This is a genomic window from Enterobacter sp. TCD1-1 (assembly GCF_020567405.1).
Classification (GTDB): Bacteria; Pseudomonadota; Gammaproteobacteria; order Enterobacterales; family Enterobacteriaceae; genus Enterobacter; species Enterobacter quasiroggenkampii.
The window spans coordinates 114,441-229,783 of sequence record NZ_JAJCXF010000005.1; the positions used below are offsets into that span (position 1 = coordinate 114,441).

At 56.9% G+C, this 115,343-nt stretch carries 103 protein-coding genes, 1 tRNA gene, 3 pseudogenes and 1 other annotated feature (2 of these 108 cut by a window edge); of the genes and pseudogenes, 41 read left to right on the forward strand and 66 right to left on the reverse strand.

Translation table 11 applies throughout. The annotated features are described in order from the left end of the window. A protein-coding gene (ligB, locus tag LJA86_RS18360) for an NAD-dependent DNA ligase LigB (protein ID WP_229226548.1) crosses the window boundary here: on the reverse strand, positions 1 to 863 show its 5' portion. It extends 808 nt beyond the left edge of the window; only the first 863 of its 1,671 coding nucleotides appear in the window; it begins with the start codon at positions 861 to 863; the stop codon falls past the left edge of the window. A 251-nt stretch (positions 864 to 1,114) separates the two neighbouring features. On the opposite strand from ligB, the gene gmk reads away from it, so the two are divergent. From gmk to recG, 5 genes are read left to right on the forward strand one after another with little or no spacing between them, the layout of a single operon-like run. Further along, positions 1,115 to 1,738, forward strand: a complete 624-nt coding sequence (gene gmk, locus LJA86_RS18365) for a guanylate kinase (protein WP_010426438.1) — start codon at positions 1,115 to 1,117, stop codon at positions 1,736 to 1,738. A 54-nt stretch (positions 1,739 to 1,792) separates the two neighbouring features. Continuing rightward, the gene (rpoZ, locus tag LJA86_RS18370) at positions 1,793 to 2,068 is read left to right on the forward strand and encodes a DNA-directed RNA polymerase subunit omega (RefSeq protein ID WP_000135058.1); all 276 of its coding nucleotides are present in this window, start codon (positions 1,793 to 1,795) and stop codon (positions 2,066 to 2,068) included. Positions 2,069 to 2,087: 19 nt separating this feature from the next. Beyond that, entirely contained in the window at positions 2,088 to 4,202 is a 2,115-nt protein-coding gene (spoT, locus tag LJA86_RS18375; RefSeq protein WP_045907920.1) for a bifunctional GTP diphosphokinase/guanosine-3',5'-bis pyrophosphate 3'-pyrophosphohydrolase, read from the forward strand. Between the two features lie 4 nt (positions 4,203 to 4,206). Beyond that, positions 4,207 to 4,896 (forward strand): tRNA (guanosine(18)-2'-O)-methyltransferase TrmH, encoded by a 690-nt coding sequence (gene trmH / locus LJA86_RS18380; RefSeq protein WP_229226549.1) that lies wholly within the window; start codon positions 4,207 to 4,209, stop codon positions 4,894 to 4,896. Between the two features lie 3 nt (positions 4,897 to 4,899). Beyond that, positions 4,900 to 6,981 carry an ATP-dependent DNA helicase RecG gene (gene recG, locus LJA86_RS18385; RefSeq protein ID WP_229226550.1) on the forward strand — a complete coding sequence of 694 codons (2,082 nt, stop codon included), beginning with the start codon at positions 4,900 to 4,902 and terminating at the stop codon, positions 6,979 to 6,981. A gap of 1 nt (position 6,982) precedes the next feature. Here recG and gltS read toward each other — a convergent pair whose 3' ends face one another. Further along, entirely contained in the window at positions 6,983 to 8,185 is a 1,203-nt protein-coding gene (gltS, locus tag LJA86_RS18390) for a sodium/glutamate symporter (RefSeq protein WP_196365567.1), read from the reverse strand. A gap of 224 nt (positions 8,186 to 8,409) precedes the next feature. Between gltS and xanP the strand changes: the two genes are divergently transcribed. Beyond that, positions 8,410 to 9,801, forward strand: coding sequence for a xanthine/proton symporter XanP (gene xanP / locus LJA86_RS18395; protein ID WP_014881972.1), 1,392 nt, complete (start codon positions 8,410 to 8,412; stop codon positions 9,799 to 9,801). A 119-nt stretch (positions 9,802 to 9,920) separates the two neighbouring features. Next, complete coding sequence (locus LJA86_RS18400) at positions 9,921 to 11,609, forward strand: AsmA family protein (RefSeq protein ID WP_229226551.1); 1,689 nt, start codon at positions 9,921 to 9,923, stop codon at positions 11,607 to 11,609. Positions 11,610 to 11,693: 84 nt separating this feature from the next. Here LJA86_RS18400 and yicI read toward each other — a convergent pair whose 3' ends face one another. Together yicI and LJA86_RS18410 are read right to left on the reverse strand one after the other, a co-directional pair. Next, positions 11,694 to 14,012, reverse strand: coding sequence for an alpha-xylosidase (gene yicI / locus LJA86_RS18405; protein ID WP_229226552.1), 2,319 nt, complete (start codon positions 14,010 to 14,012; stop codon positions 11,694 to 11,696). A gap of 12 nt (positions 14,013 to 14,024) precedes the next feature. Continuing rightward, positions 14,025 to 15,416, reverse strand: coding sequence for a glycoside-pentoside-hexuronide family transporter (locus LJA86_RS18410; RefSeq protein WP_063622793.1), 1,392 nt, complete (start codon positions 15,414 to 15,416; stop codon positions 14,025 to 14,027). A 290-nt stretch (positions 15,417 to 15,706) separates the two neighbouring features. On the opposite strand from LJA86_RS18410, the gene LJA86_RS18415 reads away from it, so the two are divergent. Both LJA86_RS18415 and LJA86_RS18420 read left to right on the forward strand, forming a co-directional pair. After that, positions 15,707 to 15,801, forward strand: a tRNA-Sec gene (locus LJA86_RS18415). 152 nt (positions 15,802 to 15,953) lie between these two features. Continuing rightward, positions 15,954 to 16,694: a hypothetical protein gene (locus LJA86_RS18420; RefSeq protein WP_196352864.1), complete on the forward strand. Its 741-nt coding sequence runs from the start codon at positions 15,954 to 15,956 to the stop codon at positions 16,692 to 16,694. A 4-nt stretch (positions 16,695 to 16,698) separates the two neighbouring features. On the opposite strand, the pseudogene LJA86_RS18425 reads toward LJA86_RS18420, so the two are convergent. The 4 genes and pseudogenes from LJA86_RS18425 to LJA86_RS18440 form a co-directional block, all read right to left on the reverse strand. Beyond that, positions 16,699 to 16,897, reverse strand: a pseudogene (locus LJA86_RS18425) (hypothetical protein). A 96-nt stretch (positions 16,898 to 16,993) separates the two neighbouring features. Beyond that, positions 16,994 to 17,449 carry an acetyltransferase gene (locus LJA86_RS18430; RefSeq protein WP_048226516.1) on the reverse strand — a complete coding sequence of 152 codons (456 nt, stop codon included), beginning with the start codon at positions 17,447 to 17,449 and terminating at the stop codon, positions 16,994 to 16,996. Positions 17,450 to 17,804: 355 nt separating this feature from the next. Continuing rightward, a complete protein-coding gene (locus tag LJA86_RS18435) occupies positions 17,805 to 18,803 on the reverse strand; it encodes a class I SAM-dependent methyltransferase (protein ID WP_229226553.1) in 999 nt (332 codons plus the stop codon). Positions 18,804 to 18,881: 78 nt separating this feature from the next. Beyond that, positions 18,882 to 19,406, reverse strand: a complete 525-nt coding sequence (locus LJA86_RS18440; protein ID WP_063622787.1) for a lipocalin family protein — start codon at positions 19,404 to 19,406, stop codon at positions 18,882 to 18,884. Positions 19,407 to 19,523: 117 nt separating this feature from the next. Between LJA86_RS18440 and LJA86_RS18445 the strand changes: the two genes are divergently transcribed. The 4 genes from LJA86_RS18445 (at position 19,524) to LJA86_RS18460 (ending at position 23,058) form a co-directional block, all read left to right on the forward strand. Continuing rightward, complete coding sequence (locus LJA86_RS18445; protein ID WP_048030818.1) at positions 19,524 to 20,249, forward strand: MerR family transcriptional regulator; 726 nt, start codon at positions 19,524 to 19,526, stop codon at positions 20,247 to 20,249. 99 nt (positions 20,250 to 20,348) lie between these two features. Continuing rightward, positions 20,349 to 20,762, forward strand: coding sequence for a hydroxyisourate hydrolase (uraH, locus tag LJA86_RS18450; RefSeq protein WP_048226512.1), 414 nt, complete (start codon positions 20,349 to 20,351; stop codon positions 20,760 to 20,762). A 102-nt stretch (positions 20,763 to 20,864) separates the two neighbouring features. Further along, complete coding sequence (locus LJA86_RS18455; protein ID WP_104949775.1) at positions 20,865 to 21,824, forward strand: YbgA family protein; 960 nt, start codon at positions 20,865 to 20,867, stop codon at positions 21,822 to 21,824. 145 nt (positions 21,825 to 21,969) lie between these two features. Beyond that, a complete protein-coding gene (locus tag LJA86_RS18460) occupies positions 21,970 to 23,058 on the forward strand; it encodes an AAA family ATPase (protein ID WP_229226554.1) in 1,089 nt (362 codons plus the stop codon). Positions 23,059 to 23,096: 38 nt separating this feature from the next. Here LJA86_RS18460 and LJA86_RS18465 read toward each other — a convergent pair whose 3' ends face one another. From LJA86_RS18465 to LJA86_RS18535, 15 genes and pseudogenes are all read right to left on the reverse strand, one after another. Further along, positions 23,097 to 23,552: a hypothetical protein gene (locus tag LJA86_RS18465; protein WP_008500120.1), complete on the reverse strand. Its 456-nt coding sequence runs from the start codon at positions 23,550 to 23,552 to the stop codon at positions 23,097 to 23,099. A gap of 440 nt (positions 23,553 to 23,992) precedes the next feature. Continuing rightward, on the reverse strand, positions 23,993 to 24,259 hold the full coding sequence (locus tag LJA86_RS18470) for a hypothetical protein (RefSeq protein ID WP_196352869.1): 267 nt from the start codon (positions 24,257 to 24,259) through the stop codon (positions 23,993 to 23,995). A gap of 20 nt (positions 24,260 to 24,279) precedes the next feature. Continuing rightward, entirely contained in the window at positions 24,280 to 24,552 is a 273-nt protein-coding gene (locus LJA86_RS18475) for a hypothetical protein (protein ID WP_196352870.1), read from the reverse strand. A 124-nt stretch (positions 24,553 to 24,676) separates the two neighbouring features. Further along, positions 24,677 to 24,877, reverse strand: a complete 201-nt coding sequence (locus LJA86_RS18480) for a hypothetical protein (RefSeq protein WP_071530939.1) — start codon at positions 24,875 to 24,877, stop codon at positions 24,677 to 24,679. 195 nt (positions 24,878 to 25,072) lie between these two features. After that, positions 25,073 to 25,435 (reverse strand): ribonuclease toxin immunity protein CdiI, encoded by a 363-nt coding sequence (cdiI, locus tag LJA86_RS18485; protein WP_196352871.1) that lies wholly within the window; start codon positions 25,433 to 25,435, stop codon positions 25,073 to 25,075. A gap of 10 nt (positions 25,436 to 25,445) precedes the next feature. Beyond that, positions 25,446 to 26,417, reverse strand: a pseudogene (locus LJA86_RS18490) (CdiA family toxin C-terminal domain-containing protein); the annotation flags it as partial. Between the two features lie 15 nt (positions 26,418 to 26,432). Next, on the reverse strand, positions 26,433 to 26,924 hold the full coding sequence (locus LJA86_RS18495; protein WP_229226556.1) for a hypothetical protein: 492 nt from the start codon (positions 26,922 to 26,924) through the stop codon (positions 26,433 to 26,435). A 1-nt stretch (position 26,925) separates the two neighbouring features. Beyond that, positions 26,926 to 39,228: a contact-dependent inhibition toxin CdiA gene (cdiA, locus tag LJA86_RS18500; RefSeq protein WP_229226557.1), complete on the reverse strand. Its 12,303-nt coding sequence runs from the start codon at positions 39,226 to 39,228 to the stop codon at positions 26,926 to 26,928. A gap of 14 nt (positions 39,229 to 39,242) precedes the next feature. Continuing rightward, entirely contained in the window at positions 39,243 to 40,940 is a 1,698-nt protein-coding gene (locus LJA86_RS18505) for a ShlB/FhaC/HecB family hemolysin secretion/activation protein (RefSeq protein ID WP_229226580.1), read from the reverse strand. Between the two features lie 182 nt (positions 40,941 to 41,122). Then, positions 41,123 to 42,076 (reverse strand): GlxA family transcriptional regulator, encoded by a 954-nt coding sequence (locus LJA86_RS18510; protein WP_229226558.1) that lies wholly within the window; start codon positions 42,074 to 42,076, stop codon positions 41,123 to 41,125. A gap of 26 nt (positions 42,077 to 42,102) precedes the next feature. Next, complete coding sequence (locus LJA86_RS18515; RefSeq protein ID WP_223539744.1) at positions 42,103 to 42,882, reverse strand: MBL fold metallo-hydrolase; 780 nt, start codon at positions 42,880 to 42,882, stop codon at positions 42,103 to 42,105. Between the two features lie 123 nt (positions 42,883 to 43,005). Continuing rightward, positions 43,006 to 43,806, reverse strand: a complete 801-nt coding sequence (nlpA, locus tag LJA86_RS18520; protein ID WP_023293717.1) for a lipoprotein NlpA — start codon at positions 43,804 to 43,806, stop codon at positions 43,006 to 43,008. A 139-nt stretch (positions 43,807 to 43,945) separates the two neighbouring features. After that, positions 43,946 to 44,344: a type II toxin-antitoxin system VapC family toxin gene (locus tag LJA86_RS18525; RefSeq protein ID WP_023293716.1), complete on the reverse strand. Its 399-nt coding sequence runs from the start codon at positions 44,342 to 44,344 to the stop codon at positions 43,946 to 43,948. Beyond that, positions 44,341 to 44,607 (reverse strand): antitoxin, encoded by a 267-nt coding sequence (locus tag LJA86_RS18530; protein WP_045414808.1) that lies wholly within the window; start codon positions 44,605 to 44,607, stop codon positions 44,341 to 44,343. Before LJA86_RS18530 ends, LJA86_RS18525 begins: the two co-directional genes overlap by 4 nt. A 129-nt stretch (positions 44,608 to 44,736) precedes the next feature. After that, positions 44,737 to 45,156: a GNAT family N-acetyltransferase gene (locus LJA86_RS18535; RefSeq protein ID WP_045907941.1), complete on the reverse strand. Its 420-nt coding sequence runs from the start codon at positions 45,154 to 45,156 to the stop codon at positions 44,737 to 44,739. A gap of 141 nt (positions 45,157 to 45,297) precedes the next feature. Here LJA86_RS18535 and LJA86_RS18540 point away from each other — a divergent pair, with 141 nt between their 5' ends. Further along, positions 45,298 to 45,594: a YicS family protein gene (locus LJA86_RS18540; protein WP_032654360.1), complete on the forward strand. Its 297-nt coding sequence runs from the start codon at positions 45,298 to 45,300 to the stop codon at positions 45,592 to 45,594. A 50-nt stretch (positions 45,595 to 45,644) separates the two neighbouring features. On the opposite strand, the gene LJA86_RS18545 is transcribed toward LJA86_RS18540, so the two are convergent. Further along, positions 45,645 to 46,595, reverse strand: coding sequence for a LacI family DNA-binding transcriptional regulator (locus tag LJA86_RS18545; protein ID WP_229226559.1), 951 nt, complete (start codon positions 46,593 to 46,595; stop codon positions 45,645 to 45,647). A gap of 293 nt (positions 46,596 to 46,888) precedes the next feature. Here LJA86_RS18545 and LJA86_RS18550 point away from each other — a divergent pair, with 293 nt between their 5' ends. The 6 genes from LJA86_RS18550 (at position 46,889) to LJA86_RS18575 (ending at position 52,803) form a co-directional block, all read left to right on the forward strand. Beyond that, positions 46,889 to 47,203 (forward strand): PTS sugar transporter subunit IIB, encoded by a 315-nt coding sequence (locus LJA86_RS18550; RefSeq protein WP_008500132.1) that lies wholly within the window; start codon positions 46,889 to 46,891, stop codon positions 47,201 to 47,203. 11 nt (positions 47,204 to 47,214) lie between these two features. Further along, positions 47,215 to 48,543: a PTS sugar transporter subunit IIC gene (locus LJA86_RS18555; RefSeq protein ID WP_229226560.1), complete on the forward strand. Its 1,329-nt coding sequence runs from the start codon at positions 47,215 to 47,217 to the stop codon at positions 48,541 to 48,543. 17 nt (positions 48,544 to 48,560) lie between these two features. Next, positions 48,561 to 49,937 carry a glycoside hydrolase family 1 protein gene (locus LJA86_RS18560; protein WP_229226561.1) on the forward strand — a complete coding sequence of 459 codons (1,377 nt, stop codon included), beginning with the start codon at positions 48,561 to 48,563 and terminating at the stop codon, positions 49,935 to 49,937. Between the two features lie 5 nt (positions 49,938 to 49,942). Beyond that, positions 49,943 to 50,245 (forward strand): PTS lactose/cellobiose transporter subunit IIA, encoded by a 303-nt coding sequence (locus LJA86_RS18565; protein WP_008500136.1) that lies wholly within the window; start codon positions 49,943 to 49,945, stop codon positions 50,243 to 50,245. 138 nt (positions 50,246 to 50,383) lie between these two features. Then, a complete protein-coding gene (locus LJA86_RS18570) occupies positions 50,384 to 51,763 on the forward strand; it encodes a carbohydrate porin (RefSeq protein ID WP_008500137.1) in 1,380 nt (459 codons plus the stop codon). A gap of 134 nt (positions 51,764 to 51,897) precedes the next feature. After that, complete coding sequence (locus LJA86_RS18575; protein WP_229226562.1) at positions 51,898 to 52,803, forward strand: EamA family transporter; 906 nt, start codon at positions 51,898 to 51,900, stop codon at positions 52,801 to 52,803. Positions 52,804 to 52,916: 113 nt separating this feature from the next. Here LJA86_RS18575 and nepI read toward each other — a convergent pair whose 3' ends face one another. The 9 genes from nepI to ivbL all read right to left on the reverse strand — a co-directional run bounded on the left by nepI (position 52,917) and on the right by ivbL (position 62,036). Continuing rightward, entirely contained in the window at positions 52,917 to 54,107 is a 1,191-nt protein-coding gene (gene nepI / locus LJA86_RS18580) for a purine ribonucleoside efflux pump NepI (RefSeq protein WP_229226563.1), read from the reverse strand. A gap of 102 nt (positions 54,108 to 54,209) precedes the next feature. Then, entirely contained in the window at positions 54,210 to 54,662 is a 453-nt protein-coding gene (locus LJA86_RS18585; RefSeq protein WP_008500140.1) for a DUF1198 domain-containing protein, read from the reverse strand. Between the two features lie 175 nt (positions 54,663 to 54,837). After that, positions 54,838 to 56,229 (reverse strand): hexose-6-phosphate:phosphate antiporter, encoded by a 1,392-nt coding sequence (gene uhpT, locus LJA86_RS18590; RefSeq protein WP_229226564.1) that lies wholly within the window; start codon positions 56,227 to 56,229, stop codon positions 54,838 to 54,840. A 132-nt stretch (positions 56,230 to 56,361) separates the two neighbouring features. Beyond that, a complete protein-coding gene (locus tag LJA86_RS18595; RefSeq protein WP_126288224.1) occupies positions 56,362 to 57,681 on the reverse strand; it encodes an MFS transporter in 1,320 nt (439 codons plus the stop codon). Beyond that, positions 57,674 to 59,179 (reverse strand): signal transduction histidine-protein kinase/phosphatase UhpB, encoded by a 1,506-nt coding sequence (gene uhpB, locus LJA86_RS18600; protein ID WP_229226565.1) that lies wholly within the window; start codon positions 59,177 to 59,179, stop codon positions 57,674 to 57,676. The genes LJA86_RS18595 and uhpB overlap by 8 nt, the downstream gene beginning before the upstream one ends. Further along, complete coding sequence (gene uhpA, locus LJA86_RS18605; RefSeq protein ID WP_022646555.1) at positions 59,176 to 59,769, reverse strand: transcriptional regulator UhpA; 594 nt, start codon at positions 59,767 to 59,769, stop codon at positions 59,176 to 59,178. The genes uhpB and uhpA overlap by 4 nt, the downstream gene beginning before the upstream one ends. Before the next feature lie 82 nt (positions 59,770 to 59,851). Beyond that, on the reverse strand, positions 59,852 to 60,139 hold the full coding sequence (ilvN, locus tag LJA86_RS18610) for an acetolactate synthase small subunit (RefSeq protein ID WP_229226566.1): 288 nt from the start codon (positions 60,137 to 60,139) through the stop codon (positions 59,852 to 59,854). A 3-nt stretch (positions 60,140 to 60,142) separates the two neighbouring features. Then, on the reverse strand, positions 60,143 to 61,831 hold the full coding sequence (ilvB, locus tag LJA86_RS18615; RefSeq protein ID WP_063622947.1) for an acetolactate synthase large subunit: 1,689 nt from the start codon (positions 61,829 to 61,831) through the stop codon (positions 60,143 to 60,145). Between the two features lie 106 nt (positions 61,832 to 61,937). Further along, positions 61,938 to 62,036, reverse strand: coding sequence for an ilvB operon leader peptide IvbL (ivbL, locus tag LJA86_RS18620; protein ID WP_057979964.1), 99 nt, complete (start codon positions 62,034 to 62,036; stop codon positions 61,938 to 61,940). 111 nt (positions 62,037 to 62,147) lie between these two features. Between ivbL and LJA86_RS18625 the strand changes: the two genes are divergently transcribed. From LJA86_RS18625 to emrD, 5 genes are all read left to right on the forward strand, one after another. Further along, entirely contained in the window at positions 62,148 to 62,456 is a 309-nt protein-coding gene (locus tag LJA86_RS18625) for a hypothetical protein (protein ID WP_229226567.1), read from the forward strand. 102 nt (positions 62,457 to 62,558) lie between these two features. Beyond that, complete coding sequence (tisB, locus tag LJA86_RS18630; RefSeq protein WP_008500146.1) at positions 62,559 to 62,648, forward strand: type I toxin-antitoxin system toxin TisB; 90 nt, start codon at positions 62,559 to 62,561, stop codon at positions 62,646 to 62,648. A 64-nt stretch (positions 62,649 to 62,712) separates the two neighbouring features. After that, on the forward strand, positions 62,713 to 63,159 hold the full coding sequence (locus LJA86_RS18635; protein WP_025910712.1) for a GNAT family N-acetyltransferase: 447 nt from the start codon (positions 62,713 to 62,715) through the stop codon (positions 63,157 to 63,159). Positions 63,160 to 63,221: 62 nt separating this feature from the next. Continuing rightward, positions 63,222 to 64,055 carry an EamA family transporter gene (locus tag LJA86_RS18640; RefSeq protein ID WP_045909373.1) on the forward strand — a complete coding sequence of 278 codons (834 nt, stop codon included), beginning with the start codon at positions 63,222 to 63,224 and terminating at the stop codon, positions 64,053 to 64,055. 175 nt (positions 64,056 to 64,230) lie between these two features. Continuing rightward, positions 64,231 to 65,415: a multidrug efflux MFS transporter EmrD gene (gene emrD, locus LJA86_RS18645; RefSeq protein ID WP_032676063.1), complete on the forward strand. Its 1,185-nt coding sequence runs from the start codon at positions 64,231 to 64,233 to the stop codon at positions 65,413 to 65,415. Here the strand turns inward: emrD and LJA86_RS18650 are convergent. Further along, positions 65,318 to 66,406: a cellulase family glycosylhydrolase gene (locus LJA86_RS18650; protein WP_126535082.1), complete on the reverse strand. Its 1,089-nt coding sequence runs from the start codon at positions 66,404 to 66,406 to the stop codon at positions 65,318 to 65,320. The two genes, emrD and LJA86_RS18650, sit on opposite strands and share 98 nt — an antisense overlap. An 84-nt stretch (positions 66,407 to 66,490) precedes the next feature. Continuing rightward, positions 66,491 to 67,417, reverse strand: coding sequence for a DNA-binding transcriptional regulator DsdC (gene dsdC, locus LJA86_RS18655; protein WP_048030332.1), 927 nt, complete (start codon positions 67,415 to 67,417; stop codon positions 66,491 to 66,493). Positions 67,418 to 67,621: 204 nt separating this feature from the next. Between dsdC and dsdX the strand changes: the two genes are divergently transcribed. Both dsdX and dsdA read left to right on the forward strand, forming a co-directional pair. Next, on the forward strand, positions 67,622 to 68,959 hold the full coding sequence (gene dsdX / locus LJA86_RS18660) for a D-serine transporter DsdX (protein ID WP_229226568.1): 1,338 nt from the start codon (positions 67,622 to 67,624) through the stop codon (positions 68,957 to 68,959). 17 nt (positions 68,960 to 68,976) lie between these two features. Further along, a complete protein-coding gene (gene dsdA / locus LJA86_RS18665; protein ID WP_048030329.1) occupies positions 68,977 to 70,263 on the forward strand; it encodes a D-serine ammonia-lyase in 1,287 nt (428 codons plus the stop codon). An 83-nt stretch (positions 70,264 to 70,346) separates the two neighbouring features. Here the strand turns inward: dsdA and LJA86_RS18670 are convergent, their stop codons facing one another. The 4 genes from LJA86_RS18670 to LJA86_RS18685 form a co-directional block, all read right to left on the reverse strand. Beyond that, positions 70,347 to 70,694 carry a DUF202 domain-containing protein gene (locus tag LJA86_RS18670; RefSeq protein WP_045909368.1) on the reverse strand — a complete coding sequence of 116 codons (348 nt, stop codon included), beginning with the start codon at positions 70,692 to 70,694 and terminating at the stop codon, positions 70,347 to 70,349. After that, on the reverse strand, positions 70,684 to 71,031 hold the full coding sequence (locus LJA86_RS18675; RefSeq protein ID WP_024907384.1) for a YidH family protein: 348 nt from the start codon (positions 71,029 to 71,031) through the stop codon (positions 70,684 to 70,686). Before LJA86_RS18675 ends, LJA86_RS18670 begins: the two co-directional genes overlap by 11 nt. A gap of 92 nt (positions 71,032 to 71,123) precedes the next feature. Beyond that, on the reverse strand, positions 71,124 to 72,446 hold the full coding sequence (locus LJA86_RS18680; protein WP_063622957.1) for a 6-phospho-alpha-glucosidase: 1,323 nt from the start codon (positions 72,444 to 72,446) through the stop codon (positions 71,124 to 71,126). Next, a complete protein-coding gene (locus LJA86_RS18685) occupies positions 72,443 to 74,065 on the reverse strand; it encodes an alpha-glucoside-specific PTS transporter subunit IIBC (protein ID WP_024907386.1) in 1,623 nt (540 codons plus the stop codon). Before LJA86_RS18685 ends, LJA86_RS18680 begins: the two co-directional genes overlap by 4 nt. Positions 74,066 to 74,286: 221 nt before the next feature. On the opposite strand from LJA86_RS18685, the gene LJA86_RS18690 reads away from it, so the two are divergent. Further along, entirely contained in the window at positions 74,287 to 75,033 is a 747-nt protein-coding gene (locus tag LJA86_RS18690) for a GntR family transcriptional regulator (protein ID WP_023618235.1), read from the forward strand. Here the strand turns inward: LJA86_RS18690 and LJA86_RS18695 are convergent. The 3 genes from LJA86_RS18695 to ibpA all read right to left on the reverse strand — a co-directional run bounded on the left by LJA86_RS18695 (position 75,001) and on the right by ibpA (position 77,810). Beyond that, complete coding sequence (locus LJA86_RS18695) at positions 75,001 to 76,662, reverse strand: putative transporter (protein ID WP_229226569.1); 1,662 nt, start codon at positions 76,660 to 76,662, stop codon at positions 75,001 to 75,003. The two genes, LJA86_RS18690 and LJA86_RS18695, sit on opposite strands and share 33 nt — an antisense overlap. A 172-nt stretch (positions 76,663 to 76,834) precedes the next feature. Continuing rightward, positions 76,835 to 77,263 (reverse strand): small heat shock chaperone IbpB, encoded by a 429-nt coding sequence (gene ibpB, locus LJA86_RS18700; protein WP_008500161.1) that lies wholly within the window; start codon positions 77,261 to 77,263, stop codon positions 76,835 to 76,837. A 136-nt stretch (positions 77,264 to 77,399) separates the two neighbouring features. Next, positions 77,400 to 77,810, reverse strand: coding sequence for a small heat shock chaperone IbpA (gene ibpA, locus LJA86_RS18705; protein ID WP_008500162.1), 411 nt, complete (start codon positions 77,808 to 77,810; stop codon positions 77,400 to 77,402). Continuing rightward, positions 77,804 to 77,875, reverse strand: a sequence feature (ROSE (Repression Of Heat Shock gene Expression) occurs in the 5'-region of heat shock genes and acts as an RNA thermometer to modulate expression.). It overlaps the preceding gene by 7 nt. Positions 77,876 to 78,124: 249 nt before the next feature. On the opposite strand from ibpA, the gene LJA86_RS18710 reads away from it, so the two are divergent. After that, positions 78,125 to 78,457: a YceK/YidQ family lipoprotein gene (locus tag LJA86_RS18710; RefSeq protein ID WP_032662055.1), complete on the forward strand. Its 333-nt coding sequence runs from the start codon at positions 78,125 to 78,127 to the stop codon at positions 78,455 to 78,457. On the opposite strand, the gene LJA86_RS18715 is transcribed toward LJA86_RS18710, so the two are convergent. From LJA86_RS18715 to LJA86_RS18725, 3 genes are all read right to left on the reverse strand, one after another. Continuing rightward, positions 78,454 to 79,683, reverse strand: a complete 1,230-nt coding sequence (locus LJA86_RS18715) for a DUF3748 domain-containing protein (RefSeq protein WP_229226570.1) — start codon at positions 79,681 to 79,683, stop codon at positions 78,454 to 78,456. The two genes, LJA86_RS18710 and LJA86_RS18715, sit on opposite strands and share 4 nt — an antisense overlap. Before the next feature lie 50 nt (positions 79,684 to 79,733). After that, a complete protein-coding gene (yidA, locus tag LJA86_RS18720) occupies positions 79,734 to 80,546 on the reverse strand; it encodes a sugar-phosphatase (RefSeq protein ID WP_008500165.1) in 813 nt (270 codons plus the stop codon). A gap of 114 nt (positions 80,547 to 80,660) precedes the next feature. Continuing rightward, complete coding sequence (locus tag LJA86_RS18725) at positions 80,661 to 81,686, reverse strand: zinc-dependent alcohol dehydrogenase family protein (RefSeq protein WP_126535073.1); 1,026 nt, start codon at positions 81,684 to 81,686, stop codon at positions 80,661 to 80,663. A gap of 109 nt (positions 81,687 to 81,795) precedes the next feature. Between LJA86_RS18725 and LJA86_RS18730 the strand changes: the two genes are divergently transcribed. Then, on the forward strand, positions 81,796 to 82,731 hold the full coding sequence (locus LJA86_RS18730) for a LysR family transcriptional regulator (RefSeq protein ID WP_229226571.1): 936 nt from the start codon (positions 81,796 to 81,798) through the stop codon (positions 82,729 to 82,731). Between the two features lie 34 nt (positions 82,732 to 82,765). On the opposite strand, the gene gyrB is transcribed toward LJA86_RS18730, so the two are convergent. Genes gyrB through dnaA form a run of 4 tightly spaced genes read right to left on the reverse strand, consistent with a single transcriptional unit; the run spans position 82,766 to position 88,778 of the window. Next, complete coding sequence (gyrB, locus tag LJA86_RS18735) at positions 82,766 to 85,177, reverse strand: DNA topoisomerase (ATP-hydrolyzing) subunit B (RefSeq protein ID WP_045909362.1); 2,412 nt, start codon at positions 85,175 to 85,177, stop codon at positions 82,766 to 82,768. A gap of 28 nt (positions 85,178 to 85,205) precedes the next feature. Continuing rightward, the gene (recF, locus tag LJA86_RS18740; RefSeq protein WP_048030318.1) at positions 85,206 to 86,279 is read right to left on the reverse strand and encodes a DNA replication/repair protein RecF; all 1,074 of its coding nucleotides are present in this window, start codon (positions 86,277 to 86,279) and stop codon (positions 85,206 to 85,208) included. Beyond that, a complete protein-coding gene (dnaN, locus tag LJA86_RS18745; protein ID WP_008500170.1) occupies positions 86,279 to 87,379 on the reverse strand; it encodes a DNA polymerase III subunit beta in 1,101 nt (366 codons plus the stop codon). Before dnaN ends, recF begins: the two co-directional genes overlap by 1 nt. Before the next feature lie 4 nt (positions 87,380 to 87,383). Continuing rightward, positions 87,384 to 88,778, reverse strand: a complete 1,395-nt coding sequence (gene dnaA / locus LJA86_RS18750) for a chromosomal replication initiator protein DnaA (protein WP_039267117.1) — start codon at positions 88,776 to 88,778, stop codon at positions 87,384 to 87,386. Between the two features lie 320 nt (positions 88,779 to 89,098). Here dnaA and LJA86_RS22310 point away from each other — a divergent pair. From LJA86_RS22310 to LJA86_RS18795, 10 genes and pseudogenes are all read left to right on the forward strand, one after another. Beyond that, a pseudogene (locus LJA86_RS22310) lies at positions 89,099 to 89,149 on the forward strand (hypothetical protein); the annotation flags it as partial. A gap of 228 nt (positions 89,150 to 89,377) precedes the next feature. Next, positions 89,378 to 89,518: a 50S ribosomal protein L34 gene (gene rpmH, locus LJA86_RS18755; protein WP_000831330.1), complete on the forward strand. Its 141-nt coding sequence runs from the start codon at positions 89,378 to 89,380 to the stop codon at positions 89,516 to 89,518. Positions 89,519 to 89,534: 16 nt separating this feature from the next. Next, on the forward strand, positions 89,535 to 89,894 hold the full coding sequence (gene rnpA / locus LJA86_RS18760; RefSeq protein WP_024907873.1) for a ribonuclease P protein component: 360 nt from the start codon (positions 89,535 to 89,537) through the stop codon (positions 89,892 to 89,894). Then, entirely contained in the window at positions 89,858 to 90,115 is a 258-nt protein-coding gene (yidD, locus tag LJA86_RS18765) for a membrane protein insertion efficiency factor YidD (RefSeq protein WP_001307474.1), read from the forward strand. Before rnpA ends, yidD begins: the two co-directional genes overlap by 37 nt. Before the next feature lie 2 nt (positions 90,116 to 90,117). Beyond that, complete coding sequence (gene yidC, locus LJA86_RS18770; protein WP_048030316.1) at positions 90,118 to 91,761, forward strand: membrane protein insertase YidC; 1,644 nt, start codon at positions 90,118 to 90,120, stop codon at positions 91,759 to 91,761. A gap of 72 nt (positions 91,762 to 91,833) precedes the next feature. After that, entirely contained in the window at positions 91,834 to 93,198 is a 1,365-nt protein-coding gene (gene mnmE / locus LJA86_RS18775; RefSeq protein WP_021242672.1) for a tRNA uridine-5-carboxymethylaminomethyl(34) synthesis GTPase MnmE, read from the forward strand. 111 nt (positions 93,199 to 93,309) lie between these two features. After that, on the forward strand, positions 93,310 to 94,485 hold the full coding sequence (locus tag LJA86_RS18780) for an MFS transporter (protein ID WP_223539732.1): 1,176 nt from the start codon (positions 93,310 to 93,312) through the stop codon (positions 94,483 to 94,485). Next, positions 94,454 to 95,425, forward strand: coding sequence for an HTH-type transcriptional regulator YidZ (gene yidZ, locus LJA86_RS18785; protein WP_223539731.1), 972 nt, complete (start codon positions 94,454 to 94,456; stop codon positions 95,423 to 95,425). Before LJA86_RS18780 ends, yidZ begins: the two co-directional genes overlap by 32 nt. Before the next feature lie 122 nt (positions 95,426 to 95,547). After that, positions 95,548 to 96,294, forward strand: coding sequence for a 4'-phosphopantetheinyl transferase family protein (locus LJA86_RS18790; protein WP_045909358.1), 747 nt, complete (start codon positions 95,548 to 95,550; stop codon positions 96,292 to 96,294). Positions 96,295 to 96,330: 36 nt separating this feature from the next. Then, the gene (locus tag LJA86_RS18795; RefSeq protein WP_014833835.1) at positions 96,331 to 96,897 is read left to right on the forward strand and encodes an NADPH-dependent FMN reductase; all 567 of its coding nucleotides are present in this window, start codon (positions 96,331 to 96,333) and stop codon (positions 96,895 to 96,897) included. A gap of 91 nt (positions 96,898 to 96,988) precedes the next feature. Here LJA86_RS18795 and adeP read toward each other — a convergent pair whose 3' ends face one another. Beyond that, complete coding sequence (adeP, locus tag LJA86_RS18800) at positions 96,989 to 98,326, reverse strand: adenine permease AdeP (RefSeq protein ID WP_021242668.1); 1,338 nt, start codon at positions 98,324 to 98,326, stop codon at positions 96,989 to 96,991. A gap of 165 nt (positions 98,327 to 98,491) precedes the next feature. Between adeP and yieH the strand changes: the two genes are divergently transcribed. Further along, entirely contained in the window at positions 98,492 to 99,157 is a 666-nt protein-coding gene (gene yieH, locus LJA86_RS18805; protein ID WP_229226572.1) for a 6-phosphogluconate phosphatase, read from the forward strand. A gap of 31 nt (positions 99,158 to 99,188) precedes the next feature. Here yieH and LJA86_RS18810 read toward each other — a convergent pair whose 3' ends face one another. From LJA86_RS18810 to atpB, 16 genes are all read right to left on the reverse strand, one after another. Continuing rightward, positions 99,189 to 100,364 (reverse strand): esterase, encoded by a 1,176-nt coding sequence (locus tag LJA86_RS18810; RefSeq protein ID WP_229226573.1) that lies wholly within the window; start codon positions 100,362 to 100,364, stop codon positions 99,189 to 99,191. A gap of 134 nt (positions 100,365 to 100,498) precedes the next feature. Then, complete coding sequence (gene phoU, locus LJA86_RS18815) at positions 100,499 to 101,224, reverse strand: phosphate signaling complex protein PhoU (RefSeq protein WP_008500182.1); 726 nt, start codon at positions 101,222 to 101,224, stop codon at positions 100,499 to 100,501. A 26-nt stretch (positions 101,225 to 101,250) separates the two neighbouring features. Further along, a complete protein-coding gene (pstB, locus tag LJA86_RS18820; RefSeq protein ID WP_008500183.1) occupies positions 101,251 to 102,024 on the reverse strand; it encodes a phosphate ABC transporter ATP-binding protein PstB in 774 nt (257 codons plus the stop codon). Between the two features lie 47 nt (positions 102,025 to 102,071). Further along, positions 102,072 to 102,962 carry a phosphate ABC transporter permease PstA gene (pstA, locus tag LJA86_RS18825; protein WP_024907882.1) on the reverse strand — a complete coding sequence of 297 codons (891 nt, stop codon included), beginning with the start codon at positions 102,960 to 102,962 and terminating at the stop codon, positions 102,072 to 102,074. Then, positions 102,962 to 103,921, reverse strand: coding sequence for a phosphate ABC transporter permease PstC (gene pstC, locus LJA86_RS18830; RefSeq protein ID WP_023309793.1), 960 nt, complete (start codon positions 103,919 to 103,921; stop codon positions 102,962 to 102,964). Before pstC ends, pstA begins: the two co-directional genes overlap by 1 nt. Positions 103,922 to 104,047: 126 nt before the next feature. Beyond that, a complete protein-coding gene (gene pstS / locus LJA86_RS18835) occupies positions 104,048 to 105,088 on the reverse strand; it encodes a phosphate ABC transporter substrate-binding protein PstS (protein WP_032675678.1) in 1,041 nt (346 codons plus the stop codon). A 321-nt stretch (positions 105,089 to 105,409) separates the two neighbouring features. Continuing rightward, positions 105,410 to 107,239, reverse strand: a complete 1,830-nt coding sequence (gene glmS, locus LJA86_RS18840; protein WP_021242665.1) for a glutamine--fructose-6-phosphate transaminase (isomerizing) — start codon at positions 107,237 to 107,239, stop codon at positions 105,410 to 105,412. 190 nt (positions 107,240 to 107,429) lie between these two features. Beyond that, positions 107,430 to 108,800 (reverse strand): bifunctional UDP-N-acetylglucosamine diphosphorylase/glucosamine-1-phosphate N-acetyltransferase GlmU, encoded by a 1,371-nt coding sequence (gene glmU, locus LJA86_RS18845; protein WP_126535069.1) that lies wholly within the window; start codon positions 108,798 to 108,800, stop codon positions 107,430 to 107,432. 138 nt (positions 108,801 to 108,938) lie between these two features. Beyond that, complete coding sequence (locus tag LJA86_RS18850; protein ID WP_003862360.1) at positions 108,939 to 109,358, reverse strand: F0F1 ATP synthase subunit epsilon; 420 nt, start codon at positions 109,356 to 109,358, stop codon at positions 108,939 to 108,941. A gap of 20 nt (positions 109,359 to 109,378) precedes the next feature. Then, positions 109,379 to 110,761, reverse strand: coding sequence for a F0F1 ATP synthase subunit beta (gene atpD / locus LJA86_RS18855; protein WP_003862362.1), 1,383 nt, complete (start codon positions 110,759 to 110,761; stop codon positions 109,379 to 109,381). 31 nt (positions 110,762 to 110,792) lie between these two features. Then, a complete protein-coding gene (atpG, locus tag LJA86_RS18860) occupies positions 110,793 to 111,656 on the reverse strand; it encodes a F0F1 ATP synthase subunit gamma (RefSeq protein WP_024907886.1) in 864 nt (287 codons plus the stop codon). A 51-nt stretch (positions 111,657 to 111,707) separates the two neighbouring features. Then, positions 111,708 to 113,249 (reverse strand): F0F1 ATP synthase subunit alpha, encoded by a 1,542-nt coding sequence (gene atpA / locus LJA86_RS18865; RefSeq protein ID WP_003862367.1) that lies wholly within the window; start codon positions 113,247 to 113,249, stop codon positions 111,708 to 111,710. Between the two features lie 12 nt (positions 113,250 to 113,261). Then, entirely contained in the window at positions 113,262 to 113,795 is a 534-nt protein-coding gene (gene atpH / locus LJA86_RS18870; RefSeq protein ID WP_008500192.1) for a F0F1 ATP synthase subunit delta, read from the reverse strand. Between the two features lie 14 nt (positions 113,796 to 113,809). After that, positions 113,810 to 114,280, reverse strand: coding sequence for a F0F1 ATP synthase subunit B (gene atpF, locus LJA86_RS18875; RefSeq protein ID WP_003862370.1), 471 nt, complete (start codon positions 114,278 to 114,280; stop codon positions 113,810 to 113,812). A 48-nt stretch (positions 114,281 to 114,328) separates the two neighbouring features. After that, positions 114,329 to 114,568 (reverse strand): F0F1 ATP synthase subunit C, encoded by a 240-nt coding sequence (gene atpE / locus LJA86_RS18880; protein ID WP_000429386.1) that lies wholly within the window; start codon positions 114,566 to 114,568, stop codon positions 114,329 to 114,331. Positions 114,569 to 114,617: 49 nt separating this feature from the next. Then, positions 114,618 to 115,343, reverse strand: the 3' portion of a protein-coding gene (atpB, locus tag LJA86_RS18885; RefSeq protein ID WP_008500193.1) for a F0F1 ATP synthase subunit A. Its footprint extends 90 nt past the window's final position; only the last 726 of its 816 coding nucleotides appear in the window; its start codon lies beyond the right edge, outside the window — the gene reads right to left on this strand; the stop codon is at positions 114,618 to 114,620.

Below are 115,343 nucleotides of genomic sequence, written 5' to 3' on the forward strand. Positions count from 1 at the left end.
TCCCCCGCAGGCGCATCCTCCGACCGCACCACAATGCCATCCGTGGCAAAGGGTAATGCAGCTACGAGCCAGGCCGCGCGTTGTTTCTCGACGGCGTCAACAGATTCGGCGGGTAGCGTATACCGTGCCGACAGCGTAAAACCGGCCTGAGACAGTTCAGCTAAAGATGTCTGCATATTTTTCGGCCCATCCGGCCAGGCCCAGATGAATACGCCGAGCTTATTCAATAGCGCGTTATACTTTTGGCGCATCATCGCACCCGCCACCTTTGCGCGAGCGTTCATCCCACCCATCTGCCGCTGAATGTGACTGTCGCTTAGCCAAAAAAGCTCGCCCTGTAAAACGCTGTTCGCCAGCTTGCCGGTGAGCTTTTGCGGAACAGACGGGATTAAACGTACCTTCCCGGTCCAGTCCTCCCCTTTCAGGCCATCACCGCGACTGATGGCCTGGATTAACTTTCCGTCACGGTAGACCAGCGTTACCGCCACACCGTCAACTTTTGGCTGCATCCACAGATGTTGCCGCGCACGCATCCATTGTTTCAGCTCCTCTTTGCTGGCCACCTTATGTACGCCCGTATGGGCAACAGGATGTTTGACGCTCCCGGCCAGCGGAGGAAGTTTCTCTCCTGAGAGTTCAGTGCCAAAACAGCGCTGCCACTGCGTTAACCGCCCGTTAAGCTGATCGTAAACCTCGTCGTTAACCTCGCTCACGCCCTGCTTCCAGTAAGCGTCATCCCAGCGTTTGATTTGCGCGCTTAATGACGCCATCTCTTTCTCTGCTTTTGCCTGCGACCAGACCGGACATACCGCCGCGCCATAGCCACACCACAACAGCATTAACCCGCTTATCCATCGCCACATCGCTACCCCTCCTTTGCGTTGCAGGAGGTATACCCCGATGTCTGAAACAACGCTAACGGCAACGGTTCACACTGCGAGACGCTATCCAGTATTTCCTGGGGTTGCTGAAAACCACGGATAAAACCTGAAAACGGCACGCAAAATTCAATAATCCAGGGGAAAAAGTGTGACAAAGGCTACGTCACACGGCAGTGACGTGTATAATAAGCCCGTATGTAGGACTTCTTCGTTAACACATACAAAAGACTCTCATGGCTCAAGGCACGCTTTATATTGTTTCTGCCCCTAGTGGCGCGGGTAAATCCAGCCTTATTCAGGCACTGTTAAAAACCCAACCGTTGTACGACACACAGGTTTCTGTTTCTCACACCACGCGAGCGCCGCGTCCGGGTGAAGTGCACGGTGAACACTATTTCTTTGTGGATCACGACGAGTTCAGAGCGATGATCGGCAGAGACGCGTTTCTTGAACACGCGGAAGTATTCGGTAATTACTACGGTACCTCGCGTGAAACCATTGAGCAGGTTCTGGCCACGGGCGTGAATGTGTTCCTGGATATCGACTGGCAGGGTGCACAGCAAATTCGCAAGAAAATGCCTGACTCGCGCAGTATCTTTATTTTACCGCCATCGAAAGATGAGCTGGATCGCCGCCTGCGTGGCCGCGGTCAGGACAGCGAAGAAGTCATCGCAAAGCGTATGGAACAGGCTGTTGCAGAAATGAGCCATTACGCGGAATATGATTACCTTATTGTGAATGATGATTTTGATGCCGCGCTGAGCGATCTCAAAACCATTCTTCGTGCAGAACGTCTGCGTATGAGCCGCCAGAAGCAGCGACATGACGCATTAATCACCAAACTGTTGGCAGACTGAACCCACTTTCAGTATCATGCCCAGTCATTTCTTCACCTGTGGAGCATTTTAAGTATGGCACGCGTAACTGTTCAGGACGCTGTAGAGAAAATTGGTAACCGTTTTGACCTGGTGCTGGTCGCCGCGCGTCGCGCTCGTCAGATGCAGGTAGGCGGTAAAGATCCGCTGGTACCGGAAGAAAACGATAAAACCACCGTTATTGCACTTCGCGAAATCGAAGAAGGTCTGATCAACAACCAGATCCTCGACGTGCGTGAGCGCCAGGAGCAGCAAGAGCAGGAAGCCGCAGAACTGCAGGCCGTAACCGCTATTGCTGAAGGTCGTCGTTAATTAAACCTGCGGGTCGCCCTTGTATCTGTTTGAAAGCCTGAATCAACTGATTCAAACCTACCTGCCTGAAGACCAGATTAAGCGTCTTCAGCAGGCGTATCTCGTTGCACGTGACGCTCACGAGGGCCAGACACGTTCAAGCGGTGAACCCTACATCACGCACCCGGTAGCGGTGGCCTGTATTCTGGCCGAGATGAAACTCGACTACGAAACGCTGATGGCCGCGCTGCTGCACGACGTGATTGAAGATACCCCTGCCACTTACCAGGACATGGAACAGCTGTTTGGCAAAAGCGTTGCCGAACTGGTGGAAGGGGTCTCTAAGCTTGATAAGCTGAATTTCCGCGACAAGAAAGAGGCGCAAGCCGAAAACTTCCGCAAGATGATTATGGCGATGGTGCAGGATATCCGCGTCATTCTCATCAAACTCGCTGACCGCACCCACAACATGCGCACGCTGGGCTCACTTCGCCCGGATAAACGTCGCCGCATTGCCCGTGAAACCCTCGAAATCTACAGTCCGCTGGCGCACCGTTTAGGTATTCACCACATTAAAACCGAGCTGGAAGAGCTGGGTTTTGAAGCGTTGTACCCGAACCGCTATCGCGTGATTAAAGAGGTGGTGAAAGCCGCACGCGGCAACCGTAAAGAGATGATTCAAAAGATCCTCTCTGAAATCGAAGGGCGTTTGCAGGAAGCGGGGATCCCGTGCCGCGTCAGCGGTCGCGAAAAACACCTGTACTCCATCTACTGCAAAATGGTGCTCAAAGAGCAACGTTTTCACTCGATCATGGATATCTACGCCTTCCGCGTGATTGTCCACGATTCAGATACCTGTTATCGCGTGCTGGGGCAGATGCACAGCCTCTATAAACCGCGTCCAGGACGGATGAAAGATTACATCGCCATTCCAAAAGCGAACGGCTATCAATCTTTGCACACCTCGATGATCGGGCCGCACGGCGTGCCTGTTGAGGTGCAAATTCGTACCGAAGACATGGATCAGATGGCAGAGATGGGTGTGGCCGCGCACTGGGCCTATAAAGAGCACGGTGGCGAAAGCAGCACGACCGCACAAATCCGCGCCCAGCGCTGGATGCAGAGCCTGCTGGAACTTCAGCAGAGTGCGGGCAGCTCGTTTGAATTTATCGAGAGCGTGAAATCCGATCTCTTCCCGGATGAGATTTACGTTTTCACCCCAGAAGGCCGCATTGTCGAACTGCCTGCGGGCGCAACACCGGTCGACTTCGCTTACGCCGTGCATACCGATATCGGCCATGCCTGCGTGGGCGCGCGCGTCGACAGACAGCCTTACCCGCTGTCTCAGCCGCTCTCCAGCGGCCAGACGGTGGAAATCATTACCGCGCCGGGCGCACGTCCGAACGCGGCCTGGCTGAACTTTGTCGTGAGTTCTAAAGCACGCGCCAAAATTCGCCAACTGCTGAAAAACCTCAAGCGTGATGATTCCGTCAGCCTTGGGCGTCGTCTTCTCAACCACGCGTTGGGCGGCAGTCGCAAGCTGGCTGAAATCCCGCAGGAGAACGTCCAGCGTGAGCTGGAGCGCATGAAGCTCGCGTCGCTTGACGACCTGCTGGCAGAGATCGGCCTCGGCAACGCCATGAGCGTGGTGGTGGCGAAGAACCTGCAGCAAGGCGACACGACAGCCGTGCCTGCAGCTACGCCAGGCCACGGACATCTGCCGATTAAAGGCGCGGACGGGGTGCTGATCACCTTCGCAAAATGTTGCCGTCCAATTCCTGGCGACCCGATTATTGCGCACGTCAGCCCGGGTAAAGGGTTGGTTATCCACCATGAATCCTGTCGTAACATCCGCGGCTACCAGAAAGAGGCCGAGAAGTTTATGGCGGTCGAATGGGATAAAGAGACCGCGCAGGAATTTATCACCGAAATTAAGGTGGATATGTTCAACCATCAGGGTGCCCTGGCGAACCTGACGGCAGCGATCAACACGGCGTCTTCCAATATTCAAAGCCTGAATACGGAAGAAAAAGATGGCCGCGTATACAGCGCCTTTATTCGTCTGACCGCCCGCGACCGCGTGCATCTGGCGAATATTATGCGCAAGATCCGCGTCATGCCGGACGTGATTAAAGTCACCCGTAACCGAAACTAGCGGCATGAATTCACAACGTTACGCGCGGATATGCGAAATGCTCGCCAGGCGTCAGCCTGACCTGACGGTCTGCATGGAGCAGGTCCATAAACCGCATAACGTCTCTGCTATCGTTCGTACCGCAGATGCCGTCGGTGTGCATGAAGTGCACGCCGTCTGGCCGGGTCACCGGATGCGAACCATGGTCTCTGCCGCGGCAGGCAGTAACAGCTGGGTTTCCGTCAAATCTCACCAGACAATTGGCGAAGCCGTATCGCACCTGAAAGGACGCGGGATGCAGATCCTTGCCACTAACCTGTCCGCTAAGGCCGTGGATTTCCGCGAGATCGACTACACCCGCCCGACCTGCATTTTGATGGGTCAGGAGAAAACCGGGATCACACAGGAAGCGCTGGATCTGGCGGATCGGGACATCATCATTCCGATGATTGGCATGGTCCAGTCACTCAATGTCTCCGTGGCGTCCGCGCTCATTCTGTATGAAGCGCAGCGCCAGCGTCAGAACGCCGGCATGTACGAGCGTAGCAACAGCATGCTGCCGGAAGATGAACAGCAGCGCCTGCTGTTTGAAGGCGGATATCCGGTGCTGGCTCGCGTTGCGAAGCAGAAAAAATTGCCTTACCCCCACGTCAACGCGCAGGGCGAAATTGAAGCCGATGCCGAGTGGTGGGCCACCATGCAGTACGCCGGGTAACCGATGAAAGGCCGCCTGCTGGATGCTATCCCGCTCAACAGCCTGACGGGCGTGGGCGCGGCGCAAAGCAATAAGCTGGCTAAAATTGGCCTGCACACGGTGCAGGATCTCCTGCTTCACCTCCCCCTGCGTTACGAAGACCGCACCCAGCTTTACAAGATCGGCGATCTCCTTCCCGCCATTTACGCCACCGTTGAAGGCGAAGTTCTGAACTGCAACATCACCTTCGGCGGACGCCGGATGATGACCTGTCAGATCAGCGACGGCACCGGCATTCTCACCATGCGTTTTTTCAACTTCAGCGCGGCGATGAAAAACAGCCTGGCAACGGGCCACAGGGTGCTGGCCTATGGCGAAGCCAAACGCGGAAAATATGGCGCAGAGATGATCCACCCGGAGTACCGCGTGCAGGGCGATCTCAGCACGCCAGAGATGCAGGAGACGCTCACCCCGGTTTACCCGACGACCGAAGGCATCAAGCAGGCGACGCTGCGTAAGCTCACCGATCAGGCGCTGGAGCTGCTGGATACCTGCGCCATTACCGAGCTGCTGCCGCCCGAGCTGGCACAGGGCATGATGAGCCTTCCCGAGGCGCTTCGCACCCTGCACCGCCCGCCGCCAACGCTGCAGCTCAGCGACTTAGAAAGCGGCAAACACCCCGCTCAACAGCGTCTTATCCTTGAGGAATTACTGGCCCATAACCTGAGCATGCTGGCGCTGCGCGCCGGCGCGCAGCGTTTCCATGCCCAGCCATTAAGCCCGCGTGATGAGCTCAAAGATAAGCTGCTGGCCTCCCTGCCGTTTAAACCCACCGGCGCACAGGCGCGCGTCACCGCCGAGATTGAACGCGATATGGCGCTCGACGTGCCGATGATGCGCCTGGTGCAGGGCGACGTAGGGTCCGGTAAAACGCTGGTTGCCGCGCTGGCCGCCCTGCGCGCAATTGCCCACGGCAAACAGGTCGCGCTGATGGCACCAACCGAACTGCTGGCTGAACAACACGCCAACAATTTCCGCGCCTGGTTTGCACCGCTCGGGATTGAAGTCGGCTGGCTTGCCGGAAAGCAAAAAGGCAAAGCGCGCCTTGCGCAACAGGAGGCCATCGCCAGCGGGCAGGTGCAGATGATTGTCGGCACGCACGCTATCTTCCAGGAACAGGTGCAGTTCAGCGGCCTTGCGCTGGTGATTATCGATGAACAGCACCGCTTCGGCGTGCATCAACGTCTGGCGCTGTGGGAAAAGGGACTGCAGCAGGGCTTCCACCCGCATCAGCTGATCATGACCGCCACGCCGATCCCGCGCACCCTGGCGATGACGGCTTACGCCGATCTGGATACCTCCACCATCGACGAACTCCCACCGGGCCGTACGCCGGTCACAACGGTTGCCATTCCTGACACGCGTCGCAGCGATATCATCGATCGCGTGCGCAACGCCTGCACCCACGAAGGGCGTCAGGCCTACTGGGTTTGTACGCTGATAGAAGAGTCGGAACTGCTGGAAGCGCAGGCTGCCGAAGCCACGTGGGAAGAGCTTAAGCTGGCGCTGCCGGAGCTGAATGTGGGCCTGGTTCACGGACGCATGAAGCCTGCCGAAAAGCAGGCGGTGATGCAGTCGTTTAAGCAGGGCGAGCTGCATTTGCTGGTCGCCACGACGGTCATTGAAGTGGGCGTGGACGTCCCGAATTCTAGCCTGATGATTATCGAAAACCCGGAGCGCCTGGGCCTGGCCCAGCTCCACCAGCTGCGCGGACGCGTTGGCCGTGGCGCGGTAGCGTCCCACTGCGTCCTGCTCTACAAAGCCCCGCTCTCGAAAACCGCCCAGATGCGTTTGCAGGTGCTGCGAGACAGTAACGACGGTTTTGTGATTGCGCAAAAAGACCTTGAGATCCGCGGCCCCGGTGAACTGCTGGGCACGCGTCAGACGGGGAACGCGGAATTCAAAGTCGCGGATTTGCTGCGCGATCAGGCCATGATCCCCGAGGTTCAGCGCCTCGCCCGCCACATTCATGAACGCTACCCCGAACAGGCGGCAGCGTTAATTGAGCGCTGGATGCCGGAAACCGAACGCTATTCCAACGCCTGATTCAGGCAAACATCGGCAGCATCAGGTACAGCTTAATCACCAGCGCGTTGACGATATCAATAAAGAACGCCCCGACCATCGGGACCACCAGAAACGCCATGTGCGAAGGCCCGAAGCGTTCGGTGATCGCCTGCATGTTGGCGATAGCCGTTGGGGTGGCCCCCAGACCAAACCCGCAGTGACCCGCCGCCAGCACCGCCGCATCATAGTTTTTGCCCATCATCCGCCAGGTGACAAACATGGCGTACAGCGCCATAAACAGGGTTTGCACCGCCAGAATCGCCACCATTGGCAGCGCCAGCGAGGCCAGCTCCCACAGCTTGAGGCTCATCAGCGCCATCGCCAGGAACAGCGACAGGCAGACGTTGCCGAGCACCGACACCGCCCGTTCAAACACGCGGTAGAAGCCCATTAGCGCCAGACCGTTGCTCAGGATCACCCCGATAAACAGCACGCAGACAAACGTTGGCAGCTCAAACGCTGAGCCCGCCAGCCATTGCGCAACCACTTTGCCCACGGTCAGGCAGATGGCGATCATCGCGATGGTTTCAATCAGCACCAGCGAGGTAATGCTGCGCCCGACGTCCGGCTTTTCGAATGCTGTCGGCACCAGCTCATCGTCCGGCCTGCCGTCCGGCGTGGTGGAGTGCTTCACCAGATAGCGAGCCACCGGGCCGCCAATCAGGCCACCCAGCACCAGACCAAAGGTCGCGCAGGCCATCGCCACTTCCGTCGCGTTTTCAAACCCGTAGCGCTCGATAAACAACTTGCTCCACGCGGCCCCGGTACCGTGACCGCCTGACAGGGTGATCGACCCTGCCAGCAGCCCCATCAGCGGATCCAGTCCCAGCAGCGACGCCATCCCGATACCAATGGCGTTTTGCATCAGCAGCAGCCCCACCACCACAATCAAAAATACACCGAGCACCTTACCGCCCGCCCGCAGGCTCGCCAGGTTGGCATTCAGGCCGATGGTGGCAAAGAAGGCCAGCATCAACGGGTCTTTCAGGGACATATCAAAATCGATTTCCCAGCCCATGCTTTTTTTCAGCACCAGCAGGACCAGCGCCACCAGCAGACCACCGGCGACAGGTTCAGGAATGGTGTATTTCTTCAGAAGGGAAACGCTATGTACCAGCTTACGACCAAGCAGTAAGACCAGCGTTGCGGCAACAAGGGTCGACAACGTATCGAGATGAATCATAGAAGGCTCCTTTTTTGCGCGTGTTCCCTACACACGCGGCGTTATCCTGGGCCGGTTTGCGCTCTTCATGAGCCCCCGGCGCAAAAAGTGTAATTTTTTTTCCCGATGCGTTGTAGAAAACCTGCTCACAGCGGCAGATTTTCTTACCTTTTTTGCTGGCAATCGTTTGCTTTTACCAGGTGGTCAGATAAAATGCCCGCTTTTCCACCGTGGGATTGCCGCCGATGTCCGTTAACACCATAGAGTCGCCTGATGCGCAACCGATTGCGCAGAAGCAAAATAGCGAACTGATTTACCGCCTTGAAGATCGCCCGCCGCTGCCGCAGACGCTTTTCGCCGCCTGCCAGCATCTTCTGGCGATGTTTGTTGCGGTGATCACCCCGGCGCTGCTGATTTGCCAGGCGCTCGGCTTACCGGCGCAGGACACGCAGCACATTATCAGCATGTCTCTTTTCGCCTCCGGCGTGGCCTCGATTATTCAAATTAAAGCGTGGGGTCCGGTGGGGTCGGGATTATTGTCGATTCAGGGCACCAGCTTTAACTTCGTGGCGCCCCTGATCATGGGCGGTACGGCCCTGAAAACCGGCGGCGCGGATGTCCCGACCATGATGGCGGCGCTGTTCGGCACCCTGATGCTGGCCAGCTGTACGGAGATGGTGATCTCCCGCGTTCTGCATCTGGCTCGCCGCGTTATCACCCCGCTGGTTTCCGGCGTCGTCGTGATGATTATCGGCCTGTCGCTGATTCAGGTGGGCCTTACCTCCATCGGTGGCGGCTATGCCGCGATGAGCGACCACACCTTCGGCGCGCCGAAAAACCTGCTGCTGGCAGGCGTCGTGCTGGCCATCATTATTCTGCTTAACCGTCAGCGTAACCCTTACCTGCGCGTCGCCTCGCTGGTGATCGCCATGGCGGCGGGTTACCTGCTGGCCTGGGCGCTGGGTATGCTGCCGGAAAACACCGCGCCGACCAACAGCGCGCTGATCACCGTCCCCACGCCGCTGTACTACGGTCTGGGCATTGACTGGGGCCTGCTCCTGCCGCTGATGCTGGTCTTTATGATCACCTCTCTGGAGACCATCGGCGACATCACCGCCACCTCCGACGTCTCCGAGCAGCCCGTTTCCGGTCCGCTGTACATGAAGCGCCTGAAAGGCGGCGTGCTGGCAAACGGTCTGAACTCGTTTGTCTCTGCGGTCTTCAACACCTTCCCGAACTCCTGCTTCGGTCAGAACAACGGCGTGATCCAGCTGACCGGCGTGGCCAGCCGCTACGTTGGCTTCGTGGTGGCGCTGATGCTGATCGTCCTCGGCCTGTTCCCGGCGGTGAGCGGCTTTGTACAGCACATTCCGGAGCCGGTGCTGGGCGGCGCAACGCTGGTGATGTTCGGGACGATCGCGGCCTCCGGCGTGCGTATCGTCTCCCGCGAGCCGCTGAACCGCCGCGCGATCATGATTATCGCGCTGTCGCTGGCCGTGGGTCTGGGCGTTTCTCAGCAGCCGCTGATCCTGCAGTTTGCCCCGGACTGGGTGAAAAACCTGCTCTCTTCCGGCATTGCCGCAGGCGGTATCACCGCTATCGTGCTGAACCTCGTTTTCCCGCCTGAGAAAAATTGATTTCTCTCACGGCAGGCAGTCAATGCCTGCCGTGACATCTAATTACACCATTCCCGCCTTGAGGATTGCGCATAAATCGTGCATAACTCCCTTATGTGCGTTTTGCGGGATGGAAGACCATGAAATTTATTGGAAAGCTACTCGTCTATCTTTTAGTAGCCCTGCTCATTGTGATGCTGGCGCTCTATATTCTGCTCCAGACCCGCTGGGGTGCGGCTCAGGTCAGCAGCTGGGTAACGGTAAATACCGACTACGAACTCAGTTTCGACAAGATGAATCACCGCTTTTCGTCGCCTTCCCACCTCATTCTGGAAAACGTCACCTTCGGTCGGGACGGAAAACCCGCCACCCTGGTAGCCAAAAAAGTGGATATCGGCCTGAGTAGCCGCCAGATAACCGATCCGCTGCACGTGGACACCATCGCCCTGTTCGACGGCACGCTGAACCTCTCCCCGCAGACCGCGCCGCTGCCTTTCCAGGCCGATCGTCTGCAGCTGAACAACATGGCGTTCAACAGCCCGCATACCGAATGGGATCTGAGCGCGCAGAAGGTGACGGGCGGCGTCAGCCCATGGCAGCCGGAAGCGGGCAACGTGCTGGGTAATCACGCGCAGATCCAGATGAGCGCAGGCTCGCTGACTCTGAACGGCGTACCGGCCACCAACGTGCTGATCGAGGGCCAGCTTAACGGCAAGGAGGTGGTGCTGAACACGATTGGTGCCGATATGGCCCGCGGCTCACTCACCGGCTCCGCCCTGCGCAACGCCGACGGGAGCTGGATTATCGACACCATGCGCCTGAACGAAATCCGCCTGCAGAGCGATAAAACGCTGACCGCGTTCTTCGCGCCGCTGGCCACTATCCCCTCTCTGCAGATTGGTCGTCTGGACGTGACCGACGCCCGGCTTCAGGGCCCGGACTGGGCGGTGACCGATCTCGATTTAAGCCTGCGCAACCTGACGCTAAGCAAAGGCGACTGGCAGAGCCAGGAGGGCCGTCTGTCGATGAACGCCAGCGAGTTTATCTACGGCTCGCTGCATCTGTTTGACCCGATCCTGAATGCGGAGTTTTCCCCGCAGGGTATGGCGCTGCGTCAGTTCACATCCCGCTGGGAAGGCGGCATGGTGCGCACGTCCGGTAACTGGCTACGCGACGGCAAAGCGCTGGTGCTGGACGATGTCGCCATCGCCGGGCTGGAGTACACCCTGCCGCAGAACTGGAAAACGCTGTGGATGGCGCCTCTACCGGAATGGCTGAACAGCGTCACGCTGCAAAAATTCGGCCTGAGCCGCAACCTGGTGATCGACATCGATCCTGCCTTCCCGTGGCAGATCACTTCTCTGGATGGCTATGGCGCAAACCTGCAGCTTGTGAAAGATCGTCAGTGGGGCGTCTGGGGCGGCAGCGCGACCCTGAACGGCGCGGCGGCGACCTTTAACCGCGTCGACGTACGTCGTCCGTCGCTGGCGCTGAATGCCAATGCCGCCACGGTGAATATTACCGACCTCAGCGCGTTTACCGAAAAAGGCATTCTGGAAGCGACGGCGACCGTTTCACAACTCCCGCAGCGGCAGACCGCAGTGAGCCTGAACGGGCGCGGCGTACCGCTCAATGTGCTGCAACAGTGGGGCTGGCCTGCGCTGCCGATTGCAGGCGATGGCAATATTCAGCTCACCGCCAGCGGCAGCGTGCAGGCCAGTGCGCCGCTGAAGCCAACGGTGAATGGGAAGCTGAGCGCGGTGAATATGGATAAGCAGCAGGTAGAGCAGACGATGACGGGCGGCGAGGTTTCAACGCCTGTGCAATAAACAAGCCGGGTGGCGGCTACGCCTTACCCGGCCTACATGGGATTGTAGGCCCGGTAAGCGAAGCGCCACCGGGCATTTTCCACCTCAGAGCTGAACCACCACCTCATTCCCTTCGGCTTTCACCACCACGCCCCATTCGCTGCCCGCCTGCGAACCGCCCTTCACGCCGCTCACCGTCTGCACGTTGCGCAAACACACCGACCAGTTTTGCGCGTCTCCCGTGCCGGTAAAGGTCACGATGTCGCCCTGGCGTGATGCCTTCAGCGTAAACGCCACCGCGCCGTCCGCCGAAGGCACTTCGCTCACCGCCGTTGCGCCATCATCCAGGTTAAACAGCTGGAAGGCCGTCCCCTCATTCCACGCGTAGTCCGGTTTCTGATTATTGTTGCCCAGCGCCAGCAGCGTGTTGTCGCGCACGTAGACCGGCAGGCTCATGAAATCGTGCTGCTGCTTATGCCAGCGGCCGCCATGGATTTCGTCGTTGTGCCACAGGTGCGTCCAGCCCCCTTCCGGCAGGTAGAACTGCACGTCGCCCGCCTCGGAGATCACCGGCGCCACCATTAACGAATCCCCCAGCATGTACTGACGGTCGAGGTAATCGCACGCCGGATCGTCCGGGAACTCCAGCATCATCGCCCGCAGCATCGGCGTGCCGAACTCGCGCGCCAGCGTCGCCTGATGGTACAGATACGGCATCAGCTGGCACTTCAGCTGCGTGAAGTGGCGCACCACGTCGCAGGACTCGTCATCGTACGCCCACGGCACGCGGTAGGATTTGCTGCCATGCAGGCGGCTGTGGCTGGAGAACAGCCCGAACGCGCACCAGCGCTTGTAGACGTGCGCCGGGGCGGTGTTTTCGAACCCGCCGATATCGTGGCTCCAGAATCCAAAACCGGACAGGCCAATCGACAGCCCGCCGCGCAGGCTTTCCGCCATTGATTCGTAGTTGGCGTAGCAGTCGCCGCCCCAGTGCACCGGGAACTGCTGCGCCCCCACGGACGCGGAGCGGGCAAACAGCACCGCCTCTTCCTCACCCACCGTCTCTTTCAGCACGTTCCACACCAGCTCGTTATAGATGTAGGCGTAATGGTTGTGCATCTTCTGCGGATCGGACCCGTCGAACCACTGCACGTCAGTTGGGATACGCTCGCCGAAGTCGGTCTTGAAGCAGTCGACGCCGATATCCACCAGGCCTTTCAGTTTGTCGGCATACCACCGGCACGCGTCCGGGTTGGTGAAGTCGTAAATCGCCAGCCCCGGCTGCCATTTGTCCCACTGCCACAGGGAGCTGTCCGGGCGCTTGAGCAGGTAGCCTTTATCTTTCAGCTCACGGAAGATCGGCGACTTCTGGCCAATGTACGGGTTAATCCACACGCAAACCTTCAGCCCTTTCTCCTTCAGGCGGCGGATCATTCCTTCAGGGTCCGGGAAGGTCACCGGATCCCACTCGAAGTCACACCACTGGAAGGCCTTCATCCAGAAGCAGTCGAAGTGGAAGACGTGCAGCGGCAGGTCGCGCTCGGCCATACCGTCGATAAAGCTGTTCACCGTCGCTTCGTCGTAATTGGTGGTGAACGAGGTGGTGAGCCACAGGCCGAACGACCAGGCAGGCGGCAGCGCCGGACGCCCGGTGAACTGCGTATAGCGGTTCAGCACCTCTTTCGGCGTCGGACCGTCGATCACGAAGTACTCGAGATATTCGCCTTCAACGCTGAACTGCATCTTAGAGACTTTCTCAGATCCCACTTCAAACGAGACGTTTTCAGGATGATTCACCAGCACGCCGTAGCCGCGGTTGGTCAGGTAGAACGGGATATTTTTATAGGACTGCTCGGTGCTGGTGCCGCCGTCGCGGTTCCAGGTTTCGACCGTCTGGCCGTTGCGCACCAGCGCGGTGAAGCGCTCGCCCAGACCATAGACCGTTTCCCCCACGCCCAGATCCAGACGCTCAAAAACGTAATTGCGGTGGGTATTGCTGTCCTGCACGTAGCCGTTATTTTTCAGCTGGCTGCCGGTAATACGCTGGCCGTTGCGCAGGAAGTCCAGCGCCCAGAACTCGCCTTTGGTGACGCGCACGCTGACGCTGCCGCTTTTCAGCTCAGCAAATTCGGCGTTGTTTTCGATCTCAACCTTCACGTCTTTCAGGACGTTCAGCGGATAATGTGGACCGTTGTTCAGGGCGCCCTGGAAGTGCTCGATGCGCACCCCGACAATCCCTTCCTGTGGAGCAAACAGGCGCACCGTGAACATCAACGTGTCGAGTTGCCAGGTGCGTTCGCGCACGTCGCGCGGCGCCACATACACCACCAGGTCATTACCCTGCTGCTCCACGTCGAACACCTGAACCGGATAGGTCACATTCAGGCCCGGTTGAATAAGCCAGTTTCCATCACTGATTTTCATGCTTTCGTCCTCTTAGTTCTGTAATTCTTTGCTGACCGGCAGGGTTTCAAATTCCTGCTGATTACGGCGCGCGCCCTGTGCCAGCTCGCCCAGGATTTTGGTCAGGAAGGGGGTTTTCAGCGTGTAGTAGCGTTTGGCGATGATGGCGCTCAGCACATAGCAGACCGCCGGGGCCAGGGTAAACAGGCCGATAATGATGCTGATGGTCGCGCTGTTCTGGGTTTTGGCCGCCGCGTCGTAGCCGCCGCCTGCCAGCATCCAGCCGATCATCGCCCCACCCAGCGCCAGACCCAGCTTCAGCACGAACAGCGTGCCTGCAAAGCTGATGCCGGTCAGGCGCTTGCCGTTGGTCCATTCACCGTAGTCGACGGTATCGGACATCATGACCCACTGGATCGGCGTCACCAGCTGGTGCAGCACACCAATGACGAAGATAAAGGCGAACATCACCACGGTGGCATGCATCGGGACGAAGAACATCGCCACGCTGACCACCGCCAGCGCGGCGTTGGTCCACCAGAAGATGCTGACCTTGCACTTCCAGTCGGTGAGCGGTTTCGCCAGCGCGGAGCCAATCAGGTTGCCGACGCAGTAGGTGGTGAGGAACGCGACGAACACTTCCGGCGAGCCCATGATCCAGGTGCAGTAGTACATCATCGCGCCGCCGCGCACGCAGACGGCAAGGATGTTAAGGATGGTCAGCACGCCTACGATGCGCCACTGGTCGTTTTGCCAGATATCGCGCAGGTCTTCGCGCATGGAGGTGGTGCTCGGGGGCACCTGGATACGCTCTTTGGTGGTGAAGAAGCAGAACGCCAGCATCAGGAACGCGACCACCGACAGCACGGCGATGCCGCCCTGGAAGCCGAACGCCTTATCGTCGCCGCCAATCAGCTTCACCAGCGGCATCATCAGCACCGTGGAGAGCATGCCGCCCGCGGTCGCCAGCACAAAGCGCCAGGACTGAAGGGAGATACGCTGCGTCGGGTCACTGGTGATCACGCCGCCCAGCGCGCAGTAAGGAATATTGACCACGGTATAGAGCAGGGTCAGCAGCGTGTAAGTCACGGCGGCATAAACCATTTTGCCGTTGAGGCTGAGGTCCGGCGTGGTGTAGGCCAGCACGCAGACGATGCCGAACGGGATCGCGCCAAACAAAATCCACGGTCGGAACTTGCCCCAGCGGCTGCGGGTGCGGTCGGCAATCAGCCCCATGCACGGGTCGGAGATCGCATCCAGCGCGCGCGCCAGCAGGAACATGGTGCCGACAAATCCGGCGGGAATGCCGAAAATATCGGTATAGAAAAACATCATGTACAACATGACGTTATCAAAAATGATGTGGCTGGCGGCGTCTCCCATGCCGTAGCCAATCTTCTCTTTTACTGACAATACTTCGCTCATCTTTTTTTATCCTTCACGCTATAGGGGGCGCTGAGACCGGTTACAGTGTTTTTAAACCATTGTTTCTTGAGCGGGTATTGCGTTTTCTGGTTAGCAGATTACGTTTCTTGTTTTTTGTGATCGCGGTAAATATTGGGGAGCACGAAGGGCTAACATGAGGATTTTCTTAGGAATTAACTGAAACAGGGGGGTGCAGGTCAAAAGAGAGGTGAAAAAAGTGGTGTGGGGTATGTGGTAAATGCCTGAAAGTAGCTATAATGCGCCCCGCCTCCATGTAGCAATGCAGGCGCGGAAGATCGTCATCTCCGGTGAGGTGGCTGGACTTCAAATCCAGTTGGGGACGCCAGCGTTCCCGGGCAGGTTCGACTCCTGTGATCTTCCGCCAAAATGTCCATTTGTATCCATAAATGATCCTCACCAATTTTTATAGCTCCTAATCCGTAAAAATCACTCTTAAAATGAATTCGCCATACTACTCTTTGATAAATTATGATATAAGAATAATAATTCTATATATATTTAGTTCACGGAAATCATATGAAGCTTACTAACCTCAATTCAATTATTTCCATAATCGCGGGAATAATTGCTTGCATCACAGGGATATATGCCATTAACAAACCAACACCTGTACTTACAGCTTATTTGACGGATAGTATATTTTATACACCTCCACAATATGATAAACTCATGTTGAAGGTTATTGCCGAATCGGGTTACAAAAAAATTTATGATCGAATTGATAGCATAGCAAACAATACAGAATTCGAAGAGAAATCAAAACTTGTTGATGATATTAGAAAATCTATTCTAACCCCATTTAACTCTCCTTTTCAAAATGGATTAGAAGAGTATAGGAAATTAATTTTTATAAGCTTATATAATTCAGGAGATGCAACAGCCAAAAATGTATATATTGACTTTCCCGAGAAAGTCTTAGTCATGGTTGAAGATGACAAGAAAGAAAAATTTGAAAAACCTGATATAATTTCTCGCTTAACAGTCCCATCAATAAGGCAAAATGGAAATTATCGAATCTGGGCATGGGCGAAAAACGATAAGTTTGATAAAAAATCCATTATAATTGGAAACGAAGAACAAATAGCAAAAATTGAGTATGGCGAAATCCATTTTGGTAGGGCGTCAGATTTTGCATCTTTTTATGAGAATAATGAAAGAATTATAAAGACCGTTTTCATAATGATAATTTTTTTAATTACTTTGTTATTGAGTTACCATAGCTTAAAATTTATTAGGTCAACACTGAAAACGAAGTAAAAATTTATCCTTCTGGCTCAACATCTATCATTCGCAATTCCTCCCTCGCCAGTTCCTTCAACCAACTGGCGAGGCTAACCCCTTCCTCAGCCGCAACCACATCCAACAATTCCTTCAATGCCGGATCAATTCGCCTTTTTAAAGTGTGGAGATTGCCTGCCGCCTTTTGCTTTTTTCACGCGATATAATTGGCCTCTGGACACCTATATCCCCTGTATTTATATGAAAAAAGCAGCGCCTGCTGAAACAAGCCGAAGGTGAGAAAGATATTATCGGCTTATTAAAATGGGATAAGCAGGCTAAGCGCTAATCCCGGTATCCCTGCCCAGCTTCATATGCAGCAACGGAAACGGATTCCCCTGCCCGTCCTGTTCCGAGCGCCCGACCTGCTCAAACCCCATATGGCGATAAAACGCGACGCCCTGCGGGTTCTGCTCATTCACATCCACTTCGTTCGCGCCGAACACTGCGATGGCGTGTTGCAGCAGCAATTTCCCGACGCCCTTACCCCGGCTCGCATTGTCAACAAACAGCATTTCAATGCGGTTTTCATACACGCCTAAAAAACCGTGAATAACGCCTGCGTCATCCTGGGCCATCACGACGGTGAGGTTAGGCAGGTACGCGTTGAGCAATAACGGGCGCAGCGCCGCGATATCGCTTTCCTGTAAAAAGTGATGGGTGGCGCGGACGGAGGATTCCCAGATCGCAACCAGACGTTCGAAGTGTGAGGGGAGTGCGGTTTCTATTTTCATGGGGGGATCATTATAGAGCGTGGCGATTAAATCAAGTATCCAGAAGCATGGAGGTAATAAACTGAAGACCTTAAATGCAGTTATAAACTCTCGTACACCTGAAAGCCGAGAGCGTATCAGGGAAATGGCCCGGAAGTTGGTTCAGGAAACTGGGCAGAAGATAGATCATGACAAGCAAGAATCATCATCAGGGAATGAGAACAAGGAAAAGAGTCAATCTTTCATGGCAGTTGTTCGGTTTAACCGAACAACTGAGGAACAGTGAATATTGTAGTGGACTGCTCCCTCTCACCCTAACCCTCTCCCTCAGGGAGAGGGAACCGATAGTGCGGTTTGTACCCCCACACAGCTCGCGCTAAACCCTAATCTCCATCACCGCATACACCCCGTCCTTCGGCACCACCACGGTGACGTTTTCCACCGGCACGCCCGCCGCGAGGTGGATGTCCTGCAGCTGCTGCAGCGTCCTCGGGTGAATATCCTCCCAGCCAATACCCCGCAGCACAAAGTCAATGTGCGGGCTGCTGGTCAGCATGTTCGACACAATCACCGCCCCGCCGGGTTTGACCAGCCGCAGCGCGCGCTGGAGGAAAATCACCGCATCGGTATCGCTGAAGTATTCAAAAATCCCCAGCGCGTCGACCAGTTCGGCCTGATGCTCGCCCAGCTCCAGCAGCAGGTCCTCGTTACGCACCAGCGTATGGAGCAGGTTGCGCCTGAGCAGCGTCAGCTGTTCGCCCACCACAATGCCTTCCTGCGCCGCCATGGTTTCCGCCCAGCTCAGCGCTACGGGGTCTTTGTCCACCAGCGTGAGATAGACCTGCTGGCCATCAAGCTTTGCTTCACGTAGCGCCTCCAGCACCGGAATGGCGGCGCCGCTCGCGAGGCTGACCCAGTTGTTCTCGCTCTCATTGTGAATGTACTTATCCACCAGCGCGGCCAGCACCCGGGCGCGGGAACGCACGCCGATGGCATCATTTGCGTGGATAAACCACTGGCGGCTGTCGCTGTCCATTTTTGTTCCATCGGGCAGGCGGTCTTCCAGCGGGTTTTGCACCACAAACAGCGCCAGCGCGGAGGGGACCAGCCGGGTGCGCCACGCGGTGAGGGCCGGGCGGTTACGGAAGGCCTGTTCGGAATAGCGGTTCTGGGTGACAAGCACGGCCTGCCCGCCCTCGTCGTATTCCACCCGCGGCGGACGGAGCGCTGGCTCGGCTTTCAGGGCGCGGTCAAGGGAGGCGATCTCACGGGCAGCATCGTCTTTCATCGGCCACTGGTCGCTGACGTCGGGAAATGACGCGCCGAAAATCGTCATATTTTCCGGCGCATCGCCGCGAAAAGGCTGCCAGTTCATGTCGTCTTCTCCCCGTTAGGCTTTTAACGGAAGTCTATCCAGGCCAGCCAGTAATGCCCCAGGAAGAAAGCACGATTTTTATTGCTTCACCCACACCAGTTGGTCAACCCGGAAGCCCAGACTGCGCGCGGTATTCAGGTAATCCTGCTTCACCGCATCCGGGATGGTCGGCGTACGCGACAGGATCCACAGGTAATCACGGTTCGGGCCGCTGACCAGCGCGTACTGGTACTTATCGTCGAGTCTGATCACGTTATAGCCGCCGTAGAACGGGCCGAAGAAGGAGACCTTCAGCGCGGCGGTGGTCGGCTCGCCGGTAAAGTACGCTTTCCCCTCGCTCTCGTTCCACTTGTTCTTCACCGGATCGTAGCCCCGGTTAAGCACGCTGATACCGCCGTCGCTGCGCTTGCCGTAGGTCGCCGTCACCTGCTCCAGGCCGCGTTCGAAGCGGTTTTCCAGACGGGCGACTTCGTACCATTTGCCGAGATAGCGGCTGGCGTCAAAGTGGGTAATAGGCTGAACGCCTTTCGGCGGCGTGGGGGATTTACAGGCGACCAGCGTCAAAGCAATCGCAACACCGGTCACAACAGGCCATAGCTTCATGAGAATTCCTTTCATTTGCACGGTTGGATGTTAAGTGTAGTGCACCGTTTCGGCGCTTCATCCCGTTCGGGAAAATTCGTAGTATATTGAGAGTATTCCTCCACTCTGGACACGGACATGGCTTACTCCATCGGCGAATTCGCCAGACTCAGCGGCATCACCGCCACCACCCTGCGGGCGTGGCAGCGTCGCTATGGTTTACTCAAGCCACAGCGCACGGAAGGCGGCCATCGCCAGTACAGCGATGAGGATGTCCAGCAGGCGCTCAAAATCCTCGACTGGGTAAAAAAAGGCGTCCCGATCGGCCAGGTCAAACCGCTGCTGGAACGCCCGACGCCGGGCCGGACCAACAACTGGCAAACCCTGCAGCAGAACATGCTGCAACGCCTGCAGGACGGCAAAGTCGAGTCCCTGCGCCAGATGATTTACGACGCCGGACGCGAGTACCCAAGACCCGAACTGGTCGCGAACGTGCTGCGCCCGCTGCGCAGCCAGGTATCCGCCAACGTGGCCGCCGCCATGACCCTGCGCGCAATCCTCGACGGCATCATCATCGCCTACACCTCGTTTTGTCTCGAGGGTGATAAAAAAGCGCCGGGCGATAATATTCTGCTCAGCGGCTGGCACCTGAACGACGCCTGTGAGATCTGGCTCGAAGCCTTAACGCGCACCGGACAGGGACACCGAATCGACATTTTGCCCTCGCCTCCGGCCGCGCTGGCCCCGGAAATTTTCCCGGAGCGCAAATGGCTTCTGGTCACCAGCGGTAAGCTCACCGCGGCGCGGAAAAAGCAGGTGGAGCAGTGGCAGCAGCAGGTATCGCTTGAAGTGATTATCCTCTGATCATTTTCTCCTGCGGGAATCTTCACGAAAAGTTGAATATTTTCCCGCGCCGCAGATGCTAACGTTTTCCTGTGACGAATAACTCCACAGGAAAACACCATGAAAAAAACTACCCCTCTGCTGATGCTGGCCGCGATGGCCTTTACCCCTGCCGCCTTTAGCGCCGCTCCTGCTGGCACCCTGAGCGTACACATCCTCGACCAGCAAACCGGCACGCCTCCACCGGGCGTCACCGTCACGCTGGAAAAGCAGCAGCAGGACAAATGGACCCCGATCGCCAGCGGTAAAACTGACCAGGATGGACGCATCAAATCGCTCTATCCGCAGGACCAGGACATGCAGCCTGGCGTGTATAAAGTGACCTTCAAAACCGCAGAGTACTTCCACGGCAAAAAGCTCGACTCCTTCTTCCCGGAGATCCCGGTGCTGTTTACCGTGACGCGCACCAACGAGAAGCTGCATATCCCGCTTCTGCTGAGCCAGTACGGTTACTCGACCTATAAGGGCAGCTAAGACGCATTGATTCTAAAGGAATAAAAAAAATAGTTCCGCTAATACTTGGACAAATTAGTCATGTTGTGTAAGTTTTAATTATATGAACGGGAGGACGACACCATGACGACGAAACCAGTGCTGGGTATTAGCGGATGTTTGACCGGATCCGCCGTTCGCTTTGACGGCGGACACAAGCGTATGGGCTTCGTCATGGATGAGCTGGCCCAGTGGGTGAATTTCAGGCCCGTCTGCCCGGAAATGGCCATCGGCCTGCCGACCCCTCGCCCGGCGCTGCGTCTGATCATGACGGAACACGGTGAAACGCAGATGCGTTTTAGCCATGCGCCTCACGAAGACGTTACGCAGAAAATGGCGGACTTTACGGCAGATTTTTTGCCGAAAATTGGCGATCTCGCTGGTTTTATCGTCTGTGCTAAATCCCCAAGCTGCGGCATGGAACGCGTGCGTCTGTATGATGAAAACGGCAACCGGGGCCGCAAGGAGGGTGTCGGGCTGTTCACCGCCGCCCTCCTTGAAACCTGGCCGTGGCTGCCCGTGGAAGAGGATGGACGCTTGCACGATCCGGTGCTGCGGGAAAATTTTGTCGAACGTGTTTTTGCCCTGCACGAACTGAACACGCTGCGTAAAAATGGCCTCACGCGCCGCGCGCTGCTGGACTTCCACAGCCGTTACAAACTCCAGCTGCTGGCGCACCATCAGGCGGGTTACCGTGAAATCGGCCCGTTCGTTGCCTCGCTGCACGAGTGGGAAGACCTGGACGCCTTCTTCGTGGCGTACCGGGAAAAGCTGATGACCATCCTGAAAAAACCCGCTTCGCGTAAGAATCACACCAACGTGCTGATGCATATTCAGGGCTATTTTCGTAACCAGCTGAACACCCGCCAGCGCGGCGAGCTGCGCGACGTGATCCTGCATTATCGCAACGGACAGTTGCCTATCCTCGCCCCGATCACGCTGCTGAAGCACTACCTGGCCGAATACCCCGACCGGTATCTGATGACGCAAAACTACTTTGATCCCTATCCTGATGATTTGGGTCTGCGTCTGGCAGTCAAGTGATCATAAAAATGCGAAGGCCCCATTGACCCTTAGAGGCCCAAAGCAGTACCCCGTTTAGACGACATCCTCACTGTCGTCTCTTTTTTGCATTTCATCTCAAAGACTGTGATTATATACAGGCTTATTCTGCGAAAGGGGCCTGCCTGTGATCAATACCCTGCACATTCAAAATTACCGCTCCATCCGCGAGATGTCGCTGGAGCTGGAGCAGCTCAATATCGTCTTCGGGCCGAACGGGACCGGAAAATCGAATATCTACAAGGCGATACACCTGATGCACAGCGCCGCGCAGGGGCAGTTTTCCCAGGCGCTGGCGAACGAGGGCGGCATTCTGAAGGTGTTCTGGGCAGGTAAAACCCGTAGCGACCAGCTGCGGCGGATGAACCTCGCGGTAGAAACAGAGGCCTACGAATACGAGCTGCAGGTCGGGTTTGTGGAGAAGCTGCCCTATCCCTCGCAGTTTCAGCTCGACCCGGTGATCAAAGAGGAGTCCATCTGGCTGAGCGGCCAGCACCGTCGACCTTCGTCACAGCTGATGAAGCGTAAGAACCAGGCGGTGTTTCTGAACAGCGTGCATCACGAGAAGGTGACCCACAGCGGCACGCTGTACGAGAACGAATCGGTATTCGGACAGCTCGGCGAACCACACCTTTACCCGGAAGTGTCGCAGATGCGCGAGTCCCTGCGTAACTGGCGCTTTTATCATGAGTTTTCTGTATCAATCGGCTCGGCGATGCGGGCCCCGCAGGTCGGTTTCCGCTCCCCGGTGCTGGCCAGCGACGGCGCTAACCTGGCGGCCGCGTTTCAGACCATCGTCGAGATTGGCGACGAGCTGCTGCTGATGCGCATCCTTGACCAGGCCTTCCCCGGCTGCGTGTTTTACAGCGACAACACCGGCGGACGTTTCCGGATGATGATGCAGCGCGAGGGGCTGAGCAGACCGCTGGAACCAGCGGAGTTTTCCGACGGTACCCTGCGCTTCCTGTGCCTGGCGGTAGCGCTGTTAAGCCCCCGCCCACCGGCGTTTATCGCGTTGAACGAACCGGAAAACAGCCTGCACCCGCAGATGCTGCCTGCCCTGGCGAGCTTAATCGCCGAGGCCAGCCGCTACTCGCAGATCTGGCTCACCAGCCACTCGCCGGAGCTGGCAAAGTTGATTGAGAAGCAGCGATCGTTTTCGCTGTATCAGCTGTCGATGGCGGAGGGGGAGACGCGGGTGGAGAGGCTGGGGTAGTCTCAATGGGTACGGAGGCTGTTTTTTCGCATCTCACTTCAGTGAAGCATGCCAATAAAGAACCCCAGATACCCGGCCCTGCTTAACCATATAAAGGGGCTGGTAAGGCCGGATCGCCGGATATTAATCAACTCTCTCATGGGGGCCAGGCCATCATTTTTGATAACGACATTTTTTGCACAATAGCGGCAATGCATAATCAGAAATAAAATTCCGGCGATCGCAAAACCAAAATAACTTTCGCGACTTCCCCAAAAATGAGTGCTTAACTTTAAATAAGTTAATCCCCAGATACTGACTAAGAAGACGATAAATGAAGATGCTGCAATGTTCATGTCTCGCTTACTACCCAGACCAAAAAAGAGCGCATCAAAGAAAAACATTGTGGTAAGAGGTGACTGAACGCTTCTTCCCGTCACTTTACTAAAACGGACAAACACGACAGTTCCGATGAAAAATGCGAACAGCGCAATTCCTAACAGCAGATAAATCATTTGATTAGTCCTTCATTGCTTTCTGACATGCAGCCCCACTCGGATTGTCGGAAAAAGACGCCATATCAACACCATGCTGGCGTATCCTCGCGGCCTGAACATCTTCGCTACCGCCGAGTAAATCATCATCAGCAATAATAAATTTTTTAAAAGAAAGATACAAACAACCTATACCAACAATAAGTCCACCAAATGAAGCACCCTTAATAATCCTCACTAACTCAAAAAATATTTATCTCAAAAGGAATATTACGAATGAAATAGAGACGGATTTTGAAAAAATAAGCAAACAAAGCAATAATTTCCATTGTTAAAATCAGCGCCAGCAAAATAAAAGATATTAACCACCTTTTTTGTTCATTTTACCGCTCAATTCTTGTTGTTAGCAGCGGCAATTTGCCGAGGCCCACGGGCTGTTTTTCGCATCTCGCTCATGCTATCTATCCTCGGCGACTCTTTTTCCAGCGATACTCATGCACTTTGTTTTTTAACCACACCCCTACACCTAATATTAATCCTGTAACACCCCCTTTTATTAATGAGATATGTAATGCCTTTTTCCATGAAAAAAAGAATTCACCATCGTTAAAATAGAAAATTATTGACACTCCGAACTGGCATGCAAAAAGAACAATAGCGACTAAAACAGTACAGTACATAACCAAGAAAAGAAGCCAAAAGATACCAACCTTACTGAAGATGCTCATTACTTCTTCTCCCGTTTGTCTCACTCATCTTTTACCACTTTTCCTGGAAATTCAAAAGCAGTAGAACCTGTTACTACACCAATAACATTCTTTGTCACTTGATCAGCTACTGGAGACAATGAACCAAAAACTTTTCCTCCTAAACTACCAGCCGCACTTCCAAATCCACGACTTATCAGAGTGTTATTCGGGTCTTTCCTTTTAATCGCACTGCCAAGCGCAGCCCCAATATTGATTGCCGCTGATACTTTCCAGCCTTTCCCCGTAGTTGCGGCAGATGCCACTCCCAGCATAATGGCATCAACGGGGAGCAGGTCAGTGAGAAGCAGGCTATCGTAAAATAGCCTGCCGGGATGAGTTCAGATATTTCCAAACAGTATTGCGTAACAAAAAAACGCCGCAGGAGCTGGGATCTTCTCAAGCCATCATATTGGCTAAAATTTGGCCTATATCATTAAGTAAGGCACAGACATCTTCTTTAGAAGCCCCAATCCTGGTTTCAAATTCAGGAACAGAGATACCATTACAGATTTCATTTAAAGCTGAATTCAGGATCAATAACTCATTTTCATCAATGGTTAATTGAGCTTGTTTCCCAGCAAGAGATATTACATTCATTCATGACCTCAAATTATCGAAGTACGCCCTACCGTTTACAGGCCTAAAAACGGTTCCACCATCTGATGTTTAGGATTGCGTAACCTGGTCGTTTTGGAGTACCGTCGCGGACGGCGGTACTCCAAAAACACATCTTGTCTGGAAGTGAAAAAGGTAGAGCAAAAAAATCCCGCGGACAGTTGGCTGGATTTGTACTCACACAGGTAGCCGAGCAAGTAAGCTATTTACCTTTTCCGTATCTTCCGGGTGAAGCAGCAAATACTTTTCACTTGCAAGTCGTACGTAGTGATAGCAGATTTCTTCACTAACGATAGTAGTATCTGCTTCAGAGGGAGGATAACCAACAGCAAATTCAACACCTTCAAAATGTTCACTTTCGTCATAACTTTCCATATCAGGAAAGAAGCAGTAAACCCCATCTCTTATAAATGAATGCTTTTTAATAATACTTTCAATAGACATCAAGAAAACACCATCATTATACATGAGGTCAAAGTAAGTTTTTATAACCACGTAAGGGTCTGATTTTATATAAGGTAAATCAAATAAAAATTTCATTCATTTAATCCTATTTGGGATGAAAGTTTGTGACTCGACCTGTATTTTTTTCGAGATAAACTCTAAAATTCAACCCGCCAGCTGTAGCATCATATGCTGACTGACCATTGCGCATTGCATCTCTTTACCCTTTCATTGCAGCCTCTTGCCCAAGATCTAACATTACTTTGCCAGTATATATTTTCGGATCATAGATAGTTTTCTTTACTGGACTTGGTTTATATTCTCCAGTTAAATTCCCCGCGCGATCTTTGGTAGGAGCTAAGTATTCAACTTCAGAAATACCTTTAACATTTGTAGGTTTCTCACTTACGATTTTTACGCCATATTTTTTAACGGTATCATAAAACGCATCAGCATTATGCCCACCTGAGATCCCACTCTTTTGCGTAAACCCATCAACCGTTGCCAGATGTTTTGGTTGATCAATTCTGATACTCATCCCATCAGGATAAGTGATTGTCGTCATGCCCTTCTCTGTACTGGTTTTATATGGCAGCGAATTTCCGCCATACTGACCGCCAGGATACTCTACATCTTTAATATCCTTACCCGGTTTTACTGAATACTCGCCATCGCCTGCAGTCCATGTGATCGACGGATTTTCAGGAATAACTTTGTCTACTTTGGAAGTGACTTTTGCAACAATCTTCTCTGTCAGAGCCGTACCTGTTTTTGCAACACCAACACCACCGGCGACAGCAGTAATGAGATCGGACATGAGTTTACACGCCTCAAGACCTGCATTGTACGCACCTCCCGCACCTGCCCTCTGATACTCTGATTCCATCAGATTGATACGATCAATATAACTTTGTTTAACGGCATCCGACATCGTACTGGACATGTCGTCGCTCGTGATTAATTGCTTAATCGCATCATAAGTGGCGGCAGGATTTGTGACGGCTTTCGATAAACTCTCGACGGAATCACTAATCCCCTGAGGAACACCAACCAGCATACCAGCCCCGTAGGCGGCCTCAAAGGTTGGGTTCTTTTACTTAATCAGTAGACTTGATAATCTATCCTTATTAATTTCATCTGTAGTCACTAAGACAGCCTGAATACTTGAGTCAAGATTATCTTCATCTAGCCATGAAGCGTCTTTTCTTTTTAAATGGAATTTTATTGTTGGCAGTAATGTTTCATCATCCAACGATATAATAACATTTAGAACCCCAGAATGGCTTTCATTCCATTCCTTAATCATTGAATTACAAAAGACAATAGAATGTTGAAGGTAATTTTCACTTACGTAATCTTCTATATGGATAGAATTTACAAAACACTCCAAGGCTATTTCATCTTCAAAAGAATCAGGTTTAACCCCCCCACAATAACCGAAGAGTTTTTTTGATAAAAAACAACTAAATAACTCCACAAAACCCTGCTCAACAACTTCGTTTAGCTCGTAAGGAAGAGTAATTTTCCTCATATCCTCCCAACATATGGATTCTAGTTGAGGGAGCATTAAATAGTTAGCCAGCATATCATTTTTCCCCCAGATATTTAGTCATACCTTTATCTATAGCATTTTTGAAAGCCGAGTCTTTCAACTTATCATTCACACTTTTAGGTGCATCAGGGAAAGTTTGTGTGACAGGATCATAATAGTACTTGTTGTTACTATTATCTTGATAATGTATTTGACCCGCTCTCTTTCCTGGTGCTGGGTTCTCAACATCAATTCTCTCTTTGCCTTTTCCCATCCACAATGTCTTGCTTGGAACTGTTGGGCCATTTATACCAAGCATTACACCTTCTTTATTTAAGGTGTAATTAGGCTTGGTGACCTTACTAATTCCCCCAAACGCCGCTGCCGCCGCACCAGCTACAATATCAGCCTGAATCGCATCCAGACCATAATCTTTCTGAAGGGCTTCCGAGACTTTGTTGGTTGAAATAACTCCATCGGCCTGGATCTGATGCATCCATGTTGCAGTAAGATCATAAGCCATCTTTGCCGGAATGTCCTGACCCAGTGCTTTATCCAGCGCATGCTTCACCGCCATGCTATCAGCCAGCACATCACCATATTTCTGCTGACAGGTCGCCGGATTGGCCGCACAGTAACTGATAAGCTGCTGTTGCTGGGAGGTACTTAATTCCTCATACTTTCTGATAATGCCATCACAGTCACCGCCGCTGGCCTGACAGGACTTCATTTCAGCAGACCAGGCATCTATCTGTTTGCTGCTAAGATAATTATTCTCAACCGTCGTTTTGCCCGCCTGAGCCGCCGCTACCGCATTCGCGCTGCTGTCTCCGACAAGCCCGCCAGCCAGACCAGAAGCCAGTGTCGCCAGCGCAGATACCGCCTGTTTTTCTTCCTCGCTCAGTTCGCTGACCTGTTTGCCAAAACCGTCAACTGCAATCTTACCAGCCAGCTCACCCACCGCTGCACCGGCTGCGGCCGACGCCGCATCTCTGCCGGAAGCGGTTGCAAGTGCGGCGTTGACAACCGCATGGGCCAGCACGCGTCCCTTAAGATCCTTCTCCGGGATGGCATTCGCGATGGCATTGGCGATATACGGCGCGGCACCGCCCGCAATCGCAGCTTTAATATCGCCACCTGCCAGCGCCTGAATGGCCGCCGTTGCTGCCGTGATGGCGCGCTGGGTGCTCTGCCCCGTTCCCATGCCAGACTGGTTAAACGCTTCGTTATAGAAGGTCTGGTACATCTGGTCATGAATCGCCTGATCGGTAACCTCTTTACCGTCTTTTTTCAGCTGGCTAATGGCGGCGTTACGCGCATCGCTGCCCGCGGTTTTCATCTTCTCGTTGGCCGCTTCCGTGGCCGCAATCTTGCCGTTGGTGCGCGCAATATCCGCAACCTGATTGCCGATCTCGCCAATCATCTGCGCGGTTTGCAGGCGTTTCTGCTCTTTCTCTTTGTTAAAGATCGGGTCGATGCTGCCGTTGGCATGGTCTGTGTCACGGCTGAGCGTGCTGACGTCCAGCTTCTGGTTAGCCTGGTCGCGAACAATGATAGCACCGTCAGCTACCGCTGATTGCGTGGTCCCTTCAGCATGGCCGCTGCCGCCCATTCCTGCCAGCATTGTGCTGGCCATGTTGCTAACCAGATTACCCGCAACCCCGGCGCCGCTGCTGAAGCCGACACCCTGATGTTCAACCTTATACTCCGCCTTATTGTTGATGTCCGTAAAGCCCAGCGTACCGGTCTCAAGGCGGTTTTTGTCTGCATCAGCACGGCTGGCAATCACCGCACCGTCCAGCTGCGTATGGTTGCCAACGTTAATATCAAAGCCGCCTTTGCCAGCGAAGATCCCGGTCTGCTCCTGGACCGAGTCGTAGTTGCTCTTCATCTTATCGCGGCTGATGCTAAAGCTGCCGCTACCGCTGCCCGCTCCCCAGGTGTAGCTTGCACCCGCATTCATACTCTGCTGTTTGCTGTTGTATTTGTCGCTATCCTGCAGGCTGCTGAGGGTCAGGTCGCGCCCGACATCCGCCGTGACCTTATCGCCGTTGACCTGCGCGCCTTTAAGCACCGTATCGCGGCCGCTAGTCAGGTTGACGTTCTGTCCGGCATCCAGCGTCGTTTCGTTCCAGGAGGTTCCATTGCCTTTTTCGCTGCCTCTGGCGGCGTTTACGCTGGCAGAGACGGTGATGCCCGCACCATTCGGACCGGCGGTAATACCGATCCCGATTGAGCCACCCTTGCTGGAGTTACTGCCCGTCAGTTTGTTGGTGTCGGCTGCACTCGTCAGGTTGATATCCTGAGCCGCATTGAGCGTCAGATCCTTGCCAGCCTTCAGCTGGCTGCCCGCCACGGTAATATCACCACTGTTGGCAGCGTTGCCCTGACCTGTCGCCGTGATGGCGAGGTTACCCCCGGCATTCAGCGTGCTGCCGGTCGTTTTGTCCTGCTCCGAGTGTGAGGTGGATTTAGAGGACTGTCCGCCAATGGAGGCCATCACGCCGAACGCGCCATTGTTGGTGGGATCGCTGCCGTTAGCCGCTTCAGCGAGACTGTTGGCCTGCACGGCCTGAACACCCGACAGTGCCGCTTTGGTCGCCTGCAGTGCGGCGAGACGGCCATCGCTCTGGTCTTTCACCGCCATTGCCGTGCTGGCCGCAGTGTTCACCGCGTCACCCACTGCGCCGGAGAGGGCAATCGTCAGGCCACTGCTTTTCTGCTTGAAGGTTTGATCGCTGGTGAGCCTGTCGTGGCCCGGCTCGATCGTCACGCTGTCTCCGGTGAGCGCCATATTTTTGCCAGCCACCAGATCCGCGCCGCCGACATGCAGCTGATTACCGGCGGCAATATCAACGCTCCCCCCCGTCGAGCCCACCGTACTGAAGCTCTGGCTCTGGGTGGTGCCCTTCTCACGTAGATCCTGGGTACTTTTGCTGCTGCCGATGGTGAAACCAATCCCGCCCGAGCCCATCAGGCCGGATTTTTTCTCTTCCTTAAAGCGCCAGGAGGTGTCGCTGTTCGTGGCCGCCACGATATCGACGTTGTTGCCCGCCTTAAGCTTCACGTCGCCGTCGCCCGCCACGGCGGATCCGTTCACCAGCAGGTTATTGCCCGCAACGACCTGCACGTTATCACCGCTCAGCAATGAGCCAGATTCACGCGTCGCGCTGTTCTCCTCGATAGTGTGGGTGGTTTTCTTGCTCAGGAACCCTTTTTTGGTTTTGGTCTGCTCTTTGTAGTGATAATCGCTTTCGGTTGCGGTATTGAGAGTGACGTCGCGGCCCGCCGCCACGCCGATATCGCCCTTCGCCGTCACCTGCGCGGCTTCGGTGGTGACATCGCGCCCGGCGAGGATTTGGGTATTCGCCCCGCTGGCGATCTCGGTTCCCTGCTGGCGTACCGATTCGTTGATGACGGTTTTCTTGCCTGACTTATAGCTATCGCCCTGCGTGGTCTCTTCCGCCGCCAGATTCACGTCGCGACCCGCCTGCAGCCCGACGCTTTTCTCTGCTGCCAGCGCGGCGGCCTGAGCGTTGATATCCTGCCCGGCCTTCAGCACCAGGTTATCGCCTGCGGAAATCGTGGTGCGGTCGAGCCCGGTGCTGTGGGACTCGCTTTTCCCTTTACGGCTGCTTTCGCTGGTCTGTGCCGCGTTCAGATTGAGATCGTTGCCCGCGCTCAGCCCCGCGCTGCCGCCCGCCTTCAGGTCGCTGGCGGTCACGTCAAGGTTGTGCCCGGCGTTCACCAGCAGGTTGCCGCCCGCGGTGACGTTACTGCCCTGATACGTGACGGACGAACGGCTGGTTTTCGCCCGGCTGGAGCTGAATGCGTCGTTGATCTGATTCGCGTTGACGGCAATATCGCCCCACGCGTTCAGCAGCATATCGCCGCCGGAGGCCAGGTTCGCCCCGGTAACGGTGATGTTTTTCCCCGCCTCAAGCGACAGGCCATCCTGCGCGGTAATAGACGCCGTGTTGCCCAGCAGGGTGTCTTTCAGGCCGATCTTGCCGTACTTCCCTCCGGCGTTGATATCAATCTGCTCAACCTGGGTCAGGTTGTTGATGCTGCCGTCCAGGCTCTCCAGCGCGACCGTTTTGCCGCTGATGGTGGAGCTGATGTTATTGATATCGCCGATGGCACTCAGGTTCAGGTCGCCGCCCGCTTTCATCAGGCCGTTGTTGAGGTTGCTGATGCTGTTCTGGCTGTCGAGCGTCAGGCTGTTTTTCGCCAGCAGCGAACTGCCGCTGTTGGTGATGTCGCCGCCCTTCAGGGTAACGTTGTTACCCGCGATTACGCTGCCGTTATTGACGGTGACGTCCTTCGGTGACAGGTAGAGTTTCGGCACCATCACGGTTTCGCCGTTGACGGTGGCTTTCTCCCACCACAGCAGGCTGTGGTCGAGCGCGGCAATCTGATCGGCGGTCAGCGAGACGCCAAACTGCAGGCCCAGCGACTGCTGCGCCGCCGCCGCGTTATCCATCAGATAGCGCATCTGATCCAGATCGGAACCGATGCCGTTCAGGTAGCGGTTACCGGTCTGGTTGAGCACCACGTTGGAGACATAGCGGGTATCGAACGCCGCATCACCGAGGAAGCGGTAATCGTAATCCGGGTTCAAGTTGAGTCGGCCGAGCATGTAAGACGAGCCGAGGAACTGCTTCTCGTCGGTAAACGCCAGCCGCGTCTCCTGCGGCGCCGTGGACGACGGTTTGACCCCGAGCATCGCGTTCAGATCGGCAAACAGGGCGGGATCAAGCTGTCCGAGACCGTTCAGTTTCGGGTTGATGCTGATCAGGTACGGGCTTTTCGGGTTATCGGAGAAGACGAAATAGCCGTTGTTGCCCGACGGCAGCGGGTAAGCGCTGGTATCGACGCGCTGGCCCTGATAATGCCCGACGGCTCCGCCCTGAGCGGTTCTGAGATCGGCGGTGGTGACCCCGGCGTTCGCCAGTGCGCCCAGTTGTCCGAGGTTCGCGTTGCCTTTCTGCCTGGTGCCAATGTCGCTGAGAGGCGTGCCGGACGCGCCGCCGTTTTCCAGCGCGCCGCCGCCGTTAAGCTGCTGCAGCGCACCCTGGAGCTGATCGTTCCACTGCGGCGAGTTCACCGCCACGGTGCCGGTCGTGTTCAGCCCCTGTTTTTGTACGCCGCTGCCGACGCTCTGGTTGCTGAGGGTGTTCAGCGACGGCGTGGAGATGACGTTGCTGACGCCACCAGCATTGGCGGTGGTATTAGTGTTGCTGATGTTGCTGGTGAAGTTTGCGGTAACGTTGCCGCCCGCCTGGATGACGGAACGATATATTGTTCCTCCGGATCCTTCGTCCCGATCATCACCCTGTGCAACATAGTGAATGGGGGTCTTCTTATAAACATCTGCGTCGACCGACGCGGAGGGATTTGCTTTACGATTATATTGCTCACGGTCGGCAACATATGTCCTGTAACGCGTCACCGTACCATCAGTCCATGACTGATTTTGCAGAGTCGTACCAGAAAGGAACATATCTTTCGCGGCAAGCAGAGTACTGGCATTATTTTCCAGTTGTCCCGCCTGAATGACCATCCCCTGGGCTGAACTAATCCGTCCCGCTCCACCATTTGCGGACACAGTTTGTGTCGTTCGTAAAATCGCAATCTCTTTCGCCGGACTGTTTTTCATCGGCATCGGAGTAGCTATATCCCTGCATGTAGGACCAGCTCCGTGCCCAGGACTGCCACCGCCGCTGCAGGATTCCATGACGATATAGCCATAATCGGTTCCCGCGATCAGCTCAGAAAGAGGGATATCCGCATAGCCGTCCTTCAACCACTTGACCTGCTCCATCAGGTTTTCGGTTTTGCTGTTAAGCACCACCAGACCATCCCTTTGGTTCAGCAAATGCCCCGTCTTGATCGCAATATCCCCATTCTGCGTCTCAATATTGCCCGACGTATTCACCACCTGGCTGTTCGCATTTCCCGCCGCATCTCGCTGCATCCACAGGTTGTTCCCCGCCATGATGTCGCCGCGCTGGTTGGTGATGCTGTCGGCAAACAGCGCCAGATTATTCGCCGCGTACAGCAGCGCGGTGTTGACGATGGCACCCGGCGCGCTCAGGGTCAGCGAGCCGCGCGTGCCGGTGAAGCCGTCCACGGTAATATTGCTCCGGCTGGCCACGGTGATGTCGCCCCCGCCCTGCACCGAGCCCGCGGCGTTCAGCGCCACGCTGCTGCCGGAGAGCGTACTCGAGCCGCCGCCGGTGGTGATTTGTCCGTTGTTGCTGAGCTGCCCGCCCGCATTCAGGTTGACCGCCTGCCCCTGCAGCACGCTGCGGTTATCGATGTCGCCGCCGCTGTTGATGGTGAGGGTTCTGCCTGCCGCCACGGCGGTTCTGCTGGTAAACGCGTTCGTCAGCTGCAGCGTTAAGTCCCCCAGGGACACCAGCTGGCCGGTAAGGTCCAGCCCCCGGCTCTGCAGCCACAGGTTTCCGCCGCTCAGCAGCTTGCCGCCCGCGCTCTGGGTTACCTGGTCCGCGCCAATATTCAGCTGCGTGTTGCCGAGCAGCGTGCCGCTGTTGTTCAGCTGGCCGTAGTTAACCGTCAGCTGTCCCGCCTGGGTGGTGCCCTGGCTGGCGAAATTGGTGCCGGTCAGGGTGGCGCGATCGGCCACCCATGTGCCGCCGTTGGTAGCGTTTGCCGCATTCAGGATCAGGTCGGTGGCCTGCAGCCAGCCGGTGCCGGTGAACTGCGGCGTGCCGAGCGTCAGGCGCGCGCCGGAAAGCAGCCTGCCGTCGTTACGCGCCTGCGAGGAGGCGGTCACGCGCGTCTCGCCGCCGCCCTGGATCAGGCCGTAGTTAAACAGCGCGGGTGTGGTCAGCGTCAGCGCATCGCGGCTGACGATTTCGCCCCCGCTGTTGTTGGTCAGCGTCCCGCTGAGAGCCAGCGTCGTGCCGTTATCGCCCTGCAGACGTCCGTTGTTGGTGAGCGCCCCGGTGGTAATGCCGAGCGTGCCCCCCTGCATTTTGCCGTCGCTGGTGACGGAGGCCGCCGTGATGTTCAGCGCCCCGCCGGACAGCAGGGTGCCGCCAGACTGCTGGCTGACCGCGCCGGTCTGGCTGAGGGTCAGGCCATTCACGCCGCTGATGGCGCCGCTGTTGCTGAGCGTGCCGCCTGTCAGCGTCAGGTTTTTCGCCGCCCACTGCCCCTGGTTCGCCAGCGTCGCGGCCTGCAGCGTCGCCGCACCCAGCGCGGTGATCCTGCTACCTGCGGTTCCGGTGAGCGTATCGGCCAGCGTCATCTGCAGCGCGTCGGCGCTCTGCACCGCGCCGCTGTTGGTGAGCGACCGGGCGTTAAGCAGGATGTTCTGTGCCTGCCAGCTGCCAGCGTTGGTCACCGCGCCGGACGCAATCGTCAGAGTACCCTGGGTGAGAAGCTTACCGCCTGCGCCGTTGATCAGCTCCTGCTGCGGCGCGGCCATCGCCATGCGTGCCATCAGCCGCTGCTGCCCCTGAACGGTCAGGCTCTGCAGACCGGTTAAGGTGCCCTGGTTGTTAATGCTGTTCTGATGCAGCGCGAGGGTGTTCCCCTGCACGGTGCCGCTGTTTTTAAGCGTGCTGCCGCCGAGCGTCACATCGCCCTCGCTGAGGAGCTGCCCGCGGTTATCCAGCGTCTGTGCGGTGATATCCGCCCGGCCCTGGCTCATCAGCGAGCCGGTTGAGGTCAGCGTGCCGCCGGTCGTGGCCGTCAGCGTTCCCTGGCTGAGCAGAGACCCGCCGTGCGCCCAGTCGCTGGCGCGGATGTCCGCGCCGTTCCCCTGCAGCGTGCCCTGCGTGGTCAGCTGGCCTGCATCCAGCGTCAACATGCCGCCGGAGAGGGTGCGCGAGGTCGCGCCCGTGGTCAACGTGGTCCCGGTGAGCGCCAGGCCATTCGTTCCCTGCATCAGCCCGCCGTTGTTCATATCGCGGGCAGTGAGGGACAGCGTACCGCCGGTGATGCGCCCCGGGTTCGCCAGGGTATCCGCGGTGAAGGCGGTCGTGCCGCCACTCTGCAGCAGCCCGGTATTCGTTAACGCCCCGCTGAGCGTGCCGCTGAGTCCCGTCTGCCCGTTCACCGTGCCGCTGTTGGTGAGGGTGGTGCCGGTCATGCCCAGTGTGGCGCCCTGCAGCGTACCGGCGTTGGTCAGCTGTCCGCCCGTCAGCGTGAAGCCGCCGCCGGAGAGCCATTTACCGTTCAGCTCGTTGATAAAGCGGTCGGCGGTGGCGTTAACCGCGTTGCTGCCCTGCATCAGGCCGCTGTTGCGCAGCTCAGTACCGCCTGCTGTCAGCGTTTTGCCCGCCACCGTGCCGCTGCTGGTCAGCGTCGTCGCGTTAAGCACGGCATCGTCGGTGGCAACGATGTTCCCCGTGTTGGTCAGGGCATTGCTCAGGCCCAAATCCAGGCTCTGCGCCTGAATATCGCCCCGGTTCGTCAGGTCGCTGCCCCGCAGGGTGAACCCGCCCTTCACCAGCAACAGGCCAGCGTTATCGAGCGTGTCGAGGGATAAGTTCAGAGGACTGCCGCTCACCAGCTGCCCGGTGGCGCCGTTGCTCAGCGCACGGGTGGTCAGCACCAGCGTGTCGTTGCCCTGAAGAATCCCGGTGTTGTTCAGCTGCGCAGCCTTCACCGTGAGGGCTTTCCCGGCCAGCTGGCCGTCGTTGAACAGCTGGGCCGCCGTCAGCGTGAACAGATTCTGGCTGAGCAGGGCGCCCGTGTTATCCAGCCTGCCGGTCGCGGAAAGCGTCAGGGCGTCCAGCGTCTGAACGCTGCCCTGGTTATTCAGGCTCCCGGCGTCAAGCGTCGCGCTGCGCCCCTGAAGGCTGCCCGCGTTGCTGAGGGTTTGTCCGCTCAGCGTCAGGCTCTCGCCGCCCGTCACCTGGCCCTGAGGCTGGTTCGTGAAGGTGTTCCCGGACCAGGCCAGCGTGCTGCTGCCCTGAAGCAGGCCGCTGTTCTGCAGGTCGCCCCGCAGGGTCAGCACTTTCGCCAGCAGCTGGCCACGGTTATCGGTCCTGTCGGCCTGGACGTCCAGCGCCTGCTGGCTGAGCACCTTACCGCTGTTGGTCAGCGTGCCGGTCACCGCCGCCGTCACGCCCGTTTCCCCCAGCGCGTTACCGGTGTTCATCCACTCACCGGTGGCCAGGTTCAGGGTGTTGCCCTGCAGCAGCCCGGCGTTGTTCAGGGTGGTGTGGTGCAGGACGAGCGCGCCGCCGGAGAGCAGCATACCCGCCTGCTGGTTAGTGAGCTGTGCCCCCGTAGCCGTCAGGGAGTGTGTCCCCTGCAGCGTGCCGCCGTTGGTCACCGACGCGCTGTTAAACTGCGCGTCGGTACCGGCCATCAGCCCGCTGTTCGTCAGGCTGGCGGTAGTCAGCGTCAGGCCGTCCCGGGCAATTACCCGCCCGTCGGCATCGTTGCTGGCCTGTCGGGTCAGGTTCAGCAGCAGCGCGGTGGCGCTGAGCTCGCCGCTATTGGCCAGCGTTTCACCGCCGAGCGTCAGCGTTCCGCTGCTACGCAGCGCGCCACGGTTAGTGAGGTCTGCCACACCGAGCGTCAGCGCCGAGTCCCCCTCGACGGTGCCCTGGTTTTGCAGGCTGTTCGCCGTGATGTGCAGGTCGCTGGCCGCAATATTGCCCGCGTTAGCAAACGCAGTGCCGTTCAGGGTGAGCCGGTCGTCCGCCAGCAGGCGTCCGGTATCGGTGTTGGTCAGGCTGAGGTAGTCGCTGCTCAGGCTGACGCCGTTGATTTCACCCTGGTTTGTCAGCGTGTCGCCCCGGAGGCGCAATGTGCCGTCAGTGGTGATAAGCCCGCTGTTAGACAGCACCGGAATGTTCAGCGTTAAATCCTGCGTGCTGTAGACCGATCCGCCCGCGAGGTTTGTGAGTGACCCGGTCTTCAGGCCGAGCAGAGTGGTCCCCTGCAGCAGTCCGCTGTTCTCCACCGAGGCAGCGTCCAGCGCCAGCGTACCGGCAACCAGCGTACCGCTGTTGGTGATGCGATCAGGAGCCGTCAGGGTCATGCGATCCGCTTTTGCGACGCCGGACTGGAGGATGTTCTGTCCGCTGAGCGCGATGGCGCTGGCGGTAAGCTCTCCGCCGCTGGTCAGGTCGCCGGTCGCGTTAAAACTCAGCGCGTTACCGGTGGATTTCCCGGCGTGCGCAATCGTGCCCGCCGTCACCGACAGAGCCCCCTTCGCCGCCTGCGTGCCGTTCAGCGCGGCATTCTTCGCCTGCAGGGTAAGCCCCTGCCCGCTCTGCAGATGCGCATCCTGGCCGGTGGTCAGGTCGCCGGTGCTGACGGTTAATGCCCCCGCCGCGTCCGTCTGCCCGTTCAGGCTGGCGCTGCGGGTCGCGGTAATCTGAACATTGCCCTGACTGGTGGTACGGGACGCCTGACCGCTGGTCAGGGTGCCGGTCTGCGCCGTCAGCGCCGTCGCGCCGGACAGGGTGCCATTCTGTTCAAGCGCGTCTGCCGTCACGCTCATCGCCCCGTCAGCCAGCAAGCTGCCGCTGTTACGCAGGGTCTGCTGCGCCGTGACGTTTGCATTGCCCTTCGCGCTCAGCGTGCCCCGCTGTTCCAGGGTACCGGTGCTTAGCGCCAGGTTGCCGGCGCTCTGCAGGGTACCGCTGTTAGTGACCGTCTGCCCCTTCAGGGTGACGTCGTTACCCTGCACCGTGCCGCCGTTTGTCAGCTCTCCTGCGTTCACGTCAAGGTGGCCTTTCGCTGCCAGCTGGCCGCTGTTGGACACCCTGTTGCCGGAGAGGGCAATGTCGCGCCCCGCATTCACCTGCCCCTGATTACTGACGGCGCTGCCCGTCAGGCGGACATCGCCCGTGGCATCGGCCCGGCTCTGGCCGTCCATTACCAGCTGTCCGCCGCTCAGGGCCAGATTCTCTCCTGCCGAGACCGCACTGGCCGTGGATGACAGCGTGCCGCCGCTGCTGAGGGTCGCGCGGGTATCGCTACCGCTGCGGGTATTCGTCAGCGTGATATCTTTCCCGGCCGCCACGCTGAGCGCGCCTTTGCTGGTGACGCTGCCGCCGCGCTGCGTCAGGCTGCCGTCGGTGGACAGCGTGGTGTCGGCCTGGCCTGTCAGCGTCGCATCCGCAAGCGCTGTGCCCTGTTTGCTCGTGACGGTTAGCGCCCCGCCCTGTGCCGACACGCCGCCGCCGTTTACGGTCAGGGTATCTTTACTGTCCAGCGTCGCCGCGCCGCGGGAGACCAGGGAGGTATTGCTGAGCGTCATCCCCTGCCCGCTGCTCACCGACAGCGCGCCCGCGCTGTTTGTCCCGCCGCCCGTCGTCTGCACTTTCCCCGCAGCGGAAAGGCGCATATCGCCCTGGCTGGCGAGCGTGCTGTTATTGAGTTCCACATCCTGCGAGCTGGTCACATTCAGCGCGCCCCCGGCCTGATGGCTGCCGTTGAGGACCACTCCCGCGCCATTCGCGGTAATCGAGCCGCTGGCCAGGCTGTTCGTGACCGTCAGTTTCCCGCCCGCATCCAGCTGAATATCGCCCTGGCGCGCGGTGAGGTTGCCGAGGTTCACCCCCACGCCCGTCTCGCTGGAGACCAGGCGGATACGGTTGGCATACATCCCGCCGAGCGCGCCGGTATCCACGGCCACCACGGGCGCGGCGCCCTCACCGGCAATCGGTTTGACGCTGCCGTCTGCGCCCACGCGGTTCGCCCCTGCCGTTACCGTCAGGTCGTTCGCATGTATCGCGGCGTTCACTTCCGTCGCGCGCGCAATGATCGACAGCGCGTCGCTCTTGCTGGCATCCAGCCCCTGGCCTTCAACCGTGATGGCGCCTTTCGTCACCTCCAGCGCCTGCAGGTTACCGCTGGCGTCGAACTGCGGTTTCCCCGTGGTCAGGGTGACGTTCGGGGTGTTGATAAATCCGCACCCGTTACAGGTAATGCCGTACGGGTTGGCCACCATGACGTTTGCTGCTTTACCGGCGACTTCCGTGTAGCCCTGCAGCTGCGAGCGGCTGGCGCCCGTGACTTCGTTGATAATGCCTTTCGCTTCCCGCCCGGCCTGCAGGTTGGGGTTGTTCTGGATAAGCCCGCCCAGCTGGGTCTGGGTTAAACGGTCCGTACCGTTGTTGAGGATAAGCCCCTCTTTGCCGACGTTATACTCACCGAACTGGTTATGCGAGATACCCGCCCCGTTGGGCGTGGCGATGTTGACGACCGGCACCCCGTTCCCCGCCCGATCGACCGTGGTCTGCCCGGTCGGCGTCAGCGCCGCCGCGACGGCAGGTGCCATCGGCTGCCAGACCATTAAGCCGCAGACAATCCAGCTGATCAGACGCTGCGAGAAACGAACGGGTGGGTGACGGGTATCCATAGTCGTAGAGTCTCTTAAAGCATGAAGGCAATGCGCCAGTTAACGCTCACATGATCCGGGCCAAGCCAGTCGGGGTAGTGCAGGGGCGTGCCGACCGAAATCTGGCTGCTGTACCAGCGCCCTGCGCTGCTCAGCCCCACCGAGCCTCCCCATAACGTGCCGGAGGCAAAACGGTCCTGACGGTCTTTTTCCAGCCAGCCGCCGTCAACGGCAACCGTTGCGCTCACTGCGCCAATCACCGGAAGGGTGAAGAGGGAATACCCCAGCTCGTTACGCCAGTAGCCGCCGTTATCCCCGGACAGGTATTGCTCTTTAAAACCGCGCACGGAGCTTTCGCCGCCGAGCGTCAGGCGCTCGGAACCGTACAGCCGATCGGGCGACCACTGGCCGTAGGCGCTGGTCAGCCACCAGGCATTACGGGTAATCGGCCGCTGGAAGCTGGCGTTCAGACTCCATTTGCGGAATTCCGCACGCGGCACATCCCCGGACTTATCTTCGTCGGTTTCGGCATTGAACCACGGCATGCCGTGGCTCCAGGTCGGGTTGAAGGTCGCCACGCCGCCCAGCATTTTTTGCGTGTGCATAATGCCCAGAATCAGGCTGGAGAGGTTGCGCGTGCTGCTCTGAAGCGGCGCGTCGTTGAGCCAGTTGCGGCTGGATCGCTGAACCACGCCAGCCGCAATGCCGGTTTTCACCTCCCCGTTGCGGAAGACCACCCAGGACGCGTTAACGCGGTGGGTTTTGGTATCGCCCGTGGAGAGCCAGTTGAATCCCTGGTTATTGATGGTGGTCCGGTAGTTACTCCAGGCGTAGCTGTAGTCCAGTAATCCGTAGCCAAACGGCACGCTGACGCCCGCCTGGAAATTCTGCGCATCGTACGCGCTGGCAAAATCGCTGCTGCGCCCGCCGCTGACAAACCATTTATCCGCCAGCCCCAGCATATTATTGGCGGTGAGCACGCCACTCAGCTGATCTTCGCCGGTACTCTTCTGTCCGCTATTATCCAGGCTTACGGATACACTTAAGGGAAATTCCGGTTTTGCCGTGAGATTAACGATGGAATATCCGGCCTGTGTTCCCGGAAGAATTTCAATCTGAACCGGGTCGGTACGCAAACGGTTTATTTGCTCCATGCCCTGTTCAATATCGCGTAAATTAAGGATGCCGCCCACCCGTCCCGGAAACGCCATTTTCAGCATACGCGGCGTTTCGCCTTCCAGACGGATCGCTTCCAGTCTGCCTTCCAGCACAACAATATTCAGCTGACCGCCGGAGAGATCCTGCTCGGTAAGAAAAGCGCGGCTGGTGATATATCCCCGGCTGATATACCAGTCAGAAATATGGGCGAGAAGTTCCGTTATTTTCGCCATATCCAGACAGCGGCCCTGCCACGGCGCGACAAGGGCCTGCCGGTTTTTCGGGGAGATTAAGGTCGCACCGGAAAGGGTAATGGTATGAATAGTAAAACAGGGCCCGGAGCCGGTAACCGGCAGCGGTCTGGCGGGCGCGGGGCGAGGAATACTCCGCTCCAGCTCCTCACGCTGTTGCTGGTTCTGTAATAAAAGCTGCTGCTGTTGCTGTTGAATGGAATCGCGATCGGCCGGCGATAAAGGTGCAGCACTCACCCTCGCTGAAAAAAGCGAAAACAATAAGATAGCAACAGCATAATTTACTAATGAAATTATTCTAATTTTTATTTCGGCGCTATTCATCCATGCCACAAAAATGTCCGCAATGATTATTTTTGTAATATAAGAGTTTTCTTAAAGAGAGTATATCAAATTTGAATTAGGGCTCCTAAAATTAATAGTTATTTCAGAAGAGTGAGAAGGGTATTAAGAGAAAATAAGAAGAGATTTAACTCACCCTTAAATCTTGAGTTAGCCGTAATACACTAGGCATGAAGCCGAAACGTCTTTCGCCACTCCGCCGGACTAACCTCAAAACGCGCCTTAAACTGCTGTCGCCAGGTGACGGCGGAATTAAATCCCACCAGCTCAGCCACGCGTTCAATCGGCATATTTCCGGCTTCCAGTAAGATCTGGCTGCGCCGCAGGCGTTCGGCGGTCAGCCAGTCGGTGACGCTCATCCCCGTAGCGTTAACAAAATGACGGGTCAGGGTGCGGCGGCTCATCGAGACCACGTCCGCCAGCGAGTCCAGACTATGCGGTTCGGTGATGTGCTGCTGCAGGTAGTCGATCAGACAGTTAATGCGTCCGTCGCGCGTATCTTTAGGTACCGGCTGGGCGATGAACTGCGCCTGCCCGCCCTCGCGGTGGGGCGGAACAATCATCCGACGGGCAATCTGGTTAGCAACCACGCTGCCAAAGCGCTGGCGAATGATATACAGGCAGCAGTCGAGGGCTGCGGCAGTACCGGCGGAGGTGATGATATTGCCGTCATCCACGTAAAGGGCATTAATATCCAGCTGAACGTTCGGAAAGAGCGACTGAAACTGACGTTCGAACTCCCAGTGGGTGACCGCGCGTTTGCCGTCGAGGATCCCCGCCCAGGCCAGCACAAACGACCCCAGACACAGTCCGACGATTTCCGCACCATGGTCTCTCGCCTGCACCAGGCTGTCGAGCAGCGACTGCGGCGGGCGTTCAAGAACGTGCTGCCAGTAAGGAACGACAACAATATCGGCCTGCCCAATGGCGGTAAAATCCTGCGTGGCGTTGAGAGCAAATCCGTCTTTTGAGGTGAGAAACCCTGGCGTTTCGGCGCAGATCGTCACGTTAAAGCGCTTTTCTCCGGAGACCGAGTCGCCAAACATAATGCAGGGAACGGAGTAGTGGAACGGGCTGAACCCGTCTACCGCGACAATCGCGACGTTGATTAGCGACATCTGTCTCTCCTTTCCCTTTCTTACACTCAGAATATAACGGTTTCGCCATCCTGGGGAATGCTCACTGCGTCACTCACCTGGTTGGCTTCAACGTACTCCCGCAGCGCGCTGCGGGTTAACAGACAGTGGTTAATGGCTTCCATATGGATCGCCACAATTTTAGCCTGCGGCAGCAGGAAATGGACGTTGAGCACATCCTCCTGCCCCATAATAATGGGCCCAAAACCAATGACGTGGGCATAGCCGGCGTTCAGTATCACCACGTCCGGCTGGTGCTTTTGCAGATCGGCCGCCACCTCGTCACGCCAGACGGTATCCCCGGCAATATAGAGCGTCTTCTCATCAGGATGACGCAGCACGACGCCACAGGCCTCGCCCAGCCGCTCCGCCAGTTCGGGCACGGCATATGCGCGATCGGTACCGTGCTGGCCGCCGTGGGTCTTCGCAATTCGAATCTCGCCAAAGGTGGTCTCGTCGGTCATGACCGTCAGGTTGCTAAACCCCTGGCTGCGCAGCAGCGCGGCGTCGCGGTCATTTTGTACGTAAATGGGTTTGTCTTTGGCGATCAGTTCCGCCGCGGCGCGATCCCAGTGATCGTCATGGGTATGGGTGACGATCACCGCGTCGGCGTCCAGCAGCGCGTTGACGTCAACGGGGAGTTCGACCGTCGGGTTGCGGCGTTCGGCATGGGCCGTGCCAGGGAAGCCCGGATAAGCGCCCTGTGGGGCCAGCATCGGGTCGACTAAAAGACGTTTTCCGGCATAGGTAATCAGTTGGGTGGCGTTGCGAATGTGGGTGATGTTCATGGGCTATCCTCCTGTTGGTGTGATAAGGAGGATAGCCAGCCGTCGCGCGGCACGCTGTGGGTTAAAGAGCGATTACCGATGAAATCGGGCCAATTTACGTCACCGTGCTTTATGCGGGTGTTTTTACCAGCCCGGCACCGCCCCGCCGTTAAAGATCGTCTCCGCTGCTTTCGCTACTTCAGGGGACTGATACGACTGGATAAATTCCTTCACGTTCTCCGCGTCTTTGTTGTCTTCGCGCGTCACCACGATGTTCACGTACGGCGAATTTTTGTCTTCGATAAAGACGCTGTCATGCACCGGCGACAGCCCGGTTTGCTGAATATAGGTGGTGCTGATGATGGCGACATCCACTTTCGGGTCGTCCAGCACGCGCGGCAGCTGCGCCCCTTCCAGCTCCATGATTTTCAGCTGCTTAGGGTTGGCGGTAATATCCAGCGCCGTCGGCAGCAACCCGGTATCTGGCTTCAGGGTGATGAGCTTCTCTTTTTGCAGCAGCAACAGCGCGCGGCCAAGGTTGGTCGGGTCGTTTGGAATGGCAATGGTTGCGCCGTCCTTCAGGCCAGACACGGATTTGATTTTGCGGGAATAGCCGGCCATCGGGAAGACAAAGGTGTTCGCCACGGCCACCAGCTTGTAGCCATGCGCCTTGTTATCCTCTGCAAGGAACGGGCGATGCTGGAAGACGTTGGCATCCAGTTCCCCCTGGTTGGTGGCATCGTTAGGCAACAGCGAGCCGCTGAAGCCCACCAGCTCCACGTCCAGGCCATATTTCTCTTTTGCCACCTTTTTGGCGACTTCCGCCACGTCCTGTTCGGCGCCGTTGATAACGCCGACTTTAATGTGTTTGGCATCGCTGCCACTTTGATCGCACCCTGCCAGCAGCAGGCCAGCCAGTACCAGAGCACCCAATCGACGTTTCACAAGACAGTTCCTTTTGCTGAATGTTGTAGTGACTATATCGACAACGAGGCGGGGAAATAAAAACCGAAAAAGAATCAATAAGAAGGATCGGTTATATGCGGGTATGGCCGGGTGACGCTGCTTCACCGGGCATCAGGGATCACAACGTTGTCGTCCAGTCCTCGACGGCAAGCTCCTGCACCATTCTGAATGCACGATCGTTAGTAACAATCGTTGTTCCCCGACTGATAGCATGTGCAGCGATCAGTTGATCGAGATCCCCCATCACTTTCCCTTTCTTTTCCAGGGTTGCACGGAGTTCACCGTACGTTGCTGCGGCGTCGCTGTCCCAGTCGCAAATCGTGATGGTATTGAGAAACTCCCGGATTGTTTCTTTCAATCTACTGCTTTTCTTCTTGTCAGCACCATACAGCAATTCCGCTTCGGTAATGCTTGAGATACAAACGTCACCCGGCGCCAGACATGTCATTCTGCTTACAACCTCCGGGTGTCGTTTAAACAAGTGACTCACAATATTCGTATCCAGCATATGTCTCATGAGCATGCTCCATCCAGAGGGTCTCTTGTCGTAACACTCTGATTGCGTTCCTCCTTGCTCAAAAACGTATCTGGTACGTCCGTTTCTGCCAGCATGCGGAGAAAATTATCCCAACTCTTTATTAGAACAGGTTTTGCCGCCAAAACGACATTCCCCTCCTCATCCCGTCGGATGTAGACGCTCTCCGTATCGAACGCGAATTCAGCAGGCAGCATAACGGCCTGATTCTGACCCTTTTTGAATAGTTTTGCTGTGCGTTCCATTGCTATCTCCATGGATGACTTGACCAGGCCAAAGCATGCGCCAGGGCCCGAAAAGAAGACAAGCAACACGTTTTAAATTAGGAAAGCGGCTCGCAATAAATAGCAGAATGCATAATGACAAAAACGGGCTTAAAGGGCTTTCGCCAGGTAATGTCGCTGCATGCCCGGGTACGGATAATCCTGCAAAGACATCTGCAGCTGATACCCCTGCTTTTCATAGAACGGACGCGCCTGGAAGCTGGCGGTATCGACCAGCGCGTGCTTGCAGCCTTTGCGCCTGGCTTCTTCTTCGGCCGTTCTGATGAGCTGGCTGCCCACGCCAGTTCCCCGTACGGTGTCGCTCACCCAGAGATAATCAATATTCAGCCAGTCGCCTTTGCGCACGCCGATTAACCCGCCTAGCATCACGCCATTTTCGTCACGCACGTAAACGCCAACATCGCCGCTAAAATTTGTCAGATCGAGAAACTTTCCGTTAAAAGCCCTCAGCCCCGTCAGTAACTCCTCTTTCTCCTGCGTCGTAACATTATCTGTAATGCTCAGGTGCATATTTTTTCTCCTTGTTATCTGTGCCGTTTCACTATCTCACACACGCATCGTGGAGAAAATTCATACTTTCGGCTGGCGTCGCTACACTGAATGTAACGATATATTTCATGGGAAGCCTGTGACTTCTAATGGGGGTTGTTGATGAAAGCTGCGCATCTGGTCTGCCTTCTGGTTTGTCTGCTCTTCGCCGCGTTTGTCCATGCTCAGGAAAAGGAGGATCCGGCGAAAGAGGCGCAGATTAAGCAGCAGGTCATGAAAGATATAAAGAAAACCTGTACGCCACAGAAAAAGCAGAGCGATAAGGCCTGGCAGGCGATGATTTTGTCGTCAGAGGCCAATCAGCTGCTGATCAAAAATGCCGTTACCGCCGTGAAGCGCGACAACCTGGACGCCTACTGGGCGGCGGTTGGTCAGGTGGATTGTATGGAAGATTATTGAATGCTGCTTGCCGGGTGGGGGCTGCGCCTTACCCGGCCTACACAATATTTTTAACGCTTACGCACGTCTGGAATAATTAAATCCCCGCGCAGCACATATGAGCCCAGCATCTGCGTTTTCTCCGTCAGCCAGCTCACGATACGCGCCGCCATGGCATCCATTGAATATTCAATCGCCGGGATCACCGGAATACCCGGCAGGTGCAGCGATCCGGCCAGGCTAAAGACCATAATGTCGTCCGGTACGGTTTTATTAAACGCCTGCAGCTGCGGGATCACCCGCTGGGCTTCCTGCTCGTCCGCCACCAGCAGTGCGTTGAAGTTCAGCGTGCTGGCGTTATTCAGCAGCTCCTGTAGCGCAACGGACGAGGAGGTCGCGTCCATGAACACAAGGTTGCGATTAAAGGGCAGGAAATTTTTCTCCAGCGCGTGCTTGTAGCCGAGCAGAACCTGGTCGGCAAACCCGCTGCCGTGCGGGTGGATCAGGGCAATCTGGCGTCGACCCTGGCTGGTCAGGTAGTTACAGGCGGTTTCGGCGGCAAAGGCGTGATCGAACTGAATGCTGTTGGAATTATCAGACTCCATGCAGTCGACCAAGATGACGTTGTCCATATCGACGTCCAGCGGGAAACGCGCGCCAATCACCAGGATGTCATCGCAAAGCCCGCGAGAGAGTTCTTCAAGGGCGTGCATCACTTCCGCTTTACTGTGCGCGAAGCGCAGCAGCAGGTGTTTTTGATGCTGGCTGAGCTGTTTTTCCAGCGCGTAGAGATAACCGGTGGTCTGGTTAATATTTTCCTGCGCGCAAATGACCCCGATACAGCCCGTCGACTGGCTCAGCAGCGACTGGGCAATCACGTTAGGCCGGTAGTTCAGCTCATCCACTGCCTTCAGAACGGCCTGACGGCTGGCTTCCTTTACGCCACGCGACCCACTCAACACTCGCGATACCGTGGCTTTAGACACCCCGGCAAGACGTGATACATCATTGATTGTCGACATCTCTTTCCCCTGGCAGGCTTACCTCGCGCCTGCAAATTCCATGACCGCTTCGGCTCACATTATAGCCAGAACGGAGTATATCCGTTTCCGTTTTCCATGGAAACCGATTTTCCGTTTCCACTCAAAATGATGTCAAAACAGCCAAATTATGTGACCTGCATCCGGTTAATTAGCCTCATAAGTATTGGATCTTGATGGTTGTCACAGTTCTGTCTTTTATGAATGGAAACCGGTTTCCGTATCATGTCCAATCATCCTCGCAATAACTTTTTACATTTAGAGGATGGTTGTCGATGTTCAAGATTATGCTGTGCTGCTCTGCCGGGATGTCCACCAGCCTGCTGGTCAGCAAAATGGTCGATGTCGCGAAAGAACGTGGTTTGCCAGTGAAGATTGATGCGTACGGTGTTTCCGAATTTGATACGCAGTTTCCGCAATACCAGGTGGTACTTCTCGGACCGCAAGTGAAATACATGTTACAGACACTCTCAGACAAGGCGGCGACGCATGGCATTCCGGTGCAGCCCATCGACATGATGGACTACGGCATGCAGCGTGGCGATAAAGTACTGGACTTTGCTCTGTCGCTCATCGAAGCGGCACACTAAAAGGTGTTCACATGAGTTCGTTATATCAATCCATGGTCGCGGTGATTGAGCAGTCAATTACCCCGCTGGCCGCGAAGCTCGGCCAGCAAAAGTACGTGATTGCCATCCGCGACGGCTTTACCGCCGCGCTGCCGTTTATGATCATCGGCTCGTTTATGCTGGTGTTCATCTTCCCGCCGTTCTCGGCGGATACCACCAACAGCTTCGCCCGCGGCTGGCTGGATTTCTCCCAGACCTACCGCGAACAGCTGATGCTGCCGTTTAACCTCAGCATGGGCGTGATGACCTTCTTCATCTCGGTGGGGATTGGGGCGAGCCTGGGGCGTCAGTTTAACCTCGACCCGGTGATGTCCGGCCTGCTGGCCTTTATGGCCTTCCTGCTGGTCGCCGCACCGTATGCCGACGGCAAAATCTCGACCCAGTATCTCTCCGGCCAGGGCATCTTCACCGCGCTGATTACCGCGATCTACGCCACCCGCGTCTATGCCTGGCTGAAGCAGAACAACGTCACCATCCGCCTGCCGAAGGAAGTGCCCACCGGCGTGGCGCGTTCGTTTGAGATCCTGATCCCGGTGATGGTGGTGATCGGCACGCTGCATCCGCTGAACCTGTTCATTGAAGCGCAGACCGGGATGATTATCCCGCAGGCGATCATGCACCTGCTGGAGCCGCTGGTGTCCGCGTCTGACTCCCTGCCCGCCATTCTGCTCTCCGTGCTGCTGTGCCAGATCTTCTGGTTCGCGGGTATCCACGGCTCGCTGATTGTTACCGGCATCATGAACCCGTTCTGGATGGCCAACCTCTCGGCAAACCAGGCGGCACTGGCCGCAGGCGCGGCGCTGCCGCACGTTTACCTGCAGGGTTTCTGGGATCACTACCTGCTGATTGGTGGCGTCGGTTCCACCCTGCCGCTGGCGTTCCTGCTGCTGCGCAGCCGCGTTACGCACCTGTGCACCATCGGAAAAATGGGCGTGGTGCCGAGCTTCTTTAACATCAACGAACCGATTCTGTTCGGCGCGCCGATCATCATGAACCCGATGCTGTTTATCCCGTTCGTGTGCGTTCCGCTGGTCAACGCCTGCCTGGCGTACGGTGCAACTAAGCTCGGCTGGCTGGCGCAGGTCGTCTCGTTAACCCCGTGGACTACCCCTGCACCGATTGGCGCCTCGTGGGCGGCGAACTGGGCGCTGAGCCCGGTGGTGATGTGCCTGGTCTGCATGGTGATGTCGGCGCTGATGTACCTGCCGTTCCTGCGCGCCTACGAGCGTACGTTGATTAAAAACGAAGAGCAGAAAGCCCAGGCTGCAACCGTGGGTGCCGCTGAAGCCACAAGCAATTAAGTCAAAGAGGAAGGGTCATGAAATACGCATTTCCCGATAACTTCTGGTGGGGCAGCGCAAGCTCCGCTCTCCAGACGGAAGGGGCAAGAGAGGGTGAAACCACGTGGGATTACTGGTTTGCCCGCGAGCCGAACCGTTTTCACAACGGCGTGGGGCCGCAGCAGACCTCCACGTTTTATCAGCACTGGAAAACGGACATTCAGCTGTTGAAACAGCTGAACCACAACAGCTTTCGCACCTCGATTAGCTGGGCGCGCCTGATCCCCGACGGTATCGGTGAAGTGAACCCGGACGCGGTCGATTTTTATCATCAGGTCATTGATGAACTGAATGAACAGGGCATCACGCCGTTCATCACCCTGTTCCATTTCGACATGCCGATGGCGATGCAGGAGATAGGCGGCTGGGAAAACCGTGACGTGGTGGACGCGTATGCCCGCTATGCGCAGATTTGCTTCGAGCTGTTCGGCGACCGCGTACTGCACTGGTTTACCTTCAACGAGCCGATCGTGCCGGTGGAAGGCGGTTATCTGTACGACTTCCACTATCCGAACGTGGTGGATTTCCGCCGGGCGGCTACCGTGGCGTATCACACGGTGCTGGCGCATGCGAAGGCGGTTCAGGCTTACCGCGCCGGGCATTACGCGGGGGAGATCGGCATCGTGCTGAACCTGACGCCGTCGTATCCGCGCTCGCAAAACCCGGCTGACGTGAAGGCGGCGCACGTTGCGGACCTGATGTTTAACCGCAGCTTCCTCGACCCGGTGCTGCGCGGGGAGTATCCCGCCGACCTGGTGGCGCTGCTGAAATCTTACGATCAGCTGCCCGCCTGCAAGCCGGAAGACGGTTTCCTTATTGCGGAAGGGAAAATCGACCTGCTCGGCATTAACTACTATCAGCCGCGTCGCGTGAAGTGCCGCGACAGCGCGGTGAACCCGCAGGCGCCGTTTATGCCGGAATGGTTCTTTGATAGCTACGAGATGCCGGGCCGCAAGATGAACCCTTACCGCGGCTGGGAAATCTACGCGCCAGGTATCTACGATATTCTGATTAACCTGCGCGACAATTACGGTAACCCCCGCTGCTTTATTTCTGAAAACGGGATGGGCGTCGAAAACGAGCAGCGCTTTATTGAAAATGGCCAGATTAACGATCAATACCGCATTGAGTTTATTTCTGAGCATTTAACCTGGCTGCATAAAGGCATTAGCGAAGGGTGTAATTGCCTTGGCTACCATATGTGGACTTTTATCGATAACTGGTCGTGGTGCAATGCCTATAAAAATCGCTACGGATTTATCCAGCTCGATCTGGAGACGCAGCAGCGCACCATTAAGAAAAGCGGAGAGTGGTTTGCCGCCACCGCCTTAAATAATAGTTTTGAAAAAGAGTAATGATAATGATCGCATTAGAAGAAGCCGTTATGGAAATTATCGTCAATGCTGGCCAGTCCCGCAGCCTGTGCTTTGAGGCGCTGCACGCGGCGCGCCAGGGCAACATTGACGAAGCCAAAAGCCTGCTGCGCGAAGCCGACGGCTATGCTCGCCAGGCGCACAAGATGCAGACCAAACTGATCGAGCAAGACGCAGGCGAAGCCCGCCAGCCGATGACCTTAATTATGGTGCACGCGCAGGATCATTTAATGAATTCGCTATTGGCGCGTGAATTGTCTGAAGAAATTATTCATTTATATCAGAGATAGTCTATGGCGAAATAAATTAATGTAATACCTCTGTACCTAAAACTAGAAATCCACTTGTTCTGATGATAGCGACATATTCTGTCAGATCGGAGCGGGATGGTTATTGTCTGAATAAAATTAAACTATATTGAGATAACCATGAATACGATTAAAAAACTTCCATTAACCATGGCGGTTATCGCCGCGCTTTGCCCAATTTCCGTGCTCGCACAAGAATTCACCCAGGAGCAAATCGACGCCATTGTGGCGAAAGCGGTGGATAAAGCCCTGGCCGAGCGCCAGGCCAAAATGGATGCCGCCGTCGCGAAAAAAGCGGACGTGGTGACCGAGCCGCAAAGCGCGGCGCAATCCCCGGACATGGCGATTCCGTTCGGGATTAAATTTACCGGCTACGCCCGCTACGGCGCGCACTTCCAGGCCGCCGATCAGAAATACGTGGCTGTCGATGGCTCCTACAACGGCGCGTCCGCGATTGGTCGTCTGGGTAACGAAGGCAACGGCGGCGAGTTCCAGCTCTCTAAAGCCTTCAAGGGCGAAAACGGCGCCATCTGGGACATCAACGTGATGATCGACCACTGGGGCGACGAAGTTAACCTGAAAAAGGCCTACGCCGGGGTGACCAATATTATGGCCTCCAACCCGAACGCCTACTTCTGGGCCGGTCGTGACTTCCACCAGCGTCCGCAGCAGGGCATCAACGATTACTTCTGGATGAACCACGACGGCCAGGGCGCCGGGGTGAAGAACTTCGACATCGGCGGCGTGCAGTTTGACGTCGCCGCCGTGGCGGCGGTGGAATCCTGTAGCCCGGAAGTGATGGAAGACGAAGCGAACCCGTCGCGTATCACCTGTACCGGCGGGTCCGGCACGGGCGACAAAGGCAACTACGCCGCGACGTCTAAAATCCACGGCATGAAGCTCGGTCCGCTGGATCTGGAGCTGTACGCCAACTACGGCTTTGACTCGAAAGCGGTGGAGAGCGACGAGCGTCTGAACGCCTGGCAGGGCGGCGTGGTGCTGAGCCACACCAACGACAGCGGCGTGAACAAGGTGATTGCCCGCTACTCCGATAACGCGGACAACAGCGTGTTCAACAAAACCGAGGATCTGACCACGGTCTACGCCAGCTTCGAAGGGCTGTACAAATTCACCCAGGCCACGCAGGTGGAGTACATCCTCGCCTTCCACGACTATGACAACAGCCGCGATAAGACCGACAACCGTAAGAACTACAACGCCATCGTGCGCCCGATGCACTGGTGGAACGACGTTCACTCCACCTGGCTGGAAGCAGGCTGGCAGCACGTTGACTACGATAACGGCGGCGACAACAAGGGCTGGAAGCTGACCCTGTCGCAGAACATGTCTATCGCCATGGGGCCAGAGTTCCGTCCGATGCTGCGCTTCTACGTGACTGGCGGCAAAGTGGATAACGCACGCACCGCGCGTGTGAACAACACCAAAGACGAGACGCTCGACGACTTCAACGTCGGCGCAATGTGGGAGGCGTGGTTCTAGTAGAGCGTCGTTTGTTTCGCCCGGCGGCGCTGCGCTTGCACGGGCCTACAAGGTTTTGTAGGCCGGGTAAGCGTAGCGCCACCCGGCAAGATCCCATGTTATGCTAGAAAAAAATCAACATAGCAGGGGAGAAAATGGGTTCCACACGTAAAGGGATGCTGAACGTCCTGATCGCCGCCGTTTTATGGGGCAGTTCCGGCGTTTGCGCGCAGTACATCATGGAGAAAAGCCACATTTCTTCGCCTTACCTGACCATGGTTCGCCTGCTGTTTACCGGCGTGATCCTCCTGACGCTCTCCTTCGTTCACGGCGACAAGATTTTCTCGGTCATCAAGCATCGCAAAGACGCCCTCAGCCTGCTGTTTTTCTCGCTGGTCGGCGCGCTCACCGTGCAGCTCACCTTCCTGATGACGATTGAAAAATCCAACGCCGCTACCGCCACCGTGCTGCAGTTTCTGTCGCCAACCATTATCGTGGCGTGGTTCGCGCTGGCGCGGAAAACGCGCCCCGGCGTGTTTGTTTTGTCCGCGATTGTGACATCGCTTGTCGGGACGTTCCTGCTGGTGACCCACGGCGACCCAACCTCGCTCTCCATCTCGCCAGCCGCGCTGTTCTTCGGCATCGCCTCGGCGTTTGCCGCGGCGTTTTACACCACCTATCCGTCAACGCTGATTGCCCGCTACGGCACATTGCCGATTGTCGGCTGGAGTATGTTGATTGCCGGGTTAATGCTGACGCCGTTCTACGCCGGGCGCGGGACGACCTTCGTCATTGACGGCAGCCTGCTGCTGGCGTTTTTCTATCTGGTGGTGATCGGCACCGCGCTGACGTTCAGCCTGTATCTGAAAGGCGCGCAGATGATCGGCGGGCCGAAGGCGAGCATTCTGAGCTGCGCCGAGCCGCTGAGCAGCGCGTTGCTGTCGGTGATGTTGCTGGGCGTGGCGTTTACCCTGCCGGACTGGCTGGGGACGCTGCTGATCGTGTCTTCGGTGGTGCTGATTTCGATGGATTCAAGAAGACGGGTGAGGACATCGGCGTAGCCTGATGTCCCCTCATCCCGGACTGTACACCCCAAAGGGGCGAGGGGGAAAAGACCGCCCCGAGCAGTCCCCTCTCCCCTGTGGGGAGAGGGTTAGGGTGAGGGGAAAATTGACTACTTGGCTTTAACCTTCCCTGCCACCAGCAGCGCGGTCAACAACATCAGCGTGCCGGAAATCACCAGCGGTGACGTCAGCCCCAGGTGGTCGAGCGCCACGCCGCCAATCGCCGCGCCGCAGGTGTTTGCCAGCTGGATCACCGCCACCTGAATCGACCCGGCTTTTTCCGCCTGATCGGCGAGCGAGCGGGTGATCCACGTCGACCAGCCCACCGGCACCAGCGCAAAGGCAAAGCCCCAGATAATCGCAATGGCAGACGCGACCCACTTATCGCTGCCCCACAGCACCAGCACCGTGGCGCTCACTGCCAGTACCAGCGGCGCCCCCGCCAGCGCCATCTTCAGGGAGCGCTTCAGGAACTGCGACGACAGCGACGTGCCGACAAAGCTGGCAATACCGAAGCTCAGGAGCACCAGCGTCAGGCCGTCGACGTCAAACCCCGCCATGGTCATATACACCGGGCGGATATAGGTAAAGAAGGCAAACTGCCCGGCAAAGGACATAAAGATCGCGGTCATTCCCGCCAGCACGCCGGGGCGCTTTAGCAGGCTGAACATGTTTTGCTTGTGGTGCGCCGCTTCGCCCGGCAGGGACGGCAGCGCCTTCCACACCCAGATAACGCAGAGCAGGCCCATCACCGCCGCCGCGTTGAAGACGTTACGCCAGCCGATAATCCCGCCGAGGAAGCTGCCCAGCGGCGCGGCAATCACCAGCGCGATAGAGACCGCGCCAAAGATGACGGACAGTGCTTTCGGCACGGTGCGCGCAGGCACCAGGCGCATGGTCAGCGAAGCGGACATCGCCCAGAAGCCGCCGAGCCCCAGCCCCAGACAGGCGCGACCGAGCAGCAGCAGGGTAAAGCTTTCCGCGAAGGAGACCAGCAGGCAGGAGAGCGTCAGCAGCACGCTGAACAGAATGACCACTTTGCGGCGGTCGATGGTACCAATCACCTGGGTGATAAACAGGCTGGCAAACATCGCCACAAAGGCGGTGACGGTAACGGATTGCCCCGCCACGCCTTCGGAAATGCCCAGATCCTGCGCCATCGGCGTCAGCAGGCTCACCGGCAGAAACTCAACGGTAATCAGGCAGGCGACGCAGAATGCCACGGCGAAAACGGCCGACCAGTTGGGGCGTGAAACTTCGCTGGTCTGCGGTCTGGTCGAGGGCTGAATATGTTCTGTCATGGCGTCACCTGAAGATGAAAACGTGCGGAAAAGTCGCGCAGTTTATCATCAAAAGTGTGACGAATTTAACGTTTAGACAACTTTTGTGGATTTTAGAGGGGATCAGTGGAGGTAAAACACGCCCTCTTCCGGCAGGAAGAGCTGGTTATAGCGCAGCTGGAAGGCGTTCAGCTCCTGTGGATCGGGCTCCATCTCGCGCATAAAGCCGAGCGCCAGACGAATTTGCGCATCGGTGATCGGCGCGGCCAGGCGGGCTTTACGCAGCAGGCGGTGCCACGTGTGCAGGTTCTCTTCACTGCCATCGACAATGCAGACCTGCCAGATCAGCAGCACCTGTGCGGCGTTTTGCAAATGCGCCTCGTCGGGGCGCTCAAGGTAGCGGATAAACTCATTGCCCGGCGTTTTACCGAACTGATCGATCATCGACTCGACAGGCATCGGGGTGATGCCCAGACGCTCGCTTAAACGTTTGATGGCGCGGCGGGAATCTGAGGTCAGGACGCGAAATCCCACCACAAACACCACGGCAAGCGTTGCCAGCATTATCCAGACCATGCGTTCTCCTTTGACTAGCCGCTCATCATAGCGGGAAACGCACCGCGTCGACAGCGGGCAGAACCAGAATAGTGCACTGAAAAGACGTTGCAGAACGGGGGATAAGGTATTAATGCCGTCGGCGGAAATAAAAAAGCCCGGCATCACACACCGGGCAAAGAAGTTACCTGCACACTCAGGCTGTTTTTAATTTCTGCGCACGATTCTCACGGCGAATTTTACGTTCTTCCAGTACGGCAACCATCGCCATCAGGACGATACAGCCGATCGCAGCTGCATCCAGCGCCGCGAAGGTGCCCGCCCAGCCGGTGAGGCCGAAAATTGGCGTGCCGTCGGCGATCATTCCCAGACCCAGCTTGGCGAAGCTGTCGCCGATCAGGTAGGCGAAGGTACCCTTGATCCCGTCGGCGGCGCCGATCGCTTTTTTCGGGACGAAGCCCACTGCCGCCACGCCGATCAGCAGCTGCGGACCAAACACCAGGAAACCGAGCGCGAACAGGGATGCGAGGTAAACGTACTGGTTGCTGGCATGCTGGTAGACGCCGAGGGTGGCGATAATCAGCGCCAGCGCGATGCAGGCCACCAGCGCGCGACGGCCGTTGGCGAGGTCGGAGAGCCAGCCCCACAGCAGCGTGCCGACCAGCGCCCCCACTTCAAACAGAGTGAAGCCCTGAATCGCCACCTCTTTAGAGAGTTTAAGCTCCTGGAAGGCGTACACGGTAGACCACTGGTCGATGCCGATGCGCACCACGTAAAGGAAGATGTTTGAGAAGCAGAGCAGCCAGATCACTTTGTTTTTCAGCACGTACTCAACAAAGATCTGCCATTTGGTCATCTCATTCTCTTCGGTCTCTTTGTCCTCTTCGCTGATCTCCTCGCCGAACAGCTCTTCGGCTTTGCCGAGGCCGTAGGATTCGGGGGAGTCGCTGCCGAAGCGCAGGCCGATAAAGCCGACAATCAGCGCGATAATCGACGGGAAGATAAACATACCGATCACGTGGCCGTCGAACAGGTAGTTTGCGCCAAACAGCGCCACGCCTGCCGCACCCGCCCCGCCGAGGTTATGGGAGATGTTCCACAAGCCGAGGTACGACCCTCGCTTGCGGCGCGGCGTCCATTTGGTGATGGTGGAGTAGCTGCACGACCCGCCGGTACTCTGGAAGAAACCGCTCAGGGCGTAGAAGGCGATCATCAGAAACAGGCTAACGGAGCCCGCGCCCATGCTGGCGCTGAAGCCGAGCATACAGATGGCGGAGAGGATCAGCATAAACGGCAGGAACTGCTTGGTATTTTTGCCGTCCGCGTAGTAGGAAACGACCGTTTTCCCCACGCCGTAGGTGATGGAGAAGCCCAGGCCAATCATCCCCAGCTGCGTCATGCTCAGCCCGTAGGTGGAGATCATGTCGTTCTGCGCGATGTTAAAGTTTTTGCGGATCAGGTACATGGTCAGGTAGCCGATGAAGACCACCAGATAGGACTGCATGAACGGTTTGAACCACATTTTGCGCCGCACATCGAGCGGCAGATCCAGGGTCGGCTTGCGCACCTGATTTAAGAAGGCCAGCATGGTTGGTTTACTCCTGAGCTGATTTTTGCAGCATTGTAAAAATCAGCCGGGAGAGATGCCTGAGACAGCGTCCAGGTAAAACCGGGAAAATTTCTTAGTTTTGCGCCACTCGGAGTGAAAAGGTGAGGCGCATCACATCACACTGGCTTCACGCGGGGCCTGCGCATGTAAAAACGGCAGCAGCAGCAGGGCGGAAATTCCCGCCGCGATGGCGATCACCGCGAAGAAACCGCTCCAGTGCCAGATGTCGATGACCCGCGCCAGCGGCCAGCCGGAGAGCGATGCGCCGAGGTAGGCAAACAGCCCGACAAAGCCCGTCGCCGCGCCTGCCGCCTCTTTGTGGGAGCACTCTGCCGCCGCCATGCCGATGAGCATCTGCGGGCCAAAGACGAAGAAGCCGGTGGTGAAGAAGCACGCCGCCTGCATAACGTAGCTGGCGAACGGCATCAGCCACAGCGAGCCGACGGAGAGCAAAATCCCGGCGGCAAAAATCAGGTTCATCGGGCCGCGGTTGCCGTTGAACAACTTATCCGAGCCCCAGCCCGCCACCAGCGCGCCGATAAACCCGCCCAGTTCGAACATCGTGACCGCCGAGTTAGCAGTGACCAGGTCCACGCCGAGCGTCTCGGACATGTACAGATTGCCCCAGTCGTTGATGGCCGCGCGCACCACGTAGACCAGCACGTAGCAAAGCGAGAGGAGCCAGATGTAGGGGTTTTTCAGCACGTATTTGGTGAGGATCTCCTTGCGGGTCAATCCCGCGCCCTCCTGCTGCTGGGCAATCTCCATCTCATCGTGCCGCCAGTCGCCCACCGCAGGCAGGCCCACGGTCTGCGGCCTGTCACGCAGGCGCCAGCAGAGGAACAGCCCGGCGACAATCGCCAGGCCACCCGCAATCATCATCCCCGCGCGCCAGCCGTAGTGCAGCGCCGCGGCACCCACTACCATCGGGATCAGCGCCCCGCCGACGTTGTGCGCAGTGTTCCAGACGGCCCACCAGCCGCCGCGCTCGTTGCGCGAGTACCACGCCGTGAGCAGGCGGGCGCAGACCGGCGCACCCCAGCCCTGGAAGAAGGCGTTCAGCGCCCACAGCAGGGCAAAGGCCCACAGCGAGGTAGAGAAACCAAACAGGATGTTCACCACGCCGGTGGCGATCAGCCCTACGCCCATGAAATAGCGCGCGTTGGAGCGATCGCTGACGATGCCGGAGAAGAACTTCGACAGGCCGTAGGTGATGTAAAACAGCGTCGCCAGCAGGCCGATGTCGGTGCGCGTCATCACGCCGCTGGCGAGAATTTCCGGCGCGGCGGCGTTGAAGCTTTTGCGGGTAAAGTAGAACAGCGCGTAGCCGAGCCAGATGGCGATCAGAATATGGCGACGCCAGTAGCGGTAGCGGGCGTCGATTTCCGCTTTGTCGCCAATCGGCGCGGCGCTGGCAGGGGTTTTAAACATGATAACTCCGTAGCGGCAGGCTGACGCTGACGCGCGTCCCGTGGGTGCAGGAGAGGTTTAGCGTGCCGCCCAGCGCCTTTACGCGCTCGCGCATGCCCGCCAGGCCAAAGCCCTGGTGGCCGGAGCCCGGCGGCAGGCCGCAGCCGTCGTCTTCAATTATCAGCATCAGGCGTTCGTCCTGCTGCCAGCCCTGGATCGTGACCGCGCTGGCATTGGCGTGTTTAACAATATTGTTCAGCCCTTCCTGACAGACGCGGAAAAGGGTTACGCGCTGGCCTTCGCTCAGCACAGATTCGTTAATTCGCCAGTTGAGATGGCTGACAATGCCGCGGCTTTCCAGCTCCATCTCGCGCATCAGGGAACGCACCGCCTGCTCCAGCGACAGGTCGTCGAGCTGGCGCGGACGCAGCCTGCCGAGCAGGCGTCGCACCGAGTCATACGCACCCAGTGAAAGCTGCTCGATATGCGCCCCGCCCTGCTTCACGCCCGCGTTTTCCGCCGCCAGACGCTGGACAATGCCCGCCTGGGTGCGGATGGCGGTGATCGTCTGGCCGATATCATCGTGTAGCTCGCGGGCGACCTCCTGTCGCACGCTCTCTTCCGTCTCCAGCAGGCGTTCAGCCAGACGCCGGTTGCGCGCCAGCTCGGTTTGCAGGGACTGGTTCAGCTCGCGCAGGCGCTGAATGCCCGCCCCGAGCAGCAGCCCGGTCAGGCTCTGGGCCAGCAGCGAGAGCAGCAGATCCACCGGATGGTCGTGCCAGGTCTGGCTGGCAATCAGCGCGATGGCGTTCATCAGGGTCGCGATCAGCGCCCCCTGCCAGCCGTAGTGCCAGGCCAGGGCAATAATCGGCAGCGCCAGGCAAAACGGCGTGAAGCGTGAAAGCTCGGCAGGTAAACCGAGCTGAAGCCAGAGGCTCACCACGAACAGCAGCAAATACCAGATGAGATGCCGGGCGCGCCAGTTCACCGGTTGGGACACCAGCCCCGGACCAAGCGGTTGCCAGACGGTGCTGGAGAGATAGTGCCAGATAACGAGGCAGGTCGGCGCAAGCGTCAAGCCGCCGGTGAGGGTGAGCAGCAGCGCGTTGAGCATCTCCTTGTCGCCAACCCACGGCAGGGACTGCAGCAGCGCGGCGGCAATCAGCGCCGCCCCCTGGCGCAGCAGCGTGCGCCAGTCGCGCTGGTGACGGTAGCGGGAAATGAGCGCAACCGGGAGAAGCGTAAGCAGGCTTCCGGTCATCAATAATGGCAGATGCGCCAGAGCGACTTCCTGCGCCAGCCAGACCAGCAGCAGCCACTCTGCGCCCAGCAAAACGGGCCAGTAGCCGCGCGGGCACTGGAGCATTAACCCCAGTCGCAGGCCGAAGGGAAAGAGCAGCACCGCCAGTTCAGGACGTTCCACCAGATGCAGGCTGATGCTCCACAGGCAGAACCACGCGGCAGAGAAGATAAAAAAGCTGGCAACGACGGCGATCAGCCGTGAAAACACGGGACTCATTGCCAGCTGTCAAACATGCGGCGCGCCAGCTCGACGTCGTTGCTGACGTTGAGTTTTTCCATCAGGTTGGCGCGATGGACGTGCACGGTCTTCGGCGACAGATCCAGCTCGGCGGCAATCTCTTTTACCGACATCCCCTGCGCGAGCTTCTCAGCCACCTGACGCTCGCGTCTGGTGAGCGGATCCTGTCGTCCGGCCGCCAGCTTGATGGCGATATCCGGCGTCAGGTAGCAGCCGCCGGTGGAGACGGTGCGCACGGCGGCAATCAGCTCGTCCGGGCTACAGCGTTTGGAGAGGAACCCGCGCGCGCCCGCGTTGAGCGCCTGCTCGACCAGCGCCGGGCTGTCGTGGACTGAGAGCATAATGGTCGCCATCCCTTTCGGCAGCTGGCTTAACAGCTCCAGCCCGGAGAGATCTGGCATCGAAATGTCGCAGATACAGACCTGCACCCCGCGCCCCGGCAGGCCCGCCAGCGCTTCGCGACCGGAGCCAAACTCGGCCACGACCTGGAAATCCGGTTCGAGGTTGAGAAGCTGGGCAAAGCCAGAGCGGACGATAAGGTGGTCGTCGATAAGGGCGATGGTGGTCATGTGTGTTCCTGCGGTCTGAAAAAGCCGGATGGCGCTGCGCTTATCCGGCCTACAAGAGCGAAAGACGCCTACCTTAAGCGATCTATTCGAAGAACACCGCAATTTTGTTAAACATGGTGGGATCGGACTGGTTGCGCGCCACGTTGGTGACGTCCTCCAGCTTGTCGATCTGCGCCATCATCTGCTCCAGACGCTGGTCATCGTTGACCAGTAGCCAGATGCGGCTGTACTCGCTGCCCTGAATCGGCAAACAGAGAATGCCTTCCACGTTAAACGCCCGGCGGGCAAACAGCCCGCAGACGTGGGTCATGACGCCAGGATGGTTGCGGACGGTGAGTTCCAGAATGACGTTATCATGTTGTTTCTGCATGGCTTATTCTCCCACCATCTCAGTATTTGCCGCACCCGGCGGCACCATCGGATACACTTTTTGTTCAGGGTCGATACGGACGTGGATCAGCGCCGGGCCCGGACGCGAGATCGCCGCCTGCAGCGCCGCGTGGGCATCCTCTTCCGCGTTCAGATCGCAGGTGTGCAGGCCAAAGCCGGCGGCAATCTGCATAAAGTTAATCATCCCGGGATAGGTTGCCGCAAACACGCCCTGCTTGTAGAACAGGCTCTGCTGCTGGTGCACCAGCCCCAGCGCCTCGTTGTTCATCAGGATGATTTTCACGTCTAACTGGTTTTCGGCTGCGGTCGCCATCTCCTGAATGTTCATCATCAGGCTGCCGTCGCCGGAGAAGCAGATGACCTTGCGGTCCGGATTCGCCAGCGCCGCACCGACTGCTGCAGGCAGACCAAAGCCCATGGTGCCCAGACCGCCGGAGGTGAGCCACTGGCGAGGACGGTTCAGCGGGTAGGCCTGGGCGGTCCACATCTGGTGCTGTCCCACGTCGGTGGTGATAATCGCGCTGTCGTCCACGCAGGCGGCCACGGCGTTGATCAGGCCGTAATGGCTCAGCGGGTCGCCTTCAGTTGGGATCGCGCCCGGGAACTCGCGCTGCAGATCGGCCACCAGCTGGCGCCAGTCGGCGCGGTCGGTCGCGTCGGTTTGCGGGATCAGCTGCGCCAGCACTTCGGCTACGTCGCCCTGAATCGCCACGTGCGGCTGCTTGATTTTACCCAGCTCGGCGCGATCGATATCCACGTGAATGATTTTGGCATTCGGGCAGAACTGCTCGGTTTTGCCAATCGCCCGGTCATCAAAACGTGCGCCCATAACAATCAGCAAATCCGCCTCTTGCAGGATGTAGTTGGTGCTGCGCGCGCCGTGCATGCCCAACATCCCCAGGGACAGCGGGTGAGCTTTTGGCAGCATGCCGAGCGCCATCAGGGTCATGGTGGTCGGCAGATTGGCTTTTTCCGCAAACTGGCGGATTTCATCCGCGGCGTTGATCGCCCCGCCGCCCAGATAGAGCACCGGACGTTTGGCGGCGTTAATCATGGCGGCAGCGTCGCGCACGCTCTCAGCGCTGAACTCCGGCGCAGGGGCACGTTCACCCGGCTCCGGCAGAACGTCGATCTCAATTTCTGCGGTCTGGACATCCTTAGGAATGTCTATCCACACCGGGCCCGGGCGGCCGGACTGCGCAATGCGGAACGCATCGCTGATAACCTGAGGAAGCTCGGCGATGTCGCGAACTAAATAGTTATGTTTGGTGATGGGGATAGAGATGCCGTAGGTATCCACTTCCTGGAACGCATCGGTACCGATCATCGAGGACGGCACCTGGCCGGTAATGCAGATCAGCGGAATGGAGTCGAGACGCGCGTCGGCGATGGCAGTGACCAGGTTGGTTGCGCCCGGGCCGCTGCAGGCCATACAGACCGCCGGTTTACCCTGCGTGCGCGCCATGCCCTGAGCGATAAAGCCTGCCCCCTGCTCGTGACGCGCCAGCACGTGGCGGATCTGCGTGCTTTGGCTTAACGCATCGTAAAGCGGCAGCACCGTGCCGCCGGGGATGCCCGCAACCGTGGTGATGCCCTGTCGCTCCAGCAGATGAACGATCAGCTGCGCGCCGGTAAAACGCGTCTTGGTGGATGTTGTGCCCGAACTTGCCATGCTCCAGTCCTTTTCTTCTGAGCCGACTTTCCGGGGAGGGTCCTAAACGAAAAACCCCGCCCGGTTTGCGCCGGCGGGGTTTTGGATTCGTGTGTTGATCCAGTCCCTACGGCGCATTGCCGACGACCACCACCACACGCACGACGACCACTGCGGCTGGTTGCGCAGTTTTTAGTAGGGTCGAAGTGAAGATGGATGAAGTCATTGGGGACCTGTGTTTGGATTCATTTATTGAATTTATACAAACACAGGTTTTGGGGCGTGACAATGGAAAAATTTTCATCTGCGCAAAAATGCGTCAGGGATCACGTTTCGTTTGTTGGATGATGAAAACAAAAAACCCCGCCTAAGCGAGGTTTTTATCAGGGTTTTGCGGTTGGTCGCCGCAGAACACACTGTGTTACGTCAACGCAAAAAAGTATACGCGATCGAAGACGAACGCGCAATTCCGGCACGGATTTTGACGTTTTTGAGTATGGATCGCCTTTCGATTTTTGTCCAAAAAACACTGTTCATGCATACAGTATTTATCTATACTGAGGGTGTTCGCAGTGAGCGAGGGGGCCGCAGTTCTACCGGCGCAACGAAGTCCTGGCTGAAACGGGTGGTGCCGTCAGTGCCTTAACCCCTGAAGTGAGCACACTGTGTTACGTCAATCCAGGTGCTGGCAACAGGCGGCGGAAAGGTACGCCAGCATCGTGCTCCTTTTAACCAAAAGGAGACGCGTATGAGCGTAGTGGATATGGTGATACTTATCCTCAAACTCATTGTTGCTGTACTGCAACTGCTTGATGCTGTCCTGAAATTCGTTCGGTAATTCAGGTTCAAGTCGCACCTGAGAGGGGCGGGCAACCGCCCCTCTTTAATAACGAGGGAATGCTATGTCGCGTCTGTTAATTGAGCCTGTCACGCCCGACGAGCCGGGGTATATCGCCCTGAAGGCGGAAAGTATTGCACTGAATTTTAACATGCTGCGCAGGCTCGAAGAGAGCTGGCAGCGGGGTGAGAACCGCTTTAACGCGCCGGGCGAAAAGCTGCTGGGGGCGTTTCTTAACGGCAAGCTGGTGGGCGTGTGCGGTCTGAATCGCGATCCGTTCAGCCAGCAGCCGCGGGCCGGACGTATTCGCCATCTCTACGTCAGCGAGAAGTGCCGCGGGCTGGGGATTGGCAAGCAGCTTTTAACCGTCGTGATGGCCGATGCCAGCATCTGGTTTGATTTCCTCAATACCCATGCGCCGGACGCTGCCTACGGGTTTTATCGCCGGGCAGGTTTTACGCTGGTCTCGGACGAACCGCGGGTGACCCACCGCCTTTTTTGTGCGGTGTAACCGGCTGGCAGCTTCAGGACGTGAATGTTACAGTTGAGTGACAATTCATCACCCGATACGCCATGACCATCACCGTATTCTGCATTTTGCTGTTCGCCGCCCTGCTGCATGCCAGCTGGAACGCTATCGTTAAAGCCGGAACAGATAAGCTCTATTCCGCGATTAGCGTCAGCGGCTCCGCCACGCTGATTGCCCTGGTGCTGCTCCCCTTCTCTCCACAGCCCTCTGCCGCAAGCTGGCCGTTTTTGTTAGTCTCCTGCGCCTTACAGGTGGTGTACACCGTGCTGGTGGCAAAGACCTATCAGGTCTCCGATATGAGCCAGACCTATCCGCTGATGCGCGGCACCGCACCGCTGCTGGTGGCGCTGATCAGCGTGCTGGCGCTTGGCGATCGTCTCTCCTGGCTCGCCTGGTCCGGCATTGGGGTAATTTGCCTGTCGATTCTGGCGATGGCGATGAACGGGCGCATGCAGTCGCGAAAAGGGATCTGGCTGGCGCTGCTGAATGCCTGTTTTATCGCCGGGTATACGCTGGTGGACGGCACCGGCGTGCGGCTGTCGGACACCGCGCTGGGCTATACGCTGTGGACCTTCTTTATGAACGGCTTCTGCCTGCTCGGCTGGGCGATGGTCGCGCGTCGACGCGAGGCATCCGGCTACCTGCGTCTGCACTGGAAAAAGGGGCTGCTCGGCGGCGTTGGCACCATGGGCTCTTACGGTCTGGCGCTGTGGGCAATGACGCAGGCACCGCTGGCGGTGGTCGCGGCGCTGCGGGAAACTTCCATACTCTTTGGCGCGCTGATCGCATTTTTGCTTTTAAAAGAGAAGGTTGCGGGCCTGCGCATCGCGGCGGCGCTGGGCATTGCTGGCGGCGCCATTCTGCTGCGTCTGGCGTAAAGCACTGGCAACATTAGTTGCCGTTCTTGTTTACAAATCCTGCCTTTACCGGTTTTTTCATTCACCACAACAATGCTTAAATTGTCATCTCTCTGTGGTAGATTCCTCGCGCATTTATGGGAATGCGCAGTAACTTATTCTTCATTTTTCTCTTTTGGCAAAAGTATTCAGCGACATGAAAAAGCAACGGAACGTTAACTTATTGTTGATGCTGGTGTTACTGGTGGCCGTCGGTCAGATGGCGCAAACCATCTACATTCCGGCGATTGCCGACATGGCAAAGGAATTAAACGTCCGCGAGGGCGCAGTACAGAGCGTAATGGCAGCATACCTGTTGACCTATGGCGTTTCGCAGCTCTTCTACGGCCCGCTCTCCGACCGCGTCGGGCGTCGCCCGGTGATCCTGGTGGGCATGAGCATTTTCATGGTGGCGACCGTCATTGCGATGACCACCCATAACCTGACCGTATTGATTGCCGCCAGCGCCCTGCAGGGCGTCGGGACCGGCGTCGGCGGGGTGATGGCGCGAACCTTACCGCGCGATATGTATCAGGGTACCCAGCTGCGCCATGCCAACAGCCTGTTGAATATGGGCATTCTGGTCAGCCCGCTGCTGGCCCCGCTGATCGGCGGACTGCTGGACACGATGTGGTCCTGGCGCGCCTGTTACGCCTTCCTGCTGGTGCTCTGCATGATTGTCACCTTCAGCATGGCGCGCTGGATGCCGGAAACGCGCCCGCAGGACGCGCCGCGCACGAAGCTTATCGCCAGCTATAAAACGCTGTTCGGAAACGGCGCGTTCACCTGCTACCTGCTGATGCTGATTGGCGGCCTGGCGGGTATCGCGGTGTTTGAAGCCTGTTCCGGCGTGCTGCTGGGCGCGGGGCTTGGCCTGAGCAGTATGGTGGTGAGCATTCTGTTTATTCTGCCGATCCCGGCGGCGTTCTTCGGCGCGTGGTTTGCCGGGCGACCAAACAAACGCTTCTCCACCCTGATGTGGCAGTCGGTGATCAGCTGTCTGCTGGCGGGTCTGATGATGTGGATCCCGGGGCTGTTTGGCGTGATGACCGTCTGGACGCTGCTCATCCCGGCGGCGCTGTTCTTCTTCGGCGCGGGGATGCTCTTCCCGCTCGCCACCAGCGGCGCGATGGAGCCGTTCCCGTTCCTCGCTGGTACGGCGGGCGCGCTGGTGGGCGGTTTGCAGAACATCGGTTCCGGCGCGCTGGCCTGGCTCTCGGCGATGATGCCGCAGACCGGGCAGGCTAGTCTGGGGTTGTTGATGACGCTGATGGGGCTGCTGATTTTACTGTGCTGGCTGCCGCTGGCGTCGCGTGTCCCGCATCACGAGCAGCCGGTTTAACCGCATGATGGCCCGGCTTCTCGCCGGGCTTTTCACAGACAGGGGCGATCATCGCCTGCAATAACGGCTCTGGCGCAGGCCGCCAGGCGCCCTCTTCCCCGTCGTAAAACTGGAAATCCGCGTTAAGCGCATACGGGATTTTCGCCTTTTGCAGCTCGCAGGCCATAAAGGTAGCGAACGCTATTTGCGAGGCGGTTGGCGTAAAGCGGCTTGATTCTCCCACGCCCCAGCCCCCAACCCAGCTAACGTGCCCGGTTTTTTGCTGCCAGTGCAGCGCGGCATTGATGCGGTTACGGATTGCCGCTTTCTCCGCCGCCGTGCCGGACGTCCACGGGTATTTACCGCCATTCTTCAGCGGCCCCCACGGGAAAATATGCCACTCCGCCAGCAGATAGTTCTGGCTGTGCGCGGGCAGCTTCAGACTGGATAACTCCTCCGGCGCGGCACGCAGGCGCGGCGCAATGAAGATCATGCGCTGTGGGTCGATGTCGTGGATCGCTTTGATGGTCTTTTCATAGACGCGGTTTAACGACGCCAGATTGTGGTTGAGCTTGTCGGCCGGTTCATAGATGAGGTCAAAACCCAGCAGCGGGTAGCTCTGACCGAAATAGTGCGCCACGGCAATCCACCAGTTGACCGTCTCTTTCTCGTTATCGGCTTTCGGGTCGTTTTTATATTCATCAGCCTGATACGCGACTATCGGGATCACGCCATACTGCTCGCAGGCTTCCACCAGCTTGCGCAGGTGGATCAGCCGCGCTTCCGTCGGCTCATCGGCGACGCGGATGCGCACGTGGGTAATGCCTTTAGCCCGAAAATCGCGTACCACCAGCGGGTCGAATTCACGTATGCCGCGCTCGGTGCGCGCCCAGTCCACATCCATCCCGACGCCCAGCTGCTGCGCATAAAGGGCGGCCGTCAGCGGCGGCTCAGCGGCAATGGCCCAGCCGGAAGAGATCAGTAATGCACAGGCAATAAAAGGCTTTAACACGGTTTACCCTGGATAAATCGAAAGCATTACCTGTATTTAGCACGCTTTTTCACATTTGGTGTAGCGCGAAAGCGTAATAATTCTTCAACCTGCCAGTTCTCTCAGCCAGCTGATAAAGGCGTCAATTTTCGGCCACTGACGGCCAGAAAGCGTCGAAATATAGTAGTGCTGATGACATTTCAGGGTCTTGTCACCAAACGGAGCGATCAGTTCGCCCCGTTCAAGCCGTTTTTGCACCAGCCGCTTTCTGCCCATCGCGACGCCGACGTGGTTGATGGCCGCAATGATCGCCAAATCGGAACGATCGAAACCAATGCCCGATGATGGCGGCATATTCACCGCAAAGTGCTGCGCCCAGCTCAGCCACTCATCCGTACCAGAATCATTACTCCAGGCCTGACGGTCATGCAGCAGCGTGCAGTGGCTGAGGTTATCGGGGTTTTTCAATAGCTCATGCTCGCGGGCATACTGCGGCGAGCAGACGGGCAAAATCTCTTCGTCCATCAGGAAGTGGTGAGACAGATGGTTTGGCGGGGTATCGTCGAAGTAGAGCGCCAGATCGACACCTGTTCGCTGCATATTGACGTAATCATTACCGGTCAGGATGGTGAGCGAAATTGACGGATAGCGGCGGGTAAAGTCGCCCAGCATGGGTACCAGCCAGCACTGGGCGATCGACGGCCGGGAGTAGACCGTCAGCGTGCCGGACAGCGCCTGGTTTTTGATGTCCAGGATCTCCTGATTCAGGGTGTCGAGGGACGATTTTAGCGTCCAGTAAACGCGCTTTCCCTCCTGCGTCAACTCGACTTTACGGTGCGAACGGACAAACAGCTGAATACCCAGCTCCTCTTCCAGCAGATTAATGCGGTGGCTCACCGCGCTGGGGCTAAGCGACAGTTCCTCCGCCGCCAGCGCGAAGGATTCATGCCGGGCCGCCACTTCAAAGGTGTACATTTTCGACAGTTGCCAGCCGTTGAGCAGCCGGTTTCTGGCTTCATTTGCATCGGTCATCACAATTCTCACGCGTGGTTTCTGCGCTCAGCATACCGTTTAAGGGTGAATTTATGTGAACCTAATGCGGATTAAGTGCGTTTTTTAGAGCGCAGTCACTCAGTTGATTCAATCTGGCTCACCTGAACGCCAATTTATATCGTTTGTCAGCCCACGCCGCTTTTTCGTCCAATACCCCCAGATGACATAATGGTGAGGTGAGATATGGGATCTCAGGTCTGGGTTGTGGCAACGCTGCTGGTCAGCATTGTGTTGATTGTTTTAACCATCGTAAAACTGAAGTTTCACCCGTTCCTCGCGCTGCTGCTGGCGAGCTTTTTCGTCGGCGCAATGATGGGAATGAGCCCGCTGGATATGGTAAACGCCATTGAGAGCGGGATTGGCGGCACGCTGGGCTTCCTGGCGGCCGTGATTGGTCTTGGGACCATTCTCGGCAAGATGATGGAGGTTTCCGGCGCGGCAGAGCGCATCGGGATCGCCCTGCAGCGCTGCCGCTGGCTGTCAGCAGACGTGATTATGGTGCTGGTGGGCCTGATCTGCGGCATTACGCTGTTCGTGGAAGTGGGCGTGGTCCTGCTGATCCCACTGGCGTTTTCCATCGCCAAAAAGACCCACACGTCGCTGCTTAAGCTGGCCATTCCGCTCTGTACCGCGCTGATGGCGGTGCACTGCGTGGTGCCGCCGCATCCGGCCGCGCTGTTTGTGACCAATAAATTAGGGGCGGACGTCGGGACGGTAATCGTCTACGGCCTGCTGGTGGGCCTGATGGCCTCTCTGGTCGGCGGCCCGCTGTTCCTGAAACTGCTCGGCAATCGTCTGCCGTTTAAACCGGTTCCGGCGGAATTTTCAGACCTGAAGGTGCGGGAAGAACACACCCTGCCGTCGCTGGGCGCCACGCTGTTAACGGTGCTGCTGCCGATTGCCCTGATGCTGGTGAAGACCATCGCCGAACTGAATATGGCAAAAGACGGCACGCTGTATACGCTGCTGGAGTTTATCGGCAACCCCATCACCGCGATGTTTATCGCCGTGTTTGTCGCCTACTACCTGCTGGGGATCCGCCAGCACATGGGAATGGGCGCGATGCTGACCCATACGGAGCACGGCTTTGGCTCTATCGCCAACATTTTGCTGATTATCGGCGCGGGCGGCGCGTTCAACGCCATCCTGAAAACCAGCGGACTGGCGGACTCGCTGGCGCATATTCTCTCGAACCTGCACATGCACCCTATTCTGCTCGCCTGGCTGGTGGCGCTGGTGCTGCATGCCGCCGTTGGCTCCGCCACGGTCGCGATGATGGGCGCCACGGCCATCGTCGCGCCGATGCTGCCGCTCTACCCGAACGTCAGTCCGGAGATCATTACCATTGCCATCGGTTCCGGCGCAATTGGCTGCACGATCGTGACCGACTCCCTCTTCTGGCTGGTGAAGCAGTACTGCGGCGCGACCCTGAATGAGACCTTCAAATACTATACGACGGCGACGTTTATCGCCTCGGTGCTTGCACTTGGCGGCACATTCCTGCTTTCTTTCATTATCTGAGCGCGAAGAGACGTATTATGGAAAACGCAACTATCACTACTTTAACCGCACAGTTTCCTCTGGTTGAGGATCTGATTGCCCTGAAAGAAACCACCTGGCTTAACCCGCGCACCACCACGCTGGCGGAAGGGCTGCCCTATGTCGGGCTGACCAAAGCCGACGTGGACGACGCCCATGCGCGACTCAACCGCTTCGCGCCGTATCTGGCGAAAGCCTTCCCGGAGACGGCGGCAACGGGTGGGATTATTGAATCCGAACTGGTCGCGATCCCGGCAATGCAGGCGCGGCTGGAGAAAGAATCTGCTAAGTCTATTCCCGGCACGCTGCTGCTGAAAAAAGACAGCCATCTGCCGATTTCCGGCTCGATTAAAGCGCGCGGCGGTATCTATGAGGTGCTGACCCACGCGGAAAAACTGGCTCTGGACGCCGGGTTGCTGAGCGTGGAGGATGACTACAGCATCCTGCTGGAGCCGCGCTTTAAGGACTTCTTCAGCCAGTACAGCATTGCGGTAGGCTCAACCGGCAACCTGGGGATGTCCATCGGTATCATGAGCGCCCGCATCGGCTTTAAGGTGACGGTGCATATGTCCGCCGACGCCCGCGAGTGGAAGAAAGCCAAACTGCGCAGCCACGGCGTCATCGTCGTGGAATATGAGCAGGATTACGGCGTGGCGGTGGAGCAGGGACGCAAAGCGGCAGAAAGCGATCCGAACTGTTTCTTCATTGACGATGAAAACTCCCGCACCCTGTTCCTGGGCTACGCGGTGGCAGGCGAGCGGCTAAAGGCGCAGTTTGCCGCACAGGGCCGCGTGGTGGATGCCGATCATCCGCTGTACGTCTATCTGCCGTGCGGCGTCGGCGGCGGCCCTGGCGGCGTGGCGTTTGGCCTGAAGCTGGCCTTTGGTGACAACGTCCACTGCTTCTTCGCGGAGCCCACGCACTCCCCGTGCATGCTGCTGGGCGTCTACACCGGCCTGCACGACGAGATTGCCGTACAGGACCTGGGCATTGATAACGTAACGGCAGCGGACGGGCTGGCGGTAGGACGCGCGTCCGGCTTCGTGGGCCGCGCGATGGAGCGCCTGCTTGACGGGTTCTATACGCTTTCCGATCAGAGCATGTACGACATGCTCGGCTGGCTGGCACAGGAGGAAGGCATTCGGCTGGAACCGTCCGCGCTGGCGGGCATGGCCGGACCGCTGCGCGTGCCTTCAGATGCCAGCGTTACCCACCTGGTGTGGGCGACCGGCGGCGGCATGGTGCCGGAAGACGAGATGGCGAAGTATCTGGCGAAAGGGAAGTAATTATGCCGGGTGGCGGCTGCGCCTTACCCGGCCTACGGTTCGCGGCAGTTGTAGGCCCGGTAAGGCGTAGCCGCCACCGGGCTTTAAAAGCTCACAATTTGCTGAATGTGGGTCATCGCAAACAGCAGAGAGAGAGAAAGCACAGCCAGCGCAATCAGGAACTTATCCCGCACCGCCTTCGGCTGCACAACATCCTCCTTTGCCACGTCCATCAGGTTACGACTGCGGGTATAGCGCCATAAAACGATCGCCACCAGCGCCAGCACAACAAGCGAGATCCAGAACGGCACCCCGGTACGGTGCCAGTTGTGCTTAATCGCCAGGGCAATCAGCGCACCATACCCCAGCAGCGTGCGCAGCCAGGCGAGTGACGTCCGCTCCGGCTGCAGGCCGGGGTCCGCTTCGCGTCGCGCTTTGCGGCTATCCGCCATAGAACACCAGCACCATCACCACCCCCGCCACCGCCAGCAAAATCGCGCTGATGATAAGTAATCCACGCGTATAGGGCAGATCCTGCTTCAGACGCATCGCTTTTTCATTGCGCAGCCAGCGCAGGTAGCCGTAAATCGCCAGCACGCCCGCGAACAGGCACAGCAGCAGCGCCAGCACCTCGCGAATCAGCGGCGTGGCGAAATCAGGCGCGAGCTGGTCGAGCCCCACCCCGGCGGCAAGGAATCCCAGCGCGGTGCGGATCCACGCTAAAAACGTGCGTTCATTAGCCAGCGAGAAGCGGTAGTCCGGCGCTTCGCCGAGGCGGGAAATTTTCATGAAGGTTCCTTGTCGTGCAACGGGCAGGCTTCAGCATAGCGTAAATCGACAAGGACAAGGAGACCGGCATCGGGCGATGCCGGTCGGGACGATCAGTGCAGCTCTGGCCAGTAATCCTTGTTGGCCTCGATCAGGTCATCCAGAATCGCTTTCGCGACGGACGCGCTCGGCACGGTTTTCGACAGGGTAATCGCCTGCCAGAGTTTCTGGTACGAGCGCTGCTCCCAGGCATCCACCACCAGTTTTTCCACCGCCACCTGCTGGCTCATCAGCCCTTTCTGGAAGTGCGGAATATCGCCCACCGTGAGCGGCTCCGGTCCGTTATGGCCTACCAGGCACGGGATCTCCACCATCGCGTCGGCATCAAAGTTATGGATGGCCCCGTTGTTTGGCACAATCAGCAGCATCCGCTCTTGGGTGTTAAAGGCAATGGCGGTTGCCAGATCGACGATGTACGACGCGTGTTCGTCGATTTCCAGCTCACCGGCGGAGGATTTTCCCGCCTCGATAATCGCCCGGCAGGAACTGAACACGTGCTTCTCACGGTGATCCATGACCTCATTGGCGCGAGTGCGTTCCGGGTTGGAATGCGCGACCACGTAGTCCGGGAAGAGATAATACTTCAGGTAGGTGTTCGGCATGGTATCCGGATCCAGCGCCTGCACGTCTTTGGCTTTGGCGAACGTATCGTTCCAGCTCGCCTCGGTGTGAGCGTTGTCAGAAGGCGGGACATAACCGTTTTTCGCCACGTATTCGCGCAGCTTCGGCATCAGATCGTTGCCGTTCAGGTCTTCAATTGACGTCCACCAGCCGAAATGGTTCAGGCCGTAGTAGCGCACGCGCATCTCTTTGCGGTCTTTCAGGCCGACAATCTGTGCCATGCGCCCTTCGATGCCGATCGGCATATCGCAGATATTGAGGATTTTGGCGTTCGGACGCAGGCGGCGCGTGGCTTCCGCGACAATCGCCGCCGGGTTGGAGTAGTTCAGCATCCACGCGTTCGGAGAGTACTGCTCCATGTAATCCACCAGCTCCAGCACGCCGCCGATAGAGCGCATGCCGTAGGCAATCCCGCCCGGGCCGCAGGTTTCCTGGCCTAGCACGCCGTGGCGCAGCGGGATTTTTTCATCTTTTTCGCGCATCGGGTATTTGCCCACGCGGATATGCGCCATCACGAAATCGACATCGCTAAAGGCCGCTTTCGGATCGGTGGTGTAGCTGAATTCAATCTCCGGAGCCTGTTCCTTAAGGATGATTTTGCACGCTTCGGCGATGGTCTCCTGACGCGCGCCGTCGTTGTCATAGAACTTCAGCGCGCGCAGCGGGAAACGGTCACGGTTGGCTAACAGCATCAGGACGATACCAGGCGTAAAGGTGCTGCCGCCGCCTGCAATGACAACTGAGAATTTTTTCATGATATAGCCTCTGTCAGGGTGGTTTGTTCATTCGTTAAGGGGGTTTTCATCAGCGATTCCAGCTGGTCGCGCACCTGAGGAACGTGCAGGCCGACAATCACCTGAATGCCGTTGCCGCGTCGCACCACGCCGTGGGCGCCGAGGGCTTTGAAGACGTCATCGCTTTGCGTTTTCGCCATATCGACCAGGGCGATGCGCAGGCGGGTGGCGCAGTTGTTGATGCTTTCGATGTTGGCCGCGCCGCCGAGCGCCTGCAGGAATCCGGCGGCCTGCCCGACCTGCTGGCTGGCCGCGGCCGGGGCGGTGGTTTGCCCGCGCGCCGCCTTATAGTCGGCCTTGCTGTAGAGCTTGATTTCGCTCTCCTCCCGGCCCGGGGTTTTCAGGTTCAGACGTGCAATCAGCGTTTTGAAAACCACGAAGTAAATTCCGGTGAAGCAGACGCCAATGCCGATCTGGGTAAAGACCGTCGCGGCGTGGTTATGGAACATCGGGATCCAGTTTTGCGGCAGGAACTGGTCCAGCAGGCCGCCGCCCATGTTCCCGACCACGCCGAAGGTGTACATCACCGTCGCCATGGTCGCCGCCAGCACGGCGTGAACGGCAAACAGCAGTGGCGAGATAAACAGGAAGGTGAATTCGAGCGGTTCGGTAATGCCCACCAGCACCGCGGTAAGCGTGGCCGGGACCAGCAGCCCCGCGACCTTGACGCGGTTTTCCGGCGACGCGGTGTACCAGATCGCCAGCGCAATCCCGACCGAGCCGAACACTTTTGAGTTACCGTGCAGGGCGAAGCCGCCTTCCGGGAAGAGGGTTTTCAGCGGCAGGGTGCTCTGGCTGAATTCCTGCAGATGCTGCGCCCAGTAGACCTGAATCCCCCCTTCCACCGCCGCCGGGCCGAAGATGAACGGACCGTAGACGAAGTGGTGCAATCCGGTTGGGATCAGAATGCGTTCCAGGAAGGTATAGACCCACACGCCCAGCGCCCCGGCAGAGCGCAGGAACGCCTGCAGGGACTCAATGCCCATCTGCACTTTCGGCCAGCCCAGCAGCGTCAGCCAGGCGCAGGGGATCATGACGAAGAACGCGAGGATAACGACAAACGAGCTGCCCTGGAAAATCCCCAGAAACACCGGCAGCGGCTTGTCAAAATAGCGGTTATGGATGGCGGTGACGATGCCTGAAATCACGATTGCACCGATGATGCTGGTATCGAGCGTTTTGATGCCGGCAATCATCGCCAGCCCGCTACCGGCCGTCGGTTCGGCGGAGAAGTCGACGCCAAAGAAGTGGCCCCAGGTCATCCCCATCGCGTTGATGAAGTAGTTCCAGGTCAGGAAGCTAATCAGCACCGCCAGACAGGCACGGCCCTGGGCCTGCTTCGCCAGGCCAATCGGCAGGCCGACGGCAAAAATCAGCGGCATATTGCGGAACACCGCCCAGCCGCCCTCTTCAATGATGTGAACAATCTGCGCGAAAAGATGATCGGGGGCCGTTAAGGCTTCGCCGACAAACAGCGGGTTGCGAAGCATGATGGCGATTCCCACCACGATCCCGGCGAACGGAAACAGCAACACCGGGGTAAACATGGCACCGCCAAAACGTTGTATTTGACTGAGCATTTTTAAATCCTCATGAAACAACCTGTAGGGGTAGAGGCCTTTATGGTTTTTTGCTGGCCTGAGGTGAGCATAAGAACTTACTGATGCGCGAACATGGCGTGCCGCTGCGATTCGTGATCGCATTCATGGTTTTATTTTGACCAATCAGGTCTACTTTTTACGGTAAATATGGACATGTCAGGACGCCATCCACGCCCTGATAAGGGCAGAGAGGTCTACTGGTGATCTACAAATCCATTGCTGACAGATTGCGGCTGCGGCTGAATTCGTCGGACTACAATATCGGCAGTCCGCTGCCGGGCGAGAAAGCGCTGGCGCAGGAGTTCGGCGTGGCGCGAATGACCATCCGCAAGGCGCTGGATCTGCTGGTGAGCTGGGGGCTGGTTGAACGGCGGCACGGCAGCGGCACGTTTGTGTCACGCAAAGACGTTCACCACGAAACCACCAACCTGACCGGGCTGGTGGAGGTGTTGCGTCAGCAGGGAAAAGAGGTGCAGAGCAAGGTGCTGCAGTTCGAAGTGATGCCCGCCCCGCCCGCCATCGCCAGCCAGCTGCGAATTCAGGTGGATGAGCGGATCTACTTTTCCCGACGGGTGCGCTACGTGGACGGAAAGCCGCTGATGCTGGAGGACAGCTTTATGCCGGTGAAGCTGTTTCGCAATCTGTCGCTGGCGCATCTTGAAGGGTCAAAGTTTGATTACATCGAGAAGGAGTGCGGGATCACCATCAGCGGCAACTACGAGAGCCTGACGCCGGTGCTGGCCGATAAGCAGCTGGCGGGTTATATGAACCTGCCGGAACAGACGCCGCTGCTGCGTATCACCTCCCTTTCCTACAGCGACAGCGGCGAGTTCCTCAATTATTCCGTGATGTTCCGCAATACCAGTGATTACCAGGTGGACTACCATCTGCGACGCATCCACCCGGACGACCTGCTAGCCCATCCCCCAGAACAGCACCGCCAGTAGCTGCGGCGTAATGATGCGCAGGAACATCACCAGCGGGTAGACGGTGGCATAGGAGAGCGCAGCCGCGCCGCTGGTGCTGTGCAGGTTGTTGGCAAAGGCCAGCGCGGGCGGATCGGTCATGGAGCCCGCCAGCATGCCGCACAGCGTCAGGTAGTTCATTTTGGCGAACATCCGCGCCAGTATGCCCACCGTCAGCAACGGAATCGCCGTGATAAAGATGCCGTAGCCGACCCAGCTCATCCCTTCGCCTTTGATCAGCGTATCGACAAAATCCCCGCCGGACTTCAGCCCGACCACCGCCAGGAACAGCACGATGCCCAGCTCGCGCAGCGCCAGGTTGGCGCTCGGCGGCATAAACCAGTAGAGCTTACCGATGCAGCCGATACGCCCGAGGATCAGCGCCATAATCAGCGGCCCGCCCGCCAGGCCCAGCTTGAGCGCCACCGGGAAGCCCGGCACGTAAAGCGGGATGGAGCCAAGGAGTACGCCAAGCCCAATACCGATGAACACCGGCAGCATCTGCACCTGCTGCAGTTTCTGTTGGGCGTTACCCACCATATCCGCCACGGCGTCGATGGACGAGGGGCGACCCACCAGGTTGAGGATATCCCCGAACTGCAGGCTGGCCTCGGGGCTGGCGACAAGCTCGACACCCGCACGGTTGAGGCGGGAGATCACCACGTCATAGCGCTCTTTTACCTGCAGATCGCGTATTTTTTTACCCAGTACGTGCTCGTTAGTCACCACAACGCGCTCCACCCGCATATCGGTGCCGCGCGTGGAGAGCGAGGTATCCACTTCCTGACCAATCACCAGACGGGCGTTGTTCAAATCGCCGGGCTGGCCCACCAGGTGCAGCAGATCGCCTTGCTGAATGATGGTGCCGGGCGCGGGCACCATCAGCATATCGTCGCGCTTAAGGCGGGAGCAGATGATATTGGCGCTGTTCAGGATCGGCACGTCCTGAATCGCCATATTGTTCAGGTTGGGGTTATCAACCCGAATGTTGATGGTTTTGATCGGCATATGGCCGTTGGTGAGCGTGGTTTCGTGGTCCTTTGCCTCTTTATCGACGTTAATGCGAAACAGGACGCGGACCAGCCACATGGAGAGCAGAATGCCGCAAATGCCAAACGGATAGGCCATGGCGTAGCTCATCCCCATCTGGTCGACGATGCCGGGTTCGATGCCCAAATCGCGCAGGATTTGCTGACCGGCACCGAGCGCGGGCGTGTTGGTGACCGCCCCGGAGAAAATGCCCAGCACTACGGGCAGAGGAATAGCAAAGATCTTATGCAAAATGGCGGTGACCAGCCCGCCCATCACCACAATGCCGAGGGCAAACAGGTTGAGCCGTAAGCCGGAGACACGAAGAGAGGCGAAAAAACCCGGCCCCACCTGAATCCCGATGGTATAGACGAACAGGATCAGGCCGAACTCCTGAGTAAAGTGGAGCATTTCGGCGCTCAGCACCAGCCCGAGCTGGTCGGCAAAGTGGCCGACAAAAATGCCGCCAAACAGCACCCCGCCTATCCCAAACCCGACGCCGCGGATTTTGATATTCCCTATCCACAGGCCAACAACAGCGACCAGGGCCAACACGCTGACGGTTAACGCGATATCACTCATGATCCACTTCCTTGGCATAACCTTAGTTATGCTAAGGATTCTCTCAGAGCCGTGGGCGGTTGTATGGGCGATGGCGCACAAAAAAGCCCTGCCGGGGCAGGGCCTTGTGCGGTCTGTGAGCGGTGTCGGGTGGCGGCTGCGCCTTACCCGACCTACAGGTTCGGTGGGATTGTTAACTGTTTAACGCCGGCCGGTCGCTAATGGCGATACGCTGTGGCGCGATGGCTTCCGGTACGTTACGGGTCAGGTCAATATGCAGCAGCCCGTTGGTAAACGTTGCGCCGGAGACGTCCATATGGTCTGCCAGAGTAAAGCTCAGGCTAAACGGCTGATTAACCAGCCCCTGATGCAGCCATTTGGTCTCGGTCTCTTGTTTCTCCGGCGTACCTTTCACGGTCAGACGCGTGCCTTCGAGCTGGATATCCAGATCCTCCTGACGGAAGCCGGCCAGCGCCAGGGTGATGCGATAGTGGTTATCGTCGCTTTTTTCGATGTTGTACGGCGGAAACGTCTGTTGCTCAGCGGTGTTTTGCAGGGCATTAGCCAGTTTGTCAAAACCAATCCACTGACGAAGTAAGGGGGATAAATCATAGTTACGCATACTAAATCTCCTTCTGAGAAGCGAGTTCGGCACAGTTTAATTTTGTGCGCAGTTGTTCCTGCAAATCCGGATGGATTCGCATATGCTCCCGTTACGGCAAGCAAGTCTGGGTGGGCCGCTCGCGCGACCCGCATAATTAGTTAATTTCGATACGACGCGGTTTTTTCTCTTCCGGAATCACACGTTCCAGTTCGATAAACAGCAGGCCGTTAACCAGGTTCGCGCCTTTCACGTGAATGTTCTCGGCTAACTGGAACTTGCGTTCAAAGTTGCGCTCAGCGATGCCCTGGTAAAGGTAGGTACGTTCTTTCTGCTCGGCCGTATGGGAACCTTTCACCACCAGCAGGTTGTCCTGCGCGGTGATCTCCAGTTCGTTTTCTGCAAAACCGGCGACGGCAATAGCGATGCGGTAGTGGTTTTCGTCAACCAGCTCAACATTGTATGGAGGGTAGCCGTTGCTCTGGCTTTGGTTATTTTCTAAATGGTTAAACAGGCGGTCAAAACCAATTGCAGAACGGTATAGCGGAGAAAGATCGAAGTTACGCATAAATAAAACTCCTGAAATCAGCGAGAAAATTAAGCCTTCCACCATGGACAGGCCTTTGCGCCCCCCGAACACCCATCAGGCGAGTTCGTTATCGGGTCGTATTCTTAAAATGGGTCTGCAACCGGGCTTTTCAAGCGCGACGACTGCACTTTTTTTTGCACTTTCCTGCATCTCGCTTAGACTGGGACAACAGCACAAAGGGTTAAATTGCGATGGCTGCCACAGTGCGGGGTTATCGGGCTATCCATTTTGGTTAAGGCTCGTTATAACCCTGAGTTGCAGGTCTATGCAGTGCCATTAACGATGACTGAGTGATGATGAAAAATGTTCTGATAAAGCTGACGACGTTCAGCGGGGTTGTTTTACTTTGCGGGTGTTCGAGCGTGATGTCTCACACCGGCGGTAAAGAAGGAACATATCCGGGGACGCGTGCCAGCGCGGCGATGATCTCCGATGACGATACAAACTGGGGCACCAAATCCCTGGTTATCCTGGATATGCCGTTTACGGCTGTGGCGGATACGCTTTTGCTGCCATGGGATATGTTTCGTAAGGACAACTCCGTGCGCTCACGGGTAGAAAAAAGCGAGCAGGAGAATCTGGCGACAAACGCCGTTATCCCGCCCGCTGACATGCCTCCACGCTAGTTCTGCGCGGTTTCCGTTAACCAAAGTTGACGGAAACCTCCTGTCTCTTCCATCCACGCGATAAAGCGCCCGTCCGGAGAAAACACGACGGCATCAGCAGACGGCGGATTGCCGTGATCGGACGTCAAAAACGTCACCTCTCCAGTCTGCGCGTCACAGCAGGCGATCCGGTTTTCGAGCACAAACCCCAGTCGGTCACCCGCCGGATGCCAGTTAAACGCAGACTGAATACCGCTCGCGGTCTGCGTCAGCTGGCGCGGCTCGCCGCCCTCAGGCGATATCAGCCACAGCTGCACAATGCCGTTATCGTCGCGCATCAGAAACGCGATCTGCGTTCCCTGCGGGTTGCTGCGAACCCAGTGACGCGGCACGTTCACCAGACCCGGATAGGCCCTCTGATGCGTAAAGGTCAAACGACGCTGCTTCACCCCTGCAGGCGGGGCTGGCAGGGTCTCTTCGGTGCCCTGCAGCGGCGCATCGCCCGCGCGTTTCCAGCCCTGCTCGTCTTCCGGCAGGTCGACGATAAACAGTTCCGGGACTTTTTCGCCCTGCGCAGAGAGGGTATCACCGATAAACGCCAGCCTGGTGTTGCCCACCCAGCCCTCTTCATAGGCGCGGTTAATCTCGTCGCTGCCCGGTTGCGGGTTGGGCGTCGTGCGGCTGACCAGCACGCTCCAGTAAGCGCCCGGGTATTCGCGGGGATGGTTACCCTGCGGCTTCACCGGGCCATAAGGCGCCGCCACGCCGACGTTGCGTAAATCACGTTTAGGGTCGCGCACGTGCAGCACGTGATCGTTATAGGTAAAGCTGACGAGCTGGCCGTTCGGGCTGAAGACATGGACGTGGCTGCCGCCGCGCAGCGCGCCAGGGGTGTACGGCGAAGTGATATCCATCGCGTCCAGGTTGCTCACCTGACCGTGATGCGCAATCACCCCCTGACGATGATGAAAATCGTAGTGCCAGTCTGCATCCGGGTTTTTCGGACCGTGGATGAAGACGTATTTCTCTTGCGCAGGATGAACGGTCACCACGCCAACGTGCGCGCCGTCAGTGGCGCGGTAAACCACGTCTACCTCGCCCGTGCCGACGTTGACCCGCTCGATGGTTTCTCCGGTGAACGATGCACCTGACGGGCGCACGTCATAGACCAGCCACTGGCTGTCCGGCGTCCAGGTATTGATGTTGGTCAGCTGGTGGTTGCGGGAAGCGAAGGTGATTTGTTTCATGAGGATACCCTGATGCGCAGTTATCGCATCAGGGTATAGCAAGCGGGTGTTTAGTTCAGCACAAACTTCTCAATGGCGTAAGCCACGCCGTCTTCGAGGTTAGATTTGGTGACAAAATTAGCCACTTCTTTCACCGACGGAATGGCGTTATCCATCGCCACGCCCATGCCCGCGAATTCAATCATCGCGATGTCGTTTTCCTGGTCGCCCAGCGCCATGATTTCGTCCGGCTTGATGCCCAGCGCGTCGGCCAGCGATTTCACGCCGGTGCCTTTATTGACGCGTTTATCGAGGATTTCAAGGAAGTACGGCGCACTTTTCAGCACGGTGTATTTCTCTTTCACCTCGGCCGGAATGCGCGCAATCGCTTTATCCAGGATCTCCGGCTCGTCGATCATCATCACTTTCAGGAACTGGGTGGCCGGATCCATTTTTTCGGCTTCACAGAACACCAGCGGAATGGTCGCCACGTAGGATTCATGTACCGTGTAGTAGCTGATATCACGGTTGGCGGTATAAAGCGTATTGCGATCGAGGGCGTGGAAGTGGGAGCCCACTTCACGGGACAGTTTTTCCAGGAACCGGTAGTCATCGTAGCTCAGCGCGGTTTGCGCAACCGTACTGCCATCCGCGGCTTTCTGTACCAGCGCGCCGTTATAGGTGATGCAGTAGTCGCCAGGCTGATTCATGTGCAGCTCTTTCAGGTAGCTGTGCACGCCCGCATACGGACGCCCCGTGGTGAGGACCACATTCACACCCTTGGCGCGTGCCGCGGCGATCGCGTTCTTAACGGCTGGAGAGATAGTGTGGTCTGGCAGCAACAGCGTGCCGTCCATATCGATTGCAATAAGTTTGATAGCCATGAGTTCCCCGGGATAAATGAGTGCTGCCTCATGCTAACGCGATTAAGCACACAAAAATAGAGCTATATTGCGCAACAAAAGCCCCCTTTTACGCTTATCCCGGGGAATAAAAAATTACTCGCGAGTGAGAACGATTTTACCAAACGCACCGCGATCCAGATGCTCAAGTGCCTGTTCAAGCTCGTTAAAACGGTAGCGATGCTCAATCACGGGTTTCAGTCCGGTGACATCAACAGCGCGGACGAAATCTTCCAGCGCCCTGCGGTGTCCTACGCCGATCCCCTGAATGACGGGAGATTTCAGCAACAGTTCGCCAGCAGAGAGCGAAATGTCAGTGCCGGCCAGCACGCCAATGACCGAGATACGTCCATGAACGGCAACGGCGCGCAGGGAGTGCTTCAGGTTCTCCCCGCCCACGGTTTCAATAATATGGTCGATGCCGCGATCCTGCGTCAGTGCCAGCGTATTTTCAGCCCAGTCGCCTTTCAGGCGGTTGATGCCCTGGCTGGCCCCCAGTTTTTTGGCCAACGCCAGCTTTTCATCGCTCCCCGAGGTGACAAATACCTCTGCGCCGTGCGCTTTGGCAATTTGCAGGGCGAAAATCGCCACGCCGCCCGTCCCCTGTACCAGCACCGATTGCCCGGCGCGCAGCTGGCCGCGTTCCACCAGCGCGAACCAGGCGGTAAGCCCTGCACAAGGCAAGGTGCTGGCCTCTGCGTCATCCAGGGTTTCCGGCGATGCCGCCAGCGCGTCTTCCTTCACAATCACATACTCGGCCAGCATTCCCTGGAAGTATCCACCGGACGTTCTATAGGGCAAATTGCGCGCGTCCGCCTGCGGTTTACCGTCGATCCACTCCGGGAAAAAGGTTGAGATAACGCGAGCGCCGGGCTGGAAACGCGTGACACCTTCACCAACGCTGTCTACGACGCCCGCCATGTCAGACGCCGGGGTAAACGGGAAGGAAAGCGGAATCGGCATCGTGCCTTCAACCACCATTTTATCGCGATAGTTGAGCGCAACGGCATTCACCCGTACGCGTACTTCACCCGGGCCTGGCTGTGGAATGGGCTCCTGAGTGAGTGTGAGGCTCTCGCGCCCGAGGGCGTTCATCGTCCAGCGTTGCATTGTCTGTGTCATTTCTCTCTCCTGCGATCAAATAAGCTTCAGTACCGACAGTCTAGCGTTGACTCTTCGTCACCAGTGGCGATAAGTTTTCTCTTTATTGATGCCTGAATGGATACAATCCATGACCGATACGCTGAAAGATATTCCTGTTTTTGTCGCTGCCGTGGAGGCAGGAAGCTTTGCACAGGCCGCAGTTCGCCTGCACCTGTCGCGCTCGGCGGTGGGAAAAAGCATTGCTCGCCTTGAGGCACGCCTCGGAGTACGGCTCTTTCAGCGCACCACACGCAGCCAGCGGCTCACCGATAACGGCGCCCTGTTCTACGAGCGCTGTCTGCGCGCGCTGGAGGAGATTCGGGGCGCAGAGTCGCTGCTTGAAACAGGGAAACAGCAGGTCAGTGGCCGCCTGCGTGTTGCCATGCCGGTGCTCTTTGGTCGCCAGTGCGTCGCGCCGCTGTTGATTGAACTGGCGCAGGAACACCCCGGGCTTGAGCTTGAAATGTCGTTCAGCGACCGCGTGGTGGATCTGGTGGAGGAAGGGTTTGATATGGCGGTGCGTAACGGCACGCTGCAGGACAGCAGCGTGCTGGTCGCCAGAAAGCTGGGGGAACACCGCATGGTGCTATGTGCCGCGCCGGATTATCTGCAGAAGAAAGGCCAGCCGCAAAGCGTGGCTGATTTACCCCATCATACGGCGATTAACTATCTGCGCGCAGGCAGAGTCCTCTCCTGGCAGCTGATGGATAATGAAGGGACCTCGCACAGCTTTACTCCCCGTTCATCACTCAATATGGATGATTTGCAGGCCATATGCGACGCGGCGCTGACCGGGCACGGCATTGCCTGGCTCCCCTGCTGGATGGCCATTAAAGAAATCCATCAGGGAAAACTCGTCCCGCTCCTGAAGCAGGCGCCGGATGTCCATTTTGACGTCCATGCGGTCTGGCAGCAGACGCCACACCTGCCGCTAAGGGTAAGAATCGCCATAGACACGCTGGCGAACCGTTTACCGTCCGTGATGTCGCTGGATATGCCTGCGCCCATAAAAAAGCCGCGCTAAAAGCGCGGCCAGTTATCGTGCGGTATCACGTCGATTAAATATCGATATTTGCCGCTTTCAGGGCGTTCTCTTCGATGAAGGCACGACGTGGTTCAACCGCATCGCCCATCAGAGTGGTGAACAGCTGGTCTGCAGCAATCGCGTCCTTAACGGTAACGCGCAGCATGCGACGGCTTTCCGGATCCATGGTGGTTTCCCAAAGCTGCTCCGGGTTCATTTCGCCCAGACCTTTATAGCGCTGGATCGCGAGGCCGCGACGGGACTCTTTCACCAGCCAGTCCAGCGCCTGCTCGAAGCTGGCTACCGGCTGACGACGTTCGCCACGTTCGATGAACGCATCGTCTTCGATCAGGCCGCGCAGCTTCTCGCCGAGTGTGCAGATGCGACGGTATTCCGGACCGGTCACAAATTCGTGCTCCAGCGGGTAGTCGGTATCGACGCCGTGGGTACGCACGCGAACGATCGGCTCGAACTGATGATCGGCGTTCTGCTGAACATCGCATTTCCACTGGCTGCCGTGCTGCTCTTTCTCGTTCAGATCGGTCACCAGGGCGTTCACCCAGCGGGTGACGGTCTGCTCGTTGCTCAGATCGGCTTCGGTCAGGGTTGGCTGATAAACCAGCTCCTTCAGCAGCGTTTTCGGATAACGGCGTTCCATACGCGTAATCATTTTCTGCGTGGCGTTGAACTCGGACACCAGCCGCTCCAGCGGCTCACCGGCCAGTGCAGGAGCGTGCGAGTTCGCGTGCAGGGTTGCGCCATCAAGTGCGATCGCGATTTGGTACTGATCCATCGCTTCGTCATCTTTGATGTACTGTTCCTGCTTGCCTTTCTTCACTTTGTACAGCGGCGGCTGGGCAATATAGACGTGGCCACGTTCAACGATTTCAGGCATCTGACGATAGAAGAAGGTCAACAGCAGCGTACGAATGTGCGAGCCGTCGACATCCGCATCGGTCATGATGATGATGCTGTGGTAGCGCAGTTTGTCCGGGTTGTACTCGTCACGGCCGATGCCGCAGCCCAGCGCGGTGATGAGCGTCGCCACTTCCTGAGAAGAGAGCATCTTGTCGAAGCGCGCCTTCTCAACGTTGAGAATTTTACCCTTCAGCGGCAGAATCGCCTGGTTCTTACGGTTACGGCCCTGCTTCGCAGAACCGCCCGCGGAGTCCCCTTCCACAAGGTACAGTTCGGACAGCGCCGGGTCGCGTTCCTGGCAGTCAGCCAGCTTGCCCGGCAGGCCGGCTAAGTCCAGCGCGCCTTTACGACGGGTCATTTCACGGGCTTTACGCGCCGCTTCACGGGCACGCGCCGCATCGATAATTTTGCCCACCACGATTTTCGCGTCGGACGGGTTTTCCAGCAGGTATTCGCTCAGCAGTTCGTTCATCTGCTGCTCAACCGCCGATTTCACCTCAGAAGAGACCAGCTTGTCTTTGGTCTGTGAGGAGAACTTCGGATCCGGCACCTTCACGGAGACAACGGCAATCAGGCCTTCACGGGCATCGTCACCGGTGGCGCTGACTTTCGCTTTCTTGCTGTAGCCTTCTTTGTCCATGTAGGCGTTCAGGGTACGGGTCATCGCCGCACGGAAGCCTGCAAGGTGAGTACCACCGTCACGCTGTGGAATGTTGTTGGTGAAGCAGTAGATGTTTTCCTGGAAACCGTCGTTCCACTGCAGCGCCACTTCCACGCCGATACCGTCTTTTTCGGTGGAGAAGTAGAAGATATTCGGGTGAATAGGCGTTTTGTTCTTGTTCAGATACTCAACGAACGCCTTGATACCGCCTTCGTAGTGGAAGTGGTCTTCTTTGTTGTCACGCTTGTCGCGCAAGCGAATCGAGACGCCGGAGTTCAGGAACGACAGTTCACGCAGGCGTTTCGCCAGGATGTCGTACTCGAACTCGGTGACGTTGGTGAAGGTTTCGAGGCTCGGCCAGAAACGCACCATGGTACCGGTTTTGTCGGTGTCGCCCGTAACGGCCAGCGGTGCCTGCGGCACGCCGTGCGTATAGAGCTGACGGTGGATTTTGCCTTCGCGCTGGATAACCAGCTCCAGCTTCTGCGACAGGGCGTTTACTACCGAAACACCCACGCCGTGCAGGCCGCCGGAAACTTTATAGGAGTTATCGTCGAACTTACCGCCTGCGTGCAGGACGGTCATGATCACTTCCGCCGCAGAGACGCCCTCTTCCGGGTGAATACCGGTTGGGATGCCACGACCGTCATCGGTGACGGAGACGGAGTTATCCGCATGGATGGTGACCACGATGTCTTTACAGTGACCCGCGAGCGCTTCGTCGATAGCGTTATCTACCACCTCGAATACCATGTGGTGCAGACCGGTGCCGTCATCCGTGTCGCCGATATACATACCCGGGCGCTTACGCACCGCATCCAGCCCTTTCAGGACTTTGATACTGGAGGAGTCATAAGAATTCGACATCAACGTTTCTCGCTCATTTCAACTTGGGTTAATCCGTTATTTTACCCTTTTCCACGGTAAACATCTTCGAATTTTCGTCCGACATGTCTATAACGTGTTCAGCGCTTATCGCGCTGACGAAAACCTGCGACTGCGTGGCTTTTAAGCGGCTGGCAAGCAGCCCGCGCCGCGCGTCGTCAAGTTCCGAGGCAAAATCATCTATCAGGTACAGGCAGCGTCGCCCGCTCTCGCGGGTAAGAAACTCCCCCTGTGCCAGGCGTAGCGCACACATCAGGAGCTTGAGCTGCCCGCGCGACAGCGTGTCTTCCACCGGCGCACCGTCAGCACGAATGCGGAAATCCGCCTTGTGCGGGCCGTGCGCGGTGTAGGTCAACATGCGGTCGCGCTCGAAGCTTCTCTCTAACACCTCGGCATAGTCCGTCTCTTTCTCCCAGCCGCGCTGGAAGGAGAAGGTGAGAGAGAACTCGGGTAAAAACTGTTTGCAGGTGTCGGCCATGTCTTCGGCGATACCTGCGCTGTATTCGGCACGCCAGCGGCTGATCTGTTCCGCGAGAGGGATTAACTCCATGTCCCACGGACGCAGCTGGGCGTAGCGCGTCACCTGACGCAGTGCGGCGTTACGCTGCTTGAGCAGACGCTTCAGGTTGCTCCAGGCGTTAAAGAATCCGGCTTCGTTGTGAAAGCATCCCCAGTCGAGGAACGCTCTTCTGTATTTGGGGCCGCCGTTGAGTAAAGTAAACCCCTCGGGCGTGATCAGCTGCATCGGCATCAGCAGCGCCAGCTCGGCCACCTTGTGACCGTCGGTACCGTCGATGCGCACCTTGCTGTCGCCCTGCTTGTCTTTGGTCAGGCCGATGGCGGTCTCCCGCTCCTCGCCCTGTAAACGCCCGTGCAGAACAAAGGATTCCTGCTCGTGGCGAATGACGCGACCAATCTGCAAACTGCGAAACGCCCGGCCGTGGCCGAGCGTATAGATGGCTTCCAGCACGCTGGTTTTGCCGCTGCCGTTCGCGCCAACCAGGAAGTTAAAGCCAGGGGATAAAGCGAGATCCGCGCTCTCGATGTTGCGAAAGTCGCGGATCAACAGACGGGTGAGCGACATTACAGTCTCATTGGCATGACAACATAGGCAGCCGACTGTGATGCGGCATCTTCAATCTGTACGCTCGAAACGGAGTCGGTCAGCAGGATGCGCACGTTCTCGCATTTCAGCGCATTCAGCACATCCAGCACGTAGCTAACGTTGAAGCCGATTTCCATCTCAGCCCCGGCGTAGGTGACGTCCAGAATCTCTTCTGCCTCTTCCTGCTCCGGGTTGTTGGCGGTGATTTTGATCTGGTTTTCACTCACATACAGACGCACGCCGCGGAATTTCTCGTTAGAGAGAATGGCCGCACGTGCAAACGCCTGCTTGAGGCTATCGCAACCGGCTTCCAGCGTTTTGTCCGGGTTCTTCGGCAATACGCGGCGATAATCCGGGAAACGGCCGTCAACCAGCTTCGATGTGAAGACAAAGTCGCCCACGTGAGCGCGGATGTTATTGCTGCCGATCTGCACGCGCAGCGGCGTGTCGCCACCGTCGAGCATACGCATCAGCTCAATCACCCCTTTACGCGGCACGATCACCGAATGGTTTGGCAGTGAGTCGCCAATCGGCATGGAACAGACCGCCAGACGGTGGCCGTCGGTCGCCACGGTACGCAGCTCTTCACCTTCGGTTTCGAACAGCATGCCGTTTAAGTAGTAACGAACGTCCTGATGCGCCATGGAGAACTGCGTGGCTTCAATCAGACGCTTCATCGTCGCCTGCGGCAGGGTAAATTCCACTTCGCTCTGCCAGTCGTCCAGGTTCGGGAAGTCCGCAGCAGGCAGCGTGGAGAGCGAGAAACGGCTGCGGCCAGAGCGTACCAGCATACGGTCGCCTTCCAGCTGCACGGCGATTTCAGCGCCTTCCGGCAGCCCGCGGCAGATATCAAAGAATTTACGTGCCGGAACCGTGGTCGCGCCCGCGTCGTGCGGCTGCGTCAGCGTAACGCGCGCGATCATTTCCATTTCCAGATCTGTACCGGTCAGCGACAGCGTACCGTCCGCGACCTGAAGCAGCAGGTTTCCGAGAATAGGCAGCGTTGGGCGGCCGCCTAATGGGCCACTCACCTGTTGCAGCGGTTTTAATAAATGTTCACGTTCAACGGTAAATTTCATAGCGTCACGATGATAATGTTCTGATTAGATTGGAAAAATCTTCTTTTATGTCGTGGCTTTCTTCGCGTAACTGCTCAATCTTGCGACAAGCGTGCAGCACGGTCGTATGGTCACGGCCACCAAACGCATCCCCGATTTCCGGCAGACTGTGGTTGGTTAACTCCTTTGCCAGCGCCATCGCCATCTGACGCGGACGCGCCACCGAGCGGGAACGACGTTTAGACAGTAAATCTGCCACTTTGATCTTGTAGTACTCAGCCACCGTCTTTTGAATATTGTCGATAGTGACCAGTTTTTCCTGCAATGCCAGCAAATCGCGCAGCGCTTCACGCACAAAATCGATGGTGATCGCACGACCGGTGAAGTTGGCATTGGCGATAACGCGGTTCAGTGCCCCCTCCAGCTCGCGCACGTTGGAGCGCAGACGCTTGGCAATGAAGAACGCCACTTCACCCGGCAGGCGAATGTCGTTTTCATCGGCTTTCTTCATCAGGATCGCGACGCGGGTTTCCAGCTCCGGTGGCTCGATCGCCACGGTCAGGCCCCAGCCGAAGCGGGATTTCAGACGATCTTCAACGCCGTTGATCTCTTTTGGATAACGATCCGAGGTCAAAATGATCTGCTGATTACCTTCCAGCAGGGCGTTGAAGGTGTGGAAAAATTCTTCCTGCGATCGTTCTTTGTTGGCAAAGAACTGAATGTCATCGATCAGCAGCGCGTCAACGGAACGATAGTAGCGTTTAAACTCTTCGATCGCATTGTTTTGCAGGGCTTTTACCATGTCCTGAACGAAGCGCTCGGAGTGCATATACACCACTTTGGCATTGGGCTTGCGCGCCATAATGCCGTTGCCTACCGCATGAAGAAGGTGCGTTTTACCCAGACCCGTGCCGCCATACAGAAACAGCGGGTTGTAGGCCCCACCAGGGTTATCAGCAACCTGGCGAGCCGCCGCGCGCGCCAGCTGGTTCGACTTACCTTCAACGAAGTTATCGAACGTGTGTTTCACGTTTACGTTAGAGCGGTAGGTTGGCTCAGCCGGTGCGGGAACATTATCCCAGCCCTGACGAGCGGGTGCGACGCGAGGGGCCGGAACAGGAGCGGCCTGAGCAGGCGCTGCGACGTTCACGGTTTCACGAACGGTTTGGGTGACCGGCTTTGTACCCACTTCAAAGCGCAGCTGTGGGGCATCTGACCCGCAGAAATCGTTCAGCAGTCCATTGATGTTATTAAGGTATTTGTCCCTTACCCAATCGAGCACAAAACGGTTTGGCGCATACAAAGCCAGCGTGTTATCGCTCAGTTCCGCCTGCAACGGGCGGATCCACATACTGAATTCTGTGGCTGGTAACTCATCCTGCAATCGGGCAAGACACTGCTGCCAAAGCGAAAGTGACACGGCGGACTCCACTCGAACAATAAAAGAAAACTATTGAATATTCATGATTGTTGGCGCACATCGGCATGACCCTGTGTAAAGGGGGACGTGCGAATTGCTATCTGCAATTTATCCTGACCAGGATCCTGGGATCCCGATCGGGACCGCGGATCATAGCCTAAACTGAGCCAGAGATCTTCTGTTTCTCACAGATTCTTCCCGATTTATCCACAGGAAGATCAGAAACCGGTTAAGTGTAAACGATCCTGGCGCGAGTGCCCCACGATTTAGCCCGCATATTGGAAAAATTAATGAGCACAGACAATTTATTGCTTAAATGATCTAACGAAGATCCGGGACGATCCTTGCGCTTTGTCGGTGAGCCCGTATAATCCTCGACCCGGCGCGTGATGCTCATCTTCCTGCGTCGTCCGTTGCTCATTTTCCACGCGAAAACGTGCGGAAATACGCGGGAAATAAGGAAAGAGAATTGACTCCGGAGTGTACAATTATTACAATCCGGCCTCTTTAATCACCCACGCTGAGGCGTTAGTCGTTCGAAACTCGTTCGGGTATACGCAAAAGTCAGTGAATTTATTCAAGTTTAGGTAGAAATCGCCATGAAACGCACTTTTCAACCGTCTGTACTGAAGCGCAACCGTTCTCACGGCTTCCGTGCTCGTATGGCTACTAAAAATGGTCGTCAGGTTCTGGCACGTCGTCGTGCTAAAGGCCGCGCTCGTCTGACCGTTTCCAAGTAATAAAGCTAACCCCTGAGTGGTTAAGCTAGCATTTCCCAGGGAGTTACGTTTGTTAACTCCCGCTCATTTCACTTTCGTCTTCCAGCAGCCACAACGGGCTGGCACGCCGCAAATCACCATCCTCGGCCGCCAAAATTCGCTGGGGCATCCCCGCATCGGTCTCACAGTCGCCAAGAAAAATGTTAAGCGTGCGCATGAACGCAATCGGATTAAACGTCTGACGCGTGAAAGCTTCCGTTTACGTCAGCACGAACTGCCTTCAATGGATTTCGTGGTGGTGGCGAAGAAAGGGGTTGCCGACCTCGATAACCGTGCTCTCTCGGAAGCGTTGGAAAAATTATGGCGCCGCCACTGTCGCCTGGCTCACGGGTCCTGATAGCCCTCATTCGGGTCTATCAACGCCTGATTAGTCCGCTACTCGGGCCGCACTGCCGTTTCACACCAACATGCTCAAGCTACGGAATTGAGGCATTGCGCAGGTTTGGAGTGATAAAAGGCAGTTGGTTGACGGTGAAACGCGTATTAAAATGCCACCCTTTACACCCAGGTGGAGACGACCCCGTCCCCCCAGGACCCTTTGATACCAGAGAACACTAACGATGGATTCGCAACGCAATCTTCTTATCATCGCTTTGTTGTTCGTGTCTTTCATGATCTGGCAGGCGTGGGAGCAGGATAAAAATCCTCAACCACAACAGCAGGTCACGCAGACAACGACCACCGCAGCGGGTAGCGCCGCCGACCAGGGCGTACCGGCCAGTGGCCAGGGGAAACAGATTACGGTTAAGACCGATGTGCTTGAGCTGACTATCAACACCCGTGGTGGTGATGTTGAGCAGGCGCTGCTGTTAACCTACCCGAAAGAGCTGAAGTCTAACGAACCGTTCCAGTTACTGGAAACCACGCCTGAGTTTATCTACCAGGCGCAGAGCGGCCTGACCGGTCGTGATGGCCCGGATAACCCGGCTAACGGTGCGCGTCCACTGTATAACGTCGAGAACGACACCTTTGTGCTGGCTGATGGTCAGAACGAACTCGTGATCCCGATGACGTACACCGATACCGCAGGCAACACCTTCACCAAAACCTTCACCCTGAAGCGCGGTGAATATGCGGTGAACGTGGGCTACAGCGTACAGAACGCCAGTGCGAAACCGCTGGAGCTGTCGACCTTTGGCCAGCTGAAGCAGTCCATCAATCTGCCGTCACACCGTGACACCGGAAGCAGCAACTTTGCGCTGCATACCTTCCGTGGCGCGGCGTACTCCACGCCTGACGCGAAGTACGAGAAATACAAATTCGACACCATTGCCGATAACGAAAACCTGAACGTCAGCGCTAAAGGCGGTTGGGTGGCGATGCTGCAGCAGTATTTCGCAACGGCATGGGTGCCAAATAACGACGGTACCAACAACTTCTACACCGCGAACCTGGGTAACGGTCTTGCCGCCATCGGCTACAAATCTCAGCCGGTTCTGGTACAGCCGGGTCAAACTGGTAAGCTGGCAAGCACCCTGTGGGTTGGCCCGGAAATTCAGGACAAAATGGCCGCTGTTGCGCCGCACCTGGATCTGACCGTGGATTACGGCTGGTTGTGGTTCATCTCTCAGCCGCTGTTTAAGCTGCTGAAGTTCATCCACAGCTTCCTGGGTAACTGGGGCTTCTCCATCATCGTTATCACCTTCATCGTTCGTGGCATCATGTACCCGCTGACCAAAGCGCAGTACACCTCCATGGCGAAGATGCGCATGCTGCAGCCGAAGATTCAGGCAATGCGTGAGCGTCTGGGCGATGACAAACAGCGTCAGAGCCAGGAGATGATGGCCCTGTATAAAGCAGAGAAAGTGAACCCACTGGGTGGTTGCTTCCCGCTGCTGATTCAGATGCCAATCTTCCTTGCGCTGTACTACATGCTGATGGGTTCCGTTGAGCTGCGCCACGCGCCGTTCGCACTGTGGATCCATGACCTGTCCGCACAGGACCCATACTACATCCTGCCGATCCTGATGGGCGTGACGATGTTCTTCATCCAGAAGATGTCGCCGACCACCGTGACCGACCCGATGCAGCAGAAGATCATGACCTTTATGCCGGTCATCTTCACCGTGTTCTTCCTGTGGTTCCCGTCAGGTCTGGTGCTGTACTATATCGTCAGCAACCTGGTGACCATTATCCAGCAGCAGCTGATTTACCGTGGTCTGGAAAAACGTGGCCTGCATAGCCGCGAAAAGAAAAAGTCCTGATCCGATAAGTTAACGCTAAAATAAGGGCGGTCGATTGACCGCCTTTTTTATTTGTATTGAACGAGAGCAACCATGAGCCATAACGACACTATCGTCGCCCAGGCAACCCCACCGGGACGCGGCGGTGTAGGCATTCTGCGCATCTCCGGCCTGAAGGCGCGCGAGGTCGCTGAAGCGGTACTGGGTAAGCTGCCAAAGCCGCGCTACGCTGATTACCTGCCGTTTAAAGATACCGACGGCACGCCGCTGGACCAGGGCATTGCGCTGTGGTTCCCCGGCCCGAACTCCTTTACCGGTGAAGACGTGCTGGAGCTGCAGGGCCACGGCGGCCCGGTTATCCTCGACCTGCTGTTAAAACGGATCCTGACCCTGCCGGGCCTGCGCATTGCGAAGCCGGGCGAGTTCTCCGAACGTGCCTTCCTCAACGACAAGCTCGACCTGGCGCAGGCGGAGGCGATTGCAGACCTGATCGACGCCAGTTCTGAACAGGCGGCCCGCTCCGCCCTGAACTCGCTACAGGGGGCATTCTCCGCGCGTGTGAATCACCTTGTGGAAGCACTTACTCACCTACGCATCTACGTGGAAGCGGCTATCGACTTCCCGGATGAGGAGATCGATTTTCTCTCTGACGGTAAAATTGAAGCCCAGCTCAACCAGGTGATGGCCGATCTCGACGCCGTTCGCGCCGAAGCGCGCCAGGGCAGCCTGCTGCGCGAAGGGATGAAGGTGGTGATTGCCGGACGCCCTAACGCCGGGAAATCAAGCCTGCTGAACGCCCTGGCGGGCCGTGAAGCGGCAATCGTGACCGACATTGCCGGTACCACTCGCGACGTGCTGCGCGAGCACATCCACATCGACGGCATGCCGCTGCACATCATCGATACCGCCGGTCTGCGCGATGCCAGCGACGAGGTTGAGCGCATCGGTATCGAACGCGCCTGGCAGGAGATCGAGCAGGCCGACCGCGTGCTGTTTATGGTGGACGGCACCACGACCGATGCCGTTGACCCGGCGGAGATCTGGCCGGACTTTATCGCCCGTCTGCCGGCTAAACTGCCGATCACCGTGGTGCGTAACAAAGCGGACGTGACCGGCGAAACGCTCGGTATCAGCGATGTGAATGGTCACTCACTGATTCGCCTGTCTGCGCGGACCGGTGAAGGCGTGGACGACCTGCGTAACCATCTCAAGCAGAGCATGGGCTTTGACACCAGCATGGAAGGCGGCTTCCTCGCGCGTCGCCGTCACCTTCAGGCGCTGGAAGAGGCGGCGAACCATCTCGTTCAGGGTAAAGCGCAGCTGATCGGCGCGTGGGCGGGTGAACTGCTGGCGGAAGAGCTGCGTCTGGCGCAGCAGAATCTGAGCGAGATCACCGGGGAGTTTACGTCGGACGATCTGCTGGGACGGATCTTCTCGAGCTTCTGTATTGGTAAGTAATTCCCGCTAATCCATGGTGATTTCCTCCAGGGAAATCACCATTGTCCAAATGGCAACTCGCTTAATCCCTTTTCACCCCCTATCCTGCATGCCTGCATCTATGGGGGGTTTATGGCGCGTTTTCTGTTTTGTAGTTTCGCATTAGTTCTGCTTTATCCGTCCGGTATTGATATGTATCTGGTGGGATTACCGCATATCGCCCGCGATCTGGGCGCCAGCGAAGCGCAGCTGCATATTGCGTTTTCGGCCTACCTCGCGGGGATGGCGTCGTCGATGGTCTTTGCCGGGAAGATCGCGGATAAAGCAGGCCGTCAGCCTGTCGCTATCGCCGGAGCCATCGTTTTTGCCCTGGCGTCCCTTCTTTGTTCACAGGCGCAAAACAGCACCGTGTTTCTGACCGGGCGCTTTATCCAGGGCATCGGGGCGGGCGGTTGCTACGTGGTGGCGTTTGCCATTTTGCGCGACACCTTAAGCGCCCAGCGTCGCGCCAAAGTGCTGTCGATGCTGAACGGCATTACCTGCATCATCCCGGTGCTGGCCCCGGTCGTGGGCTATCTGATCATGCTGAAATTCCCGTGGCAGAGCCTGTTCTGGACCATGGCGGCGATGGGCGCGCTGGTGTTTATCCTGTCGATCGCCGTGCTGAAAGAGACCCACCCGGGCTCGCGGAATACCGGCCATACCGCAACCATTCACCCGGCAGAGAAGCTTCTCAACCGCTTTTTCCTTAGCCGTCTGGCCGTGACCACGTTAAGCGTGGCGGTGATCCTGACCTATGTAAACGTTTCCCCGGTGTTGCTGATGGAGACCATGGGCTTCGATCGCGGTGAGTATTCCACGGTAATGGCATTAACCGCTCTGGTCAGTATGGCTGTGTCATTCTCCACCCCGTTTGCGCTGAATATCTTCCGCCAGCGCACGCTGATGCTGGCCTCACAGGTTTTATTCCTCGCCGCAGGCGCGATTCTGGCGACCACCAGCTCACATGCGGTGATGCTGGTGGGCATTACGCTCATTTGCGCCGGGTTCTCGGTTGGCTTTGGCGTGGCGATGAGCCAGGCGCTTGGTCCCTTCTCGCTGCGGGCAGGCGTGGCCAGCTCGGTGCTGGGTATCGCGCAGGTCTGCGGCTCGTCGCTGTGGATTTGGCTGGCGGCAGTCATCGGGCTTAACGCGCTGAATATGCTGATCGGGGTTCTGATTGGCTGTAGCATACTCTGCATTACCTTACTTATGGTCATCCAGCCCGCGGCGCACTATGAAGAAGCCCATCAGCAGTCTCGATCTTAACCTGTTGCTCTGCCTGCAGCTTTTGCTGCAGGAGCGCAGCGTTACCAAAGCGGCGAAGCGGATGAACGTGACGCCGTCAGCGGTGAGCAAATCGCTGGCTAAGCTGCGCGACTGGTTCGATGATCCGCTGTTTGTCAAAACGCCGCTAGGGCTGCTGCCGACGCCGCTGACGGTGAGCCTGGAGCAGGATCTGACTGACTGGATGCAAATTGGCAACCAGATCCTCGATAAATTCCACCATGACTCTCCGGGCGGGCTGACGTTCGTGCTGGCCGCGGAAACGCCGCTGATGCTGATCCGCTTCAATACCCTGCTGGAGCAGGTGAACCAGCGCTATCCGCAGGCGACGGTGAAAATGCGCCAGTGGGATTACGACTCGCTGGACGCGATTACGCGTGGCGAGGTGGATTTGGGCTTCACCGGGCGTGAAACGCATCCGCGATCCCGCGAGCTGCTTAAGCTGATGCCGTGGTTTATCGACTACGAAATCCTGTTCAGCGACCGCCCCTGCGTCTATCTGCGCGAGGATCATCCGGCGCTTCAGCAAGAGTGGAATCTGGAGACCTTCCTGCGCTATCCCCATATCAGCATCTTCTGGGAACGCAGCGATACCTGGGCGCTGGATGAGGTGCTAAAGGAGATGGGACGCGAGCGCACGATCGCCATGAGCCTGCCGGGCTTCGAACAGGCGATGTTTATGGCGGCGCAGCCCGGCCATCACTATATCGCCACCGCCCCGCACTACTGTCACCACTACAATGAACTCCACCAGCGGAAGCTGATCGCCCTTCCCATTCCGATTGATGAGGAGCAGGCGGAAAAATTGACCGTGCCCTTCACGCTGATCTGGCATAAACGGAACAGCCACAATCCAAAAATCCTCTGGCTGCGGGAGACCATCAAGGCGCTGTACGGTGCGAGCGATCCAATTTTTGCCTAAGAAAATGTAAAGTTCGGTCCTAAGGCTTCTCTTACGCCCATTTACTGATTAAAACAGGAGGCAAGTTAAGCGATAATCATGTAACCGTTTAACCGATTACGACCATTATCAAGGAGCGAAAAATGGCTACGCACTTTGCAAGAGGGATACTGACAGAAGGACGTCTCGTATCGGCAAGAATTTCTTCAGCCTGTCACCGTGAAGCACTCACGCTTCCGGAGCACCGCAGGTCGCGGTTTTTAGCGTCCCGGGCGCTTCTCGCGGAACTGCTGTTTATGCTGTACGGCACCAGCGAGCTGCCGGATATCATTACCCAGCCAGAAGGCCGTCCGGTCTTTGCTGACCCGGATCTCCCTCGTTTTTCCATTGCCTACACGGGCAATATCATTGGCGTCGCGCTAACCACCGAGGGGGACTGTGGGCTCGATATGGAACTTCAGCGTGCGACGCGCAGCTTCCATGGCGCTAATGCGCATGAAGACTATCCGCTCTCCAGCAATGAGAAGCTGTGGGTACGCAACCAGAACGATCCTGTCGAAGCCAGAGCGCAGCTCATTACCTTGCGCCAGAGCATTCGTAAGCTCTGCGGATGTGCCTCAGACGACGCCAGCCTGCTGCAGCTGTTGCCAGGCTCTGGACGTCTGCGCGCCACCCAGGCCACGCTGGTAGAAGCGCTCTGCGACGCTGAGGATGTGCTCATTTGGTCCATCGCGGTGACCCCCGCCATCGAACGCATGAAAATCTGGGAATTTGACAGTCAACAGGGATGGCGTAGCCTTCCTGATGTGCCCGAGCGCGCCAACGAGCCCGCCGCACGTCTGATGCGATTAACCAGTTTACCGGCAGAAAAAGCATTTACCCTAAGCTGATCCAATCAGGGTCATCATGATGAAACAGGAGTAATCATGTCTGATACGTTGAAAGTCGTTACGTTACTGGGAAGCCTGCGCAAAGGTTCATTTAACGGGATGGTCGCCCGCACGCTGCCACAGCTGGCGCCTGCAGGTATGGAAATTAGCGCCCTGCCGTCTATTGGCGATATTCCGCTTTATGATGCTGACGTACAGCAGGAAGAAGGGTTCCCGCAGAGCGTTGAAGCGCTGGCCGAACAGATCCGCCAGGCTGACGGCGTGGTCATCGTCACGCCAGAGTACAACTACTCTGTACCCGGTGGCCTGAAGAATGCCATCGACTGGCTGTCCCGTTTACCTGAGCAGCCGCTGTCAGGCAAACCGGTGCTGATCCAGACCAGCTCCATGGGCGCGATTGGCGGCGCGCGCTGCCAGTATCACCTGCGTCAGATCCTGGTCTTCCTCGATGCGATGGTGATGAACAAGCCGGAATTTATGGGCGGAGTGATTCAGAACAAGGTCGACCCGCAAACGGGTGAGGTGGTGGATCAGAGCACGCGCGACCATCTCTCTGGCCAACTGACGGCGTTCGGGGATTATATTAAGCGGGTTAAAGCCTGATAAAAAAGCCCGGTGGCGCTAGCGCTTACCGGGCCTACACTCGTCAGTAGGTCAGGTAAGCGAAGCGCCACCTGACACCACAAACCGCACCTTAGTGCGCGTCAATAAACACAATCTTCAGCACAAACAGCAGCGCCACAACGATGACGCACGGGCTGAGGTCGCGGAAGCGGCCGGTACCGATTTTCATTACGCAGTAAGAGATAAAGCCCAGCGCGATACCTTCGGTAATCGAGAAGCTGAACGGCATCATCACGGCGGTAATAAACGCCGGCACCGCTTCGGTTAAATCATCCCACTTCACGCGAGACAGGCTGGAGGTCATCAGCACCCCCACGTAGATCAGCGCACCCGCCGCCGCGTACGGAGGCACCATGCCCGCCAGCGGCGAGAGGAATATCACCAGCAGGAACAGAATACCCACTACAACCGCCGTCAGGCCGGTACGGCCGCCCACGGACACGCCGGAAGAGGATTCAATGTAAGCGGTAACAGACGAGGTCCCGATAAATGAGCCGGTCACAGAGGAGATACTGTCCACAAACAGCGCCTGCTTCATGCGCGGGAATTTCCCTTTCTCATCTGCCAGACCCGCTTTGTCGGTCACGCCGATCAGCGTACCGGAGGAGTCGAACAGGTTAACCAGCATGAAGGAGAAAATCACGCCCGCCAGACCCAGGTTCAGGGAACCCGCCAGATCAACATGACCAACAACGGTAGAGACGCTCGGTGGCGCGGAAACGATGCCATTATAGTGAACGTCGCCCAGCATCCAGCCCAGCAGCGTGGTGACCACGATGGACACCAGCACCGCCGCATGAATATTGCGGGAAGCCAGGATCGCGATGATAAAGAAGCCCAGCACGCCCAGCAGCACGTTATGAGAGGTCAGGTGACCGATGCTCACCAGCGTATCCGGGTTCGCCACGATAACACCGGCGTTTTTCAGCCCCATCATCCCGATAAACAGACCAATACCGCTGGTAATGCCCACGCGCAGGCTCACGGGGATGTTCGCAATCATCCAGTAACGCACGCGGAAAATGGTCAGCAGCAGCAGGCCAACCGCGCCCCAGAAGATGGCGCCCATACCCACCTGCCACGGCAGACCCATCGCCTGAACCACCACGAAGGCAAAGAACGCATTCAGACCCATCGCCGGGGCCAGCGCGACCGGCAGGTTAGCGAACACGCCCATCAGAATGCTGCCAAGGGCTGCGATCAGACAGGTTGTTACGAAGACGGCGCTGGTATCCATGCCAGCAACGCCCAGAATTTGAGGGTTAACAAAAACGATATAGACCATCGTCAGGAAGGTGGTGAAACCGGCGATCACTTCGGTGCGTGCCGTCGTGCCGTGCTCGCGCAGTTTAAACACGCGCTCAAGCAGACCCTGACCAGATGTCTGGGTAGTGTGTTGTTGACTCATCATCAATTTCCGAACAAGGAGGGAAAATTCGTCGCTATCCTATACCAAAATGCGACAATAGTGGCGGTTACGTGATACTTTTTTCATTGAATTTGCTTATACGGCAACGATTGCGTTCCGGCGAACTGCCGTACGTAAACGTTAAACTGGTTAAAAGGGAAAGGCATGTCCGGAATTGAAGCGGTATTTTTCGACTGCGACGGTACGCTGGTCGACAGTGAGGTCATTTGTTCCCGCGCGTATGTGGCCATGTTCCAGGAATTTGGCATTACGCTGGAACTCGAAGAGGTGTTTAAACGCTTTAAGGGCGTGAAGCTCTACGAGATCATCGACATCATTAACGAAGAACACGGCGTCGTTCTTGAGAAGGCGGCTCTGGAACCGGTGTACCGCGCCGAGGTTGCACGCCTGTTCGATTCGGAGCTGGAGGTGATTCCGGGCGCAAACGCGCTGCTGGATGCCATGATGGTGCCGATCTGCGTGGTCTCCAACGGTCCGGTCAGCAAAATGCAGCACTCGCTGGGCAAGCTTGAGATGCTGCACCACTTCCCGGAAAAATTGTTCAGCGGCTACGATATCCAGCGCTGGAAGCCGGACCCGGCACTGATGTTCCATGCGGCAAAGGCGATGAACGTTAACGTAGAGAACTGCATTCTGGTGGATGACTCGTCTGCGGGCGCGCAGTCGGGAATTGATGCAGGAATGGAGGTGTTTTATTTCTGCGCCGACCCGCACAACAAGCCGATCGATCATCCCAAAGTCACGACCTTCACCGATCTGGCGCAGCTACCCGCGCTGTGGAAGGCCCGCGGGTGGAATATTACGCGTTAAGCAGACCCTCCCGGCAGGGAGGGCGACAGGTTTATCTGAAGAGCTTTTGAACAAACTCAGCATAGGCCGGACGCCAGACATCCATTTCGTGATTCAGACCGGGGTACATTTTATAGTCGAATTTGATGCCCTGTTTTTCCAGCTCCGCTTTCAGACCGGCGATATCTTTGCCGGTCACCGAATCGCGCTCTCCCACGACGACGGTGAAGTTATGCAACTGCCGGTTAATGGCCTCCGGCTGCTTAAAGCGTGCGGCCACGCCGTCGTCAGGTACGGTTGTTGTGGTAACGCCGCTGAACGTTCCCAGCCAGCCGAAGCTGTCCAGATGGTTCATACCGGAGACCAGCGCCTGATAGCCGCCCTGTGACAACCCCGCCAGCGCCCGGCCATCAGCATCTTTACGCACGTTGAAGCGTGTATCCACCAGCGGAATAATCTCGCTCATCAGTTCACGGTCTGCGGCTTTCGCATTAAGCGGATAGAAAGACTTTCGTCGTTCTGCCGGGGGGAAATTCTCGGGAATGGCCTCAGCGCTCTCCGTCTCGGTGTCGGGAACGACCACCAGCATCGGTTTGATTTTTCCCTCGGCCATCAGGTTATCCATCATTTGCGGCAGGCGGCCCTGATCGATTGCTGAGAGCCCGGTATCCCCAAAGCCATGGTAGAAGTAGAGCACCGGTAGAGGTTCCCCTTTGCCGTTGTAGCCAGGGGGAGTCCATACATAAACGCGGCGCTCTGACTTGAGTGACGGCGAGTGCCAGGTCAGGGTGGTGAGATCGCCATGCGGTACGGCACGATCGTCGAGAATGCTGCCCGGAACCAGAATCAGGCTGGTGTTCACCTGCCGCTGAGGTTTTTGATAACGGCTTCCCGTGTCGACTGAACGATAACCATCGATGTCGAAATAATATTCGTAGAGATTCGGGGCCATCGGCTCACTTTTCCATGTCCAGACGCCATTTTTCTCTTTCGTCATATCATGGGAAACCTGGGTTTCAGGCATTGACCCCGTCACCACGGAGACTCGCGTTGCGCCGGGCGCAAACAGGCGAAACGTAATGCTTTTATCCGCATTGACCTGCGTCACATAGCGGCTGACCGGGGTAGCCGGGTCGGGTGTCGCTGGCAACGGTGCGGCAATCACGTTTGTTCCAGCACCGATCCCGATGCTGATAGCCATCGCCAGGCATGCTAATGAATTTTTCATATCCCATCCTTTGCTGTTTTTTTCGTCTCACGTTAGCGCGTTTCGAACGTCAGGCAACGGATGAAGGGGAGAATTGTGATTACTATAGAAATAATAACGCCGGTAAGTACCGGCGTTATTATCAGATGACAGGATTACTCTTTCGGATCTTTACCCGCCAGAAGCTTGTCCAGCTCGTCGCCGCCCACGTGACGGAAGTCCTGACCCTTCACGAAGTAGAAAATGTATTCGCAAATGTTCTGGCAGCGGTCGCCGATACGCTCGATGGAGCGCGCGCAGAACAGGGCCGTCAGTACGCTTGGGATCGTACGGGAATCTTCCATCATGTAGGTCATCAGCTGACGCACGATGCCTTCATACTCCTGATCGACCTTCTTATCTTCACGGTAGATACGCACCGCTTCGTCCAGATCCATACGCGCAAAGGCATCCAGCACGTCGTGCAGCATCTGCACGGTGTGGCGGCCCAGCGACTCCAGGCTGACCAGCAGCGGCTGATGCTGCTGAGAGAACTTCTCCAGCGCGGTACGGCAGATTTTATCCGCAACGTCGCCGATACGTTCCAGCTCGGCGATGGTTTTGATGATCGCCATCACCAGACGCAGGTCGCTCGCCGTCGGCTGACGCTTCGCGATAATGCGCACGCAGGCCTCGTCGATAGCCACTTCCATCATGTTGACGTTTTTATCGCCTTCAATGACGCGCTTCGCCAGCTCGCTGTCCTGGTTGTGCATCGCCGTAATCGCATCAGAAAGCTGCTGCTCGACCATGCCGCCCATGGTCATCACCTGGGTGCGAATGCTTTCCAGCTCTGCGTTGAACTGGCCGGAAATGTGTTTATTAAGATTGAGGTTGTCCATGGTTTCTCCACATGCACTAAGGCAAATCAACCGTAGCGGCCAGTAATATAATCTTCGGTTTGTTTCTTCGCGGGCTTAGTGAACAGATCGTCCGTGTTACTGAACTCAATCAATTCACCCAGGTACATAAACGCCGTGTGATCGGAGCAACGTGCAGCCTGCTGCATGTTATGGGTCACGATAACCACGGTGTAATCCTGCTTCAGCTCGGTGATCAGTTCTTCAATGCGACCGGTTGAGATCGGGTCCAGCGCTGAACAAGGCTCATCCAGCAGCAACACTTCCGGGCGAATCGCAATACCGCGCGCAATGCACAGACGCTGCTGCTGACCACCGGAGAGAGAGTACCCGCTCTGGTGCAACTTATCTTTGGTTTCGTTCCATAATGCGGCCTTGGTCAAAGCCCACTGCACGCGCTCATCCATATCGGCACGGGAGAGCTTTTCAAACAGGCGAACGCCAAAGGCGATGTTGTCATAAATGGACATCGGGAACGGCGTGGGTTTCTGGAACACCATCCCCACTTTCGCGCGCAGCAGGGCGATATCCTGAGCCTGGGTCAGAATGTTTTCGCCGTCGAGGATGATTTCCCCTTCAGCGCGCTGCTCCGGATAGAGCGAATACATTTTGTTAAAGGTACGCAGCAGCGTGGATTTCCCGCAGCCGGACGGACCGATAAATGCCGTGACCTGGTTCTTTGCGATATCCAGGTTGATGTTCTTCAGGGCATGGAATTTGCCGTAGTAGAAGTTCAAATCACGAACCTGAATCTTACCCGGGGCAGTATCAACCATACTCATTGACTCATTTCCTCATTCGGCGCCGCGATCTGCCGCGCCGTAAAAAATTAACCGTGTTTCTTCTTCGCGAAAATGACGCGCGCCAGAATGTTCAGCAACAGTACGCAAAGGGTAATGATCAGCACCCCGGCCCAGGCCAGCTGCTGCCATTCCGCGAAGGGGCTCATCGCAAATTTAAAGATCGTCACCGGCAGGTTGGCGATCGGCTGCATCATGTCCGTGCTCCAGAACTGGTTGGAGAGGGACGTAAACAGCAGCGGTGCCGTTTCACCCGCGATACGCGCCACCGCCAGCAGGATACCGGTCATGATCCCGGAGACCGACGCCTTCAGCGTAATCGCAGAGATCATCTTCCATTTCGGCGTACCCAGCGCGTAAGCCGCTTCACGCAGGCTGTCCGGCACCAGTTTCAGCATGTTCTCGGTGGTTCGAATCACAATCGGCACCTGCAGCAGCGCCAGCGCAATGACGCCCGCCCAGCCGGAGAAGTGTTCCATCTGCGCCACCACCACGGTGTAAACGAACAGACCCACGACGATAGACGGGGCTGACAACAAAATGTCGTTAATGAAGCGAATCACTTCCGCCAGCCAGGATTTACGGCCGTATTCTGCCAGGTAGATGCCCGCCATGATGCCCAGCGGCGTGCCGAAGACCGTCGCCCAGAGGATCAGCAGTCCGCTGCCCGCCAGGGCATTCGCCAGGCCACCACCCGCCGTGTTCGGCGGCGGCGTCATTTCGGTGAACAGCGACAGTGACATTCCGTCAATCCCGCGAACGACCGTCGAGAAGAGGATCCAGACTAGCCAGAACAGGCCGAATGCCATCGTCGCCATAGAGAGCGTCAGGGCAATGCGGTTTTTCATGCGGCGTCTGGCCTGCATTTTGCGGCGGGATTCCGCCAGTTCAGCAGTTGCTTGCATTTCGAGAGTGGCCATTAGCGTGCTCCCTCATTTTTAGCGAGACGCATAATCATCAGCTTGGAAATCGCCAGAACAATGAAGGTAATAACGAACAGAATCAGACCCAGCTCCATCAGCGCCGCGACGTGCAGACCCGATTCCGCTTCCGCAAATTCATTCGCCAGCGCAGAGGTAATACTGTTACCCGGCATATAGAGCGACGCGCTGTCGAGCTGGTAGGTGTTACCGATGATAAAGGTGACCGCCATGGTTTCACCCAGCGCACGACCTAAGCCCAGCATCACGCCCCCGATCACCCCATTTTTGGTGAACGGAAGGACGATGCGCCAGATCACTTCCCAGGTGGTGCAGCCGATACCGTAGGCCGACTCTTTCATCATCACCGGCGTTTGTTCGAAGACATCGCGCATAACCGCCGCAATGTACGGAATAATCATGATGGCGAGGATCACGCCAGCCGCCAGAATGCCGATACCGAAAGCCGGGCCAGAGAACAGGGCCCCCACAAACGGAATGGCAGAGAGGACGTTACCCACCGGTTCCTGGAAGTACGTGGCGAACAGTGGCGCAAAGATGAACAGGCCCCACATGCCGTAGACGATACTCGGAATAGCTGCCAGCAGTTCGATGGCGATCCCCAGCGGACGACGCAGCCAGCCCGGCGCCAGCTCCGTCAGGAACAGGGCAATACCAAAGCTTACCGGAACCGCAATCAGCAGGGCGATGAACGAGGTCACCAGCGTGCCGTAAATTGGCACCAGGGCACCGTAGATGTCGTTCGGCGCGTCCCACTCTTTGGTCCACAGGAAGGAGAAACCGAATTTCTGGATGCTCGGCCAGGAGGAGAAAATCAGAGACACGATAATGCCGCCCAGCAGCAATAGCACAATCAGCGCAGCCAGTTTGACCAGCGCGCTGAAAATCATGTCACCTTTTTTACCCGGAGGGTTAAATGCAGGCTTGGTTGCAGCCATAAATTACTCTTCTGTTAAACGCGTTTACGAAATCGCCGGGTGGCGCTTGCGCTTACCCGGCCTACAGTCGGAACCGTAGGGCGGGTAAGCGCAAGCGCCACCCGCCATTTTCGTCAGAATGCTAAATTAATACAATGCTTTACCGCTGCTGTCTTTTACGTTGGTTTTCCATGCAGCGCGAATCTGCTCAACCACGTTGTCCGGCAGGGTGGCGTAATCCAGAGCGTTAGCCTGTTTGCCGCCGTTTTTGTATGCCCAGTCGAAGAACTTCAGCACTTCAGCGCCCTGCTCAGGTTTCTTCTGCTCTTTGTGCACCAGGATGAAGGTGGTAGAGGTGATTGGCCATGCACCTTCGCCCTTCTGGTTAGTCAGATCCTGCGCGAAGGATTTGCTCCAGTCAGCGCCTTTGGCGGCGTTAGCAAAGTTCTCTTCGGTCGGGCTAACCGGTTTGCCGTCGGCTGAAACCAGTTTGGTGTAGGACAGGTTGTTCTGCTTCGCATACGCGTACTCTACGTAGCCGATAGAGCCAGGCAGACGCTGTACGAACGCGGCGATACCGTCGTTACCTTTACCGCCCAGACCGGTAGGCCAGTTAACGGTAGAACCGGAGCCGACTTTAGATTTCCACTCTTCGTTCACTTTCGCCAGGTAGCTGGTGAACACGAAAGAGGTACCGGAACCATCCGCGCGGCGAACCACGGCGATGTTCTGAGAAGGCAGCTTCAGGCCTGGGTTGAGCTTAGCGATCGCTTCGTCATCCCATTTTTTGATGTTGCCCAGGTAGATGTCACCCAGCGTTTTGCCGTCCAGCACCAGCTCGCCCGACTTCACGCCCGGCAGGTTGATGGCCAGAACCACGCCACCGATCACGGTAGGGAACTGGAACAGGCCTTCCTGAGCCAGTTTGTCATCTGACAGCGGAGCGTCAGACGCGCCGAAATCAACCGTGTTCGCGGTAATTTGTTTCACGCCACCGGAGGAGCCGATACCCTGATAGTTAACCTTGTTACCGGTTTCTTTCTGGTAGGTATCCGCCCATTTGGCATACACCGGCGCAGGGAAGGTTGCACCAGCGCCAGTCAGGCTTGCTTCTGCAAATACAGAGAACGCGCTCAGAGATAAGGTCGCGGCGACAACAGTTGCGACAGTGGTACGCATAACTTTCATAATGTCTCCTGCAAGATTTTCGTAAATCGTTGTTTAGTGGCTACGATGAGCAAAATAGGACAAACAGGTGACAGATAAATGTACGAATTATGACAGTTTTATGACAATGAAAATTTAACTTAAAATTAAACAAAATAAAGCTTAATTTTCATCGCGTTAGCCACTTTTATGACAGGTTGTTTTCAGAAATATTTTCTTTATGTGACACTGAAAAAAGTAGCTGAAGATGACAAATTGTCATTATTAAAAATGAGAAAGGATTGATGAAAAACAAACCAGGTAGGATAAAAAAGCTCCACCCGAAGGTGGAGCCTGAAGGGTTTATTCTACAGTGACCGATTTCGCCAGGTTACGCGGCTGGTCGACGTCGGTGCCTTTGATTAGCGCCACGTGGTAAGCCAACAGCTGCAGCGGAACGGTGTAGAAGATCGGTGCAATCACCTCTTCCACATGCGGCATCTCGATGATGTGCATGTTGTCGCTGCTGGCGAAACCGGCATCTTTGTCGGCGAAGACGTACAGGACACCACCGCGGGCGCGCACTTCTTCGATGTTAGATTTCAGTTTTTCCAGCAGTTCGTTGTTGGGTGCCACAACGATGACCGGCATATCGGCGTCAATCAGCGCCAGCGGGCCGTGTTTCAGTTCGCCTGCCGCATACGCTTCAGCGTGAATATAGGAGATCTCTTTCAGCTTCAGCGCGCCTTCCAGCGCAATCGGATACTGATCGCCACGACCCAGGAACAGGGCGTGATGCTTGTCAGAGAAATCTTCCGCCAGCACTTCAATGCGTTTGTCCTGAGACAGCATCTGCTCAATACGGCTCGGCAGCGCCTGCAGACCATGAACGATGTCATGCTCAACGGAAGCATCTTCGCCTTTCAGACGCGCCAGCTTCGCCACCAGCATCAGCAGAACGGTCAGCTGAGTGGTAAACGCTTTAGTGGAGGCCACGCCGATTTCGGTACCCGCTTTGGTCATCAGCGCCAGATCGGATTCACGCACCAGGGAAGAGCCCGGGACGTTACAGATGGCCAGAGAGCCCAGGTAACCCAGCTCTTTAGACAGTCGCAGCGCAGCCAGGGTATCCGCCGTTTCACCAGACTGGGAAAGGGTGATCATCAGGCTGTTACGACGCACCGCAGATTTGCGATAGCGGAATTCAGACGCAATTTCCACATCACACGGCACGCCCGCCAGGGATTCAAACCAGTAGCGAGAGACCATACCGGAGTTGTAGGAGGTGCCGCAGGCCACGATCTGAATATGCTCAACCTTGCTGAGCAGTTCGTTCGCGTTTGCGCCCAGCTCGCTCAGATCCACTTCACCGTGGCTAATGCGCCCGGTCAGGGTGTTTTTGATGGCGTTTGGCTGCTCGTAAATCTCTTTCTGCATGTAGTGACGGTAAGCGCCTTTGTCGCCCGCGTCGTACTGAAGGTTAGACTCGATCTCCTGGCGCTTCACCTGCTCGCCTTTGGTATCGAACACGGTCACGCTGCGGCGAGTCACTTCGGCGATATCCCCCTCTTCCAGGAAGATAAAGCGGCGGGTGACCGGCAGGAGCGCCAGCTGGTCAGAGGCGATAAAGTTTTCCCCCATGCCCAGACCGATAACCATCGGGCTACCGGAACGCGCGGCCAGCAGCGTGGACGGATCGCGGGAATCCATGATCACCGTACCGTACGCACCGCGCAGCTGAGGGATAGCACGCAGCACCGCATCACGCAGCGTACCGCCCTGCTCAAGCTCCCAGTGCACCAGGTGAGCAATCACTTCGGTGTCGGTTTCAGAGACGAAGGTGTAGCCGCGCGCTTTCAGTGCTTCGCGCAGCGGTTCGTGGTTTTCGATAATGCCGTTGTGCACTACCACGATGTGTTCAGACACATGCGGGTGCGCGTTGCCTTCAGACGGTTCGCCGTGCGTCGCCCAGCGGGTATGCGCAATACCGGTTCCCCCGTGCAGCGGATGTTCTTCCGCGGCCTGGGCCAGCATCTGCACTTTACCGAGACGACGCAGACGGGTCATATGACCTTCTGCATCGACGACAGCCAGACCGGCAGAGTCGTAACCACGGTATTCCAGACGACGTAAACCTTCGAGAAGGATTTCAGCAATATCACGCTGCGCAACTGCGCCAACAATTCCACACATAATTTATATTCCGAATTTAGGCATTATGCCTGCGTTGTCGCTGACCTGTATTTGCCCTTTCCGGGCGCCCCGAGCCTTGTAGAGAGTGGGGTTATTTTTATGGTTACTGCTTGTGGGGGGAGATATATATTTATCTCCTCTCCCGGGTTTGCCTGTAGGGCGGGTAAGCGTAGCGCCACCCGCCTTGTTGTTACTTTTTCTTCACCGGGCGTTTCCAGCCCTGCTTGCTGACCTGCGGAACGCGGCTTAATACCAGTTCGTTCTCGGCCACATCGCGCGTTACGGTTGTTCCAGCGGCAATAGTCACCCCGTTACCCACGGTAACAGGCGCCACCAACTGCGTATCGGAGCCAACGAACACGTCATCACCAATGATCGTTTTAAACTTATTAGCGCCGTCATAGTTACAGGTAATCGTCCCTGCACCAATATTCACGTTATTGCCAATTTCCGCGTCGCCCAGATAGGTCAGATGACCTGCTTTAGAGCCTTTACCCAGACGCGCTTTTTTCATCTCCACGAAGTTACCCACGTGAGCGCCTTCCAGCAGCTCAGCACCCGGGCGCAGGCGCGCAAACGGGCCGATAGTACAGGCCACGTCCAGACGGGCATCTTCCACCACGCTGTACGGGCTGATTTCGCAGTCGTCACCGATGATGCTGTTTTTGATCACGCAGCCGGCGCCAATTTTGACGCGGTTGCCCAGCGTCACGTTACCCTCGAGGATGACGTTAGTATCAATCTCAACGTCACGCCCGTGAGATAATGAGCCACGCAGATCGAAACGCGCCGGATCGCGCAGCATCACGCCTGCCAGCAGCAGTTTTTCAGCCTGTTCGGACTGATAAACACGCTCAAGGCGGGAAAGTTGAAGACGGTTATTCACCCCTTCGGTTTCGCTGATGCGCGCCGGATGGACTGCCGCAATCTCGCGCCCTTCGTGGTACGCCATCGCAATAATGTCGGTGATGTAGTATTCACCCTGCGCATTGTTGTTGTTGAGCTTCGACAGCCAGCGCTTCATATCCGCGCCATTGGCAATCAGGATACCGGTGTTGATCTCCTGAATCTGACGCTGCGCCTCACTGGCATCTTTATGCTCAACAATACCCGTAACGTTGCCGTTTTCACGGGTGATACGACCATAACCGGTTGGATCGTCCAGCACGACGGTTAATAAACCGATGCCGCCCTGCGGTTTGGCTTCACGCAGGCGAGTCAGTGTTTCAACAGAGATCAGCGGGACATCGCCGTAGAGCATCAAAATGTCTTCGTCATCCGCAAAGAAGGGCGCAGCCTGCTGCATGGCATGGCCTGTACCCAACTGTTCAGCCTGAAGCACCCAGTTGAGCTTGTCGTCGCTCAGCGTCTTTTTAAGCAGATCGCCGCCGTGGCCGTAGACCAGGTGAACCTGATTAGCACCCAGTTCATTCGCTGCATCAATGACATGCTGCACCATTGGCTTTCCTGCAAGCGTGTGAAGCACTTTAGGCAGGTCGGAATACATGCGGGTCCCTTTGCCTGCGGCAAGGATCACCACGCTCATCGCACTGTTTGACATACGCATCCTGACGGTAGTTTGAGTGAGAAGTAAAAACGTTTGATGCTTAAAATTCTACATCTTTTTCAGCATGAATTAAGGCCGAAAAAAAAAGCCAGCCTGGTATCCAGACTGGCTTTTGTGCTTTTCAAGCCGGTGTTACATCGCTTTTTTGGTCAACTCGATAACGCGCAGTTTCGCGATCGCTTTGGCCAGCTCCGCAGACGCCTGAGCGTAATCCACGTCACCATGAGAGCTGTTAATGTGCTCTTCAGCCTTACGCTTCGACTCCAGGGCTCGCGCTTCGTCGAGATCCTGGCCACGAATAGCGGTATCGGCCAGAACGGTCACACTGCCAGGCTGCACTTCAAGAATGCCGCCGGACAGATAGATAAACTCTTCGTGACCGAACTGTTTAACGATGCGGATCATACCAGGCTTAATGGCGGTGAGCAGCGGTGCGTGACCCGGGAAAATACCCAGTTCACCTTCACTACCCGTTACCTGGATTTTCTCGACCAGACCAGAGAACATTTGTTGCTCTGCGCTGACGACGTCCAGGTGGTAAGTCATTGCCATATCACCCTCCGATTAAGGCGTTAAAGTTTTTTGGCTTTTTCCACAGCTTCTTCGATGGAACCAACCATGTAGAACGCCTGCTCTGGCAGGTGATCGTATTCGCCTTCCATGATGCCTTTAAAGCCACGGATGGTGTCTTTCAGGGAAACGTATTTACCTGGAGAACCGGTGAATACTTCCGCAACGAAGAACGGCTGGGACAGGAAGCGCTGGATCTTACGCGCACGTGCTACCACCAGTTTGTCTTCTTCAGACAGTTCATCCATACCCAGGATGGCGATGATGTCTTTCAGTTCCTGGTAACGCTGCAGCAGGGACTGTACGCCACGCGCGGTGTCGTAGTGTTCCTGACCAACAACTAGTGGATCCAGCTGACGGCTGGTGGAGTCCAGCGGGTCAACGGCCGGGTAGATACCCAGAGACGCGATCTGACGGCTCAGTACCACGGTTGCATCTAAGTGCGCAAAGGTGGTGGCTGGTGATGGGTCAGTCAAGTCATCCGCAGGTACGTATACCGCCTGAACGGAGGTGATAGAACCGGTTTTGGTAGAGGTGATACGTTCCTGAAGAACACCCATCTCTTCCGCCAGCGTAGGCTGATAACCTACCGCTGAAGGCATACGACCCAGCAGTGCAGATACTTCAGTACCGGCCAGGGTGTAACGATAGATGTTATCAACGAACAGCAGAACGTCACGGCCTTCGTCACGGAACTTCTCAGCCATCGTCAGGCCGGTCAGCGCAACGCGCAGACGGTTTCCAGGTGGCTCGTTCATCTGGCCGTAAACCAGGGATACTTTGTCCAGAACGTTGGAGTCGGTCATTTCGTGGTAGAAGTCGTTACCCTCACGAGTACGTTCACCTACGCCCGCAAACACAGAGTAACCGGAGTGCTCGATCGCGATGTTACGGATCAGCTCCATCATGTTTACGGTTTTACCTACACCCGCACCACCGAACAGACCAACTTTACCGCCCTTCGCAAATGGACACATCAGGTCGATAACTTTGATACCGGTTTCCAGCAGTTCCTGAGAGCTGGACAGCTCTTCGTAGGAAGGTGCCGCGCGGTGGATAGCCCAACGCTCTTCTTCACCGATGTCGCCTTTCATGTCGATTGGCTGACCCAATACGTTCATGATACGACCCAGTGTTGCTTTACCTACCGGGACTTCGATCGGGTGCTCAAGGTCTTTTACTTCCAGACCACGACGCAGACCGTCGGAAGAACCCATCGCGATGGTACGCACGATACCGCCGCCGAGCTGCTGCTGAACTTCCAGCACCAGGCTCTCGTTACCATTCTGTACCTCAAGCGCGTCGTACACGCGTGGTACGGCGTCCTGAGGGAACTCGACGTCCACCACGGCGCCGATTACCTGGACAATCTTTCCAGTAGCCATCTTGAATCCTCTACGTAATTCGTAAACCTGGTTAAACCGCGGCGGCCCCCGAGACGATCTCGGTGAGTTCCTGAGTAATGCTGGCCTGACGAGCTTTGTTGTAAACCAACTGCAGCTCTTTAATCAGGCTGCCGCCATTATCGGTCGCGGCTTTCATCGCCACCATTCGTGCGGCCTGCTCGCTGGCCAGGTTTTCTACAACGCCCTGATAAACCTGAGATTCAACGTAACGACGCAGCAGGGTATCCAGCAGCGGTTTCGGATCGGGTTCATACAGGTAATCCCAGGTTTTTTGCTTCAGCTCGCCATCTTCTGATGCCGGTAACGGCAGCATCTGAGTGAGCGTTGGAACCTGAGACATGGTGTTAATGAATTTGTTGCTGACAACGTACAGTCTGTCCAGACGGCCTTCATCATAAGCCTGCAACATCACTTTAACCGGGCCGATCAGTTCGGACAGGGACGGGTTATCACCCATACCGGTCACCTGAGCGACAATGTTGCCACCAACGGAGTTAAAGAAAGAGACGCCTTTAGAGCCGATCATTGCGATATCGCACTGAACGCCTTTTTCAGACCATGCTTTCATATCCGCCAGCAGTTTTTTGAACAGGTTAATGTTCAAGCCGCCACACAGACCACGGTCGGTCGACACCACCAGGTAGCCCACGCGCTTAACGTCGCGTTCTTCCAGGTAAGGGTGCTTATATTCCAGATTACCGTTTGCAAGGTGACCAATCACTTTGCGCATGGTTTCTGCATAAGGACGGCTGGCCGCCATGCGATCCTGCGATTTACGCATTTTGGAAGCGGCGACCATCTCCATCGCTTTAGTGATCTTTTGCGTGTTCTGGACGCTTGCGATCTTACTACGTATCTCTTTTGCGCCGGCCATGAGCTTCTCCTCAATGCCAGGCGGCTTGTCCTGAGACAAGCCGCCGGACGATTACCAGGATTGGGTTGCTTTGAAGGAATCGAGGATAGCTTTCAGCTTGCCTTCGATTTCGTCGTTATAGCCACCGGTCTGGTTGATCTCTTGCATCAGCGGAGCGTGATCACGGTCGACGTAAGCCAGCAGAGCGGCTTCGAAGCTACCGATTTTCGCCAGTTCCACATCTTCGAGGTAACCGCGTTCAGCCGCGAACAGAACCAGGCCCTGCTGAGCAACAGACATTGGTGCGTACTGTTTCTGCTTCAGCAGCTCGGTCACTTTCTGACCGTGGCTCAGCTGTTTACGGGTTGCTTCGTCCAGATCGGATGCGAACTGAGAGAACGCAGCCAGTTCACGATACTGTGCCAGCGCGGTACGGATACCACCGGACAGTTTCTTGATGATCTTGGTCTGAGCAGCACCACCAACACGGGATACGGAGATACCCGGGTTAACTGCCGGACGAATACCGGAGTTAAACAGGTTGGTTTCCAGGAAGATCTGACCATCGGTAATGGAGATTACGTTGGTCGGAACGAACGCAGAAACGTCACCCGCCTGGGTTTCTATGATCGGCAGAGCGGTCAGAGAGCCCGTTTTACCCTTCACTTCACCTTTGGTGAAGTTCTCGACGTATTCCGCGTTAACGCGGGAAGCACGCTCCAGCAGACGAGAGTGGAGGTAGAAAACGTCGCCAGGGAACGCTTCACGTCCAGGTGGACGACGGAGCAGCAGGGAAACCTGACGATAAGCAACAGCCTGTTTAGACAGGTCATCGTATACGATCAGCGCATCTTCACCGCGGTCACGGAAGTATTCGCCCATTGCGCAACCGGCGTATGGCGCCAGGTATTGCAGTGCAGCAGATTCAGACGCGGTCGCCACCACAACGATGGTGTTAGACAGTGCGCCGTGCTCTTCCAGTTTACGAACCACGTTGGAAATGGTGGACGCTTTCTGGCCGATGGCCACGTACACACATTTGATGCCGGAGTCACGCTGGTTGATGATGGCGTCGATAGCCATCGCGGTTTTACCGGTCTGACGGTCACCGATGATCAGTTCACGCTGACCACGACCGATTGGGATCATGGCATCAACGGACTTATAACCTGTCTGAACAGGCTGATCTACGGACTGACGGTCGATAACGCCCGGTGCGATAACTTCGATTGGGGAGAAGCCATCGTGCTCAACCGGACCTTTACCGTCGATTGGGGCACCGAGGGTGTTAACAACGCGACCCAGCAGGCCACGGCCAACCGGCACTTCCAGAATACGGCCAGTACACTTAACCTTCATGCCTTCGGCGAGGTCAGCGTATGGGCCCATCACAACTGCACCAACGGAGTCGCGCTCCAGGTTCAGTGCGATAGCGTAACGGTTACCCGGCAGGGAAATCATCTCACCCTGCATACAATCGGCCAGGCCGTGGATGCGGATAACACCGTCACTTACAGAAACAATAGTACCTTCGTTGTGAGCTTCACTCACAACATTGAACTGAGCAATGCGCTGCTTGATCAGTTCGCTGATTTCGGTGGAATTCAGTTGCATGCTCCAGTCCCCTTAAGACTGCAAGACGTCTGCAAGGCGCTCAAGACGGCCGCGTACGCTGCCATCAATGACCATATCACCCGAGCGGATGATTACGCCTGCCATTACAGACTTATCGATTTTGCAATTCAGCTTAACTTTGCGTGACAGACGTTTTTCCATCGCGGCGGTAATTTTCGCAAGCTGTTCGTCACTCAGTTCAGTCGCAGAAGTCACTTCGACTTCAGCGGTAGCTTCACTAAGGGCACGTAAGTGCTCAAACTGCTCGAGAACATCCGGGAGCACACGGAGACGACCATTCTCTGCCATCACCTTAATCAGGTTCTGGCCGTTGGCATCCAGTTGCTCTCCGCACACGGCGATAAACGACGCGGCGAGGGTTTCAGGTGCTAACGCACCGGAAAGCAACTCGGCCATTTGTTCGTTTTTCGTCACCTCAGCGGCAAACGCCAGCATATTCTGCCAGCGATCGACATTTTGGTGTTCGATAGCAAAGTCAAAAGCTGCTTTGGCGTAGGGGCGAGCTACCGTAACAAATTCAGACATCAGCCCCTCCCTCCTTACAGTTCAGCGACAAGTTTGTCCACGATGTCGCTGTTAGCAGCTTCATCCACGGAACGTTCGATGATCTTCTCGGCGCCAGCAACAGCCAGAATCGCAACCTGCTTACGCAGTTCTTCACGAGCACGTTTACGCTCAGCTTCAATTTCAGCCTGAGCCTGTGTCACGATCTTAGTACGTTCCTGTTCTGCTTCAGCTTTGGCTTCGTCCAGGATCTGCGAACGGCGTTTGTTAGCCTGTTCGATGATAACCTGAGCTTCCGCTTTCGCTTTTTTCAGCTGGTCTGTCGCGTTGGCCTGTGCAAGGTCCAAATCTTTCTTAGCGCGTTCTGCAGAAGCCAGACCGTCAGCAATTTCTTTCTGACGTTTTTCGATGGCAGCCATTAAAGGCGGCCATACATACTTCATGCAGAACCAGACAAAGAGAATAAACGCGATGGCCTGGCCGAGGATTGTTGCGTTCATGTTCACAGCACAATACCTCTTTAATATCTGTGGCTTAGGGTTTTAAAACTACTACTACGCGACAGCAAACATCACGTACAGACCCAGACCTACAGCGATCATTGGGATAGCATCCACCAGACCCATAACGATAAAGAACTGAGTACGCAGCAGAGGAATCAGATCAGGTTGACGCGCAGCGCCTTCCAGGAATTTGCCCCCGAGGATGCCGATACCGATCGCAGCACCGATAGCCGCCAGACCCATCATCACAGCGGCAGCCATGTACAGCAGATCCATATTCAGGTTTTCCATGACAGTCTCCAGTTTGTTTCAATTAAAACGTAGTAGTGTTGGTAAAAAATCAGTGCTCTTCAGACGCCATCGACAGATAGACGATCGTCAGAACCATGAAGATAAAGGCTTGCAGCGTAATGATCAGGATGTGGAAAATGGCCCACGGCACATTCAGAACCCACTGTGACCACCACGGCAGAAGACCCGCGATCAGAATGAAAATCAGCTCACCCGCATACATGTTGCCGAACAGTCGCAGACCCAGTGAAACAGGTTTGGACAGCAGGCTAACGCCTTCCAGGATCAGGTTGACCGGAATAAACGCCCAGTGGTTGAACGGCTGCAAGGTAAGCTCTTTCACAAAGCCGCTTACGCCTTTCATTTTGATGCTGTAGAAAAGAATCAGGATAAACACGCCCAGCGCCATCGACAGGGTGATGTTCACGTCCGCAGACGGTACCACACGCAGTGCAGGCAGGCCGAAGATGTGCTCGCCGATGAACGGCAGCAGATCGATTGGCAGCAGGTCCATCAGGTTCATCAGGAAGACCCAAACGAACACGGTCAGCGCCAGCGGAGCAATCAGCTTGCTCTTACCATGGTACATGTCTTTGACGCTGCCATGGACGAAGCCGATGATCATTTCGATGAAGGTCTGGAATTTCCCTGGTACACCGCTGGTCGCTCGTTTAGCAACACCGCGGAACATGGCCAGGAACAGAAGACCCAAAACCACCGAGAAGAACATGGAGTCGATGTTGATCGTCCAGAAGGTGGCCGGGGGGTTATGTGG

Bases quoted from the DNA above. Each gene is read 5' to 3' on its own strand.
- emrD (WP_032676063.1), top strand. From the start codon at position 64,231: ATGAAAAAGCAACGGAACGTTAACTTATTGTTGATGCTGGTGTTACTG.
- atpH (WP_008500192.1), bottom strand. From the start codon at position 113,795: ATGTCTGAATTTGTTACGGTAGCTCGCCCCTACGCCAAAGCAGCTTTT.
- atpD (WP_003862362.1), bottom strand. From the start codon at position 110,761: ATGGCTACTGGAAAGATTGTCCAGGTAATCGGCGCCGTGGTGGACGTC.
- uraH (WP_048226512.1), top strand. From the start codon at position 20,349: ATGAAAAAAACTACCCCTCTGCTGATGCTGGCCGCGATGGCCTTTACC.
- adeP (WP_021242668.1), bottom strand. From the start codon at position 98,326: ATGAGTCAACAACACACTACCCAGACATCTGGTCAGGGTCTGCTTGAG.
- LJA86_RS18465 (WP_008500120.1), bottom strand. From the start codon at position 23,552: ATGATTTATCTGCTGTTAGGAATTGCGCTGTTCGCATTTTTCATCGGA.
- ibpB (WP_008500161.1), bottom strand. From the start codon at position 77,263: ATGCGTAACTATGATTTATCCCCCTTACTTCGTCAGTGGATTGGTTTT.
- LJA86_RS18715 (WP_229226570.1), bottom strand. From the start codon at position 79,683: ATGAAACAAATCACCTTCGCTTCCCGCAACCACCAGCTGACCAACATC.
- LJA86_RS18470 (WP_196352869.1), bottom strand. From the start codon at position 24,259: ATGAGCATCTTCAGTAAGGTTGGTATCTTTTGGCTTCTTTTCTTGGTT.
- gyrB (WP_045909362.1), bottom strand. From the start codon at position 85,177: ATGTCGAATTCTTATGACTCCTCCAGTATCAAAGTCCTGAAAGGGCTG.
- rpmH (WP_000831330.1), top strand. From the start codon at position 89,378: ATGAAACGCACTTTTCAACCGTCTGTACTGAAGCGCAACCGTTCTCAC.
- ivbL (WP_057979964.1), bottom strand. From the start codon at position 62,036: ATGACTTCATCCATCTTCACTTCGACCCTACTAAAAACTGCGCAACCA.
- LJA86_RS18685 (WP_024907386.1), bottom strand. From the start codon at position 74,065: ATGCTCAGTCAAATACAACGTTTTGGCGGTGCCATGTTTACCCCGGTG.
- LJA86_RS18810 (WP_229226573.1), bottom strand. From the start codon at position 100,364: ATGAAAAATTCATTAGCATGCCTGGCGATGGCTATCAGCATCGGGATC.
- dsdC (WP_048030332.1), bottom strand. From the start codon at position 67,417: ATGACCGATGCAAATGAAGCCAGAAACCGGCTGCTCAACGGCTGGCAA.
- LJA86_RS18555 (WP_229226560.1), top strand. From the start codon at position 47,215: ATGAGTTCGTTATATCAATCCATGGTCGCGGTGATTGAGCAGTCAATT.
- glmS (WP_021242665.1), bottom strand. From the start codon at position 107,239: ATGTGTGGAATTGTTGGCGCAGTTGCGCAGCGTGATATTGCTGAAATC.
- LJA86_RS18525 (WP_023293716.1), bottom strand. From the start codon at position 44,344: ATGAGACATATGCTGGATACGAATATTGTGAGTCACTTGTTTAAACGA.
- recF (WP_048030318.1), bottom strand. From the start codon at position 86,279: ATGTCGCTCACCCGTCTGTTGATCCGCGACTTTCGCAACATCGAGAGC.
- LJA86_RS18445 (WP_048030818.1), top strand. From the start codon at position 19,524: ATGGCTTACTCCATCGGCGAATTCGCCAGACTCAGCGGCATCACCGCC.
- LJA86_RS18420 (WP_196352864.1), top strand. From the start codon at position 15,954: ATGAAGCTTACTAACCTCAATTCAATTATTTCCATAATCGCGGGAATA.
- trmH (WP_229226549.1), top strand. From the start codon at position 4,207: ATGAATTCACAACGTTACGCGCGGATATGCGAAATGCTCGCCAGGCGT.
- LJA86_RS18780 (WP_223539732.1), top strand. From the start codon at position 93,310: ATGGCGCGTTTTCTGTTTTGTAGTTTCGCATTAGTTCTGCTTTATCCG.
- ibpA (WP_008500162.1), bottom strand. From the start codon at position 77,810: ATGCGTAACTTCGATCTTTCTCCGCTATACCGTTCTGCAATTGGTTTT.
- LJA86_RS18710 (WP_032662055.1), top strand. From the start codon at position 78,125: ATGATGAAAAATGTTCTGATAAAGCTGACGACGTTCAGCGGGGTTGTT.
- LJA86_RS18455 (WP_104949775.1), top strand. From the start codon at position 20,865: ATGACGACGAAACCAGTGCTGGGTATTAGCGGATGTTTGACCGGATCC.
- uhpT (WP_229226564.1), bottom strand. From the start codon at position 56,229: ATGCTGGCCTTCTTAAATCAGGTGCGCAAGCCGACCCTGGATCTGCCG.
- LJA86_RS18585 (WP_008500140.1), bottom strand. From the start codon at position 54,662: ATGGTCTGGATAATGCTGGCAACGCTTGCCGTGGTGTTTGTGGTGGGA.
- dsdX (WP_229226568.1), top strand. From the start codon at position 67,622: ATGGGATCTCAGGTCTGGGTTGTGGCAACGCTGCTGGTCAGCATTGTG.
- yidC (WP_048030316.1), top strand. From the start codon at position 90,118: ATGGATTCGCAACGCAATCTTCTTATCATCGCTTTGTTGTTCGTGTCT.
- LJA86_RS18495 (WP_229226556.1), bottom strand. From the start codon at position 26,924: ATGCTGGCTAACTATTTAATGCTCCCTCAACTAGAATCCATATGTTGG.
- dnaN (WP_008500170.1), bottom strand. From the start codon at position 87,379: ATGAAATTTACCGTTGAACGTGAACATTTATTAAAACCGCTGCAACAG.
- LJA86_RS18410 (WP_063622793.1), bottom strand. From the start codon at position 15,416: ATGAGCGAAGTATTGTCAGTAAAAGAGAAGATTGGCTACGGCATGGGA.
- LJA86_RS18515 (WP_223539744.1), bottom strand. From the start codon at position 42,882: ATGAACATCACCCACATTCGCAACGCCACCCAACTGATTACCTATGCC.
- xanP (WP_014881972.1), top strand. From the start codon at position 8,410: ATGTCCGTTAACACCATAGAGTCGCCTGATGCGCAACCGATTGCGCAG.
- LJA86_RS18480 (WP_071530939.1), bottom strand. From the start codon at position 24,877: ATGAATGTAATATCTCTTGCTGGGAAACAAGCTCAATTAACCATTGAT.
- LJA86_RS18545 (WP_229226559.1), bottom strand. From the start codon at position 46,595: ATGTCGACAATCAATGATGTATCACGTCTTGCCGGGGTGTCTAAAGCC.
- ilvB (WP_063622947.1), bottom strand. From the start codon at position 61,831: ATGGCAAGTTCGGGCACAACATCCACCAAGACGCGTTTTACCGGCGCG.
- LJA86_RS18680 (WP_063622957.1), bottom strand. From the start codon at position 72,446: ATGAAAAAATTCTCAGTTGTCATTGCAGGCGGCGGCAGCACCTTTACG.
- cdiA (WP_229226557.1), bottom strand. From the start codon at position 39,228: ATGGATACCCGTCACCCACCCGTTCGTTTCTCGCAGCGTCTGATCAGC.
- LJA86_RS18505 (WP_229226580.1), bottom strand. From the start codon at position 40,940: ATGAATAGCGCCGAAATAAAAATTAGAATAATTTCATTAGTAAATTAT.
- LJA86_RS18440 (WP_063622787.1), bottom strand. From the start codon at position 19,406: ATGAAGCTATGGCCTGTTGTGACCGGTGTTGCGATTGCTTTGACGCTG.
- rpoZ (WP_000135058.1), top strand. From the start codon at position 1,793: ATGGCACGCGTAACTGTTCAGGACGCTGTAGAGAAAATTGGTAACCGT.
- LJA86_RS18535 (WP_045907941.1), bottom strand. From the start codon at position 45,156: ATGCACCTGAGCATTACAGATAATGTTACGACGCAGGAGAAAGAGGAG.
- LJA86_RS18430 (WP_048226516.1), bottom strand. From the start codon at position 17,449: ATGAAAATAGAAACCGCACTCCCCTCACACTTCGAACGTCTGGTTGCG.
- LJA86_RS18695 (WP_229226569.1), bottom strand. From the start codon at position 76,662: ATGAGTGATATCGCGTTAACCGTCAGCGTGTTGGCCCTGGTCGCTGTT.
- mnmE (WP_021242672.1), top strand. From the start codon at position 91,834: ATGAGCCATAACGACACTATCGTCGCCCAGGCAACCCCACCGGGACGC.
- yieH (WP_229226572.1), top strand. From the start codon at position 98,492: ATGTCCGGAATTGAAGCGGTATTTTTCGACTGCGACGGTACGCTGGTC.
- gltS (WP_196365567.1), bottom strand. From the start codon at position 8,185: ATGATTCATCTCGATACGTTGTCGACCCTTGTTGCCGCAACGCTGGTC.
- LJA86_RS18670 (WP_045909368.1), bottom strand. From the start codon at position 70,694: ATGGCGGATAGCCGCAAAGCGCGACGCGAAGCGGACCCCGGCCTGCAG.
- LJA86_RS18530 (WP_045414808.1), bottom strand. From the start codon at position 44,607: ATGGAACGCACAGCAAAACTATTCAAAAAGGGTCAGAATCAGGCCGTT.
- yidA (WP_008500165.1), bottom strand. From the start codon at position 80,546: ATGGCTATCAAACTTATTGCAATCGATATGGACGGCACGCTGTTGCTG.
- atpE (WP_000429386.1), bottom strand. From the start codon at position 114,568: ATGGAAAACCTGAATATGGATCTGCTGTACATGGCTGCCGCTGTGATG.
- pstA (WP_024907882.1), bottom strand. From the start codon at position 102,962: ATGGCCACTCTCGAAATGCAAGCAACTGCTGAACTGGCGGAATCCCGC.
- yidZ (WP_223539731.1), top strand. From the start codon at position 94,454: ATGAAGAAGCCCATCAGCAGTCTCGATCTTAACCTGTTGCTCTGCCTG.
- yicI (WP_229226552.1), bottom strand. From the start codon at position 14,012: ATGAAAATCAGTGATGGAAACTGGCTTATTCAACCGGGCCTGAATGTG.
- LJA86_RS18400 (WP_229226551.1), top strand. From the start codon at position 9,921: ATGAAATTTATTGGAAAGCTACTCGTCTATCTTTTAGTAGCCCTGCTC.
- dsdA (WP_048030329.1), top strand. From the start codon at position 68,977: ATGGAAAACGCAACTATCACTACTTTAACCGCACAGTTTCCTCTGGTT.
- LJA86_RS18640 (WP_045909373.1), top strand. From the start codon at position 63,222: ATGACCATCACCGTATTCTGCATTTTGCTGTTCGCCGCCCTGCTGCAT.
- pstS (WP_032675678.1), bottom strand. From the start codon at position 105,088: ATGAAAGTTATGCGTACCACTGTCGCAACTGTTGTCGCCGCGACCTTA.
- LJA86_RS18435 (WP_229226553.1), bottom strand. From the start codon at position 18,803: ATGAACTGGCAGCCTTTTCGCGGCGATGCGCCGGAAAATATGACGATT.
- LJA86_RS18510 (WP_229226558.1), bottom strand. From the start codon at position 42,076: ATGTCGCTAATCAACGTCGCGATTGTCGCGGTAGACGGGTTCAGCCCG.
- LJA86_RS18540 (WP_032654360.1), top strand. From the start codon at position 45,298: ATGAAAGCTGCGCATCTGGTCTGCCTTCTGGTTTGTCTGCTCTTCGCC.
- pstC (WP_023309793.1), bottom strand. From the start codon at position 103,921: ATGGCTGCAACCAAGCCTGCATTTAACCCTCCGGGTAAAAAAGGTGAC.
- uhpB (WP_229226565.1), bottom strand. From the start codon at position 59,179: ATGAGTCCCGTGTTTTCACGGCTGATCGCCGTCGTTGCCAGCTTTTTT.
- atpG (WP_024907886.1), bottom strand. From the start codon at position 111,656: ATGGCCGGCGCAAAAGAGATACGTAGTAAGATCGCAAGCGTCCAGAAC.
- tisB (WP_008500146.1), top strand. From the start codon at position 62,559: ATGAGCGTAGTGGATATGGTGATACTTATCCTCAAACTCATTGTTGCT.
- LJA86_RS18570 (WP_008500137.1), top strand. From the start codon at position 50,384: ATGAATACGATTAAAAAACTTCCATTAACCATGGCGGTTATCGCCGCG.
- yidD (WP_001307474.1), top strand. From the start codon at position 89,858: ATGGCGCCGCCACTGTCGCCTGGCTCACGGGTCCTGATAGCCCTCATT.
- atpA (WP_003862367.1), bottom strand. From the start codon at position 113,249: ATGCAACTGAATTCCACCGAAATCAGCGAACTGATCAAGCAGCGCATT.
- uhpA (WP_022646555.1), bottom strand. From the start codon at position 59,769: ATGACCACCATCGCCCTTATCGACGACCACCTTATCGTCCGCTCTGGC.
- cdiI (WP_196352871.1), bottom strand. From the start codon at position 25,435: ATGAAATTTTTATTTGATTTACCTTATATAAAATCAGACCCTTACGTG.
- pstB (WP_008500183.1), bottom strand. From the start codon at position 102,024: ATGAGTATGGTTGATACTGCCCCGGGTAAGATTCAGGTTCGTGATTTG.
- gmk (WP_010426438.1), top strand. From the start codon at position 1,115: ATGGCTCAAGGCACGCTTTATATTGTTTCTGCCCCTAGTGGCGCGGGT.
- LJA86_RS18730 (WP_229226571.1), top strand. From the start codon at position 81,796: ATGACCGATACGCTGAAAGATATTCCTGTTTTTGTCGCTGCCGTGGAG.
- LJA86_RS18795 (WP_014833835.1), top strand. From the start codon at position 96,331: ATGTCTGATACGTTGAAAGTCGTTACGTTACTGGGAAGCCTGCGCAAA.
- LJA86_RS18595 (WP_126288224.1), bottom strand. From the start codon at position 57,681: ATGTTTAAAACCCCTGCCAGCGCCGCGCCGATTGGCGACAAAGCGGAA.
- ilvN (WP_229226566.1), bottom strand. From the start codon at position 60,139: ATGCAGAAACAACATGATAACGTCATTCTGGAACTCACCGTCCGCAAC.
- LJA86_RS18675 (WP_024907384.1), bottom strand. From the start codon at position 71,031: ATGAAAATTTCCCGCCTCGGCGAAGCGCCGGACTACCGCTTCTCGCTG.
- LJA86_RS18635 (WP_025910712.1), top strand. From the start codon at position 62,713: ATGTCGCGTCTGTTAATTGAGCCTGTCACGCCCGACGAGCCGGGGTAT.
- LJA86_RS18475 (WP_196352870.1), bottom strand. From the start codon at position 24,552: ATGCTGGGAGTGGCATCTGCCGCAACTACGGGGAAAGGCTGGAAAGTA.
- LJA86_RS18850 (WP_003862360.1), bottom strand. From the start codon at position 109,358: ATGGCAATGACTTACCACCTGGACGTCGTCAGCGCAGAGCAACAAATG.
- LJA86_RS18565 (WP_008500136.1), top strand. From the start codon at position 49,943: ATGATCGCATTAGAAGAAGCCGTTATGGAAATTATCGTCAATGCTGGC.
- LJA86_RS18790 (WP_045909358.1), top strand. From the start codon at position 95,548: ATGGCTACGCACTTTGCAAGAGGGATACTGACAGAAGGACGTCTCGTA.
- phoU (WP_008500182.1), bottom strand. From the start codon at position 101,224: ATGGACAACCTCAATCTTAATAAACACATTTCCGGCCAGTTCAACGCA.
- recG (WP_229226550.1), top strand. From the start codon at position 4,900: ATGAAAGGCCGCCTGCTGGATGCTATCCCGCTCAACAGCCTGACGGGC.
- LJA86_RS18550 (WP_008500132.1), top strand. From the start codon at position 46,889: ATGTTCAAGATTATGCTGTGCTGCTCTGCCGGGATGTCCACCAGCCTG.
- LJA86_RS18575 (WP_229226562.1), top strand. From the start codon at position 51,898: ATGGGTTCCACACGTAAAGGGATGCTGAACGTCCTGATCGCCGCCGTT.
- glmU (WP_126535069.1), bottom strand. From the start codon at position 108,800: ATGTCAAACAGTGCGATGAGCGTGGTGATCCTTGCCGCAGGCAAAGGG.
- LJA86_RS18725 (WP_126535073.1), bottom strand. From the start codon at position 81,686: ATGACACAGACAATGCAACGCTGGACGATGAACGCCCTCGGGCGCGAG.
- LJA86_RS18560 (WP_229226561.1), top strand. From the start codon at position 48,561: ATGAAATACGCATTTCCCGATAACTTCTGGTGGGGCAGCGCAAGCTCC.
- nepI (WP_229226563.1), bottom strand. From the start codon at position 54,107: ATGACAGAACATATTCAGCCCTCGACCAGACCGCAGACCAGCGAAGTT.